The 115,343-nt window shown below is 62.8% G+C and carries 88 protein-coding genes and 1 pseudogene (1 of these 89 cut by a window edge); 41 read left to right on the top strand and 48 right to left on the bottom strand.

Going from position 1 to position 115,343, the window contains the following annotated elements:
- Positions 1-585: 585 nt before the first annotated feature.
- Positions 586-1,020, top strand: a complete 435-nt coding sequence (locus BM317_RS07635; RefSeq protein WP_092173000.1) for a nuclear transport factor 2 family protein — start codon at positions 586-588, stop codon at positions 1,018-1,020.
- Between the two features lie 51 nt (positions 1,021-1,071).
- Here BM317_RS07635 and BM317_RS07630 read toward each other — a convergent pair whose 3' ends face one another.
- A complete protein-coding gene (locus tag BM317_RS07630) occupies positions 1,072-1,995 on the bottom strand; it encodes a LysR family transcriptional regulator (RefSeq protein ID WP_092172997.1) in 924 nt (307 codons plus the stop codon).
- A gap of 128 nt (positions 1,996-2,123) precedes the next feature.
- On the opposite strand from BM317_RS07630, the gene BM317_RS07625 reads away from it, so the two are divergent.
- Together BM317_RS07625 and BM317_RS07620 are read left to right on the top strand one after the other, a co-directional pair.
- Positions 2,124-2,330, top strand: coding sequence for a tautomerase family protein (locus BM317_RS07625; RefSeq protein ID WP_092172994.1), 207 nt, complete (start codon positions 2,124-2,126; stop codon positions 2,328-2,330).
- A 302-nt stretch (positions 2,331-2,632) separates the two neighbouring features.
- Positions 2,633-3,367, top strand: a complete 735-nt coding sequence (locus tag BM317_RS07620; protein ID WP_092172991.1) for an SDR family NAD(P)-dependent oxidoreductase — start codon at positions 2,633-2,635, stop codon at positions 3,365-3,367.
- Between the two features lie 51 nt (positions 3,368-3,418).
- On the opposite strand, the gene BM317_RS07615 is transcribed toward BM317_RS07620, so the two are convergent.
- Together BM317_RS07615 and BM317_RS07610 are read right to left on the bottom strand one after the other, a co-directional pair.
- Positions 3,419-5,560 (bottom strand): TonB-dependent siderophore receptor, encoded by a 2,142-nt coding sequence (locus BM317_RS07615; RefSeq protein WP_092172987.1) that lies wholly within the window; start codon positions 5,558-5,560, stop codon positions 3,419-3,421.
- 257 nt (positions 5,561-5,817) lie between these two features.
- Complete coding sequence (locus BM317_RS07610; RefSeq protein WP_092473771.1) at positions 5,818-7,209, bottom strand: aminotransferase-like domain-containing protein; 1,392 nt, start codon at positions 7,207-7,209, stop codon at positions 5,818-5,820.
- A gap of 137 nt (positions 7,210-7,346) precedes the next feature.
- Here BM317_RS07610 and BM317_RS07605 point away from each other — a divergent pair, with 137 nt between their 5' ends.
- The 15 genes from BM317_RS07605 (at position 7,347) to BM317_RS07535 (ending at position 21,807) form a co-directional block, all read left to right on the top strand.
- Positions 7,347-8,513 carry an MFS transporter gene (locus BM317_RS07605; RefSeq protein WP_092473769.1) on the top strand — a complete coding sequence of 389 codons (1,167 nt, stop codon included), beginning with the start codon at positions 7,347-7,349 and terminating at the stop codon, positions 8,511-8,513.
- A gap of 229 nt (positions 8,514-8,742) precedes the next feature.
- Entirely contained in the window at positions 8,743-9,414 is a 672-nt protein-coding gene (locus tag BM317_RS07600) for a GntR family transcriptional regulator (RefSeq protein ID WP_092172978.1), read from the top strand.
- 112 nt (positions 9,415-9,526) lie between these two features.
- A complete protein-coding gene (locus tag BM317_RS07595) occupies positions 9,527-10,459 on the top strand; it encodes a 4-hydroxyproline epimerase (protein WP_092172975.1) in 933 nt (310 codons plus the stop codon).
- Positions 10,456-11,571 carry an NAD(P)/FAD-dependent oxidoreductase gene (locus BM317_RS07590; RefSeq protein ID WP_092172972.1) on the top strand — a complete coding sequence of 372 codons (1,116 nt, stop codon included), beginning with the start codon at positions 10,456-10,458 and terminating at the stop codon, positions 11,569-11,571. The genes BM317_RS07595 and BM317_RS07590 overlap by 4 nt, the downstream gene beginning before the upstream one ends.
- Complete coding sequence (locus BM317_RS07585) at positions 11,564-11,800, top strand: 2Fe-2S iron-sulfur cluster-binding protein (protein ID WP_092172969.1); 237 nt, start codon at positions 11,564-11,566, stop codon at positions 11,798-11,800. The genes BM317_RS07590 and BM317_RS07585 overlap by 8 nt, the downstream gene beginning before the upstream one ends.
- Positions 11,797-13,053 carry an NAD(P)/FAD-dependent oxidoreductase gene (locus BM317_RS07580; RefSeq protein WP_092172966.1) on the top strand — a complete coding sequence of 419 codons (1,257 nt, stop codon included), beginning with the start codon at positions 11,797-11,799 and terminating at the stop codon, positions 13,051-13,053. The genes BM317_RS07585 and BM317_RS07580 overlap by 4 nt, the downstream gene beginning before the upstream one ends.
- Positions 13,054-13,240: 187 nt before the next feature.
- Positions 13,241-13,990 (top strand): AraC family transcriptional regulator, encoded by a 750-nt coding sequence (locus tag BM317_RS07575; RefSeq protein ID WP_092172963.1) that lies wholly within the window; start codon positions 13,241-13,243, stop codon positions 13,988-13,990.
- A 234-nt stretch (positions 13,991-14,224) separates the two neighbouring features.
- On the top strand, positions 14,225-15,043 hold the full coding sequence (locus tag BM317_RS07570) for an ABC transporter substrate-binding protein (RefSeq protein WP_072404405.1): 819 nt from the start codon (positions 14,225-14,227) through the stop codon (positions 15,041-15,043).
- A 10-nt stretch (positions 15,044-15,053) separates the two neighbouring features.
- A complete protein-coding gene (locus tag BM317_RS07565) occupies positions 15,054-16,829 on the top strand; it encodes a cis-3-hydroxy-L-proline dehydratase (protein WP_092473766.1) in 1,776 nt (591 codons plus the stop codon).
- Positions 16,822-17,487 (top strand): amino acid ABC transporter permease, encoded by a 666-nt coding sequence (locus tag BM317_RS07560; protein ID WP_060742046.1) that lies wholly within the window; start codon positions 16,822-16,824, stop codon positions 17,485-17,487. The genes BM317_RS07565 and BM317_RS07560 overlap by 8 nt, the downstream gene beginning before the upstream one ends.
- A gap of 12 nt (positions 17,488-17,499) precedes the next feature.
- The gene (locus BM317_RS07555) at positions 17,500-18,150 is read left to right on the top strand and encodes an amino acid ABC transporter permease (protein ID WP_092172958.1); all 651 of its coding nucleotides are present in this window, start codon (positions 17,500-17,502) and stop codon (positions 18,148-18,150) included.
- The gene (locus BM317_RS07550; protein WP_092473764.1) at positions 18,143-18,865 is read left to right on the top strand and encodes an amino acid ABC transporter ATP-binding protein; all 723 of its coding nucleotides are present in this window, start codon (positions 18,143-18,145) and stop codon (positions 18,863-18,865) included. The genes BM317_RS07555 and BM317_RS07550 overlap by 8 nt, the downstream gene beginning before the upstream one ends.
- Positions 18,866-18,972: 107 nt before the next feature.
- On the top strand, positions 18,973-20,001 hold the full coding sequence (locus tag BM317_RS07545) for a trans-3-hydroxy-L-proline dehydratase (protein WP_092172952.1): 1,029 nt from the start codon (positions 18,973-18,975) through the stop codon (positions 19,999-20,001).
- Positions 20,002-20,183: 182 nt separating this feature from the next.
- Positions 20,184-21,101 carry a dihydrodipicolinate synthase family protein gene (locus tag BM317_RS07540; protein WP_025213515.1) on the top strand — a complete coding sequence of 306 codons (918 nt, stop codon included), beginning with the start codon at positions 20,184-20,186 and terminating at the stop codon, positions 21,099-21,101.
- Positions 21,102-21,252: 151 nt separating this feature from the next.
- The gene (locus BM317_RS07535; RefSeq protein WP_092172949.1) at positions 21,253-21,807 is read left to right on the top strand and encodes a DinB family protein; all 555 of its coding nucleotides are present in this window, start codon (positions 21,253-21,255) and stop codon (positions 21,805-21,807) included.
- 66 nt (positions 21,808-21,873) lie between these two features.
- Here BM317_RS07535 and BM317_RS07530 read toward each other — a convergent pair whose 3' ends face one another.
- The 5 genes from BM317_RS07530 to BM317_RS07510 all read right to left on the bottom strand — a co-directional run bounded on the left by BM317_RS07530 (position 21,874) and on the right by BM317_RS07510 (position 27,234).
- Positions 21,874-22,938: a 2,3-butanediol dehydrogenase gene (locus tag BM317_RS07530; RefSeq protein ID WP_256326529.1), complete on the bottom strand. Its 1,065-nt coding sequence runs from the start codon at positions 22,936-22,938 to the stop codon at positions 21,874-21,876.
- Positions 22,939-23,019: 81 nt separating this feature from the next.
- On the bottom strand, positions 23,020-24,132 hold the full coding sequence (locus BM317_RS07525; RefSeq protein WP_092473762.1) for an acetoin dehydrogenase dihydrolipoyllysine-residue acetyltransferase subunit: 1,113 nt from the start codon (positions 24,130-24,132) through the stop codon (positions 23,020-23,022).
- On the bottom strand, positions 24,132-25,148 hold the full coding sequence (locus BM317_RS07520; RefSeq protein WP_047228964.1) for an alpha-ketoacid dehydrogenase subunit beta: 1,017 nt from the start codon (positions 25,146-25,148) through the stop codon (positions 24,132-24,134). The genes BM317_RS07525 and BM317_RS07520 overlap by 1 nt, the downstream gene beginning before the upstream one ends.
- A 35-nt stretch (positions 25,149-25,183) precedes the next feature.
- The gene (locus BM317_RS07515; RefSeq protein WP_092473760.1) at positions 25,184-26,161 is read right to left on the bottom strand and encodes a thiamine pyrophosphate-dependent dehydrogenase E1 component subunit alpha; all 978 of its coding nucleotides are present in this window, start codon (positions 26,159-26,161) and stop codon (positions 25,184-25,186) included.
- 2 nt (positions 26,162-26,163) lie between these two features.
- The gene (locus BM317_RS07510; protein WP_092473758.1) at positions 26,164-27,234 is read right to left on the bottom strand and encodes an ATP-NAD kinase family protein; all 1,071 of its coding nucleotides are present in this window, start codon (positions 27,232-27,234) and stop codon (positions 26,164-26,166) included.
- Between the two features lie 342 nt (positions 27,235-27,576).
- Between BM317_RS07510 and BM317_RS07505 the strand changes: the two genes are divergently transcribed.
- Positions 27,577-29,442: a sigma-54-dependent Fis family transcriptional regulator gene (locus tag BM317_RS07505; protein ID WP_092473756.1), complete on the top strand. Its 1,866-nt coding sequence runs from the start codon at positions 27,577-27,579 to the stop codon at positions 29,440-29,442.
- 4 nt (positions 29,443-29,446) lie between these two features.
- Here the strand turns inward: BM317_RS07505 and BM317_RS07500 are convergent, their stop codons facing one another.
- From BM317_RS07500 to BM317_RS07490, 3 genes are all read right to left on the bottom strand, one after another.
- On the bottom strand, positions 29,447-29,776 hold the full coding sequence (locus BM317_RS07500) for a hypothetical protein (RefSeq protein ID WP_092473754.1): 330 nt from the start codon (positions 29,774-29,776) through the stop codon (positions 29,447-29,449).
- A gap of 348 nt (positions 29,777-30,124) precedes the next feature.
- A complete protein-coding gene (locus BM317_RS07495; protein ID WP_092172925.1) occupies positions 30,125-31,336 on the bottom strand; it encodes a cytochrome c biogenesis protein DipZ in 1,212 nt (403 codons plus the stop codon).
- A gap of 199 nt (positions 31,337-31,535) precedes the next feature.
- Entirely contained in the window at positions 31,536-31,799 is a 264-nt protein-coding gene (locus tag BM317_RS07490; protein WP_060742034.1) for a DUF2790 domain-containing protein, read from the bottom strand.
- Between the two features lie 225 nt (positions 31,800-32,024).
- Between BM317_RS07490 and BM317_RS07485 the strand changes: the two genes are divergently transcribed.
- From BM317_RS07485 to BM317_RS07470, 4 genes are all read left to right on the top strand, one after another.
- Positions 32,025-32,765, top strand: coding sequence for a response regulator (locus tag BM317_RS07485; RefSeq protein ID WP_003202589.1), 741 nt, complete (start codon positions 32,025-32,027; stop codon positions 32,763-32,765).
- Positions 32,762-34,072, top strand: a complete 1,311-nt coding sequence (locus BM317_RS07480; RefSeq protein ID WP_092172922.1) for an ATP-binding protein — start codon at positions 32,762-32,764, stop codon at positions 34,070-34,072. Before BM317_RS07485 ends, BM317_RS07480 begins: the two co-directional genes overlap by 4 nt.
- A gap of 190 nt (positions 34,073-34,262) precedes the next feature.
- On the top strand, positions 34,263-34,895 hold the full coding sequence (locus BM317_RS07475) for a ferric reductase-like transmembrane domain-containing protein (protein WP_092473752.1): 633 nt from the start codon (positions 34,263-34,265) through the stop codon (positions 34,893-34,895).
- 17 nt (positions 34,896-34,912) lie between these two features.
- Entirely contained in the window at positions 34,913-35,410 is a 498-nt protein-coding gene (locus BM317_RS07470) for an HvfX family Cu-binding RiPP maturation protein (RefSeq protein ID WP_092473750.1), read from the top strand.
- A gap of 133 nt (positions 35,411-35,543) precedes the next feature.
- On the opposite strand, the gene BM317_RS07465 is transcribed toward BM317_RS07470, so the two are convergent.
- The 3 genes from BM317_RS07465 to BM317_RS07455 all read right to left on the bottom strand — a co-directional run bounded on the left by BM317_RS07465 (position 35,544) and on the right by BM317_RS07455 (position 37,651).
- Positions 35,544-36,293 carry an HvfC family RiPP maturation protein gene (locus tag BM317_RS07465; protein ID WP_092473748.1) on the bottom strand — a complete coding sequence of 250 codons (750 nt, stop codon included), beginning with the start codon at positions 36,291-36,293 and terminating at the stop codon, positions 35,544-35,546.
- Positions 36,286-37,131 (bottom strand): HvfB family MNIO-type RiPP peptide maturase, encoded by an 846-nt coding sequence (locus BM317_RS07460; protein ID WP_092473746.1) that lies wholly within the window; start codon positions 37,129-37,131, stop codon positions 36,286-36,288. Before BM317_RS07460 ends, BM317_RS07465 begins: the two co-directional genes overlap by 8 nt.
- A gap of 133 nt (positions 37,132-37,264) precedes the next feature.
- A complete protein-coding gene (locus BM317_RS07455; RefSeq protein WP_092473742.1) occupies positions 37,265-37,651 on the bottom strand; it encodes an EF-hand domain-containing protein in 387 nt (128 codons plus the stop codon).
- Between the two features lie 298 nt (positions 37,652-37,949).
- On the opposite strand from BM317_RS07455, the gene BM317_RS07450 reads away from it, so the two are divergent.
- Together BM317_RS07450 and BM317_RS07440 are read left to right on the top strand one after the other, a co-directional pair.
- Positions 37,950-39,749, top strand: coding sequence for a thiamine pyrophosphate-requiring protein (locus tag BM317_RS07450; RefSeq protein WP_092172904.1), 1,800 nt, complete (start codon positions 37,950-37,952; stop codon positions 39,747-39,749).
- 339 nt (positions 39,750-40,088) lie between these two features.
- Positions 40,089-42,662: a bifunctional diguanylate cyclase/phosphodiesterase gene (locus BM317_RS07440; RefSeq protein ID WP_092172901.1), complete on the top strand. Its 2,574-nt coding sequence runs from the start codon at positions 40,089-40,091 to the stop codon at positions 42,660-42,662.
- A gap of 196 nt (positions 42,663-42,858) precedes the next feature.
- On the opposite strand, the gene BM317_RS07435 is transcribed toward BM317_RS07440, so the two are convergent.
- From BM317_RS07435 to gspG, 9 genes are all read right to left on the bottom strand, one after another.
- Positions 42,859-55,476 (bottom strand): filamentous hemagglutinin family protein, encoded by a 12,618-nt coding sequence (locus tag BM317_RS07435; RefSeq protein ID WP_092473738.1) that lies wholly within the window; start codon positions 55,474-55,476, stop codon positions 42,859-42,861.
- 214 nt (positions 55,477-55,690) lie between these two features.
- Positions 55,691-56,860: a substrate-binding domain-containing protein gene (locus BM317_RS07430; RefSeq protein ID WP_092172895.1), complete on the bottom strand. Its 1,170-nt coding sequence runs from the start codon at positions 56,858-56,860 to the stop codon at positions 55,691-55,693.
- A 546-nt stretch (positions 56,861-57,406) separates the two neighbouring features.
- The gene (gspF, locus tag BM317_RS07425; RefSeq protein ID WP_060742025.1) at positions 57,407-58,618 is read right to left on the bottom strand and encodes a type II secretion system inner membrane protein GspF; all 1,212 of its coding nucleotides are present in this window, start codon (positions 58,616-58,618) and stop codon (positions 57,407-57,409) included.
- Positions 58,618-60,036 (bottom strand): type II secretion system ATPase GspE, encoded by a 1,419-nt coding sequence (gene gspE / locus BM317_RS07420; RefSeq protein ID WP_092473799.1) that lies wholly within the window; start codon positions 60,034-60,036, stop codon positions 58,618-58,620. Before gspE ends, gspF begins: the two co-directional genes overlap by 1 nt.
- A gap of 211 nt (positions 60,037-60,247) precedes the next feature.
- Entirely contained in the window at positions 60,248-62,611 is a 2,364-nt protein-coding gene (gspD, locus tag BM317_RS07415; RefSeq protein WP_092473736.1) for a type II secretion system secretin GspD, read from the bottom strand.
- A complete protein-coding gene (gene gspM, locus BM317_RS07410) occupies positions 62,608-63,183 on the bottom strand; it encodes a type II secretion system protein GspM (RefSeq protein WP_092473734.1) in 576 nt (191 codons plus the stop codon). Before gspM ends, gspD begins: the two co-directional genes overlap by 4 nt.
- Positions 63,176-64,357 (bottom strand): type II secretion system protein GspL, encoded by a 1,182-nt coding sequence (gene gspL, locus BM317_RS07405; RefSeq protein WP_092172886.1) that lies wholly within the window; start codon positions 64,355-64,357, stop codon positions 63,176-63,178. Before gspL ends, gspM begins: the two co-directional genes overlap by 8 nt.
- Positions 64,354-65,340, bottom strand: coding sequence for a type II secretion system minor pseudopilin GspK (gene gspK, locus BM317_RS07400; RefSeq protein WP_092172883.1), 987 nt, complete (start codon positions 65,338-65,340; stop codon positions 64,354-64,356). Before gspK ends, gspL begins: the two co-directional genes overlap by 4 nt.
- Positions 65,341-65,348: 8 nt before the next feature.
- Positions 65,349-65,798, bottom strand: coding sequence for a type II secretion system major pseudopilin GspG (gspG, locus tag BM317_RS07395; protein WP_060742020.1), 450 nt, complete (start codon positions 65,796-65,798; stop codon positions 65,349-65,351).
- Positions 65,799-65,945: 147 nt separating this feature from the next.
- Between gspG and gspI the strand changes: the two genes are divergently transcribed.
- Positions 65,946-66,323 (top strand): type II secretion system minor pseudopilin GspI, encoded by a 378-nt coding sequence (gene gspI, locus BM317_RS07390; protein WP_092473732.1) that lies wholly within the window; start codon positions 65,946-65,948, stop codon positions 66,321-66,323.
- Positions 66,324-66,484: 161 nt separating this feature from the next.
- Here gspI and BM317_RS07385 read toward each other — a convergent pair whose 3' ends face one another.
- Positions 66,485-66,913 (bottom strand): type II secretion system protein N, encoded by a 429-nt coding sequence (locus BM317_RS07385; RefSeq protein ID WP_092473730.1) that lies wholly within the window; start codon positions 66,911-66,913, stop codon positions 66,485-66,487.
- 117 nt (positions 66,914-67,030) lie between these two features.
- Between BM317_RS07385 and gspH the strand changes: the two genes are divergently transcribed.
- Entirely contained in the window at positions 67,031-67,483 is a 453-nt protein-coding gene (gene gspH, locus BM317_RS07380; RefSeq protein WP_092198312.1) for a type II secretion system minor pseudopilin GspH, read from the top strand.
- Positions 67,480-68,091 (top strand): PulJ/GspJ family protein, encoded by a 612-nt coding sequence (locus BM317_RS07375; protein WP_092473728.1) that lies wholly within the window; start codon positions 67,480-67,482, stop codon positions 68,089-68,091. Before gspH ends, BM317_RS07375 begins: the two co-directional genes overlap by 4 nt.
- Before the next feature lie 167 nt (positions 68,092-68,258).
- Here BM317_RS07375 and BM317_RS07370 read toward each other — a convergent pair whose 3' ends face one another.
- From BM317_RS07370 to BM317_RS07360, 3 genes are read right to left on the bottom strand one after another with little or no spacing between them, the layout of a single operon-like run.
- On the bottom strand, positions 68,259-69,200 hold the full coding sequence (locus tag BM317_RS07370; protein ID WP_092473796.1) for a FecR family protein: 942 nt from the start codon (positions 69,198-69,200) through the stop codon (positions 68,259-68,261).
- A 37-nt stretch (positions 69,201-69,237) separates the two neighbouring features.
- The gene (locus BM317_RS07365) at positions 69,238-69,783 is read right to left on the bottom strand and encodes a sigma-70 family RNA polymerase sigma factor (protein ID WP_092168759.1); all 546 of its coding nucleotides are present in this window, start codon (positions 69,781-69,783) and stop codon (positions 69,238-69,240) included.
- Positions 69,780-70,412 carry a TonB C-terminal domain-containing protein gene (locus BM317_RS07360; protein ID WP_072404476.1) on the bottom strand — a complete coding sequence of 211 codons (633 nt, stop codon included), beginning with the start codon at positions 70,410-70,412 and terminating at the stop codon, positions 69,780-69,782. Before BM317_RS07360 ends, BM317_RS07365 begins: the two co-directional genes overlap by 4 nt.
- 205 nt (positions 70,413-70,617) lie before the next feature.
- On the opposite strand from BM317_RS07360, the gene BM317_RS07355 reads away from it, so the two are divergent.
- A complete protein-coding gene (locus tag BM317_RS07355) occupies positions 70,618-70,959 on the top strand; it encodes a hypothetical protein (RefSeq protein WP_092168764.1) in 342 nt (113 codons plus the stop codon).
- A gap of 179 nt (positions 70,960-71,138) precedes the next feature.
- On the opposite strand, the gene BM317_RS07350 is transcribed toward BM317_RS07355, so the two are convergent.
- The gene (locus BM317_RS07350) at positions 71,139-71,579 is read right to left on the bottom strand and encodes a carboxymuconolactone decarboxylase family protein (protein ID WP_092473726.1); all 441 of its coding nucleotides are present in this window, start codon (positions 71,577-71,579) and stop codon (positions 71,139-71,141) included.
- Between the two features lie 195 nt (positions 71,580-71,774).
- Between BM317_RS07350 and BM317_RS07345 the strand changes: the two genes are divergently transcribed.
- From BM317_RS07345 to BM317_RS07335, 3 genes are all read left to right on the top strand, one after another.
- Positions 71,775-73,208, top strand: a complete 1,434-nt coding sequence (locus tag BM317_RS07345; RefSeq protein WP_092473724.1) for a MocR-like pyridoxine biosynthesis transcription factor PdxR — start codon at positions 71,775-71,777, stop codon at positions 73,206-73,208.
- 121 nt (positions 73,209-73,329) lie between these two features.
- Entirely contained in the window at positions 73,330-73,623 is a 294-nt protein-coding gene (locus tag BM317_RS07340; RefSeq protein WP_092168773.1) for a putative quinol monooxygenase, read from the top strand.
- A gap of 311 nt (positions 73,624-73,934) precedes the next feature.
- Complete coding sequence (locus BM317_RS07335; protein WP_092473722.1) at positions 73,935-74,339, top strand: cupin domain-containing protein; 405 nt, start codon at positions 73,935-73,937, stop codon at positions 74,337-74,339.
- A gap of 182 nt (positions 74,340-74,521) precedes the next feature.
- Here the strand turns inward: BM317_RS07335 and BM317_RS07330 are convergent, their stop codons facing one another.
- On the bottom strand, positions 74,522-79,390 hold the full coding sequence (locus tag BM317_RS07330; protein WP_092473720.1) for an NAD-glutamate dehydrogenase: 4,869 nt from the start codon (positions 79,388-79,390) through the stop codon (positions 74,522-74,524).
- Positions 79,391-79,820: 430 nt separating this feature from the next.
- Between BM317_RS07330 and BM317_RS07325 the strand changes: the two genes are divergently transcribed.
- Positions 79,821-80,174 (top strand): hypothetical protein, encoded by a 354-nt coding sequence (locus BM317_RS07325; protein ID WP_092473718.1) that lies wholly within the window; start codon positions 79,821-79,823, stop codon positions 80,172-80,174.
- A gap of 49 nt (positions 80,175-80,223) precedes the next feature.
- Here BM317_RS07325 and BM317_RS07320 read toward each other — a convergent pair whose 3' ends face one another.
- Positions 80,224-82,377 (bottom strand): WG repeat-containing protein, encoded by a 2,154-nt coding sequence (locus BM317_RS07320; protein WP_092473716.1) that lies wholly within the window; start codon positions 82,375-82,377, stop codon positions 80,224-80,226.
- Between the two features lie 243 nt (positions 82,378-82,620).
- Between BM317_RS07320 and BM317_RS07315 the strand changes: the two genes are divergently transcribed.
- The 5 genes from BM317_RS07315 to BM317_RS07295 all read left to right on the top strand — a co-directional run bounded on the left by BM317_RS07315 (position 82,621) and on the right by BM317_RS07295 (position 87,972).
- Entirely contained in the window at positions 82,621-83,646 is a 1,026-nt protein-coding gene (locus BM317_RS07315) for a LacI family DNA-binding transcriptional regulator (protein WP_092473714.1), read from the top strand.
- A 192-nt stretch (positions 83,647-83,838) separates the two neighbouring features.
- Entirely contained in the window at positions 83,839-84,621 is a 783-nt protein-coding gene (locus tag BM317_RS07310) for an apurinic/apyrimidinic endonuclease family protein (RefSeq protein WP_092473712.1), read from the top strand.
- Positions 84,614-85,588, top strand: coding sequence for a sugar kinase (locus BM317_RS07305; RefSeq protein WP_092473710.1), 975 nt, complete (start codon positions 84,614-84,616; stop codon positions 85,586-85,588). The genes BM317_RS07310 and BM317_RS07305 overlap by 8 nt, the downstream gene beginning before the upstream one ends.
- Before the next feature lie 92 nt (positions 85,589-85,680).
- The gene (locus BM317_RS07300) at positions 85,681-86,979 is read left to right on the top strand and encodes an MFS transporter (RefSeq protein ID WP_092473708.1); all 1,299 of its coding nucleotides are present in this window, start codon (positions 85,681-85,683) and stop codon (positions 86,977-86,979) included.
- A gap of 15 nt (positions 86,980-86,994) precedes the next feature.
- A complete protein-coding gene (locus tag BM317_RS07295) occupies positions 86,995-87,972 on the top strand; it encodes an NAD(P)-dependent oxidoreductase (RefSeq protein ID WP_092473706.1) in 978 nt (325 codons plus the stop codon).
- 107 nt (positions 87,973-88,079) lie between these two features.
- Here the strand turns inward: BM317_RS07295 and mdeB are convergent, their stop codons facing one another.
- The 4 genes from mdeB to BM317_RS07275 form a co-directional block, all read right to left on the bottom strand.
- Positions 88,080-90,776: an alpha-ketoglutarate dehydrogenase gene (gene mdeB / locus BM317_RS07290; RefSeq protein ID WP_092473704.1), complete on the bottom strand. Its 2,697-nt coding sequence runs from the start codon at positions 90,774-90,776 to the stop codon at positions 88,080-88,082.
- A complete protein-coding gene (locus tag BM317_RS07285; protein ID WP_092168805.1) occupies positions 90,773-91,195 on the bottom strand; it encodes a hypothetical protein in 423 nt (140 codons plus the stop codon). The genes mdeB and BM317_RS07285 overlap by 4 nt, the downstream gene beginning before the upstream one ends.
- A gap of 46 nt (positions 91,196-91,241) precedes the next feature.
- Positions 91,242-91,700 carry a transketolase gene (locus BM317_RS07280; RefSeq protein ID WP_092168808.1) on the bottom strand — a complete coding sequence of 153 codons (459 nt, stop codon included), beginning with the start codon at positions 91,698-91,700 and terminating at the stop codon, positions 91,242-91,244.
- 145 nt (positions 91,701-91,845) lie between these two features.
- Positions 91,846-92,862 carry a 1-aminocyclopropane-1-carboxylate deaminase gene (locus BM317_RS07275; protein WP_072405082.1) on the bottom strand — a complete coding sequence of 339 codons (1,017 nt, stop codon included), beginning with the start codon at positions 92,860-92,862 and terminating at the stop codon, positions 91,846-91,848.
- Positions 92,863-93,061: 199 nt separating this feature from the next.
- Here BM317_RS07275 and BM317_RS07270 point away from each other — a divergent pair, with 199 nt between their 5' ends.
- A complete protein-coding gene (locus BM317_RS07270; RefSeq protein WP_092168811.1) occupies positions 93,062-93,571 on the top strand; it encodes an Lrp/AsnC family transcriptional regulator in 510 nt (169 codons plus the stop codon).
- Positions 93,572-93,596: 25 nt separating this feature from the next.
- Here BM317_RS07270 and BM317_RS07265 read toward each other — a convergent pair whose 3' ends face one another.
- From BM317_RS07265 to BM317_RS07250, 4 genes are all read right to left on the bottom strand, one after another.
- Positions 93,597-97,319 (bottom strand): ATP-binding response regulator, encoded by a 3,723-nt coding sequence (locus BM317_RS07265; RefSeq protein WP_092473702.1) that lies wholly within the window; start codon positions 97,317-97,319, stop codon positions 93,597-93,599.
- 23 nt (positions 97,320-97,342) lie between these two features.
- Positions 97,343-98,443: an ABC transporter substrate-binding protein gene (locus BM317_RS07260; RefSeq protein ID WP_092473700.1), complete on the bottom strand. Its 1,101-nt coding sequence runs from the start codon at positions 98,441-98,443 to the stop codon at positions 97,343-97,345.
- A 463-nt stretch (positions 98,444-98,906) separates the two neighbouring features.
- Positions 98,907-99,437 (bottom strand): DUF2867 domain-containing protein, encoded by a 531-nt coding sequence (locus BM317_RS07255; RefSeq protein ID WP_092473698.1) that lies wholly within the window; start codon positions 99,435-99,437, stop codon positions 98,907-98,909.
- A 19-nt stretch (positions 99,438-99,456) separates the two neighbouring features.
- A complete protein-coding gene (locus tag BM317_RS07250) occupies positions 99,457-100,125 on the bottom strand; it encodes a DJ-1/PfpI family protein (protein WP_256574068.1) in 669 nt (222 codons plus the stop codon).
- A gap of 81 nt (positions 100,126-100,206) precedes the next feature.
- On the opposite strand from BM317_RS07250, the pseudogene BM317_RS07245 reads away from it, so the two are divergent.
- Positions 100,207-100,524, top strand: a pseudogene (locus BM317_RS07245) (TetR/AcrR family transcriptional regulator); the annotation flags it as partial.
- A gap of 97 nt (positions 100,525-100,621) precedes the next feature.
- On the opposite strand, the gene BM317_RS07240 reads toward BM317_RS07245, so the two are convergent.
- The 5 genes from BM317_RS07240 to peaA form a co-directional block, all read right to left on the bottom strand.
- Positions 100,622-102,310, bottom strand: coding sequence for an AMP-binding protein (locus tag BM317_RS07240; RefSeq protein ID WP_092473696.1), 1,689 nt, complete (start codon positions 102,308-102,310; stop codon positions 100,622-100,624).
- A 90-nt stretch (positions 102,311-102,400) separates the two neighbouring features.
- Entirely contained in the window at positions 102,401-103,519 is a 1,119-nt protein-coding gene (gene peaD / locus BM317_RS07235; protein WP_092473793.1) for a quinohemoprotein amine dehydrogenase subunit beta, read from the bottom strand.
- A 24-nt stretch (positions 103,520-103,543) separates the two neighbouring features.
- On the bottom strand, positions 103,544-103,867 hold the full coding sequence (qhpC, locus tag BM317_RS07230; protein WP_007933151.1) for a quinohemoprotein amine dehydrogenase subunit gamma: 324 nt from the start codon (positions 103,865-103,867) through the stop codon (positions 103,544-103,546).
- A 1-nt stretch (position 103,868) separates the two neighbouring features.
- On the bottom strand, positions 103,869-105,299 hold the full coding sequence (peaB, locus tag BM317_RS07225) for a quinohemoprotein amine dehydrogenase maturation protein (RefSeq protein WP_092473694.1): 1,431 nt from the start codon (positions 105,297-105,299) through the stop codon (positions 103,869-103,871).
- A gap of 94 nt (positions 105,300-105,393) precedes the next feature.
- Positions 105,394-106,974 carry a quinohemoprotein amine dehydrogenase subunit alpha gene (peaA, locus tag BM317_RS07220; RefSeq protein ID WP_092473692.1) on the bottom strand — a complete coding sequence of 527 codons (1,581 nt, stop codon included), beginning with the start codon at positions 106,972-106,974 and terminating at the stop codon, positions 105,394-105,396.
- A gap of 480 nt (positions 106,975-107,454) precedes the next feature.
- Between peaA and BM317_RS07215 the strand changes: the two genes are divergently transcribed.
- Positions 107,455-108,945, top strand: coding sequence for an aldehyde dehydrogenase family protein (locus BM317_RS07215; RefSeq protein ID WP_092473690.1), 1,491 nt, complete (start codon positions 107,455-107,457; stop codon positions 108,943-108,945).
- Positions 108,946-109,060: 115 nt separating this feature from the next.
- Here BM317_RS07215 and BM317_RS07210 read toward each other — a convergent pair whose 3' ends face one another.
- The 5 genes from BM317_RS07210 to BM317_RS07190 all read right to left on the bottom strand — a co-directional run.
- Positions 109,061-110,356, bottom strand: a complete 1,296-nt coding sequence (locus BM317_RS07210; RefSeq protein ID WP_092473688.1) for a flavin-dependent monooxygenase QhpG — start codon at positions 110,354-110,356, stop codon at positions 109,061-109,063.
- Positions 110,353-111,030, bottom strand: coding sequence for a subtilisin-like serine protease QhpE (locus tag BM317_RS07205; protein ID WP_092473686.1), 678 nt, complete (start codon positions 111,028-111,030; stop codon positions 110,353-110,355). Before BM317_RS07205 ends, BM317_RS07210 begins: the two co-directional genes overlap by 4 nt.
- A complete protein-coding gene (locus BM317_RS07200) occupies positions 111,020-112,738 on the bottom strand; it encodes an ABC transporter ATP-binding protein (protein ID WP_092473684.1) in 1,719 nt (572 codons plus the stop codon). The genes BM317_RS07205 and BM317_RS07200 overlap by 11 nt, the downstream gene beginning before the upstream one ends.
- Positions 112,738-114,636, bottom strand: coding sequence for a sigma-54-dependent Fis family transcriptional regulator (locus tag BM317_RS07195; RefSeq protein WP_092473683.1), 1,899 nt, complete (start codon positions 114,634-114,636; stop codon positions 112,738-112,740). The genes BM317_RS07200 and BM317_RS07195 overlap by 1 nt, the downstream gene beginning before the upstream one ends.
- Positions 114,637-115,044: 408 nt before the next feature.
- A protein-coding gene (locus BM317_RS07190; protein ID WP_092168838.1) for a LysE family translocator crosses the window boundary here: on the bottom strand, positions 115,045-115,343 show its 3' end. The gene runs 331 nt beyond the window's last position; 299 of the gene's 630 nt are visible here — the last part of the coding sequence; the start codon falls outside the window, past its right edge — the gene reads right to left on this strand; the stop codon is at positions 115,045-115,047.

Here is a 115,343-nt window from a genome sequence, read left to right as displayed (position 1 = left end):
AAAAATATAAAAACCGTGAGCTCTGACAATGCGCCTCACAATAAACAGCAAAAAGAATAACATCTCCCACCAATGGAGAAACCATCATGAGAATTTACACCGAAGATGACTTCAAGAACGTGCATCCTGACGACAAAATTTATATCGACAGCAAAGATGGAGCGTTCAGAAATTTTTATTTTAGATCCGTTTCTGCCGGCATACTTAATTACAAAGATCTTAATTTTAAAGAGCACTCGATTGAAATCTCAGAAACAAGCGAGATATATCCAATACCATAAGTTTTTAACACCAGTAGTCAAGAGCATCCTCACAGACAGACCAGAGCACCGCAGCGCCGCCATCAACTCCTTTTCTATCCGCTTGCACGGGGGGCAGAAAAGTCGAACCCTGGGACAATTGGGTCTGCAGTTCGCGGGCGATTTGTTGCACCCCTGGCCACAGGGGGCGCGGTCCCCACTGATTAGGCTCCTTCAGAAATTAACCGGCGCATTGGCTATTCCCGGCTTCCTCTTGAGGTTGTACGATGACAGACGAGCATGGAGCGCTCGTCCTTCTCCGATACAACAAAAACAAGGAACCCCCATGAAGAAGACCACACTTGCCATCAGCTTCCTGTGCCTGTTCAGCGGCTACGCAGCGGCTGCCACGTCAGCGGCCGAGCAGGAAGTGGCCCGGGCCGTCGACCACCTGACCCAGGCCATGCTGCATAAAGACATCCCCCAACTCCAGGCCCTGGCCGCCGAGAACCTCACCTACGGGCACTCCAGCGGCAACATCCAGGATAAGAAAGCCTTCATCGCCGACATCGAAACGGGCAAGAGCGCATTCAAGACCCTGGAAATGCAGAACCAGAAGATCACCTTGTCCGGGGACACTGCGCTGGTGCGCAATCACTTCTCGGCACAGGCGCTCAAAGGCACTGAGGTGGTGCCAACGGAAATCGAAAACTTCCAGATCTGGCAGAAGCAGAAAGATGGCAAGTGGCTGTTGATCGGTCGTCAGGCGTTTCGGTTCTGATCGCTGGCTGAACGCAAAACTGATGTGATTCATTGTGGGGAGGGGGTTTTGTCAGGCTCCGGACCAGTGCTGCCGGTACTCCAACAGGAAGTCCACGAAGGCACGCACCCGTTGCGGCACATACCGGCCATGGGGATACAGCAAGGTAAACGGACGCGAGCGCCCCGCAAAAGGCGCAAGTACCTCCACCAATTGCCCATTGGCCAGCTCCTGCTCCACGATGAATTTGTAGGTCTGGAACAAGCCGGCGCCGTGTTTGGCCAGTGTCACGCCGCCGAGCACGTCGTCCGAACAGCAATACCCTCCTTCGCCGAACACCTCCTTTTCCTTGCCCTCGACATTGAACAACCAGGAAATCCGTCGCCCGCTGCTGGGCAATTCGAACTGGATGCACTCATGGTCGTCCAGGTCTTCAAGAACCTGCGGCGTGCCGGCCTTGCGCAGGTAATCCGGAGAGGCGACTACCACCAGTTTCGCGTTTTCCAGCAACCGGGCGATCATCGACGAGTCCGGCTGGGCTCGCACCCGGATGGCGAGGTCATACCCTTCGGCGACGAAATCGATGTTTCGATTGCTCAGGTGCAGGTCCACGCTGACCTGCGGGTACAACGCCCGAAAGGCCGGCAGCAACGGCAGGATCCGATGATGCCCGTAGGTGGTGGGCAAGCTGATGCGCAGTTGCCCGGACGGCACCGATTGGGCGCCCATCATTTCCTGTTGTGCCTCGACCAGTTGCGTCAGCGCTTGCCGGCATTGTTCGAAATAGGTCTTGCCGGCTTCGGTCAGGCGGATGCTGCGGGTGGTGCGCACGAAAAGCCGCGAGCCCAGGCGCTCCTCCAGGCGAAAGATCGAGCGGCTCACCGCCGCCGGGGTAACGCCCGCCAACTGCGCCGCAGCCGTGAAACTGCCCGCCTCCGCCGCGAGGCAGAACAGTTCTATGCTGCCCAACTGCAGGTCTTCGAAATGACGCTTCATGATTCGTTACACCGCGTATCAACTGAAGTTTCCAAAGCACTGTTTATCAGCCCGTGGCGTATAAATACAGTGGCCTCGCAACACGCGGGCGTTGTCCTGCGTCCATTTCCCATCCGTTGGAGTGCAACATGCCTTTCGTCAATGTGCGAATTACCCGAGACGGCGTCACCCGTGAACAGAAAGCCCAGGTGATTGCCGAAATCACCGAAACCCTCCAGCGCGTGCTGGGCAAGGACCCTCACTTGACCCATATCGTGATCGAGGAAGTGGATACGGATAACTGGGGTTATGCGGGGATGACGACCACCGAGTATCGAAGTCTTCCCAAGGAATAAACGCTCTGCCCCTCCCGAGCCCGGTCCAACTGACCGGGCTTTTTTCTGCCTGGTGATTCCCCTTGTGGGAGCGGGCTTGCTCGCGAAGGCGGTGTGTCAGTCGACATTTGAGTCGGCTGATATACCGCCTTCGCGAGCAGCCCGCTCCCACAGGGGTTTATGGGGTGTTCGAGATTGATTACATGAAGTATCAACTCAAGTACCAGAAGCCTTATTTATCAAACCCTGAGGCATCAATACCCTGAGCTCAACCACCGCCATACAGGCGCATCGGTTCCATTCAATGTGATCAGGAGTCAATCATGAGCCTCAACAAAACCGTCATCATTACCGGCGCTTCCAGCGGGATCGGCCTGGGTTTGGTCAAGGCGTTCCTGGCCCGGGGGTATAACGTGGTGGGCAATGCCCGCTCTTCGTCCGGACTGGACGCTGCCGCCGCCCAGCTCGGCCACCCGGCCGGTTTCATGGCCGTGGCCGGTGACATCGCTGATCCGGCCACTTCAACCGCCCTCATTGCCCAAGCTGTCGAGGCGTTTGGCGCCGTTGACGGGCTGGTGAACAACGCCGGTTTCTTCCTGCCAAAACCCTTCGTCGAATACAGCCCCCAGGACCTGGACGCGCTGCTGGACACCAACCTCAAGGGCCTCGTCTACGCCAGCCAGGCCGCAGCGGCGCACATGATCGGGCGCCAGCGCGGCTTCATCATCAACATTTCAGCCGCCGTGGCCCTGCAACCGAACATCCAGGTGCCGGCTGCGCTGCCGGTGTTGATCAAGGGCGGCGTCAACCAGATGACCCGCGCCCTGGCCCTGGAACTGTCGCCCCACAACATCAAGGTCAACGCGGTCGCCCCCGGCATCATCGACACACCCATGCATGACCCGGCGCACCGCGACTTCCTCGACAACCTGGCCCCGGCCGGTCGCGTGGGCACCATCGAGGAAATTGCCGAGGCCGTGTTGTACCTGGCGGGCGCTGACTTCACGACGGGCGCGATACTGCCGGTGGACGGTGGGATGAGCACCGGCAAGTGGTAGGAAAAACTGTGGGAGCGAGCTTGCTCGCTCCCACCTGGACTGCGCGCGACTTCAAAGGGTGTAGGAAATCCCGGCCTGTACCGTCCGCGGTGCACCCGGGTAGGCATATACGCCACCGAATGCACCCTCTTCGTAGTCGGCGTCAAACAGGTTCTTCAGGTCCAGGTTGAGGCGGATTCGCTCGTTGACCTTGTAGTAGCCGAGCAAGTCCACGACGGTGTAGCTGTCCATGGTAAAGGTGCTGGCCGCAGTATTGCCGGCCCGCTCGTCAACGTACTTGGCACCTACGCCAAGGCCGAGCCCCTTGAGGCCACCGTCCTGGAATTCGTAGACGTTCAACAGGCTGAAGGAGTTCTTGGGCACGTTGAGCAGGCGAGTGCCGGACGGGATGCTGATGTCCTTGGTCACTTCGGCATCTACATAGGCATAGCCACCGATCACGCGCCATTGCGGCGTCAAATTGCCCGCCACGTTCAAGTCAAATCCGCGACTGCGCACTTCGCCAGCGGCCACGTTGAATGTTGCATCCTGCGGGTCGGGCGTGAGGACGTTGCGCTTTTCAATCTGGTAGATCGCCGCGTCGACGCTCAACTGACGCTCCAGCGCTTCCCACTTGATCCCCATTTCGTAGGACTTACCCTCTTCCGGTTTGAACCCTCCGCCCTGGAGTCTGGCACCGGTGTTGGGTTTGAACGAGCGTGCGGTATTGGCATAGACCGCCACGGTGTCGGTCAGGTCATAGATCATACCCAGGCGCGGGGTGACGGCGCTGTCGGTGACGTCCCAGTTCCGACTACCAGGCGGGTTCTGGGGGACGAAACTCTCATACTGATGCTCGAATCGCTCAAACCTTGCCCCCGCCAACAACTTCAAACGCTCAGTCAGCGCCACCTGATCCTGGACGAACACGCCAAACGTCTTGAGGTTTTCCTGGTCATCGGTGGGCTTGCGCGTCAATGCCGGGCGTGGCTGGCCATGCACCGGGTCGAAGATATCGATCGGGTAGGCACCGACAGCGCCGGAGGAACGCTGGATGATGGATTGGTAGTCGTAGTCTTCATACTCGACGCCCGTCAACAATGTGTGCTCGAACCCGCCCGTGGAAAAATGCCCGGTGAGGTTGAGTTGGGTGTCCCGATCGGTCCACTCCAATTTGCGGTAGTTGAAGTTGCGCCCCAGGGTGCGGCCATCGGCGGCGATGCCGTTGCCTTCGACGGCATTGCCCTGCAAGGTGCCGTCGAGCCATTGGGTTCCGCCGGCCAGGGTCCAGTCGTCGTTGAGCATGTGCTCGAAACGCACCTGCAGCATGTTGTTATCGTTGTGCAGCTTGCCGGCATCTTTCTCGCCGAAGAACGTATCGCGCGAGGCGGTGCCGCGCTGGCCGGCGTAATGGGTCAGGCCACGGTCCAGCGGCGCATTGTTGCGCATGAAATCACCTTCGAAAATCAGGCGCGTGGTGTCGTTGACCTGCCAGGAGACCACCGGCGCGACGCCGTAGCGCTCGGTCTCGACGTGGTCGCGGAACGTATCGCCGCCCTCGCCGATCACGTTCAAGCGATAAGCCAAGCGCCCTTCTTCGTCCAATGGGCCGGACGCATCCAGCGTACCGCGACGCATCCCCTGATCGCTGACCTGGCTGCCCAGGGTCACCGTGCGCTCGGCCAACGGTTGCTTGGACACCACGTTGAAGGTACCGCCCGGATCGCCACGGCCATAGAGCATAGTGGCCGGGCCGCGCAGGACTTCCAGCCGCTCGATGGTGTTGGCGTCCGGCATGTTCGGGTAGCCACGGTTGATCGGGAAACCGTTGCGGTAGAACTCCCCGGTGGTGAAACCGCGCACAGTAAAGGTGGTCAGGCCCTGGCCGCCGAAGTTGTTGGCCCGGCCCACACCGCCGGCGTAATCAAGAGCATCTTGCAAGCGTGTGGCGCTCAGGTCTTCGACCACATCGCGGGACACGACGGAAATGGACTGTGGGGTTTCATGGATCGCCGTGTCGGTACGGGTGGCACTGGCCGAACGGGTGGCGTGATAGCCCTTCACTGGACCCTGGGCTGATTCATAGTCGGCGCTACCGACGATATCCGTGGCTTGCAGCTCAAGGGAGGCCGGCTTGGCTGGGACTGGCTGCTCGGCCCAGGTGGAAACGGAGTAAGCCTGGAGCACACACAGTGAAACGAGTATCCGACGCATCGATGCACAATCCTAATGGAAAAAAGCCTCCACATCGGGAAGCTGACAAGAATGTATCGCGAAAGATACAGCAACTCATTGCTGTTTGATATCCATTCCCATTAACATCGACATTTTTGTGACCGTTCAGTCCGTCATCGCGAGCAAGCTCGCTCCCACAGGGATCTTCAATGGCTACAAGCCTTGTGATTGGCCCCGCTATCCCCTGTGGGAGCGAGAGCTTGCTCGCGATGGCGCCAGAACAATCTCCCCATGCCCTACAGGCCCACCACAATCGACTCCTGTGCGACCCGCTGGAAAAACGTCTGCGCACGATGGTCTTGGGTATAGGCCACGTTCAACCGCAACCAGTCGCACGCCTCCCCTTGGGGCAGGAACGTCGAACCCAGGGACAATTGGATCTCCAACTCCCGGGCGATCTGCTGCACCCGTTGCGCCGCCAGGCACCGAGGCCTGGCCCAGACGAACATTCCCCCCATCGGCTCGGCAAACACTTCCCAGTTGGCCGGGTCCAGGTGGCGCAGCGTACTTGCCATCTGCTTGTTCAGGCGCTGGCGCAAGCGCTGGATCAGCTTGCGATAAGCACCGTTGGCCAGCAACGTCGCTACCACGTTTTCCGCCAGCAGCGAGCAACCGATGCCGGTAATCATCTTGACTTCGGCCAGGCGCCGGATGATGTCGGGCTGGGCGACCACATAACCGATGCGCAGCGAACTGGACAAGGTCTTGGAAAAACTCGCCAGGTAGATCACCCGGTCCAGGGCATCCAGGGAAGCCAGGCGGGATGTCGGGCCATTCTGGAAATCGGCGTAGATGTCGTCCTCGATGAGACAAAAGTCATGGGCCGTCGCCAGTTGCAGCAGACGATAGGCCACGCTCGGCGCCAGACTGGTGCCGGTGGGGTTCTGGTACATGCTGTTGATGAAGAAATACGAGGGTTTGTGCTCGCCGAGAAGCTGTTCCAGGCGGGCGATGTCCGGGCCCTGGGCGGTTCGCGGCACCGCCACGGTCTTGACCCCCTGCAGCCTCAGCAGATTGAACAGGTTGTAGTAGCCGGGGCTTTCCACCAGCACCAGGTCACCGGGCTTGAGCAGGGTTCGCACCAGCAGGTCGAGGCCCTGGCTGGCGCCTTGGGTGGTGATGATCTGTGCCGGGTCGACGTGAATGTCGATCAGGCCCAGGCGTTTTTGAAGCTGCAGGCGCAGATGAGGCGAACCCAACGGGGTGCTGTAGTTGAACAACGCGTGGTTGTCGCTGCGCACCACCTGGCGGATCGCCTGTCCCAGGTCGGTGTCGTCGCGCCAGGCGTCGGGCAGCCAGCCACAACCGAGTTTGAGCTGCGTCGACTCATTGTCGAACAATTGCCACGACACGTTATCCGTTTCAGGTATCGGCTCCACCGGCAGGACCACCTGTTGCGCGACAAAAAAGCCCGCACCATGCCGAGACTCCAGCACCCCGCTGGCAACCAGTTGGTCATAGGCCTTGATCACGCTCGACAGGCTCAGGCCATTTTCCCGGGCCAGTTGGCGAATGGACGGCATTCGCGCGCCGGGGCGAATGCCATGGGCGTTGATCCAGCCCGTGAGGTGCGTCACGAGCTGCCGGATCATGGGCTCGGCAGTGTTGCGATCAATCTTCAGGTCCACAGCGGGCACTCTTGGCCAAGTGTTCTCGATTTTCGAGAAAACAGTTAAACACAAATGACCGGCGTCTGTTCCTTGTTTGCGTTGTGCCCGGCGGTGATAGTCCCCGGGACTTCATGCGCACCCTTTAAGGAACACTCTTGAACCCACAGCATCGACATGCCTGGGGGCTGGCTTTCGGCCTCTGCCTGATCACCCTCGCGGTCAACCTGCAGGCGCCGCTGTACACCACCTACGCGCAATTGTCCGGCTCCGGGGCCGGGGCCACGGCGGTGGCGTTTTCCGGTTATGTGCTGGGGGTGTTGCCGGTCCTGCTGGCGTTCGGTGGACTGGCCGACCGGGTGGGCCGCAAGCCGTTGATCCTGGTCGCGCTCGGGCTGTCGATGTTGGCGACGCTGGTGACGTTGCTCTGGCCAAGCCTGGTGGCGCTGGGCGTGGCGCGCTTGATGATGGGGGTCGGCACGGGGCTGGCCTCGGCCACCTCGACCGCCTATATGACAGAGCTCATGGCAACCCGCGATACCCGCTCGCCGGCCAACTGGGTCACCGCCAGCACCTCACTGGGTTTTGGCCTGGGGGCGGCGTTGACCAGTCTGTTCCTGTTCGTCCATCACAGCGCCACGCCCGGCAGCTTCTGGCTGCAGCTGCTGTTGGCCGCCCTGGCGATTGTCGTGGTCTGGCGGCTACCGGACCCGGCGCTGAAAATCAAAGACGCGCCGCTGCTGCGCCTGCCTTTGTTTCCCGCCGGCAGCCTGCCCTACAGCTTTTCCATGCTGTTGGCCTGGGCGACTTCGGGCCTGGTCATCGCCATATTGCCGTCGGTGCTGGCAACCCACGACTTGCAGCGTTGGTCGGGCCTGTCGACCTTCACGGTCATCAGTTGCGGCTTGCTCTTCCAGCCTTGGGTGCGGCGCATGTCGCCGGCCAGGGCCACGGGTCTGGGGCTGTTGATCCTGCCTGCGAGCTACGCGTTGCTGGCCTGGGGCGCGAGCGCCGGCTCCCTGCTCGCCGTGTTGCTGGGAGCGCTGGGCGCCAGCAGCGCTTGCTACGGTTTCCTGTACCTGGGTGGGTTGTCGGCCGTCACGGCCATGGCCGGCGCGGAAAAGGCCCGGGTCAGTGCCGGTTTTTTCCTGTTCGCCTATGTCGGGTTCAGCATCCCGGTGGTGGTGACCGGGTTGCTGGCCGATCATTTCGGCGCTGACGTGGCGTTGATCGTGTTCGGCCTGGCGTTGTTGGCTGGGGTGTCTGTTACCGGATGGCGCATCGTCCGGACCGAGGCTTATGTGAGCCACCTGTCCCACGGCTGAACACAAACCCTTGTGGCGAGGGGATTTATCCCCGTTGGGTTGCGCAGCAGCCCTTAAATCCATCATCCGCTGTAGCAGGTGTTTATACATTGGTGGGGGCTGCTGCGCAGCCCAGCGGGGATAAATCCCCTCGCCACAAATTGGGGTCGACCTAACGGTTCAAAGCCCCAACGACCGTCTCGGCAAAGTCGTATACCATATCCCCACCTAAGCCGAACGACCCGCCGCCGTGACTTTATCCAAGTTCAACCTGCCTGACCTGGGCAACACCCCTTCCACCTCGGAAATCATCACCCGCCACCTGCGCGATGCCATCGTGGCTGGGCATTTTGCCGAGGACGAGCCGATTCGCCAGGATGACATCGCCCGCCAGTTCAATGTCAGCAAGATCCCCGTGCGCGAGGCCCTCAAGCGCCTGGAGGCCGAAGGCCTGGTGATGTTCCTGCGCAATCGCGGGGCGATGGTGACGCGCATTTCCGAGGCAGAGCTGGCGCAGATGTTCGAGGTGCGCATGCTGCTGGAAGACAAAGTGCTGCGCCTGGCGATTCCCAACATGACCGAAGACACCTTCGCCCGCGCCGAGAGCATCTGCCGGGAGTTCGTCGGTGAAGACGACGTCGGGCGTTGGGCCGAACTGAACTGGCAACTGCACGCCTGTCTCTACGAACCGGCGCAACGGCCGTTCATGGTGAGCCTGATTCGCTCGGTCCACGACAAGCTGGAGCGTTATTTGCGCATGCAGATGAGCCTTTCGGCTGGTAAGGACCGTGCCGATCACGAGCACCGGGAAATCATCAAGGCCTGCCGCGCCGGTGATGTCGAGCGGGCCGTGGCGCTGCTGGACGAACACATTGCCGGGGTCTGCGAGACCTTGTTCAAGTTCCTGCCTTCCAGCCATTGATCGGCCAACGCTGTGCCGATTTCGTCATCGGCGACAGATAAAACCATCAAGCCTTCAGCCCTGGGCGCGGGCCACGCTTACCGTCACTCACCTGAACGGACGTGGCCCTCCCATGAAACGCATCACCGTGATCGATTCCCATACCGGCGGCGAACCGACCCGACTGGTCACCGACGGTTTTCCTGACCTGGGCCAGGGCAGCATGGCCGAGCGCAAGCAACGCCTGGCCAGCGAGCATGACGCCTGGCGCACCGCCTGCGTGCTGGAACCCCGGGGCAGCGATGTGCTGGTGGGAGCGCTGCTCTGCGAGCCGGTGGACCCAAGCGCCTGTGCCGGCGTGATCTTTTTCAACAACAGCGGCTACCTGGGCATGTGCGGCCACGGCACCATCGGCCTGGTGGCGTCACTGGCCCACTTGGGCAGGATCGGCCCTGGCGTGCACAGCATCGAAACCCCGGTGGGCACGGTACAGGCAACCTTGCACGAAGACCGCTCGGTCAGCGTGCGCAACGTGCCGGCCTATCGTTACCGCAAGGCACTGGCCCTGGAAGTGCCCGGCATCGGCCAGGTGGTGGGCGATGTGGCCTGGGGCGGCAACTGGTTTTTCCTGATCGCCGAACATGGCCAGCGCGTGGCCGGCGATAACCTCGACGCATTGACCGCCTACACCTACGCCGTACAGCAAGCCTTGGAGCAACAGGGTTTTCGCGGCGAGGACGGCGGCCTGATCGACCATATCGAACTGTTTGCCGATGACCCGCAAGCCGACAGCCGCAACTTCGTGCTCTGCCCGGGCAAGGCCTATGACCGCTCCCCTTGCGGCACCGGCACCAGCGCCAAGCTGGCGTGCCTGGCGGCCGATGGAAAACTGCAACCTGGGCAGATCTGGCGCCAGGCCAGTGTCATTGGCAGCGAGTTCGAAGGCTCCTATGAACACTCGGGCGAGCGCATCGTGCCAACCATTCGCGGTCGCGCCTACATCAGTGCCGAAACCACCCTGATCATCGAAGCGGACGACCCGTTCGCCTGGGGCATTCGTCCGTGAGCGAGGGTCATGTCGCCGACGTGATCGTCATCGGCGCGGGCATCATTGGCGCAGCCTGTGCCCAGGCATTGGCCCGGCGCAACGTCAACGTGTTGGTGCTGGACGCCGGTTGGCACGGCGCCACGGCGGCCGGCATGGGGCATCTGCTGGTGCTGGATGACAACCCGGCGGAACTGGCCCTCAGTCAATATTCCCTGCAACGCTGGCGCGAACTGGCCCCGGCCCTGCCCGAGGGTTGTGCCTGGCGCAACAACGGCACCTTGTGGCTGGCGGCCAATGCCGAAGAAATGGCGGTGGCCCAGAGCAAATACCTGAACCTGCTGGCCCATGGCGAAGCCTGTGAATTGATCGGCCAAGCCGCTCTGCATCAACGTGAACCCGAGCTACGCCCTGGGCTGGAAGGCGGGCTGCTGATCAAGGGCGACGGCATCCTCTACGCTCCGGCAGCCGCCCGCTGGATGCTCGACGCGCCCAACATTCGCCAGCAGCGGGCACAGGTCAGCGAAGTCGACGGTCACCGCGTGCGCCTCGGCGAGGGTCGCTGGCTGAGCGCCGACGCGGTGGTCCTCGCCAATGGCATCCAAGCCACCGAGTTATGCCCGGAACTGCCGATCGAGCCGAAGAAGGGCCACCTGCTGATCACCGACCGCTACCCCGCTACCGTCACCCACACCCTGGTGGAACTGGGCTACGTCACCAGCGCCCATAACGCCAGCGGGCCCTCGGTGGCGTGCAATATCCAACCACGCCCGACCGGACAATTGTTCATCGGCGCCTCACGGCAGTTCGGCAGCGTCGATCCGCAGGTGGAAGGCTGGATGTTGGCGAAGATGCTCAAGCGCGCCGTCGAATACATGCCCGGGTTGGCGCATCTTAACGGCATCAGGGCCTGGACCGGTTTCCGCGCGGCGAGCCCCGACGGCTTGCCGCTGGTGGGTCAACATCCACAGCGCAAGGGGCTGTGGCTGGCGGTCGGTCACGAAGGCCTGGGCGTCACCACGGCACCGGCGACGGCCGACTTGCTGGTGGCCCAGCTGTTCGACGAAACCTCGCCGCTGGCGCCTCAAGCTTACCTGCCGCAGCGTTTCCTTGGAGAGCCGGCCCATGCCTGATCTATTCCTCGACGGCCACCCCTTGTCAGTGGCCAACGGCACCAGCGTCGCGGCGGCATTGGCGCTGGGCGCGGACGGTTGCAGCCGCACCTCGGTCAGCGGCCAGCGACGGGCGCCCTTGTGCGGCATGGGCATCTGCCAGGAGTGCCGGGTGTTGATCGATGGTCGCCGCCGCCTGGCCTGCCAGACGGTCTGCCTCGATGGCATGCATGTGCAGACCCGACCATGAACGAAACCACCGACCTGCTGATCATCGGCGCCGGCCCCGCGGGCATGGCCGCTGCCCTCGCCGCGGCCAGCAGCGGTGCACGCATCGTGCTGCTGGATGACAACCCGCTGCCCGGCGGGCAGATCTGGCGCGACGGCCCCCAGGCCAACCTGTCCGCCGCCGCCCGACGCCTGCGCGATCAACTGCACACCTGCGCCAACGTACGCTGCCATGCCGGTACTCGCGTGATCGCCTGCGCGGCGGATAAAACCTTGCTGGTGGAAGATGCCGAGCGTGGCTGGCAGATCAGCTACGAGCGCTTGATCCTGTGCACGGGTGCCCGCGAGCTGCTGCTGCCGTTTCCCGGCTGGACACTGCCCGGCGTGACCGGCGCCGGCGGGTTGCAGGCGTTGATCAAGGGCGGCTTGCCAGTGCGCGGCGAACGGTTGGTCATCGCCGGTAGCGGCCCCTTGCTGCTGGCCAGCGCCGCCACGGCAAAACATCAGGGCGCACAGGTGGTACGCATCGCCGAGCAGGCCCGGCGCGGCGCCGTCGCCGGTTTCGCCGCGCAATTGCCCCGCTGGCCGGGGAAGTTTTTCCAATCGTTCAGCCTGTTCGACCGGCACTACCGCACCGACACCCATGTGGTGGAAGCCCTCGGCCGGGAACGGCTGGAGGGCGTGCGCCTGCACCAGCAAGGCAAGACGATTGAATTGGCCTGCGATCGGCTCGCCTGCGGTTTCGGGCTCATTCCCAATACCCAGTTGGGCCAGGCCTTGGGCTGCGCGGTCGCAGACCAGGCGCTGGCGGTGGACGCGTGGCAAGCGACCTCTCGCCGCGAACATTACGCCGCCGGTGAGTGCACCGGTTTCGGCGGCAGCGAACTGGCGCTGGTGGAAGGCGCCATCGCCGGCCACGCCGCCGTCGGCAACAGCGGCGCCGCCCAACAGCTGTGGCCCCGTCGCGCACGTTGGCAGGATTTCGCCCGGGCCCTGAACACGGCCTTCGCCCTCGATCCACGCCTCAAGACCCTGGCCACGGCGGACACCCTGGTCTGCCGCTGCGAGGACGTACCGTATGGCGAACTGGCCGGTCATGACAACTGGCGCGAAGCGAAACTGGCCAGCCGCTGCGGCATGGGCGCCTGCCAGGGCCGGGTGTGCGGCGCCGCCCTGGAACACCTGCTAGGCTGGACTCCACCCCTGCCGCGCCCGCCCTTCAGCCCGGCGCGGATCGAGACCTTGCTGAACCTGGCAGAAACCCCGCCCACCTGAACCGGACTGATATTCTATTGTGGGAGCGGGCTTGCTCGCGAAAGCGGTGGCTCAGCTTGCAACGATTTTGAATGTACCGACGCCTTCGCGAGCAAGCCCCCTCCCACAGTAGACCGAGTCGGTTCCAGACCTTCCTGCCTCAATGGTTTTGGCTCTATGATCTCTGCGTCCTCTCAGAATCCAGACCATGTACCCCTCGCTCACCTCCCTAGCCCCTTGCGACCTCGACACCCTGCTAGGCAGCCTGCAACCCATCGCCCCGCTGCTGGACACCCTCACGGACGTGGTGTTTTTCATCAAGGACCCGCAGGCCCGCTACGCCTTCGTCAACCAGACCCTGGCCCGGCGCTGCGGTTTCAAACACCGCAGCGACCTGCTCGGCCTCACCGCCGACCAGGTGTTCCCCGAACGCTTCGGCCCGCTGTACACCGAACAGGATCGCCGGGTGCTGGCCAGCGGGCGGGAGTTGGCCGACCAGCTCGAACTGCATTTGTATTACGGCAACCAGCCCGTATGGTGCCTGACCCACAAGCTCGCCCTGCACGATCCGGAGGGCCGGATCGTCGGCCTGGCCGGCATTTCCCGCGACCTGCAACTGCCGCAATCGAGCCACCCGGCGTTTCACAAACTGGCGGCGGTGGACGCCCATATCAAGCAGCACTTCGCCCGCCCCATCAGCCTTGCCGAGCTGACCACCATCGCCGAATTGTCGGTGGCGCAACTGGAACGGCACTGCAAGCGCATCTTCCAACTCACGCCGCGACAGATGATTCACAAGGCCAGGCTGGAGGAAGCCTCGCGGCTGTTGCTCGACCAGGACCTGCCGATCACCGAGATCGCCCTGCGCTGCGGTTACACCGATCACAGCGCCTTCAGTCGCCAGTTCCGCGCCCTGACCAGCCTGTCGCCCAGCCAATATCGCGAGAATCAGCGCTGATCCATGTTCCCTGATGGGGCGTCGGATCCCGTGGCTGCTCCCATCTGTAACACCACAGGCCAACGTAGCACCCTGCCCCTGTATGCCACCGCCCGCCGGAAAAGCCTCTAGGTCAGTCCTCCCACACAATCACTGCGACTCAACTCGAAACAGGCATGCCGATTGCTTATTTAATATCGTATACGAAATCCTCAATACGATATTTCACCGCATTTATTCGACAGCGAGGCATTTATGAAAAACCCTGCATTGGCCGTAGCCCTCAGCGTTGTCCTCACCCCGCTTTTCATCGCCCCGGCCCACGCCGACAAACTCGACGACATCATCGGTTCCGGCAAACTGCGCTGCGCCGTGACCCTGGATTTCCCACCCATGGGCTTTCGCGACGAAAGCAACAAACCGGCAGGATTCGACGTGGACTATTGCCAGGACCTGGCGAAGGTCCTCGGCGTAGACGCCGAAGTGGTGGAAACGCCGTTCTCCGACCGAATCCCCGCGCTGCTGTCCGGGCGCGCCGACGTCATCGTCGCTTCCACGTCGGACACCTTGGAGCGAGCCAAGACCGTCGGCCTGACCGTGCCCTACTTCGCCTTCCAGATGGTGGTGCTGACCCGCGACAACACCGGCATCAACAGCTACGCCGACCTCAAGGGCAAAGCCTTGGGCAACACCAGTAGCACCTACGAAGCCATCGCCCTGGAGAAGGACCAGAAGAGCTGGGGCAGCGGCAGCTTCCGCGCCTACCAGTCGCAGAACGACACCCTGCTGGCCGTCGCCCAGGGGCACATCGATGCCACCGTGGTGACCAACACCGTGGCCGCCGCGACCATCAAGTCGGGCAAGTACAAGGGCCTGAAGATCGCCGGTGACGCGCCCTACGTCATCGACTACGTGTCCCTCGGGGCCAAGCGCAGCGAGTACGGCCTGCTCAACTACCTCAACCTGTTCGTCAACCAGCAGGTGCGCACCGGCCGCTACAAGGAGTTGTTCGTCAAATGGGTCGGCACCGACATCCCGCCGGCCAACCTGACCGTTCCCCAGGTCTACTACTGAGGATCGGCGCATGCCAAGCACGCCTGTCCGTGTGAAAGGCCGCAGCCTGGTGGAGGGTGCCGCCCAGGGCGCCCTGCTGTTCGCCGAGGTGGGGCTGAGTTTCTGGGGCGGCGTCGATCCAGCCAGTGGCGAGGTCATCGACCGGCACCATCCCTTGAGTGGCCAGCACCTGGCCGGGCGCGTATTGGCGATTCCCAGCGGACGCGGCTCCTGTACCGGCAGCAGCGTCTTGATGGAACTGATCAGCAACGGCCACGCCCCCGCAGCCCTGGTGCTGGCCGAAGCCGATGAAATCCTGACCCTGGGCGTGCTGGTGGCGCAGGTGATTTTCCAGCGTTCGCTGCCGGTGTTGTGCGTAGGACACGAGGCCTTCAATGGGCTGCGCGGCCAGGGTTTTGTCCGTCTGGAAGGCGATGTCCTGACATTGTCTGGCCGCCCCCTGGACGACGGCTGGCAGGGTTCGTACGCGGCGTCCCAGCCGCCCACGTTCTCAACCCTGGAACTGACCGAACAAGACCGGGCATTGCTCGACGGCAGCCATGGCAAAGCTGCCCAAGTGGCGATGCACATCGTGCTGCGCATGGCCGAGATCCAGGGCGCCACGCAATTGCTGGACGTGACCCAGGCCCACATCGACGGCTGCATCTACACCGGTCCCGCCAGCCTGCGCTTTGCCGAGCAACTGGTGCAATGGGGCGCGAAAGTTCGCGTGCCCACCACCCTCAATTCCATCTCCGTGGACCAGCGTCGCTGGCGCGAGCTGGGTGTCGACCCGGCGCTGGGCGAGCCGGCCAGTGCCTTGGGCGATGCCTACATGGCGATGGGCGCCCAGCTGAGTTTCACCTGCGCCCCCTATCTGCTGGACACCGCGCCAAAGGCTGGCGAGCAAATCGTCTGGGCCGAATCCAACGCGGTGGTCTATGCCAACAGCGTGTTGGGCGCGCGCACGCAAAAGTACCCGGACTTCCTCGACATCTGCATCGCCCTCTGCGGGCGGGCACCGTTGACCGGCTGCCATCTCGACGATCCGCGCAGGGCCCGGCTGATCGTCGACGTGCCGGCGCTGGGCAAAGTCGATGACAGTTTCTATCCGCTGCTGGGCTACCACATCGGGAGTCTGGCCGGCCGGCGTATTCCGCTGATACGCGGCCTGGAACGCGCCGCACCGAGCCTGGACGACCTCAAGGCCTTCGGCGCCGCGTTCGCCACCACCAGCGCCGCACCGCTGTTCCACATCGCCGGGGTGACACCGGAAGCCCTCGACCCGGCCGATGTCCTGGAGCGTGACGTCGCGTTACCACACGAAAGCGTCGATGCCGCGGGCCTGCTTGCCAGTTGGCGCGAACTCAACAGCGCCCGCGATAACTGGGTGGACGTGGTGTCCCTGGGCAATCCGCATTTCTCCCTCAGTGAATTCGCCGCCCTCGCGACCTTGTGCGCGGGCCGGGTCAAGCATCCCTATGTGGTGCTGGCAATCACCTGCGGCCGGGCGGTGCTGGAGCAGGCCCGCAAAGCCGGGTATCTGACCGCCATCGAGGCCTTCGGCGCGGTGCTGGTGACCGACACCTGTTGGTGCATGTTGGGTGAGCCGGTGATCCCGCCCCACGCCACCACCCTGATGACCAACTCCGGTAAATACGCCCACTACGCACCCGGCCTGGTCGGTCGCGGGGTGCACTTTGCCGCCCTCGCCGATTGCGTCGAGGCCGCATGCACCGCCGCGACTCGCGGCCAGCCGCCGACGTGGCTGCAACCCACCCGCACCGGGAGCCAGCCCCATGTTTGACTACAGCTTCCAATGGCGCCCAGCCTTGCGCGCCCTGCCCGACATGCTCGCCGGGGCCTGGGTGACCTTCGAGACCGCTGCGCTGTCGATGATTTTCGGCGTGCTGATCGCCCTGGTGCTGACGGTGATGCGCCAGGCCCCGAATCGCTTGCTGCGAGGCGTGGGCAATGGCTGGGTGTCCATCGCCCGCAATACGCCCTCGCTGTTCCAGATCTACATCCTCTACTTCGGCCTTGGCTCCCTCGGGCTGCACGTCAGTTCCTGGCTGGCCTTGCTGGCCGGGATCACCTTCAACAACGCCGGCTACCTGGCGGAAAACTTTCGCGGCGGTCTCAAGGCCGTGCCCGGTACGCAAATGCGCGCCGCCCGTTCGTTGGGGATGAGTGCCTTCCAGGCCTACCGGATGATCATCGTCCCGCAACTGTTGCGCATCGTCTTCTACCCGCTGACCAACCAGATGGTCTGGGCGGTGCTGATGACGTCCCTGGGGGTGGTGGTCGGCCTGAACAACGACCTCACCGGTGTCACCCAGGAATACAACGTCAAGACCTTCCGCACTTTCGAATACTTCGCCCTCGCGGCGGTGCTGTATTACCTGATCGCCAAGCTGATCGTCGGGTTGGCCCGGCTGTTGTCCTGGCGCTTGTTTCGTTACTGAGGAGGGTGGGTCATGTTTTCTACAAGCCTCAGCGTCAACGACCTGCTGTATTTGCTCGAGGGGGCCTGGGTCACGCTGCAGCTGACCGTGTGGTCGATCCTGCTGGGCACTCTCGCTGGGTTGCTGTTCGGCCTGTTGCGGGCGCTCTTGCCGCGGGCCAGCCTGCCGCTGGCCTGGCTGCTGGACGTGTTTCGCAGTGTGCCGCTGCTGATCCAGTTCGTGCTGTTCAACTCCCTCAAGAGCATCGCCGGCCTGAACCTCAGTGCCTTTGCCGTCGGCTGCATCGTGCTCGGGATCTACGCCGCGGCGTACTTCACCGAGATCGTCCGCGGTGGCGTGCTGGCGGTGCCGTTGAGCACCCGCCGGGCCAGCCGGTCGCTGGGCCTGAGCTATGTGCAGGACCTGCGCTTCATCGTCCTGCCGATTGCCACGCGGGTGGCCTTTCCCGGCTGGCTGAACCTGGTGCTGGGCGTCATGAAAGACACCGCGCTGGTGATGTGGATCGGCATCGTCGAATTGCTGCGGGCGTCGCAAACCATCGTCACGCGCATTCAGGAACCCCTGCTGGTGCTGTGCATCGCGGGCCTCATTTACTACGTCATGAGCCTGGTGGTCGCCCGCCTCGGCGCACGCCTGGAAAGAAGGTGGCAGGAAAATGATTGAGATCGAAAACGTGCATAAAGCCTTCGGCGCCCTGGAAGTGGTCAAGGGTGTGAGCCTGACGGTGGATAAGGGCGAAGTGGTGTCGATCATCGGCGGTTCCGGCTCTGGCAAGTCGACCCTGCTGATGTGCATCAACGGCCTTGAGCCCATCCAGAAAGGCAGCATCCGCGTGGACGGCATCGAGGTCCATGACCGGGCCACTGATCTCAATCGTTTGCGGCAGAAGATCGGCATCGTCTTCCAGCAATGGAACGCCTTCCCTCACCTGACCGTACTGGAAAACGTGATGCTGGCGCCGCGCAAGGTGCTGGGCAAGAGCAAGCAGGACGCCGAGGCGCTGGCGGTGAAGCAGCTTGAACATGTGGGCCTGGGGGACAAGCTCAAGGCCTTCCCCGGCAAGCTTTCCGGCGGCCAGCAACAACGCATGGCCATCGCCCGGGCCCTGGCGATGTCGCCGGACTACATGCTCTTCGACGAAGCCACCTCGGCCCTGGATCCGCAACTGGTGGGCGAGGTGCTGGACACCATGCGCATGCTCGCCGAAGACGGCATGACCATGGTGCTGGTGACCCACGAGATCCGCTTCGCCCGGGACGTGTCCGACCGCGTGGCGTTCTTTTGCAATGGACGGGTCCATGAAATCGGCCCGCCGGACCAGGTGATCGGCAACCCGGTGCAGCCGGAGACGGCGGCGTTTCTCAAGTCGGTGAAATAGCGGATGGCCCTATCGCGAGCAAGCTCGCTCCCACAGGGGAACGCATTTCAATGTGGGAGCGAGCTTGCTCGCGATGAGGCCCGACCAGACAACAAAGGATTTGATCCATGCGCTCATCAAAAATCATCCATGTAGTCAGTTGCCACGCCGAAGGCGAAGTCGGCGATGTGATTGTCGGCGGTGTCGCGCCACCACCCGGTGCCACGGTGTGGGAGCAGTCACGCTGGATCGCCCAGGACCAGACCCTGCGCAACTTCGTCCTCAACGAACCCCGTGGCGGTGTGTTCCGTCACGTCAACCTGCTGGTGCCGGCCAAGGACCCACGGGCGCAAATGGCCTGGATCATCATGGAACCAGCCGACACCCCGCCGATGTCCGGCTCCAACTCACTGTGCGTCGCCACCGTGTTGCTGGACAGCGGCATCCTGCCGATGACCGAGCCCCAGACCCGCCTGGTACTGGAAGCGCCCGGCGGCCTGATCGAGGCGGTGGCCGACTGCCGCGACGGCAAGGTGCAACGGGTCGAGATCAAGAACGTGCCCTCCTTCGCCGACCGCCTCGATGCCTGGATCGAAGTCGAAGGCCTGGGCTCCCTGCAGGTGGACACCGCTTATGGCGGCGACAGCTTTGTCATCGTCGACGCCCAACGCCTGGGCTTTGCCATTCGCCCCGAGGAAGCCGCCGAGCTGGTGGCCGTGGGCTTGAAGATCACCCGCGCCGCCAACGAACAACTGGGCTTCGTGCACCCGTTGAATCCTGATTGGTCGCACATCTCGTTCTGCCAGATCGCCGCGCCCATCGTCCAGGAGAATGGCATTGCCACCGGCGCCAACGCCGTGGTGATCCAGCCTGGCAAGATCGACCGTTCCCCCACCGGCACCGGTTGCTCGGCACGCATGGCGGTGTTGCACGCCAAGGGCTTGATGCAGGTGGGCGAGCGGTTTATCGGCCGCTCGATCATCGGCTCCGAATTCCACTGCCGCATCGACTCACTGACCGACGTGGCCGGACGCCCGGCGATTTATCCGTGTATCGCCGGACGGGCGTGGATCACCGGAACCCATCAGCTGTTGCTCGACCCGGCCGATCCGTGGCCCCAGGGCTATCGGCTTTCAGACACCTGGCCTGGCGCATGATCTTTCAACTTGCACACACCCCTGTGGCGAGGGGATTTATCCCCGTTGGGCTGCGAAGCAGCCCCCTGGTTCCTACTGATACACCGAGTCGCCAGATTTCAGGACCGCTTCGCGGCCCAACGGGGCGGTGCGACGTTTCGCTAAATCCCCTCGCCACACACTATTAACCACCGGAGACAACCATGAGCAAACGCATCAACTGGAGCGGCGTTTTCCCCGCCGTCACCACGCAATTCAACGACGACTTTTCCATCAACCTGGAAAAAACCCACCAAGTGATTTCCAACGTCATTCGCGATGGCGTTTCCGGCCTGGTGGTCTGCGGCTCGGTGGGGGAAAACACGTCCCTGAGCGCCGAGGAAAAAATCGCCGTGACCGAAGTCGCGGTGGACGCCTCCCGTGGCCGCGTGCCGGTGATCTGCGGCGTGGCCGAGTTCACCAGCGTGCAGGCCGCCAAGGTCGCCAACGCAGTGCGCAAGGTGGGCGTCGACGGGGTGATGCTGATGCCGGCGCTGGTCTATGGCTCCAAGCCCTTCGAGACCGCCGAGCATTTCCGCTACGTGGCCCGCCACGCCGATGTGCCGCTGATGGTCTACAACAACCCGCCGATCTACAAGAATGACGTGACCCCCGACATCCTGATTTCCCTGGCCGATTGCGACAACGTGGTGTGCTTCAAGGATTCCTCCGGCGATACCCGGCGCTTCATCGACGTGCGCAACGAAGTCGGCGATCGCTTTGTATTGTTCGCCGGCCTCGATGACGTGGTGCTGGAAAGCCTTGCCGTGGGCGCCGAAGGTTGGGTCTCGGGCATGTCCAACGTGTTCCCGAAGGAAGGCGAAACCATTTTCCGCCTGGCCCGCGCCGGACGCTTTGCCGAGGCGATGCCAATCTATGAATGGTTGATGCCGATCCTGCACCTGGACGCCCGCGCCGACCTGGTGCAATGCATCAAGCTGTGCGAAGCCATCGCCGGCCGCGGCAGCGCCCTCACCCGCCCACCGCGCCTGGCCTTGCCAGAGGAAGACCGAGTGTATGTGGAGCAGATCATGGCCAAGGCCATGGCCAATCGGCCGGCGTTGCCGGATGTGGGGCTTTAAGACCTCCCCCAAGAAAGTAAGGAGGCCTGTGTGGGAGCGGGCTTGCTCGCGAAAGCGGTCTGTCTGGTAGGACTATGCTGTATGTGCCGCCGTCTTCGCGAGCAAGCCCGCTCCCACAGGATTTGTGGCGGCCATGACAGGGAGGCTTCCCATGAACTATTTCCTGGCCCAGGCCCTGAACAACCAATGGGCCAATCACAGGCTGCTCAACACCTGCGCGCAACTGAGCGAGGCCGAATATGTGGCCCAGCGCACGGGGTTCTTTCCGTCCATCCAAGCCACGCTTTGCCACATCCTGGAAGTGGACCGTTACTACCTCACCGCCCTTGAAGGTGATCGTGACGGCCAGATAAAGGATTTCTCCGAGATCCTGCCCTTTGCCCAGCTCATGCAGAGCCAGACTCAAACCGACCAGCGGCTTGTGGCCTTCTGCGAATCACTGCGAGAAAAAGACCTCGCCCGCTCCGTCGACCTGGTGCGTGCCGACGGTGTGGTGCTCGAACGAATCGACCGACTGCTGTTGCACCTGTTCGAACATCAGATCCATCACCGCGGCCAGGTGCATTCGATGCTCAGCGGCACGGATGTCAAGCCACCGCAGCTCGATGAGTTTTTCCTCGACTGCGACCGTAGGTTTCGGCAGCAAGAAGAACAAACACTGCAACTCAACGAAGCAACTGTCTGGCGAGACTATCGGCCCGACTGAAGCGCTACGCCGAAAAAAAAGCGACGGCCGCTGCCGGCCATCGCCAAATCGCCCACCCGGGCGCTCTCAGATCCGTGCGGGAGACACGATGATCTTCACGTTGTGCTCCTTGTTGTTCACCAGTTCCTCGAAGCCCTGCCCGACGATCTCCTCCAACTGGATGCGCCCGGTCACCAGCGGCGAGATGTCCAGGCGGCCGTCGGCGATGAAGGCAATCACATCGGCGAACTCACCGTTGTAAGCCAGCGCGCCGAGCACTTGTTTCTCGGTGGAGACCAGTTCAAAGAAGTTGAACTCGCTCGGTTCCTCGAAAATGCCTACCAACACGCATTTGCCGGCCTTGCGGATCAGGTCGATGGCCAGCTTGGCGGTGTGCTTGTTGCCAATGCATTCGAAACTGACATCGGCCCCCAGGCCGGCGGTCAGGCGGCGGACTTCGGCCAGGGCGTCGCACTCGTTCGGATCGATCACATGGCTGGCGCCGACTTCCAGGGCCTTGGCCTTGCGGGCACCGGACATTTCCAGGGCAATCACCTGGGCCGCGCCGGCCGCCCTGGCGCACATGATGGTGCACAGCCCAATGGTCCCGGCGCCGACCACCACCACGTTCTGACCCAGCAGGCTGCCGGCCTTTTTCACCGCATGCATGCCCACCGCCAACGGCTCGATCAACGCACCGGCCTCGGTCGGAAAGTCGGCAGGCAGTTTGTAGAGCAGGTTCGCCGGCACGTTGACCAACTCCGCGAACGCACCGTTGTTCATCAGCCCGGTGAAGGCCAGGTTCTCGCAGATGTTGTAGAGCCCGTGGGTACAGTAATAGCAAGTGCCGCAGTGCTGGCAGGCATCGGCCGCCACCGGTTCGCCGACGCTGAAACCCTCGACGCCGGCGCCCAGTTCGACGATTTCGCCGCAGAACTCATGACCGAGGATGCACTGACCCTTGATCCCGGTCAGCGGGTGCGGCGCGTCCACCGGGATGAACACCGGCCCGGCCACGTATTCATGCAGGTCCGAGCCGCAGATGCCGCACCATTGCACACGGATCTGCACCCAACCGGCGGGCGGCGAAACCGGCAGTGGCACGTCTTCGACGCGAATGTCGTTGCGGCCATGCCAGACGGCGGCGCGCATGCTGCGGGTCGGCTTGATTGAAACGTTCATAGTTGCCTCCAGAGGATTTTATGGGGCGGCGATTCATCGCCGCCCGCTGGGTCAGTGCTGTGCGATGAACTCGATAATCGATCGATTGACCTGCTCGGCCGCTTCCATCTGCACCATGTGGCCCTGGCCGGGGAGCACTTCTACCTGGGCATCCAGCCCTTCGCTGTGGGCCGCCGGGATGATTGCGTCGTCGCTGCCCCAGATCACCAGGGTCGGTACGTGACCGGCCTGTACCACATCGCGCAGGTCCATCTGCTGGTGGCCGTCGGCGAACAGCGTCGCCGACAGTTGCCGCAGCGCGGCGTCCACGCCTTCCAGGCGCTTGTACTTAAGCATGTCGTCGAGCATCTGCCGCGTGACCAGCTCGGCATTGGAGAACAGTTGCACCAGTGGCGGCTTGAGGGCGTTGCGGTTGGCCGCTTCGACGAAACCTTGCAGGTAGCCGCCGTTGATCTGCGCGCCCAGCCCGGCGCTGCCGATCAAGGTCAGCGACCGTACGCGCTGAGGCATCAGACGCGCGGCATTCAGCGCCACCGCCCCACCCATGGAATGCCCCACCAGATGCACAGCGTTGATGTCCAGGTGATCGAGCAAGGCCAGCACCACGCCGCTCAGCTCGTCCAGGTCGCCGCGTTGCAGGGTTTTCGAAGATTCGCCATGGCCCGGCAGGTCCAGGGCAATGACCCGTCGCCCGACGGCCAGTGCTTCATGGTTGAACAGCCAATTGTTCAGGTCGCCGCCGAAACCGTGCACCAGCACCAACGGCACGCCGCCCTCGCCGCGTTCGAAATAGCGAATCACCCGGCCGTCCAACTCGACTTTCTGCGGTGTCGGACCGCTGTCTTCATCGGCTGCGTCACCGGGCACGAAGCTGGACTGGAACTGCTCGATGACCGCGTCGATCTCGGCGTCGCTGGCCTCGCCGTCGACGACGATACCGAGCAAGGCGCCGACCGCCAGGGTTTCGTCCTGGCGGGCAACCTGCCGGCGCAGGATTCCGGAGAACGGCGCCTCGACGCTGCTGGAGATCTTGTCCGTCTCGACATCCATCACTTCATCGCCCTTGGCGATGGCCTGGCCCTCCTCCTTGAGCCAGGCATCGACCCGGCCCTCGGTCATCGACAGGCCCCACTTGGGCATGGTCAAGGTATGAATCTGGCTCATCAGCGCTTGCTCCACTCGATCACGTTGAGCACGGCTTGCTCGATCTTCGCCGCGTCAGGGATGTACAGGTCTTCCAGGGCATCGGAGAACGGCACCGGCGTGTGCGGCGCGGTGACCATTTCGATCGGGGCCTTGAGCGCGCCGAAGGCTTTTTGCGCCACCAGCGCGGAAATATCGGTGGCCATGGAACAGCGCGGGTTGGCCTCGTCGATCACCACCAGGCGCCCGGTCTTCTCCACGCTTTCGAGGATGCTGTCCTCGTCCATCGGGCTGGTGGTCCGCAGGTCGATGACTTCGCAGTCGATACCGCGCCCGGCCAGGCTGCGCGCGGCGTCCATCGCGGTGTTGACCATGCGTCCGTAGGACACCAGGGTCACGTCCTTGCCGTCGCGCAGGAAGTTGGCCTCGCCAAAGGGGATGGTGTAGAGCTCTTCCGGCACTTCACCCTGCATGCTGTAGAGCAACTTGTGCTCGCAGAAGATCACCGGGTCGTTGTCGCGGATCGCCTGGATCAGCAGGCCCTTGGCGTCGTAGGGCGATGACGGGCAGACCACTTTCAGCCCCGGAATGTGCGTCCACAAGGACGTGAGCATCTGCGAATGCTGGGCGGCGGCGCGCAGGCCGGCGCCGACCATGGTGCGGATCACCAGGGGCGTGGAAGCCTTGCCGCCGAACATGTAGCGAAACTTCGCCGCCTGGTTGAGGATCTGGTCCAGGCAGCACCCGGCAAAGTCGACGAACATCAGTTCGCACACCGGGCGTACGCCGCAGGTGGCAGCCCCGACTGCCGCGCCGACGTAACCGATTTCCGAGAGCGGCGTGTCCAGCACGCGCCCGGGGAACTGGTCGTAAAGGCCCTTGGTCACCCCAAGTACACCGCCCCAGGCGTCATTTTCACCGGGGGCGCCAGCGCCACCGGCCACGTCCTCACCCATGATGAACACGCTTGAGTCCCGGCGCATCTCTTGGGCCAGCGCTTCGTTGATTGCCTGCTGATAGCTGATTTTTCTCGCCATGATGGAGTTCTCTATTCTTGTTGTTCGGAGGGCGTTCAGGGGTAGCTGACGTAGACGTCGGTCAGCAGGTCCGCCGCGGAGGGCTTGGGATCGGACTTGGCCTTGTACACGGCGTTTTCAATCAGCAGGTCCACTTCCTTATCGATCTGGTCCAGTTGCTCGACGGTGAGCAAGCCGGCCCGGGTGGTGCGCTCGCGGAACTGCGTCAGGCAGTCCTGGTTTTCACGGAAGTGCTTGACCTCGTCGGGGGCCCGGTAGGTCTGGGCGTCGCCCTCGAAGTGGCCGTAGTAGCGGGTCAGCTTGACCTCGATCAGCGACGGTCCCTCCCCGGCACGGGCGCGTTCGACGGCGGCCCCGGCGGCTTCATGCACGGCAAAGAAGTCGAAGCCGTCGACGGTCACGCCGGGCATGCCGAACCCGGCCGCGCGGTCGGCGATGTGATCGCAGGCCACCGACCAATTGGACGCGGTGGCTTCGGCGTAGCCGTTGTTTTCCGCGACGAACAGGCACGGCAGGTTCCACACCGAGGCCATGTTCATGGCTTCGAACACCGCGCCCTCGTTGGAGCCGCCATCGCCGAAAAACACCACGGCGACGCTGTCGGTGCCCTTGAGCCGGGCCGCCAAAGCCGCGCCGACCACCAGGGGCGCGCCGGCGCCGACAATGCCATTGGCGCCGAGCATGCCTTTCTCGAAGTCGGCGATGTGCATCGAGCCGCCCTTGCCTTGGCAGACGCCGGTTTTCTTGCCGTAGATCTCGGCCATCATCCCGTAGACGTCCACGCCCTTGGCGATGCAATGGCCATGGCCACGGTGGTTGGAGGCAATGCAATCGTCATCGCCCAGGTGGGCCATGACGCCTGCGGCCGAGGCTTCTTCGCCGGCATACAGGTGGACGAACCCGGGGATCTCGCCGGTGGCGAACTCCACGTGCAGGCGCTCTTCAAAGGCGCGGATGGTGCGCATCACCTGATAGGCGTGCAGCAGTTGATCGTGGGTGAGCGGTGTCGACATTTTTATTCTCCAGGGGTGTCTTGAAGGTTCAGGGGGTGTTGCGGGTGTTCGCGGCCGATGGCCAGCAAACGTTGTTGCGCGGCGTAGGCCAGCACCGCGTTGACGTCGATGCTCAGTGGACCGCCGGCATCGAGGGTGACCGTGGGCCGGTCATGCACGTTGAATTCGATTTCCCGCTCGCCGTCCAGGGCCAGGGTGCCGCTGGAGAGCGACAGGCCATGGGCGACACCGGGTTCCAGGGGGCCGGCGGCGAGCACGCCACAGCCCTGCAACAGGCCCGGCGCAAGCGGCACCAGCAGCGCTTCGGGGGATTGCGGGTCCAGGCGCATCCAGGCACCACCCGGTGCCTGGCGTGACACCGGCAACCACAAGCCGCATAGCGCCGACAGGCCGATGGACTGCGGTTCGGCGAAGGTCACGAACACTTCGACCAGGTCCTGTGCCCGACTGATGGCCCGGGCGCCGACAAACCGCAGGGGCGACACGGCGACGTCCACCAAGGCGACTTCCCGCAGGCCACGTCCGGCGTCGCAAACCAGTAAACGCTTGTTGCGGCGCAAACCGATCTGCTCCGGGACCCGGCCGCTGGCATACAACCCACCGGCCAGCCCGGCACTGGTGGCCTCGCGCAGTTCGGGAAAGGCATTGTTGGTGCCGGTGGACAGGGTCAGCAACGGGATGTCCCCCACTTCGGCGGCCACCGCCTTGTGGGTGCCGTCGCCACCGAGCACGGCGATCAGCGCCACCTCGCGCTCGGCCATCAGGCGCGCGGCCTGGCGGGTGTCTTCGACGGTCTGGCGCAGGGTCAGGTCGAGGAACTCCAGGGCCGGCCAGTGGCTGCTGCGGGCCTGGCGGCTGTGGCTGTTCTTCAGCACAGCGGCGGCCATGCCAATCATGTCGGTGGGCATCAACACCTGCTCGATGCCGGTGGCACCGAAAGCGGCCAACAGGCGCTGGATCACCGAGACCTTGTCGGTGCTGGAAAACAGCCCGGCATTGGCGGTCAGGCGCCGCACGTCGCGGCCCGATGCGGGGTTGGCGATGATGCCCACGGTCAGTGGCCGGCGGCTCATGGTGCCACCGTGGGAAGATCAGGCGAACGGCCTGGACAGGAGAACATAGACACCTCGTTGTTATTATTGGATGGCCCGACGGGCGGGCTCCAGGGGTAGAGCAAGGGCGGTGCCAGTTACCGGAAAAACCCAGGAGACAGCCGGACCAGAGCGTTCCAGGCGTGATGTTCGATAAGGCCAGGCGAGCCCCGCTGAGACGCTCCATGTCAGCCTGCACGAGGTGGCGGCGAGACGCTGAGACGTGGCGTCTCACACCTGCCGAACAACCCGTCGTGCTTGTCTGCACCCGGCGAACGGCGCTTAATGTGCGCACAACGACAAGAAGCTGAATCGGAGGCCCCTATGCTTTCCGCTCACTCCCGGGCGCACGTGGATTGCGTCAGCCGCGTGGTGAAAAACGCGGCGCAATTGCCTCAACTGCCTGTCCCGGACCTGATCCTCGACTCCTGGCGCCGCTCCCTGGAGCAACATCACCTGGACCCCGGTTCGCTGCAGGGCCCGCGCATCCTGTCCCAGGACGTGCTCAAGCAATGCCGCGAGCGCTCCGAGCTGTTCCTCAATATCGCCAGCGAAGAAGTGGCCCGCCTCCATGGCCGGGTACGTGATGCCGACTACTGCGTGCTCTTGACCGATGCCCAGGGCCAGACCATCGACTATCGGGTGGAAACCACGATCCGCAATGACTGCCGCAAGGCCGGGCTGTACCTGGGCACGTGTTGGTCAGAGGGTGAAGAAGGCACCTGTGGCGTGGCGGCGGTGCTCACGGGCAAAGCCCCGGTGACGGTGCACAAGCGCGACCATTTCCGCGCGGCGTTCATTGGCCTGACCTGCTCCGCCGCACCGGTCTTCGACCCCCGGGGAGAATTGCTCGGGGTGCTGGATGTCTCGGCAGTGCGCTCGCCGGATGATCGACGCTCGCAGCACCTGATCCGGCAAATGGTGGTGCAGAGCGCCCGAGAGATCGAGCAGGCGTTTTTCATGAGCAGTGCCCAGGGCTACTGGGTGCTGCGGGCCCATCGCAACGCTGGCTACGTCGACAGCCAGCCGGACTTCCTGTTCGCCTGGGACGACGACGGTTGCCTGCAAGCCCTGAACCCGGCCGCCCGCCAATACCTGCTGCAACATTACGGACAGTTGCCGCAACACATCGGCCAGGTGTTCGACCAGCAGCGGCTGCACCGGGCCCGGGACGAAAGCCTCTGCTTACTCGATCACGCTTTGCATGGCCGCTTGAGCGCACCCCGCCAGCGGGCCAATCCGCGTCCGCGGGTGGCGATGACGCCGGCCGAGATCGATTCGCGCCTGGCCGACAGCCTGCGCCTGGCGGTACGGGTCAAGGATCGCAACCTGCCAGTGCTGATCCAGGGCGAAACCGGTTCCGGCAAGGAAGTGTTCGCCCGGCAGTTGCACCAGGCCAGCCAGCGCCGTGATCGCCCTTTCGTGGCGTTGAATTGCGCCGCCATTCCCGAAAGCCTGATCGAAAGCGAATTGTTCGGCTACGTCGCCGGCGCCTTCACCGGTGCCTCGGCCAAAGGTATGCAAGGCCTGCTGCAGCAGGCCGATGGCGGCACCTTGTTCCTGGATGAGATCGGTGACATGCCGCTGGCCTTGCAGACCCGCCTGCTGCGGGTGCTGGCCGAGGGTGAAGTGGCGCCGCTGGGGGCATCTCGCCGCAAGGCCGTGGACATCCAAGTGATCTGCGCCACCCACCACGACCTGGAGACCCTGGTGACCGCTGGCGAGTTTCGTGAGGATTTGTATTTCCGCCTCGGTGGCGCGCGTTTCCAGCTACCACCGTTGCGCGAACGCAGCGACCGGCTGGCGCTGATCAATCGAATTCTTGCCGAGGAGTCAGCGCTCTGCGGGGGAACGGTGCAATTGAGCAGCGCGGCGCTGGAATGCCTGCTCGGTTATCACTGGCCGGGCAATGTCCGCCAGTTGCGCCATGTGCTGCGTTATGCCTGTGCGGTGTGCGAAGCCAGTGTGGTCCAACTCAGCCACCTGCCCGAGTCATTGCACCGCGCGGACGCCGTCGATCATGGACCGGAGCCGAGCGCCAGCCCGGAACGCCAGGCACTGCTCGATGCCCTGGTGCGCCACCGCTGGAAACCCACCGCTGCTGCCCGGGCCCTGGGCATTTCCCGGGCGACCCTGTATCGGCGGGTGCACCAGCATGGCATCGAAATGCCAGGCCGCAGCCCGGCCTAAGGGCCTATCGTCGCGCCAGTTCATGACGGACACATTGTTCGTAGTAGGTCTGCTTGACCGCAGCAGGCTTCAGACGCGAAGCGCTGTTGTAAGTCTGCTCGGTAATGCCCAGGGCGGTCATGCGCATCCAGGGCCGGGGAAACTTGCGCACCTGCAGCTTCTTGCGCGCGCCGTACAGGCTGACGCCGGAAAGCTTCGACGCCTGCGCGCCCGCCGCGACGTCCGAACCCCAGCGGCACACCGACTGCTGGTTCTGCGTCAGCGCCCTGGCCTGGGCCTCAAGCGAAACGGCGGCCAAGAGAAACGTCGCCACGACCCACATAGAAATACGCATAGGTTTGTCGCCCAACTTTCTGAAAAAAAAGAAGTTTGACCTTATGTAAATGAGCAAGGGGCCAGCACCGCTGCACCGACATGTGGCTATGTGAGCTTTTGTGGCGAGGGAGCTTGCTCCCGCCGGGCTGCGAAGCGGTCCTCTACCGTTCCCTGAGGCACCGCGTTTGATCGCGGCGGCGGTGGAAGATCGTTCCTCACGCTCCGCGTGGGAACGCCGCCAGGGACGCTCCGCGTTCCGCTTCTGAAAGGTGACGCAGAGCGTCACGGGATGCATTACCACGCAGAGCGTGGGAACGATCAATCCGCGCACCGCTTATTTCATGGGAGCTTGCTCCCTCACCACAAGTCACTGGCCTGCCTTGGCCTCCTGCAGCAGTTGCTGGATCACCTGCTCCTGCTCGCCGTAGCGCCCTTCGCCAAAGTGGCTGTAGCGCACCTGCCCCTTGGCATCGATGAAGTAATGGGCCGGCCAGTACTGATTGTTGAAGGCGCGCCAGATCGCATACTGGTTGTCGATCGCCACCGGGTAGTGGATGTCCAGTTTGCGTACCTGTTCGCGTACGTTGTCGATGATCTTCTCGTAGCCGTATTCCGGGGTGTGGACACCGATCACCACCAGCCCGTCCTTTTCATACTTCTTCGCCCAAGCGTTCACATAGGGCAAGGTGTGCTGGCAGTTGATGCAGTCGTAGGTCCAGAAGTCCACCAGCACCACCTTGCCCCTCAGTGACTCGCTGCTCAGTGGTGGCGAGTTCAGCCATTGCACCGCGCCGTCCAGTGCAGGCATGGCGCCCTGGGATTCGAGGGCCGGCATGGCGCTCGCGCCAGCCTTGCTCACCACATAGTCGATGGCCTTGGGCACACTCTCCAGCAGGCTTTTCTCCAAGGTGGTCGAGGGTTGGGAGGAAGTCGCCGCCAACAAGCGATCGTCCGCCCCGGTGCCAATCGCCACGGCCGCCAGCAACACCAGCGCCCCCGTTCCCCGGCGCAACCAGGTGGTGATCGGCAGCGAGAGTTTCAGGCGCCCGACCAGACCACGCCCGGCCAGGATCAATGTACCCAGGGACAAGGCACTGCCCAGGCCGTAGGCGAGCAACAGCAGGCTGGTTTGTGCGCTGGCGCCTTGCAGCATGGCGCCGGTCAGGATCACCCCGAGTATCGGCCCGGCGCATGGTGCCCAGAGCAGCCCGGTGGCGACCCCGATCAGTACCGAGGCCACCGGCCCGGCCATCCGCCCGGCCCCGGCGTCCAGGCGATTGCCCAGGCTGACCAGCGGCCGCGCCAGCCAGATGCCGACCCGGCTGAAGATCAATGACAAGGCGAACACCACCATCACCACCAAGGCGACTTGCCGGCCGACGCTGCTGGCGCGCACCACCCATTCGCTACTGACCACCGCCAGGCTGGAGACCAGGGCGAACGTCAGCACCATGCCGCCGAGAGTCAGCAGCACCGAGCCGCGGGAGCGGTCGGCCCGGGCGAACAGAAACGGCACCACCGGAAGAATACAGGGGCTGAGGATCGTCAGGATCCCGCCGAGAAAAGCGATCAGAAGCATGGCAACACCTCAAAATGGGCTGAAACATGAATAAGAGCCAACACCTTTGTGGCGAGGGGATTTATCCCCGCTGGGCTGCGAAGCGGCCCAAACCCTGGCAACTCGACTCATCGGGTAAATAAAGGGGGCCGCTTCGCGACCCAGCGGGGATAAATCCCCTCGCCACAGGGACCTGGCAGCCATGACTAGGGTGTTGATCTCAGTTCTGGTTGCTGCAGTTATCGGAAAACTTGCGATAGTCCAGCGCTTGCTCGTGACCTGCCGAATCCAGGTAGGTCATGTGGGCGTTGACCACGCCGCAGGTCGGCTCGGCGTCTTCGGTAAGGGAAAGCACCTTCTGGATGTCCAGGTGGGTGCCGTAGGTGTAGCTGTGGGTTTGCACGTTGCTTTCGGCCCGGGCCGACAGGGTGCAGATGTTCAGCGCGGCGAAAAGGCAGGCGGCATAGAGGGCTTTGGTGTTCATGGCGATTCCTCGATTCAATGGGGGGTTATCTGCCGAGGCCCGTTGTATTGCCTCGATGGGTGCCATTGAATGCCGCGCAGGTATCGCGTCTGTATCGAGCCAGGTGGCTTTTTGCATCGCTGTGTATCCGTCGCGCGCCAGATACACTGCAATACAAACCGCCGCGAGCCGGGCCGGCCGGCGCCTGTAGACTGCTCACAACGAAACGCCGAGGAGCTGGACACCATGGATCATGTCGATCACGTGTTGATAGTGGATGACGATCGCGAGATCAGAGAGCTGGTTGGCAACTACCTGAAAAAGAATGGCCTGCGCACCACCGTCGTCGCCGATGGCCGGCAGATGCGCGCCTTCCTGGAAACCACCCCGGTGGACCTGATCGTGCTGGACATCATGATGCCCGGCGACGACGGCCTGGTGCTGTGCCGGGAACTGCGTGCCGGCAAGCACAAAGCCACGCCGGTGCTGATGCTCACCGCGCGCAACGACGAAACCGACCGCATCATCGGCCTGGAGATGGGCGCCGATGATTACCTGGTCAAGCCGTTCGCCGCCCGTGAACTACTGGCGCGGATCAACGCCGTGCTGCGCCGCACCCGCATGCTGCCGCCCAACCTGGTGGTCACCGAAAGCGGTCGCCTGCTGGCGTTCGGGCGCTGGCGCCTGGACACCACCGCCCGCCACCTGCTGGACACCGACGGCACCATGGTCGCCTTGAGCGGCGCCGAATATCGTTTGCTGCGGGTATTTCTCGACCATCCGCAACGGGTGCTCAACCGCGACCAGTTGCTTAACCTCACCCAGGGCCGGGACGCCGACCTGTTCGATCGCTCCATCGATTTGCTGGTCAGTCGCCTGCGCCAGCGCCTGCTGGACGATGCCCGGGAGCCGGCCTATATCAAGACCGTGCGCAGCGAAGGCTACGTGTTCTCGCTGCCGGTGGAGATCCTCGAGGCCTCGGTATGAGTCTGCCGCTGCGTTGGCCAAGGACCCTGGCCTCGAGGTTGTCGCTGATCTTCCTGATCGGCCTGATCCTGGCCCAGGGCTTGTCCTTCGGTGTCCAATACTACGAGCGCTATCAGAGTGCCAAGTCGACCATGCTCGGCAACCTGGAAACCGATGTTTCGACCTCCGTCGCCATTCTCGACCGCCTGCCTGCCGCCGAACGCCCGGCCTGGCTGCCGAAACTCGCCCGGCGCAACTATGGCTACCTGCTCGACGAAGGCCAGCCCGGGCAACCGATGGATCTTGCCGACGCGCCGATCTCGGTCAGTTCGATCCAGGAGGCCATCGGCCAGGCCTATGGCCTGACCTTCAAGCAGATTCCCGGGCCGAAAATGCACTATCAGGCACTCCTGCGCCTGGGGGATGGCAGCCCGCTGACCATCGACGTACGCCCGGCGATGATGCCCCTCTCCCCCTGGCTGCCGATGGTGTTGCTGGGGCAGTTGGCGCTGTTGATCGGCTGCACCTGGCTGGCCGTGCGCATTGCCGTCGGGCCCCTGACCCGGCTGGCCCAGGCGGTGGAAACCCTCGACCCGAACGCCCACAGCGTCCGCCTGGACGAAAAGGGCCCGACCGAAGTGGTGCATGCGGCCAAGGCCTTCAATGCCATGCAGGACCGCATCGCCGCCTACCTCAAGGAGCGCATGCAGTTGCTGGCGGCGATTTCCCATGACTTGCAGACGCCCATCACGCGCATGAAGCTGCGCGCCGAGTTCATGGACGAAGGGATCGAACGGGAAAAATTGTGGAGCGACTTGAGCGAAATGGAACACTTGGTGCGTGAAGGGGTGGCCTATGCCCGCAGCATCCACGGCGCCACCGAGGCCAGTTGCCGGATCAGCCTGGATGCGTTTCTCGACAGCCTGGTGTTCGACTACCAGGACACCGGCAAGGATGTGCAGCTGTCCGGGAAAAACGCCGCCGTCATCGACACCCGCCCCCATGCCCTGCGGCGGGTGCTGGTCAACCTGGTGGACAACGCCTTGAAATTCGGCGGCGCGGCGCAGATCCAGGTGCAACCGGCCGACAACGGGCAACTGGCGATCCAGGTGCTGGACCGTGGCCCCGGGATCAGCGAGCAGGAACTGGCCGAGGTGCTCAAGCCCTTCTACCGGGTGGAAAGCTCGCGCAACCGGGAAACCGGTGGCACCGGCCTGGGCCTGGCCATCGCCCAGCAACTGGCCATCGCCATGGGCGGCTCACTGACCCTGAGCAACCGCGACGGCGGCGGCCTATGCGCCGAGCTGCGCCTGGCCTTCGCAAGCTGACACTACCAACAACCTCTGTGGGGTATTGGATTTGGAGGGGGTTTGTATGTCAGTGTGTCTGCGGATGATCGGCATACACAAACTTGCACAATGCTGAGTTGCGGACACACCCCGCCTACACCGGCTTGAAAGACTCCTCGCATCCCCGGTGACTATCACCACCGGGCCTCGACATCCAAGGAGCCTTTACATGCCTACCGCAACTGCATCTCCCCTTCGTTTCCAGGGCTGGTCGCTGTTCAGCCTGCTCGCCGCCCTGGTGCTGTTGATGACCGGGTTGATCCTGGTGCTCAACCCGGACCTCACCGAAGGCGTGCGCAGCGCCATTCGCGCCACGGCTCGTTCGTCCTTCTTGCTCTTCTTGATCGCCTTCACCGCCTCGGCATTCGCGGTGCTGGTGCCCTCGCCCCTGAGCCGGTCGCTGGTGCGTGAACGACGCTTCATCGGGCTGGCGTTTGCCTTCTCCCATCTGGTCCACGCGGTGCTGATCTACAGCTACGGCCAGCTCAACACCGAGTTCTGGCCCGGCCGCACCACCCTCGGCAACGTGCCCGGCACCGTGGGCTACGTATTCATCCTGGTGCTGGCCCTGACTTCATTCAAAAGCACCACGCGCCTGATCGGTTTCAAGGCCTGGAAGCGCCTGCATGTCACCGGTATGTGGGTGCTGGCGGCGATCTTTGCCTACTCCAATTTCAAGCGTATTCCCATGAGCGACTGGTACGTGCTGCCGTTCGGCCTGATCTGCGCCGCCACCGCCATCCGCCTGGTGGGCAAGCTGGCCCAGGCCACTCAGCGCCGCCAACGGCCGCAACACGCTTGAGCCCAGGGAGGCCGATCATGTATTCAAACGTGCTGAAAACACTGCACCTGCATCTCGATCAGGCAGGCGCCTGGCTCGCGCCGCTGGGCCTGCGCCTGTTCCTGTCCTGGGAGTTTTTCGAATCCGGCCTGGAAAAATGGAATGGCGAGAACTGGTTCGCCGAGATCCAGTCCGCCTTCCCGTTCCCCTTCGACCATGTACCGGCCCAGTGGAACTGGGAACTGGCGATGTGGGCCGAACTGATCGGCGCCATCGCCCTGTTGATCGGCTTGGGCACGCGCCTGTCGGCGCTGGTGTTGATCGTCGTCACCGTGGTGGCGACCGCTGCCGTGCACTGGCCGGCGGACTGGTCGAGCTTGAGCGAACTGGCCCAGGGTTATGCGATTACCAACAAGGGGCATGGCAACTTCAAGCTGCCGTTGATCTACCTGGTGGCGCTGCTGCCGTTGGTGCTGCAAGGGGCTGGGAAGCTGAGCGTGGATGCCGTGCTGAAGAGCGGCCTGCACCGCCGATAGTGCAATTAATGCATAACCTTGTGGGAGCGGGCTTGCTCGCGAAAGCGGAGTGTCAGCCAACTTGACTTTGACTGATACACCGCTTTCGCGAGCAAGCCCGCTCCCACAGGGGTTAGCATTTCAAATGGGCAGATTACTGCTGCACGCCAACAACCCCTTGTTCCTGCATCCGCCGCAACAGCGCCACGGCGCTGTCCATGAACTCGAACGAAGCCACCCCCGCCTCCTGCGCCAACGCCAGCAACTGCCCTCGCCCCGCCAACTCGGGATATTCCTCGATGCGCTGCAAAAGGCGCCAGGCCAACGGGCTGAGTTCGGAAAAACGCACCTCAAACCCAGGCGTGCGCCGCACCAGCAGCAGCGTCGGCTGGGCCGGTGGCGTCGAAGGCTGGTAGCCCGGGGCCAGGCGATGCACCGGCCACTGATACGCCAGCGGCCAGGCCAAGGGCGAGACCCGCAGCGGCAGATCGAGCAAGGCGGCCTCATCAGGAATCAGCAACGGCTCGGCCTCGGATTGCAGCAGCGCCATCTCGACCCACTCATAGTGCGCCAGCTCGGCCATGAACGGCGGCCAATCCGGCGATGGATGGGCCGCGAGGTAGTTCACAAACTCCTCGGCGATTTTACCGAACATGGGCGTGACGCAGCGGTGTTCGCGCAGGAACCGGCGCACACACGCACGCCATTGCTCCTGCCCCAGCACGCTCACCAGCACCGGGAAAGTGCCGCTGAGCAGCGAACCCATGTTCTCGAAGATCAGGTCGCGGTACACCTGCGCCCGCGCCCCGTCCATGCCGGTCGGAACCGGGCAGTGTTCCGGGTCGCGCAGGTAACGGGTCAACGCCTGTTGCTGCTGATGCAGCGTCTGCCGGGCCTCAGCCATGGGTCACCGCCTGCCGGCTGACGGCCGGGTGTTGCAACTGGCGAATCGTCTGCAATTCGGCCACCAGCGCGGCATAGGGCGGGAAGTTGAAGTCCCGTTCGAGCAGGGTCGGCCGCACGCCGAAGCGCGCGTAAGCCTGGGCCAGCAGCGCCCAGACCAGCGGTTTGACCGGTGCGCCATGGCTGTCGATTTTCAAGGTGTCGGACTCATCGTAATGCCCGGCCACATGCATCGCGACCACCCGCTCCGGCTCGAGGCCCGCCAGGAATGCCCGGGGATCGAAACCGTGATTGATCGAATTGACGTAGACGTTGTTGACGTCCAGCAACAGGTCGCAATCGGCTTCGCGCAACACCGCCCGGGTGAATTCCAGCTCGCTCATGTCTTGTTGGGGGGCGGCATAATAGGAGACGTTTTCCACCGCCAGACGTCGCCCCAGCACATCCTGGGCCTGACGGATCCGCGCCGCCACGTGATGCACCGCTTCTTCGGTAAAGGGCAGCGGCAACAGGTCATACAGATGCCCGTCATCGCCGCAGTAGCTCAAGTGCTCGCTGTAGAGCGGCACCTTGAAACGCTCGAGAAACCCGCGCACCTGGCCGAGAAACGCCAGGTCCAGCGGTGCCGGCCCGCCCAGGGACAACGACAGGCCATGGCACGTCAATGGATAACGTTCGGCCAGCGAATGCAAGGCGGCCCCATGGGGGCCGCCGATTCCGATCCAGTTTTCCGGGGCCACTTCGAGAAAATCGAAATCCCCGGCCGGTGCCTGGCGCAACTCATCGAGCAACGCCCGACGCAGGCCGAGACCTGCCGAGGGTTGAGGTAGATTCAACATGACACATCTCTCTTGGGGGAAACGAGATGTGGAGAGCCTCATGAAACGAACACCCGTGACCCGCTGGGTCTGTAGGCGCCGTGTAGGAGCTGTCGGGCCCTCATCAACTCATCAGGCTCACCACCGGGGCGAATCAGGACTCGATAGCCGCCCCGCACTTGCCTTCGCCACATTTGCCTTCCGCGGTCTTCGCCTGGGCCGACAGGTATTGCTTGGCTTCCGGCAACGAGATGCCGTCGTCGTGGTTGGCGTCGATCTTGTCGAACTCCGCCGCGCGCTCCGGTGCAGCGGCGATGAACTCGTCCCGCGAGACCTGGCCATCGTGGTTTTTATCGGTCTTGGCGAACTTGTCTTCGCCGCACTTGCCTTCGGCGGGTTTCTTCACGGTATCGGCGGCCGCCAGGGTGTAGCCCTGGGCCAGGTCGTTCATGGTCAAGGCCGAAGCCGCCGTGGAAAGACCCAGGCCGCCGACCAGGGCCAGGCCGAGTGCAAGGGACGAATGACGGGAGAAGTTGAGCATGGGGTATTCCTCTGACGATTGACGATTAAGGCGCCAGTCACCCGCACCGAGGCTCGGTGTCGGCTGGCTGGCGTAGTTAATCGCCGGTGTGTATCCGGCCTGTGTCGTCGGCCTGGGCCTTCTTCAAGCAGGTGTATCCGGGCCTGTGCGGTACACACTGCGATACACGCCCGCCTGGCCTCAGGTCCCTGGGTTGAAAAAATCGAAACCTTGGAAGCCCTGCACCGGTCAAGTCCTGTATGAACGTCAACCGCTGCAGGTCGCGCCGAGCGACCGCAGCCCGAAACGAGGGACAGACATGAGCATGACCGTCGGTGATTTTCTGGTGGAACGTCTTTATGAATGGGGGGTTCGCCGCATCTATGGCTATCCGGGCGATGGCATCAACGGCGTGTTTGGCGCCTTGAACCGCGCCCAGGGAAAAATCCGCTTCATCCAGGCCCGCCACGAGGAAATGGCCGCGTTCATGGCCTGTGCCCACGCCAAGTTCACCGGCGAGCTGGGGGTTTGCATCGCCACCTCCGGGCCCGGTGCATCTCACTTGGTGACCGGCCTCTACGACGCTCGGATGGACCACATGCCAGTGCTCGCCATCAGCGGCCAGCAGGCGCGCGCCGCACTGGGTGGGCATTACCAGCAGGAACTGGACCTGGTCAGCCTGTTCAAGGACGTGGCCGGGGCGTTCGTGCAACAAGCCAGCGTGCCCGCCCAGGTACGTCATCTGCTGGACCGTGCCGTACGCACGGCGATAGGCGAGCGCCGGGTCACGGCGCTGATCCTGCCGAACGACCTTCAGGAAATGGAGTACACCGCGCCACGTCACAAGCACGGTACGGTTCACTCCGGCGTCGGCTACTGCAAGCCCAGCATCGTCCCCTACGAAGAGGACCTGCGCAAAGCCGCCGACGTCCTCAATGCCGGCAAGAAAGTCGCCATCCTGGTGGGTGCCGGAGCACTGCATGCCACCGACGAGGTGATCGCCATCGCCGAGAAGCTCGGCGCCGGTGTGGCCAAGGCACTGTTGGGCAAGGCCGCCGTGCCGGATGACCTGCCCTGGGTCACCGGCACCATCGGCCTGCTCGGCACCGAGCCCAGCGACAACCTGATGGCCGGCTGCGACACGTTGCTGATGATCGGTTCCGGCTTTCCCTACGCCGAGTTCCTGCCCCCTGAAGGCCAGGCCCGGGGCGTGCAGATCGACATTCAGGCAGACATGCTCAGCCTGCGCTATCCCATGGAAGTCAGCCTGCACGGCGACAGCGTCGACACCCTGCGCGCCCTGCTGCCGCTGATCGAAGAAAAACCCGACCGCGCCTGGCGCAAGAAAATCGAACATTGGCGGGAACGCTGGGACCGGACCCTGGAAAAACGCGCCCGGGTATCGGCCAAGCCGATCAATCCGCAGCGGGTCACCTTCGAACTGTCGCCGCGGCTGCCGGAGCGCGCCATCATCACCTGCGATTCCGGCTCCTGCGCCAACTGGTTCGCCCGGGACATCCAGATCCGTCGCGGCATGATGTGTTCGCTGTCCGGTGGACTGGCGTCGATGGGCGCGGCCGTGCCCTATGCCATCGCGGCGAAGTTCTGCCATCCGCAGCGGCCGGTGGTCGCCCTGGTGGGCGATGGCGCCATGCAGATGAACAACATGGCCGAACTGATCACCGTCGCCAAATACTGGCGCACCTGGGCCAACGGCACCTGGATCTGCGCGGTGTTCAACAATCGGGATTTGAACCAGGTGACCTGGGAACAGCGGGTCATGGAGGGCGATCCGAAATTCGCCGCCTCCCAGGACATCCCCGACGTGCCCTACCACCTGTTCGCCGAATCCATTGGCCTGAAGGGCATCCTGGTGCTGCATGAGGACGACGTGGCCACGGCCTGGGAAACCGCGCTGGCGGCGGATCGTCCGGTGCTGATCGAGTTCCGCACCGATCCCGACGTGCCACCGCTGCCGCCGCACATCAAGCTGGAGCAGGCGAAGAAGTTCGCCTCGACCCTGCTCCAGGGCGACCCGAACGAGCGAGGCATCGTGGTCGAGACCGCCAAGCAGGTATTGAGCACCCTGCTGCCGGGCCATCGCACGGACAAGGAATGAGGCCGACGCGATGGCAACCGTTGAGCTGCATCGTCGCTAGTTGCGCGAGGTGTTGCTGCCGGTTGCGCCAGCAACAGGGTTCGGGGGCTGTTTCCTGGCCCTGGCGCCTGATTCTCGCGTCGCCGGCCATTTACGAAATCATTGAATGGCTGGCCGCCGGGGCAATTCCCTGCGCCAACGGGATGTCGCCCTCGAGTGGCCTCACGCTTGAAGGCCCGCACATGACGAAGACAACGCAGCCCGTCGGCCCCTTCGTTAAGACGACTAAGTAAATCAGCCTCTGCGCCGATACAAGACACGTGCGGGTGAAATCGCTTTTTGCGCTGATGACTTATCTTTATGACTGAAAATGCTGGCAACGACTCGACTGTCCCTTCCCCGGGCTCGCCAACCCGTAGCTTCACCCGTCGCACTTTTCCGGCCATCATGCTCCTGCTGTTTGTCATGTCCGCACTGGCAATCGCCGTGTTGCTCAACATCACCGGTGCCCAGGACCGACGCGCCCGTGAGCAGAGCCTGTTTTTCGCCCAACGGGCCATCGAGGGGATCCGCACCGGCATCGGCCGGGACCTGAGCGACTATTCCAAGTGGAGCGACGCCTACCGGCACCTGCATGTCCAGGTCGACAAGGAATGGGCCTATGACCAGGAAAACGTCGGCAGCAGCGTGCATTCGCTCTACGGTTACCAGGCGGTGTTTGTCATTTCCCCGACCGGCAAGACCGTCTATTCGGTGATCGATGGTCAAATGAGCGACGTCGATGCCGACACCTGGCTGACCGGCGACCTGCGTGCCCTGTGGAAAAAAGCCAGCACCGAGGAAAATCACGACGAAGTGGTCGTCGAGATGCTGCATCACGAAGATGCCCCGGCGTTCGTCGCCGTGTCCGCCATCACCACCGGCACGGACAACAGCGTGGCGCAAATTCCCGGACCGCCCAGCCTGATGCTCTTCGTCAAGGTCCTGGACCCCGGTGCCCTGGAAAACCTGGCGCGGGACTTCGCCCTGCCCGATGCCCATATCGCCAGGACACCCGGCCCAGCCGATACCGCCCAATTGCTGCTCGATAACCTGACCCTGGAGGCCCTGGCCTGGCGACCACAAACCCCGGGCCAGGACCTGCGCAAGGGGCTGCTGCCTTTGCTGGCCCTGGCGCTGCTGGTACTGGGAATCCTGGCGCTGGCCGTCCTGCGCCATGCCTTGGTGATGCTTCGCGCCCAGGAAAGCCAATACGCCAGCCTGCTGGCCCATCGCAAGGCGCTGGAACGCAGTGAAGAACGTTTCCGCGACATTGCCGAAGTCTCATCCGACTGGTTGTGGGAGGTCGACTCGACCGGGACGCTGACCTACCTGTCGGAGCGTTTCGAACAAGTAACCGGGTTCAGCCCCACGGAATGGCTGGGCAAACCTCTGCATCGGCTGCTTCATCCCCATGGCGGCTCGATCTCGATTGCCCAATGGTTGCTCGACGGCGCCAACAGCCTCTCTTCGGCGCCGCTGCTGTGCGAGTACACCGCACGCAACCAGCGCATCCGCACCTGCAAACTGTCGGTACGGGCCATCGAGGCCGGCACCCTGGGTTTTCGCGGCACCGCCACCGACATCACCGATGAATTGCGGGCGTTGGCCCAGATCAAGCACCTCTCCTTGCATGATCCGCTGACCGGGCTGGCCAACCGCAACCGCTTGTTCGATTGCCTGCGCGAACACCTGAGTCGACCTGATCGCCCGCCACTGGCGCTGCTGAACCTGGACATGGACCGGTTCAAGCCGGTCAATGACTCCCTGGGCCATGCAGTGGGCGATAAAGTGCTCAGGGAAGTGGCACATATCCTCCAGCAAAACGTCCGTGGCACCGATCTGGTGGCGCGCCTGGGGGGAGATGAATTTGTCATTGTCATGCCCGACCCCGGCGACGCCGACGATCTCGATCAACTGTGTGAACGGCTGATCGATTGCATGCAACGGCCCATGCACCTGGACGGCAATACGCTGTACCTGGGGGTGAGCATCGGCGTTGCCTGGGCGCAGCCCGGTGACGAACGCGCCGATGAACTGTTGCGCCACGCCGATATCGCCTTGTATGCGGCCAAGGCAGCAGGCCGCAACACCTGGCGCGTGTATGTGGAAGCCATGGGCAACCTGGCCCGCGACCGGCGGCGATACGAGCAGCAACTGCGCGACGCCATGCAGCGGGACCAACTGGAACTGCGCTACTTGCCTCGCTTCGATGTGAGCGCCGAGCAGCTGCACGGTTTCGAAGCCCAGACCTTTTGGCACCATCCCGAGAAAGGTGAGCTGGCTGGGGGCGACTTCATACCGGTGGCCGAAACCTCGGGCCAACTGGAAAAGCTGGGTACCTGGATGTTGATCAATGTCTGTGAAGAGGCCGCGACCTGGCCGAGCGCCGTCAATGTCTCCATCGCGGTTTCACCCCGGTGGTTCAACAGCAACTTCCTGCTCGACCAGGTGCAAGAGGCCCTCGAAGCGAGCGGCCTGGCGCCTCACCGGCTGACCCTGGAAGTGGCCGAAGGGGTCCTGCTGGCCGACCACAAGACCGTCGCCAGCACCCTCCATGCGCTCAAGGACCTCGGCGTGCGGATCAACATCGACAAATTCGGCACCAGCATCGCCTCCCTGCGCGAGGTGCTGGACCAGCCGTTCGATGGCATCCGCTTCGATCGCAACATCCTGTCGCAGCTAGGCCTGGAGGACGACAAGGAAGGCGTCCTGGCGATGATCCGGTTGAGCCGCAGCGTAGGGCTCATGGTCACCGCCGAGGGCATCGAAAACGCCCGGCAATTCAGCCAACTGCGCAACGTGGCCTGCGACCATGTCCAGGGCCCGTACTTCGGCGCGGCACTGGCCCGCTCGGAAATGGCCTCGTTCTTCACCACGCCGCGGTGGCTGTAACCCACGTCCCACCGCTATCGCGAGCAAGCTCGCTCCCACAATGAGACCTGCGGTGCATGCAAAGCTCCTAAACCCCTAGCTCCCACAATGGGCGCTGTGGTGCATGCAGAAAACTCATGAACACCCCAGTTCCCGGTGGGAGCGAGCTTGCTCGCGATGAGGCCATCACAGCCCACCTCACTGCAAGCTCAATCTCCTACAAACTCAACCGCCCCCGCTCCTCCTCGGTCAGCCGCTGGCGACTCTGCTCGTCCAAAGGCCCCGCGCCCAGCACCTGCACCGGGCTGGCCGGGTCGTAGGCCCGAGGCGCGTCGCGGCTGGCGCCATCACGTGAGGGGGCCAGTTGCTCGGAGCCAAAACTCACCACCTGCACCGTGAACACCGACGCCTGGTTCTGCCGCGCCGCGTTCTGTTGCTGACGGGCCACGTCTTCAGCCGCTTGCGTCGCCGAAGACGCCGCCGAACTGGCCGAGGTGATGGCCCCGGTGTTCACCGAGGCCGCCAGCGGCACGCCGGTGGATTTGCCCTGGGTCTGGATGTTGGCCGCGTTCACCACGGTCAACGCCGCGATGTTGACGTTGCCCGACACCCGGATCCCTGCCTCGCCCGCATCGATGGTGCCCAGCGGCGCGATCAGGTCGATATCTCCCGGCGCCACTTCGGCAATGGGGTTGAGGGTGGCGATACCGGCCCCGGTGCTCGGCACCGAAGGCGACAGCGTCACGTTGCCCCAGGTGTCGTACAAACGCTTGGGCGGCGTGTACACCACGGTGGTCTTCGAACCCCGGCCGGCGTTGATGTCGCCCTGGGCTGACCAGCCGAGGATCGAGCCGCCAAAGGTGGTCATGATCCGGCTCTGCCCCAACAGGATGCTGTTCTGCGCATACAACTGGATATCGCCCTCGCCCTGGGTGATGACCCCGGCGGTGGACGGCGGCGCGTTGCCTTCGATGCCGAACGTCTGCCCGCCACCCGGGGTGAGCATCTGGATACTGCCACCAAAATCGGTGTGCACCCCCGCCCCGCCGAACATCGTGATGTCGCCCTTGTAGGTGATCGGATTGCCCGCCACATCCTTGCTCGGGAACAACAAGTCGATAGCCTCCCGCCCGCGCAGGTAACTGCCCTGGCGCACGCCGCCCACTTCGTTGTACTCACGCCCGCCGGCCTTGAGCTCGGCGAAGTACACGTCGCGGGCAAACACCCGCTGCTGCTCGGCCGGCAGCGCCGCGAAGTAGCTGCGGGCCTGCTCGGTGTCGCCGCTGAAACCGAAGCGTTCCTTGAGCCAATCCACCAGTTCGGTTTCATAGGTCTTGGCGACCTTGCCGTCCTGGTTCGCCAGGGGCACACCGGCCAGGGCCTGGTTCGCCGGGTCCAGGTAGGCCTTGACGAAGCGCTCGTAATCCGCGCCGTTGAGGCCCGCGCCGGCTTGCAGCACCAGGCTCGCGCCAGGGCGCGAATCCCCCGGCACCACGGCGCCGAGGCTGGTGATGCTGACCTTGTCGTCCATCAGGATATTGCGCCCGGCGGTGATTTCCAGCAGGCCGGGACCGGCGACGTTGAAGTTGCTGTAGAGGATGTCGCGCCCGGCTGAGACGATGGAGATGTCGGTGGGGTTGTTGTGGATGAAGAGGTTGCCGGCGCTGGTGTACTCCCCCGTGACTGACTCACCGCCCCTGCCGCCACTCAGCGGGGTGCCGCTGCTGACGATGTCCCGTCCGGCCATCATCCACACCGACCCGGTTCCTTCGTAATAGGTCTGGCCGAATCGGCTGTCACTCGGGGTGGTGAACGTCATCGCCCGCCCGCTATTGACGGCCAGCAAGTCGCCCTTGAGCGCATAGAAACGGGCAGGATCGGTGTTGGTCGCCCATTCGTCGGCAGCGCTGCTGCTGTCAAAAGCAAACAACGGCAATGTATTCGCGCCTATGGAGACACTATTGGCATCGGCAGAGAGGTTACTGACCACCACACTTCCATTGACAAGCCCCATGAAAGCCGGCCGCAGCGGGGTGGCCATGGCCGCAGACGAGGCCCCGGAACGACTGACCGTCAGGTCGCCGCCATAGATGGAGTCGCCGGCCAGGAACTGCAGCTCGCTGTTGATACCGGGTGCGAGTAGCAGCGCCCTGCGATAACTGCCATCGTAGCCTGCGGTACCAAAAACCTTGGCCTGGCCATAATAAAGACTGCCACTGGCGGCCACAGCCCGCAGGATGGAGGGATAGACCACCGACAGGTCGGTCTCGATTTCTGACACCAGGGGCGTCATATTGCCCCCCGACGACCAAAGGTCCACTGCCGTATTGGCCGTCCACAGCGTAAACCAGCTCACACCCGCCCCATTGATCTCGCCATTCTTGAAGGGCGAAACGCTCATTATCGGCGCTCTCCCCGGGTCTACGACCTCCTGCACCACCAGGTCGCCCAGGGTCGAAAGATTGAACGTGGCGTCGCCTGGCATCAGGGTCAAGCCACCGGTTGCCTGGCCGCGTGTGGAGCGGAAGGAATCGTAAGCCCGCGTTTCCCCCGGGGACTGGTCCGTGCCCTGATTACCGTAGCGCAGGTCGATTCGCCCGATCACGCTGCTGTCGAGCTGCGCATGCCCACGCAGATTGATCACTGCGCCACTGAGACGCCCGTCCGTGAGCCGGCTATCGGAATTCAGAACGCCCCCCACCCGCAGCCTCAGGTCACCACCGCCGGTCAATTGCAGGCTGCCATCAGCGCCCACACGTCCGGTGCTGCCCACCGCCAACAGCAGCCCCTGGCTACGAGGGCTGATGTTTGAGTTGAAGTCGCCACCGGCGAGCCGGTTCAACACGCCCGCGTCACCCTTCACCTGTACATCCAGATCACCGCCACCCAAAGTTCCGAACCCGGTGAAGGCGGCCATTTGATCAGCGCCACCCGATACCGTCGACGCGGTATAACTACCGAAGTTGATCCACCAGGCGGTCGGCTGGCTGCTCACTGAATCACCATTGCCCTGGCGCCAGAGCCAATTGCCCACATTGGCCGAGTCCTGGCCAATGTCGGCGGGATTCGGTCGTCCGTTCGGGGTTGCTGCAGGCGCGGTCAGGTTACCGCTGAGGTCGCCGCCGACCTTGAGCAACAGATTGCCGCCCGCGTCCGGATACCAGGCGCGATAGAGACTTTCAGTGCCGCCATCGACCAGCTTTTCGTTGCTGCCATCCTCGTCGTTGAGCACCTTGCCGTTGGCGCCCAGGGCCTTGGGCTGGTTGTAGGGATCGCCCGGGAACGTTGGTGCTGACGAGGTGCCGGCGGTGTAGATGCCGAACAACGAATCCATGCGCAGGTTGCCACCGCTGAGCAGTTCCAGGTCCCCGGTACCGGTGCGGATGACGCTCGGACGGACACTGCCGGCAACCGCTTGATACTCCACGTCTGCGGGGGCACAGACACTCGGCGCCGCGTCGCAGAGTGACTGAACCGAATCAAACTGGAAAAACTGCGCAGCGGCCTGGCTGATCAGCTCGCCGGCCTTGACCTCAAAGCCGGAACCGGCCAACTCCTCCTCCGCGGCCTTGGTCCATCTGTAAGAAGCTTGAAGCGCGCAAATGCCGGCGAAATCCGCACAGAAGGCGTCAACCGAGTCGTAGCCAAAATTGCTCACGATGTCCAGGTCAACGGTTTGGCCAAGCTCTACCGTGAATCCCGCGCCCGCCAGCTCATCGACCCCTTGTTGAGTCCACCGATAGGTGCCCTTGGCCGGCACGGATTTGCCAAACATGCCGTAGTGACTATCGGCAAGGCGCAAGTCGCCTTGTACCGGATCGGGCTGGACGATCCGGCTGTCCGCCGCCGTCGTATCCGCCCCGGCCACCAGCCGCAGCGACCAGGATTGCGAACCCTCGGCGAGCATCGGGGCGATAGCCCACATGCGGCCATCGCTGCCGGCGATTTCCGGACGTAGCTGGATCGACTCGACGCCATCCGGCAACTTCACATCGGTCCCGGACGGGATCAGCGAACCACGGTTCAGCGCCAGGCTGCCGTCCAGCCTGAGGATATTGCTCTGCACATTGCCCGCGTTGGCTACATTGGGCAGCGCCACGCCCTTGGGCCAGGTGAAACCGAGCAATGCGGCGGCGCCGCTCAACACGCTGCCGGCGCCCAACTGCGAACCGGCTTCGAGGGTCTGGGTCCGGCTCAGCAAAGTGCCCGCGGCAAACAGCAGGTTGCCGGAGGCGTCGTGCACCGCCGCCGCCAATACCGTGCCGGCCGGCAGTTCCAAGGGTTGCTCCAGGATCGCCGCCACTGGCAACCGGGTGCCGGCCGCCAGGGTCACGTTTTTGATGGGTAAGTCGTAGTTGAGCGTGGTTCCCGCCGGGAACGCCGTACCGTCGGCCAGGGTCACGCCGGCACCGGGGACGACGATGTCGCCACCGGTGAAATCGATGCCGGGCAGCAACACCCAGCCTTTGTCATCCTGAGTGGCGGGCGGCGGAGCGAATCCGTCGTTGATGCTGCCGTAGATGCTCAGGTCGCCCCCGGCGCGCAGGGTCAACGCGCCGGCCTCGCCGGAGCCGTACACGGCGGTTTGCCGGGTGTGCGGGTTGACACTGGCGTAGCGATAACCGGACAGGTCCAGGTCGCCCTGCACCACCAGATCACCGTCGGCCGTCGCACTGACGATCTCGACGCCGGGCCGTAGGTGGAACGCATCGGCATAACGGGCGTTGCTCAGCCCAGCGAGTTTGCGTTGCATCAAATCGCTGTTGGCCAGCGCCGCGTTGATGAAGGCGAGGCTGTCCTGATGCTTGCCATCCAGGTAGGCCTGGTCGATGACCTGATAAGGACGGCCACTGGCCGCCGGATCGCTGCCAAAGGCTGCGTCGTTGTATTGCCACATACCATTGACGGCGATGGACCGTGCGCCCTGGATATCCAGGTTGCCGCTGGCGTCGATGGCAATGTCACCGTAGGTGGCATCCGGGCCGGCGCGCCGGGCATTGAGCTCCAGGGTGCCGCGAGCGCGACCATCATGCTGCCCCTCAGCCGCCGCGGTGCCATGGCGCAGATCGATGCGCGCACCATCGGCCAATGTCAGCACGCCGCCCCGGGAGGTCAGGTCGACCATGGCGCGGTTCGGCGAGTCGATGATCTTGCCGTAGCTGTCTACACGCAGGCGATTGCCGTGGGCATCGAGCACCGCGTTGCTGCCCAGGGTCAGAGAACGCCCGGCGGCGAGCCGGATGCTGCCGACCCGTTCGCCGCTGGCGTCTACCTTGCCATTGACCAACAGGTTTCCGTTGTCGACCGACACACTGATGGTCGAGGCCTTGAGTTCGTTGCCGATCACCAGGTCGCCCTGTTTGAGCTGGAAGCCACGGGAGCCGTAGACCTGTCCATCGTTCAAACGTTGGTTCAGGGCCGCGAACTGCTCGCTGAGATCGCCGCTGTCGCCCAGGCGCTGGGCCTGGATTTCCACGTCGCCGGCCAAGTACGGCGTGGCGGTGCCGCCGGCGTCATACTCGCCACTGCTGCTGCCGAGGATTCGTCCTTGCAGGTCGACCAGCCCGGCCGCCTCGTCCAACGCCACCGCACTGAGCCGGCCAGCCTGATTATTGCGAGCCGAGAGGTCGATGCTCGACCCACCGGCCTGGCGGATGTTGCCGTTGCGGCTTTGCAGGATCACCTCGCCACCGGCGCTGTAGCGCGTGACATCGTTGAAGGTGATCGCGCGACCGGCTACATCGATCAACGCTTCGTCGGCGAGGGTCAGGTCATCCGTTGCGCTGAGGGTGAGCTTGCCGCTGGGCAGCACCACGGCACTGGCCAGGTTGAGGCTCTGCCCCTTGAGGGATAACTCACCCCCAAGCCCGGAGACAGCGCCCGGCTTAGCGGTCGTGCCTGCCACATTGACCGCCCCACCTACGGTGATGCGGTTGACCGAACCGGCCTCACCGGTGAGCAACGGGGTAAGGATATTCAGGTTGCCGCCACTGTAGGCGTAGCCCGTTTTCGCGTCATAGGCCCCCTGGCTCTGATACACCGCCAGGCTGCCCTTGTGGTTGGCGGTCAATCGCTCGCTGGCGCTGAGGTTGACGTTGGCGAATCCCAGCGCCAGGCGATCCAGGGTGGTGATCGAGCTGGGCTGGGCGAAGTCACTGTAACCGAACTCGATCCGTTGGGCCTGGATGTCCAGGCGACCGGCACCGGTGCCCGCCCCACCGGCAATCACCGAACCCGGCGCGCCAACAGCGCCGTTCCAGATCAGGTTGGCGGTGCGGATGGTCGCCACGTCATTGGCGTTGCCGGCGCCATAGATGGCCGGGGTGCTGAGCATCAGGTTGCTCAGGCGCGATTTGCCGGTGACCGGGTCATACGTGTCGAGGCTGACGGTTGCGTAGAAATTCAACGCCTCGCGGGCCGACAGCTCTAGGGTTTCCAGGGCCGGTGCGCCATATTCGGTGTCGCCACGCAACAGGCGATCAAGCACGGTCTGGCTCAGGGTCAGCCCCCCTGGCAAGACCTGGCGCATCGCCGCATCGCTGAGTGCCTGGGCGGTGCCGACGTTGATATTACTCAGGGCCAGGGTCAGGTGACGGGTGCCGTAGCGCACTTGGTCACTCAGGGCCACGCTGCCGCCCGAAGCGGCGACGATACTGCCCTCGGAATGAATCCGTGTGACGCCACTGCACGCTATCAGGCTGCAACCGCCGATGTTGATGGAGCCGTTGGAACCCGACTCGGGCGCAAGCACATTGAGCAAACCGTTGGAGGCAGCCAGCATGCTGTAGTTGAGCGATTTCCCGCTCAGGTTATAGATAAAACCATCACGGGCGTCATAGGCGGCCTTGCCCCGGCCGATGGTATTGATGGCGGCGCCTTGCTCCACCAGCACTTCCCCGCCACTGGACAGAAGGAATACTTCGGGAGCTGCCAAGGTCGCGCCTTCGCGCAAGATCACGCTGCTCGACACCTTCTGCGGGCTGATGTAATTGCCGCCTTGTCCATAGATCACTGAAAACTGGCCACCGATCACTTGGCGCGAGGCATTCAACGCATTCAGGCTCTCGGCATTGAGGGTCACGCCTTCGAAGCCGGCCGTCGCCCCACTTCCCTCGGCTACCACCTCCAACGCCTTATTCGCGATAGCAGTCACAGCGACAGTACCACCATACCCCCCCGTTTGAGGCGCGAACTTGCCGATGCCCTTGAAGGAAAACGCCTGATCTCCCGCGCCAGGCGACAGGCTCAACTTCAAGGTCTTGGCATCGACCGGCAAGACGGCCCGAGGCACGCCCAGGCGAGCGGCATCGGCCACGGCAAACTGGGCGTAGCTGGTTTCGTTATATTGCGAGTAGCGACGCAGCACATCCCCCGACGTCAGGATGACCTGGCTGGACAAACTGTCGCGCTGTCCGGTATTGGCGACCGAGAGCACGCCAGCGGTGGTCCAGGAGCCGTTGCGCATCTGTTGCGCGCCCGTTGTGAGGCCTTGTCCCGCCAGGCCGTTGACCTCGACTCGGAACGCTCCTGGCATCAACGCATACGTGGACGGCATCAGGGTATAGGTACCGGCGGCGAGCCCTGGCACACCGGCGCCAATGGTAATTTGCTGGCCTACTCGCGGATCCACCGCGCCGCCTTCGGGGGCGACCGGCGCATACTGGCTCTGATTGCCCGGCACGATAGCGTAGACCGGATTGCTGGACAGCCCCGGCAGGGTGAAGCCGCCGTTCGCGCCAATTTGTACCAACGGGTTGAAGCGTGCGTCGGTGGAACCGCCACGGCCGGAGATGAAACCAGCACCGAGCAAGTCACCGCCACCCGAAAGGTCGAGTACCGAGCCTTCCTGGCCCTCCACCGACTTGCCGCCCAGAATCACGCCGATATTAATGTCGCCGTTTTCGGAAGGAACCGCGCCTTGCCCCAGCAGCACAACCTTCTTGCCGGCATACTGGTAACTCTGACCATCGACAGTGCCGCCATACGGCATGACCAGACCCAGGCCACTGACCGAGGTCAAGCTGCCCGGCAACAGGTTGATCCGATCGGTGATGGCTTCCCCGGGACCACCATTGGTGCCGATTTCAATCAAACCCAGCGGTGCCCGTACCACCCCGCCCTGTTCAATCCTTGCGCTACCCAATTGCAAGCGCCCGAATGCCGAGTAAGGCACCTGGGACGTGGTTTGGGTCGTTCGCCCGATGACCAGGCTGCGCAAAGGATCATATTGCGGCGTTCCCTCCGCGGTCATGCTCCAACCCGCCAAAACCCGGGCGCCAACGCCCGTCGCTGGATACAGCTGAGCGGCTTGCAACATCATGTCCGAAGGCGTCAGGAGTTGGGTGGTAAAGCCTGTAGGCAATCCATCGTTCGAGAACCCGGCCAGGAATCGCACATCCCCCCGACTGCTTAACTGAACCCGGTCAAAACCGGCGCGCTCCAACTCGACGGTGCTGCCGTCGGCCTGTCGCACGGTACCCTTGCTACTGAAGGTCACGTTACCCTGCACATCCAGCAGGTCTGCGTTGACAGAAAACACGGCCTTGTTCGTCTGCAACGATACGCCGCCATCGACCACCGGTCGGACGTAGCTATCCCTGTTTGGAAGGTTGGCCGCGGGGCCCGACAGCAGTACATGGGAAGCATTGAGTTGAGCCCGGGTATTTGGCGCGGCTGCACGGGTTACAAAACTGCGGGCATACAGGCTCAGGTTTTGGCCAAGGGACAGCGACACGTCGCCATCGATGCTCAACAGCCCGTTGCTCAACAGCGCCAGGCTGTCGAAGCCACCCGACTGGACCTGATCCACACCCAATCGGCCGTGACCGTAGGCCAGTGAATCCGCCGAGGTTTCGGCCGTGTCGCCCGGCAGGGTCGCTTGGGCGTTTTGCCCGAGCACCAGCTCACGCACTTGCAACACCCTGTCACTGACCGCATCGTTGCGGTAATACGGCGTTTCCAGGGCCACCGACAAACTGCCCCCTGCCGCCCCCGTGCCCCCCGAACGAGCGCTGAAATCGCCATCCAGGTACAAACCATTGGCCGACGCCACGGAAATACTGCCGCCATCGCTCGCCACCGACGTGCGTCCCTGTCCGGGAACATCCAGCACGGCCTGGCTGCCATCCGCTTGCAGACGCGCGCCGTCGCGCACCACGACAAACAGTTCGGATGCGGAAGCCGAACCCTTTGTGGCATCGATCTGGCCGCCGATGACAATCTGCCCGCCATCACGTACCAAGCCATAGGTCTGACCGCGCATATCCTGGGCGGTCACGGCCCGACTGGAGACGTCGATCAGCGCTTGCTCGCCCAGCCAGATGGAACGACCGTGGCCCTGGGCGTTGACGGCTTCACCCTGCGCACCGATGACGCTCAACCCGGTGAGGCTGACCCGCCCACCCCACGCATTAAGGGTGCCGTTGGCGGTCAGTTGACCGATGCTGCGCACATCGATGCCCTGCCCCGGATCGACGCTGATCACGCTGCCCTTGCCCAGGTTCAACACCGTGCTGGCCATGTCGGCTGCGCTGGAGTTCGCGGTACCGGCAGTGAGGCTCAGGCTTGCGCCGCGACGCTGGGTCAGGACGCCTTTGATCGCATCTTCCTGGTACAGCTGCGGCGTCCAGCGCTGCAATACATCGGCCGGTTCTGCGCCGCTGCCGGTGCTCAACGCCTGCTCGCCGAAACGGTACACCGGCATCGTCACATCGACGCGGGTGCCGTCGGCCACGGTCAGGCCCTGGTTACCGGTGATGTCATAGGCCGAGAAGCCTTTGTCGAAGAAGTCAGCGCCCAGTTGCAAGGTGCCGGGTTCGAGGGGCGAACCGCTGTCGCCGATCAGCACTTTGTTGGCCGACAGTTTCAAGGTCCCGCCGCCATTCACGCCGGTGCCGCGCAATTCGCCGCCCAGGTTCAAGGCACCGTTACTGGACGACGTGCCGGTACTGGCGGTCAGGGTCAGGTCACCGCCCTTGCCGCCACGGGTCTTGCCATAGGCCATGACCGCAGCACCGGAGCTGACGTCGATCAGGCTGCCCTGGCGCACATCGATGTCGCCGCTGCTGCGTACAGACACAGCGCCGCCATTGAGGAACGGCAGGCCCTGGTGATCGTTGCCGTCGAGTAGCAGGTTGCTCCACCGACCAGCGGTGTTCAATGTCACGCCCTCGCCCAGCGTGACCGCGGCACGCTGACCGGTGGCGGGCGAAAGCACAACGTCTTCCATCTGGAAATTATCGGTTCGGACCTGTTTAAGCACGTTACCCAAGGCAATGCGCCCACTACGGGCGGTCAGGTCGGCGTTCACCTCCACCTGCGGCGCATAAAGCGTGATATCCCCGCCATCGGCCACCTTGAGCGTGCCATCGACGTTGATGCCTTGCGCCGCTGCCACCTTGACCGCGCCGAGCTGGAAGCCATTGAGCAGCGCGTTATCCAGCACCAACTTGCCTTGCCGGTCGCTGCCGACCATCGAGGTCAGGTCCAGGCCTGCGGCAATCTTGTCGGTCACCTTGCCGACGGTGACCTGATCGAAGGTGGGGTTCAGGCCGCTATTGATCACGCCACTGGTCTTGTCATAGATCGGCGTGTAGCTGCCCACCCACAACTGGGCCCGACGGGCCACGGCGTTTTGCGATTGCTGGTAACCATCGAGGTTGAGGTTCGGCGCCTGGGTCTGGCGTTCACCCCGGTAGACCTCGCCAACGATCTGGCCTTCCAGCACCGCGTTGCGGGTCGATACCACCAGTTTGCCGGCATCGCGGCCAACGGTGTAGCCGGCCTCAAAACGCTCGCGCGGGGCGATCAGCGGGTTGTAGTAGTAATCGGTCTGGCCCCAGCGCTGGCTGTGGTCTTCGTAGCCTTTGTAGATGCCGGTATAGAGAATGTCCCCCGGTGCCTTGGACAATTCATACAAGCGCCCATCGGCGCCCTTGAGCCAGGACTGGCGCAGGTAGCCGCTCTGCACATCCAAGGTGCCGCCAGACAGGTTCAACTGCGCCGCCTGCTGGGTCACCACATCGTTGCCGGTGAACGTCAGGGTACCGCCTTGTGCGGCCCATTCGCCGACACTGTGGCCGCGAGTGCCCAGGTAACCGCCGACCTCCAACAATCCACCCGCCGTGTACCAACGATCGGTGGCGTAACCGTTAGTGCCCGCCGGCACGTAGATCAAGTCACGCACGTCCACCCACACATCGTTGTTGGTCAGTTTGCCGCCGTCGCGGTTGACCGGGGCGTCGCGCTGTTCATTGCCCTGCACGTTGACCTTGATGGAATTGGATTCCATCGCCACCTTGACGCCGATGGCGCCGGACACATCGATCACCGCGCCATCGCGCACCAGGCTGCGCCCGGCAGCGCTCACCGCGACCTGGCCGCCGGTGGCGAGGGTGATGGAGCCGTTCTGGAAGTCGACACTGCCGCCGCTGACGATCTCGACCCGGGACTGGTCGCTGCGGTCGACCACGCTGCTGAGGTTGTTGAACTGGCCAGTGATCAGGTTGTTCGGCGTGCCATCCAGGCCGGCCGGTCCGGCGTTGCGCTGGCTGTCCAGGGCACTGCCGCCGGCAGCATCGAGCAACACCGCCGTGGCGCTGCCCTGCCCCAGGGTCACGCTGCCGCTGCTGTCGCTGAAGGCGTTGAGCAGGTGCACGGTGCCGCGAGTGTCCACCGAACTGCTGGCCACGGCCACGCCGTTCTGCTGCACGTTGTGCCCGGTGAGGGTGATGTCACCGGTGCTGGCCTGGATCAGGCCGCTGTTGATCACCGTGCCGGCACTGCTGCCGGGCTTGAGGGACGTCGCGACCTCGTTGCCACGGGTGGTGGAACGCAGGTTGCCGCTGGTGCCCTGGCCGCGCCGGATGTAGAAACTGTCGCCCGCCGCCAGGGTGGTCTGGCCCTTGGCAGTGATGATGGAGCCGGCGTTCTCCACTTCAGAACCCAGCAGCAAGGCATAACCACCACCGGCCGTGGAGGTGGCAGCGCGATGGGTTTCGATCAGCGCGCCCTGTTGCACTTCGACCTTGCCCGCCGCGTCAGTGAAGGTCGGCTGGCTGCCGGTGGCATCGACGTACAAGCCGCGCTGGCTGAACTGCTCGTCAGTGATGTTAGCCGCCACCGCCGCCAGGTTGCGCACATTGACCTGGCTGCTGCCGCTGAAAATGATGCCGTTGCGGTTGACCAGCATCACCGTCCCGTTGCCCTTGATCTGGCCCTGGATCTGGCTGGGTCGGGCTTGAGGATCGTTGACCCGGTTGAGTACGGCCCAGTCCGACTGCTGCTGGAAATCCACCGTGGTGTTGCGCCCGACGTTGAAGGTTTCCCAGTTGAGAATCGCCTTGTCGGCGGTCTGCTCGATCTTCACCGTGGTCTTGCCGCCGCTCTGGGTCTGCTGCGGTCCCTTGGCGTTGAGCCAGCCCTGGGTCAGGCTGTTATCGACCTTGAGCCCACCCTCGCCCAAGCCGTCGGGCACGGTCTGCACCTGCCCGAACGCCGCTTGCCGCCCGGCGGCCTGGGCCGCCTGCTGGGCCGCGATGGCGGCCACGGTGTTGTTGAGGTTGGTCAGCGAACGCTGCAACTGCGCATTGGCCCGTTGCTGTTGGGCCAAGGGTGGTGGCATGCCTGGCTGCGCGGTCGTGGGCCGCCCCGTACCACCGGCCTGGGACGCGCCCTTGGCGGCAAACCAGGCCGAACTGAACGCCGTCGCCGCCTGGGCATTGCCGGCTACCATCAGCAGGGCAATGGCCTGGGCCAGCGGCTTGAGCCGCAACATCGACAACTCGCCATCGCGACGTGGGGCGTTCGGGTTCGTCTGGGGTTTGCAGCGCAGCATCCTACTCATCCTTTCGGGTTCGCTCTAAGGGGGCGCAACGCAGTGCTATCAAGCTGCCAGCGTTGGTTATAGGGGTTAGGCGGTTACAGCCGCTCGCGACCGAACGGATGTCATGAAAATTTCATGTGGCTGTGTTGGTACGGCTATGACGCAAAAAGTCAGCAACGGCTTTCACCGTTGCTGACCGGATGTTGCGAGTCGTTCAAGCCTGGGCTTACAACGGACGACCGATGGCGTTGCAGACGCTGGTGTTGCCGATGCTCAGACCGCTGGAAGCCGTGACGAAGGAATCACGAATGGCGGTTTTCCAAGCCGAAGGCAGCGGCACGAAACGGTTGGCGGTGATGGCCGAGTCGTTGTTGGTCAACGAACCGTAGTGGCGGCTGAAGAAGTTGCGAACCTGAGTGGTCTGGGTCGCATCGGCGTAGCACTGGCTGAAGATCACGTTGGTGAAGCCCAGGATCGGGTAGCCGGTGGTTGGGTAGGCTACGACGCTAGGGTCGCTTGGGTTGGTGGTAGCGGCGAACACCGGTACCCAGGCGTTCGGGTTGGAGCGGTTGGCGACGGCAGGTACCGCAACAGCGGCGATGGCGGCCGATACGTTGGCCGGGGCTGGGGAAACACCGGCAACGCGGGCGACCTTGGTGGCGTCGTCCAGACCGGCCAGGGTGGTAGCCGCGTAGTCCGGGCTCATGTAGCTGATACGGCCTTGGGCGGCGTTCACTGCAGTCATCACAGCCTGGCTGCCAGTGGCAGAAACGGCGCCGGCTGGCAGGCCGCCGCTGTAGCTGGAGGCGAAGTTGGTGGTGATGGCGAAGGTGCCGGTTTCAGCGCACTTGGCATTCAGGAAGCGGGTGAACAGCTCGGTGGTGCCACTGCTTTCTGCACGGTAGACCACGGTGATCGCGCCGGTACGGCCCGAACCGGTGATCTGGCTCCAGTCGGTCAGACGGCCGGAGAACACGCCGCACAATTGGTTGACGCTCAGGTCAACGTTGGCGGTGCCGGTCTTGTTGAACGGAATGGCAACCGAGGTGGCGACCGATGGCACCTGGATCAATGGACCCCAGGCAGCACCGTGGGCGCTGACGTAAGTGCTCAGTTCGGTGGCGCTCAGCTTGGAGTCACTACCAGCCCAGTGCACTTTCTTGCCGCTGGTGTCGCCTGGCACGAACTTGGTGTAGTCGTTGGTCAGGAAAGCCGACTTGCCGGCACCACTGCCCACGCCGATGTAAGGGGCGAAACCGGCAGTCAGGACGCCGGAAGTCTGGTACAGCGGCTGAGGCAAGGTAGCACCACCGCCATTGACATCAGCCATGGCGGCCTGAGCGGCGCAGAGGCCGGCGAGGGTCAGGGATACCGCGAGAACGTTGCGCTTAAACATGAAGAATCTCCTTTCATCGTGTTCGTACGTAGGTTGGGGTGACGCGTGCTTGCCGTCATGGCGCTCGGTCCTGTGCCGATGGCGATGGGGTGAGGCCATGGGTTAGAAATTCGCAGTTTCCGGTGACAGATAAAGGAAAAAACCTCGGGAGCTGAGGGCTGTTTTTCGAGTTTTTTCCTCGGGTGTTCGAGGGCTCTGCGCCGTGGGTTCAGGCGGTTTTTCCAGGGGGACGGCAAGGGCTGCCCGTGGAGGTGGCGGCGGATGGTTGCCGGGCGACGGAAGATGACAGAACAAGGAACCCGAGTTTGGCGATGGTGAGGCTCGGGAGGTGTTGACGGCGTCAACATCTATTTTGCTCGGTGTGCTTTTGTGGCGAGGGGATTTATCCCCGCTGGGGTGCGAAGCGCCCTTCACAACTGCCGCCTCGGTGTATCAGACGAATTGACTGGGCTGGCATGGGGCTGCTGCGCAGCCCAGCGGGGATAAATCCCCTCGCCACAGGACCTGTGTCTGCCACAAGATCTGTGTCAACCAGTAGAGGGCGGTTTATTGCACCAACTGATTGATCTCGATGATCGGCAACAGCACCGCCATGACAATCACCAGCACCACACCGCCCATGACCACGATCATCAGCGGCTCCAGCAACGCAGTCATGCCCATGGCGCGGCGTTCGATATCGCGGGACAGGGTTTGCGCGGCGCGTTCGAGCATCGGTGGCAGGCAGCCGGTTTTCTCGCCGCTGGCGATCAGGTGGATCAGCACTGGCGGGAAGACTTTTTCCACCCGCAGCGCCGCCGCCAGGTTAACCCCTTCGCGGACCTTGGCCGTGGCTTCGCTGACGCTCTGGCTCAGGCGGTCGTTGGACAGCGTCTGGCGTGCGGCCTCGAGCGCTCGCAGCAACGGCACCCCGGCTCCGCCGAGAATCGCCAGGGTGGAGGCAAAGCGCGCGGTGTTGAGGCCCAGTACGAAACGCCCGATCAGCGGCAGGCGCAACACCCGCGCGTGCCAGTTCAGCCGCGCCGCCGGTTTGCGCAAGTACATGCGCCAACTCCAGAACCCACCGGCCAGCACGCCAAAACACAACCAGCCCCAGGCCCGAATGAAATCACTGGCGGTGAGCATCGCCACGGTCAGCGCGGGCAGGTCCTGGCGGGCCTGGGAAAACGCGCTGACCACCTGGGGCACCACGTAGCTGAGCAGGAAAATCACGATGGCGACCGACACCAGCCCCACCACCCCAGGGTAGATGAACGCCGTGAGGATCTTGCCCCGCAAGTTGTTGCGCTCTTCGATGTAGTCCGCCAATCGCTCCATCACCTGGGCCAGGTCGCCGGACTCTTCACCGGCGGCAATCAACGCCCGATAGATTTCCGGAAAATCCCGGGGGCGTGCCGCCAGGGCTTCGGCCAGGCGCATGCCGCTGCGCACATCGGCGCGCACCGCGCTCAAGGTCTGGGCGATGTGCTTGCGCTCGGCCTGTTCCACCGTGGCACTCAACGCGGCTTCCAACGGCAGGCTCGCGCCCAGCAGGCTCGCCAGTTGCCGGGTGGCCCAGGCCAGGTCGTTGTCCGAGAGTTTGGCGCTGAACAAGCCACCGCCGTTCGCCGGTGTTGTGTTGCGCTCGACCTGCACCTGCAATGCCGTCAGCCCGCGACTGCGCAACAGGTTGAAGGCCGCCCCCTGGCTGTCGGCTTCCAAGTGTCCGGACTCAATCTTGCCTTGGGCGTCGGCGGCCTCGAAACGGTAGCGATTCATCAGGCGTCCCGTGTCACGCGCAGGATTTCTTCAGGGGCCGTGGTGCCACTGCGCACCCAGCGCTCGCCATCCTCGCGCATGCTGAACATGCCGGCCTGGCGAGCGGCGGCGCGCAGTGCCTGCTCCCCTGCCCCCTGGTGAATCAGCGTGCGGATGTCATCGTCGATGCAGAACAGTTCATGGATCCCGGTACGCCCGCTGTAGCCGGTCTGGTTGCAGCTCGGGCACCCCACCGGGCGCCAGGTGCCGGGCGTGGCCGGATCCGGCTGCTTGCACTGCGGGCAGAGCCTGCGCACCAGTCGTTGGGCGAGCACGCCGAGCATCGACGAGGCCAGCAGGAACGGCTCGACCCCCATGTCGATCAGGCGGTTGATGGCCGACACCGCGTCGTTGGTGTGCAGCGTCGCCAGCACCAGGTGACCGGTGAGGGACGCCTGCACGGCGATTTGTGCGGTTTCCAGGTCGCGGATTTCGCCGATCATGATGATGTCCGGGTCCTGGCGCAGGATCGCCCGCAACGCCAGGGCGAAGGTCATGTCGATCTTGGCGTTGACCTGGATCTGGCTGATGCCCGGCAGGTCGTATTCCACCGGGTCCTCCACCGTAAGGATGTTGTGGACGCTGGCGTCCAGCCGGGCCAGGGCGGCGTAGAGGCTGGTGGTCTTGCCGCTGCCCGTGGGGCCGGTGACCAGGACGATGCCGTGGGGCTGGCGGATCAGGTGATCGAGTTTGCCCAGTACGTCCGGATCCATGCCCAGGGTTTCCAGCTGCAGGCGCCCGGCCTGCTTGTCCAGCAACCGCATCACCACCCGTTCGCCGTGGCCGGTGGGCACCGTCGAGACGCGGATATCAATCGGTCGACCGGCGACGCGCAAGGCGATGCGGCCGTCCTGAGGCAGGCGTTTTTCGGCGATGTCGAGCTGGGCCATGATCTTGATCCGCGACACCAGCGCACCGTGCAGGGCCTTGCGTGGCGAAACCACATCGCGCAGGGTGCCGTCGACGCGATAGCGCACCACGGAATGGCTCTCGTAGGGTTCGATGTGGATGTCGCTGGCCTCATCCCGTGCGGCCTGGGTCAGCAAGGCATTGATCATGCGAATCACCGGCGCGCCGTCCTGGGTGTCCAGCAGGTCGGTGATCTCGGGGATGTCCTGCATCAGCCGGTCGAGGTCGACTTCGTTTTCCGCCGCGCCCACCACCGCGGCAGCACTGCCGGTGTCGGCATAGGCACTGTTGAGCAGCCCATCGAGTTCCTCGTCGCGCACCCGCTCCAGCCGCACTTCGCCGAACTGACGGCGCACTTCACTGATGGACCAGCCCGGCGTGGACGGGCACACCATCAGCACCGCCCCTCCTTCGGACTGGCGCAACACCAGGCGCTGGGCCTTGGCCCAGGCGTATGGGAGGGTGTTCATGGCAACAACCCCCGACCACTTGGCCATGCACAAAACCTGTGGCGAGGGGATTTAGCGAAACGTCGCACCGCCCCGTTGGGCTGCGCAGCGGCCCCAAAAAATCTTACAACATCCACCCGACATACCTTGGTGTCAGGCTGGGGGCTGCTGCGCAGCCCAACGGGGATAAATCCCCTCGCCACAAATGCAGTGTTTCCAGGGTTGTTGTTCATTAGCGAGTGCCTCCTTCGACCGGCACCGCCTTGATCACCGCCCTGGGCATCTGCGGCCCGGCGGGCGGCGTCCCCGGGATCGCCCTCGCCGAGGCCGGCAGTTGCGGGGCCTGCATGTCCGGCATTGCCCAGCTGCGATCCGGTTGCAGCAGGCCCTGGGCGCGGCGCATGAAGTCGTAGCGATTGAGGGTAATGCCGCGTCCCGCCGCCGTGTCGCGGATGATGTAGGGCCGCAGGAACACCATCAGGTTGGTCTTGGTGATCTGCCGCCGTTCGTTACGAAACAGCGCGCCGATCCCGGGAATCGTCGACAGCCACGGTACCGCGTCGTTGCTCTGGCTGTAGCCATCCTGCAGCAGCCCGCCAAGGACCATGATCTGCCCGTCGTCGAGCAGGATGCTGGTGTCGATGGCGCGCTTGTTGGTGACGATACCCGTGGTGCTCGAGGCGCGATTATCGACGCTGCTGACCTCCTGATAGATGTCGAGCTTGACCGTCCCGCCTTCGGAAATCTGCGGCCGGACATTGAGCTTCAAACCCACCTCCTCGCGGGTCACGGTCTGGAACGGGTTGTTGCTGGTGCCGCCCCCGCCCGTGACGTAGCTGCCGCTGACGAAGGGAATGGTCTGGCCGACAAAAATGCTCGCCGCTTCGTTGTCCAGGGTCAGCAGGTTCGGCGTCGACAGTACGTTGGTGCCGCCCTTGCTCTTCAAGGCCCGGGCCAGGACCTTGAGGTCGAGGATCTTGCCAATACCGGGAATGTCCACGGTGCCATTGACCAAACCCAGGTTCAGGCCCTGGGGCAAGACATCGATGCTGGTCTTGCCGTTGAGGTTGAGCCCGGTGCCGCCGAGGTTGACCCCGCCGATCACGCCGCTGCCACCGAGGTTGCCGGTCTGCCATTGCACGCCGAATTCGCTGGCGTCGTCCTCGCCGACCTCGACGATCAGGCTCTCGATCACCACTTGGGCCCGGCGCTGGTCCAGCAGGTCGATGACTTCCCGCAGGTTGCGGTACAGCGGGTCCGGCGCGGAGATCAGCAAGGTGTTGGTGGTGGCGTCGGCCTGGATGGTGACACCGCCGGCGCTGAAAGCGGTGCTCTGTTCGTTTTTCGTTGAAGCGGAGGTTGTCCCGTTGCTGCCCTGGGCGTAGCCGTTGGCGCTGGTCGACGCACTGCCGCTGGTGGTGGTGCTGCCGGTACCATCGCCACTGCTGCCCTGCCCATTCTGACCATTGGTACTGGCGCCCATGCCACTGAGCACCGAGCGCGAGTTGTCGTTGCCCTCGCCTTCGCTTTCCCCGGTGAGCAAGCCGCGCAGGGCCTGGGCCAGTTTGCCGGCCTGGGCGTTGCGCAGGTACACCACGTGCAGGTTGCTCGGGTTGTTCTGAGCGTTGTCGAGCTTGTAGATCAGGTTGCGCGCCAGCTCCGTGCGCTCGGGGCTGCCGGCGCGGATGATGATGGAATTGGAACGCGGATCGCCGATCACGTTGATCTTCTGGGTCTGGTCGCCGCCCTGGGTTTCCAGCAGGTCAGAGACCATTTGCGCGATGTCGACGGCGATGCCGTTGTGGATCGGCACCACATCGGTGTCAATGGCACTCGGGGTGTCGATGCCTTCGATGAGCTGCGCCACCCGCGACAGGTTTTCGGCGTAATCGGTGACGACAATGGTGTTGTTGCCCGGGTAGGCATTGATCGGGTTATTCGGCGACACGATCGGGCGCAGCACCGGGATCAGGTTCACCGCGTTTTCGTATTGCAGGCGGAAGGTGCGCGTCAGCATGCCGTTGCCGGCCGGTTTGTCGGCGCTGTAGATCGGCCCACCCAACAGCTTGGCATCGGCCTCCGGCACCACCTGGGCCACGCCGCCCACGTCTACCACGCTGAAACCTTGCATGCGCAGCGCAGCCAGCAGCATGTCGTAGGCCTGATGGGCCGGGACCTGGCCTTCGGAAACCAGCGTCAGGTTGCCCTTGACCCGCGGGTCCACCAGGAACTGTTGGCCGGTGGAACGGGACAAGGCCCGCACCACCGCCTGGATATCCGCCTCGACGAAATTCAGCGTCACCGGTTGATCCCCCAGGGGCGTGCGCGCCGGCACATTGCTGCGGGGCTCTCGGGCACGGGCGGTGAGATCGACCTGATGCCGCACCGCGGGCTTGCGTTCACGCAGGTCCTGGGCCCGCTGGCGATCGAGCAATGCATCGCCGCTGCGCTGGGTACTCCCCAATGGAATACCCAGCTCGCTGTCCACCAGCAACGGTGGCTGCGACGCGGGCGGCGTGCTGTTGCACGCACTCAACGCCAGCAGCAACAGCGGCGCGGCCTTGCGCCAATGACGTGGGTATCGGGCCCCTTTCATGAAGCTTCCTTAGCGCTTTGCGCCTGATCCATGCGAACGGTTCCGGACAGTGTGCCGGCGCTGTTGTCGAGGTTGTCGTGGTTATCGGGATTGGCAAGGGCGGTGCGCTGCAAACGGGCCTCGATCACCTCCAGGGAGAATTGCCGTGGATTGCCCAGCAGCCAGCTGATGACCGCCTCCGCCGGGGCCTGCTCGAACGTGAGCTGCCAGGCGCCGGGGCGCTCGGTCCCGGGCGCTTGCAATTGGTAGTGCTGGCTCAAGCCGCTGGCGTCCAGGCTCTGGCGCAAGGCGGCTTCAAGGGACAGACCTTGCGCGGGCCCGGCGACGCCACGCAACAGCACTTCGAGGGCCTCGGTCTGGGATCGCAGCTTCGGGGTTTCGGCTTGCCAGTAGGCGATGGTCTTGAGCGGTGGCTGGATCAGCGCGAGCCAGACCAGACAGCCGCCCAACACCAGCACGGCCAGGGCCACGGCGGCTTGTTCGCGCACGGCAAGCCCCTGCCAGAACGTGCGCAAACGCGTGCGAAAGATTTGCCAACGGACCCGCGCCAGTGACAGGGAGAGCTTATTCATCGTCGGCGTCCGGGGTTTCGTCGGAGGCGTCCTGCGTACCCTGGCCGGCCGGGGCCACCCGCAGGCGCCAGCCCTGGTCGACGGCGGCGACGTCGATGCCGGCCTGGGCCAGGGGGATTTTCCAATCCTCTTCGGCGGCGGTTTTCTGCGCCTCGGCCACGACAGTCAGGCGCAACTCACCGTTCTCGAACACCAACGCCTGGACATTGCCGCTCATGAACGGCATGGCGCTGCCCGCCTGTTGCACCAGGCTGGCAAAACGTTGGGCCGGGTCGGTCGCCGCACCGCTCTGGCGCGCAGCGATTTGCTGGCGTGCCTGTTGCAACGGGTTGAGGATCACCGGCAACTCGGGAAACGCCTGTTTCACCCGTTGGCTCATCTGCGCCTTTAGCCGTTGGCCCTGGGCCGCTTCGCGGGCGGCATAGAGGTTCAACCCGGCCACCCACACCGCCAGCGCTGTCGCGCAGATCGCTACCGCCCGGCCCCAGCCACCGCGCTCGACGGCGTTGCGTGCAAGACCGGCATGCAAGCCCCAGCCCGGAGCGGGGCCAGTCCAGCGTTGGCCTTCCGCCAAGGTGTCGAGGGAAGATTGTGGCGGCGCGGCGCCGATCCAGTGCAGCCCACCCCCCGTTTCCAGTAGCCACTCGTCCAGCGCCTCCTCCTGCAACGGTTGCACCACGGCGTGCTGCAGGCCATGGCGCACCAGCAGATGGTCGTCCTCGATGCAAGCCACCGGCCCCGACAGCACCGGCAAGGCGTAGGCCGCCGGGTAGAGGCCGCGCAGTTTCATGCCGGCCTGGTGCACTAGCCGCCCGAGATTGGCGAGGGATTCACGGTCCAGCCAGGCGATCTGCACCTGCCCGTCAATGTCACGCGGGCCATGGGCCACCTGCATGTGTTCGCTGGCGCCGAGCATCAGGGCTTGGGCCGCGCACGTCACCGCTGCGGTGATCTTGGCCGCCGGCAACAGTGGCAACTCCAGGCGGGTCAACACGCTGTCGCGGGGATGAAGGAAACACTCCACCGAAAGGTTTTTACCACGCTGGCCCAACGCCCGAAGGCTGCTGCGGCCTTGCTCGCGGACCTGGCCCTGGCGATCCAGCCAGGCAAACGCCAGCGGGCTGTCGAGGTCCAGGCTGCCCAGCGGCGCCAGGGCGATACGCAAGCGCGTCATACCCCCACCCTTGACCAGATCACCTGGGGCAAGCGGTCCTCGGTGCGTTGCAGCAAAGCTTCCAGTTCGACCCGCCGCTGACCACTGCGCGCCTGGCCCCGCAGGCGGAACCAGTCGCTGGTGATGCCAACCTTGACGCTGGCGGTCTCCAACTCCGGCATGCGCAGGCGATTGACGAAATCCCCGCGGTTGATAAACCAGTGGCCGCCGTCGCGCTCCCTGACCAGTGCCTCGGCCCGTTGCAGCGACAGCCCAGGCACGTAGGCGGCCAGCACCGGGGCACTGGCGGTGTTGCCATTGAGCCAGGTGTTGGCGGGCAGGATCGTCACGTAAGGCGCCAGTGTGTCCAGTAACCGCGTGGTGACGCCTTTGACGCTGCGCAAGTCTTGCAAGGTGCGCAGCATCGGCCGCGTCGGGGCCAGCGGCGTGTTGTCGGCCTGGGGCGACGTTTCGCGCCCGCTGTTGAAGGTATTGGCCTTTGGCGCCTGGTCCACCCGCTGCGGATTCAACAGGCGCGGATAGGCCTCGACCACCCTGTCGACGATACGCGTGCGGACCGTCGCGGCCACGCCCAACTGCAGGCACAGGCGTTCGAAGGCGCGCACTTGTTCCTCGTCCACCCGCTCATTGGCGACGAGGTTGCGCAGGTTGAACTTGCCTTGCTCATCTTCCAACTGGCCTTCGAAGGGTGTGTCGATCTGGCCTGAACCCGGTATCACGATGGGTTTGGCCCAGGGTTGGCCGAAGCGCGTCAGTGGATCGCGCTGCCGGGCATCCCGGAGCAACTGGCGACTCAGTTGCAGACCGCCCTGCAATCGCGCCGTGCCCTGGACGCGCAACTGCTCGGCCTCCAGGCTGCGAGTGAACAAGGTCTGGCGGGTCAGCATGCCGCCGGCGATGACCGCCACCACGGCGGCGATCAGCAAGGCACTGATCACCGCCATGCCGCGCTGCTTCGCCGCGAGGGGCGAATCCGTTCGCATCACGGCCCTTACAGCTGCCAGGAGCCAATGTCGGCATTCACGCCGTCGCCATCAGGCTGGCCGTCGGCCCCCAGGGAAAAGATATCGACTTCGCCGTTGGCACCGGGGTTGAGGTAGTTGTAGGGGCGGCCCCAGGGGTCGTTGGGCAGGCGCTCGAGGTAGGAGCGCCAGGTGCCGTTCTTCGCATCGGCCGGTTTCTCCACCAGCACCTTGAGACCCTGGTTCATGCTCGGGTAACTGCCGTGATCCAGACGATACAGCTTCAAGGCTTGCATCAGGCCACCAATGTCCTGTTTCGCCGCCGTTGCCCGCGCCTGGTCGGGACGGTCGAGGACCTTGGGCACCACCATCGCCGCCAGGATGCCGAGGATCACCACCACGACCATGATTTCGATCAGAGTGAAACCCCGCTGCCCGCGAGGGCCTTGGGAACGGGCGTTGTAACGGGCGATCTGCATCTCGACGGTCCTTCGCTGGATTCGATTCGAGGCGCAGTGTTGCAAGAAAATATGTCAGTGATATTGAAATTGCTCAGGAGCTTGCGTCGTCAATCGGTCACGAACGCCGGCTACCCTTGAGGCTGCCCTCGCACCCGAGCCCGCTCCATGCCACGCCCTGCTCCGCAAGCCGGCTTCACCCTGATCGAAGTGCTGGTGGCCCTGGCGATCATCGCCGTGGCCATGTCGGCCGCCGTGCGCGTGGCGGCGGTGATGACCCAGAGCAACGGCCTGCTGCGGGACAAATCCATCGCCCTGCTGGCCGCTCGCAGCCAACTGGCGCAGTTGCGCCTGGAAGGCCGTTTTGCCCAGGGTTCCAAAGTGTTCGAGTGCGACCAGGGGCGCTTGCTGCTGCGCTGCGAACAGACCCTGCGCCCGGCGGAAAACGGCCGGTTGCTGCAGGTTCAACTGAGCGTGTCGGACCGCAGTCGCGAAGCACCGCCGTTGGCTCGGCTGGAGACGTTGGTCAGCCGGGACAAACCTTGAATGGTATGGATTAACACATCCTCTGTGGCGAGGGGATTTATCCCCGCTGGGCTGCGAAGCAGCCCTAATAATCATCCTCATCAAATGCCAGGCCTAATGCATTCTGCCATTTGGGGCTGCTGCGCAGCCCAGCGGGGATAAATCCCCTCGCCACAAGGGCTTCAGCGGGTTAGCGAGGGCAAAACCACCGAATCCGGCAACCGGGCCAGGGCCAGTCGGGTCTGTTCGTTGCCACGTTCGATGACCACCGCCTGCGCCTCGATCGCCACCAGCCGTACGCCCTGGGCCACGCGTTCACCCACCAGGAAACTGCGCGGCGGCCCGTCGTTGAGGCTGAGGATCGCCACGGCGGCGTGGGTACCTGCCAGCACGCCGCTGACCTTGATGTTCACCGGTGCCGGCTGGTTGGAGAACCATTGCAACGCCGGGTTATCGGAACGCTCGGCCATGCGCTGCGGAGCGACGTCCGGCGTGCGCGACTCGGCCGACGTGAGCAGCAGCGAAGACCAGGTCGCCACCCCGGCCAACGCCGCCAACAAGCCCACGACCTGGACGATTTGCGCCGGGGACACACGTTCGATGAACGCCATGGCCTGAATCTCCTTTTTTTGATTCCAACTTGCAGCGTACGCGTCAATTCTCTCCGTTTTATTTCACATCCCTATCATCTTCACCGTGCAGGATGACGCTCACGCAAAGGAGCGCACATGAACCTCGGCAAGCAACGCGGTTTTACCCTGATCGAATTGATGGTGGTGCTGGTGATCATCGGCATCGCCAGTGCCGCCGTGAGCTTGAGCATCAAGCCGGATCCGTTGAAGTTGCTGCGCCAGGATGGCGAACGGCTGGTGCAGCTGTTGCAACTGGCCCAGACCGAAGCACGCAGCGACGGGCGGCCGATTACCTGGCGCTGGGATGCCAAGGGCTTTGGCTTCAGTCGCCGCGCGGACCGAGGCACCGGGGTCGATCGCTTCGAGGACGACCCGCAACTGCGCCGACGTCGCTGGCAAAGTCCATCGATGGAAGTGCGCGTGGAACCCAGGCAGCGGGTCGTGTTGAATGCCGAATGGATCGGCGAACCCTTGCAGATCCGCTTGTCGGACGGCCAGAACAGTCTCACTGTGCAACGCAGTGCCGCCGGGCGGGTGCAACTCCAATGAGCGCCCGGGAGAAAGGCTTCACCTTGCTGGAAGTGATGGTGGCGATCCTGCTGATGGCGGTGGTCAGCCTGATCGCCTGGCGCGGGCTGGACAGCGTGACCCGTGCCGACAGCCATTTGCAGGCCAGTACCGAGCAGACCGAAGCGCTGCTGCGGGTGTTGAACCAACTGGAGCGCGACGTGACCCTGCGCGCCAGCATCGAGCTGAGTGAACCGGTCAAACCCGGCGTCGACGACCAGCCCTCGACCGCACCGCCCGCCCTTACCGTGCGCAGCACCGAAGGTCGGGGCTTTCGCCTGGATGTGATCCGCGTGGCGGCGGCCCAGGAAGGCGAGCTGCAACGGGTGCGCTGGTGGCTCAAGGGTGACACGCTTTACCGCGCCCAAGGCCAGGCCCGCAACCGCTACCCCCTGCCCGCACCCGGCCCGGGCGTGGCCGTGCTCAGTGACGTCAGCGACGCCGGCCTGCGGTACTGGGACACGGAAAAAGGCTGGCGCAAACTCAGCGGCAACCGCCAGGAAAACCCGACAGGCATCGAAGTCAGCCTGACTCGCCAGACGCCTCAGGGGGCCGAAAGCTATCGACAGGTGCTGGGGCCGCTGGATTAGCTCGCGATAGCGGTGGGTCTGTTAAGGATGATGTCGAATGTACCGGCCCCATCGCGAGCAAGCTCGCTCCCACAGGGTTAACGGGTGACCTCAAGTTTTGGGCACAACACAGGGCCCCTTGTGGGAGCGAGCTTGCTCGCAATGAGGCCCGCCAGGCATCGCCGGCCTCAGCTCAGCACCACCACTCCACCCGGCAATTCGGTACATTTGGCGCCGTAGGCATCGCGGATCAACAGCGCCACGCCCGCCAACTGGTCGAGGCGAAACCGTGCCTGGACCTTGCGCTGGCCCAGTTCGCGATTGAGCAGCAGCAACATGCCGGGACGGTAGCGGTTGATTTCATCGATGACGCTGGCCAGGGTCGCATCGTTGAACACCAGCACCTGCTCACGCCAGGCAATGGCGGCCGACACATCGGCACGCTTGGGCGCGCCCACCTGGTGAGGGTCGTAAGTCAGTTGCATGCCCGGTTCCAGGCGAAACCGCTGGCCTTGCACCTCGACCTGCACCACGCCCTCCAGACAGGTCGCGCAGACGCTCTGGCCGGTGTAGCGGATGTTGAAGCGTGCCCGGGCGGCGCTGATCCAACCGGTGCCGGCCTGGACGCTGACCAACTGGGCACTGCGCCCCTGCACTTCAATTTCGCCACTGAGCAATTCCAACCCCTGTCCGCCATCGGCCAGCGCGCGACGGCTGAGACGGGTCTGGGTGTTGAGCTCCAGGCTAACACCCTCGACCCATTCCACTCGGCGCTGTTCGCCAACCTCGGTGATGTAGTCGGCCCCCAGCCCGGAAACACCGCCGGGCACCGTGGCGCGGATCAACAGGAAGGCCGCCGATGCCGCGAGGGCGCCACCCAACAACGCCCGACGGCCGAAATGCCGAGGCGCCTGCAACGCTGCGGCGGCGGGTTGCAGCCCATGCCACAACGCCTTGGCCTGTTCAAAGGCCTGCGCATGTTCGGGACTTTGCCCGCACCACAGGCGCAAGGCCCGGGCATCGGCCACGGTGGCGCGTCCCGAGGTCAGCAGGATCAGCCAATCTCGGGCCTCGCTGGCCAATCGGGCCTGGGGCGTGGCATCAGGGGAAGCGATGCTGAAGATGTTCAAGCGCACACACACTCATGAAAGGGTCGGGTCTCTACTCTCAAGACGGTTTTCCCGCGCCGGGACCGAACCGCTGAATGACTTTTCTTTCCAGGCGCAGGGCGCAATGCCCCAGCGCCGCCTTGATTTCCTTCTCCACCATGCGCGTGGAAATACCGAAGCGCTGGGAGATTTCCAGGTGCGGCGCTTCTTCCAGGCGGGCGGCGATGAAAATCCTGCGACGGCGCGCCGGCAGTTCGTACAAGGCCTTGAGCAAGGTCTGCAACTCCTTCTGCCCACCGACCACCCGCGCCGGGTCCTGCGCCTCATCCGAGACCTGCAGCAGTTCCTCGATTTCATCCCCCGTGAGCAAGCGCGCATCGGCCTGCCGACGGTCGGCGGCGATGTTCAGGGCCATGCGGTACAGATAGGCATTGGGCTGGGCGATGTCCGGCGTGTCGACCATGCGATCGACACGCAAGTAGGTTTCATGCAGCACGTCGTTGGCCAGCTCCTCGGAGCCCAGGCGCCTGCGCAGGCGCACCCTGAAATCCTCATAGGAGGTGAGGAACAACTTCACCAACGGGCTGCGACCGACGTCTTTCATCGCCCGGACACCCCTTCCCCTGTCATGCATTCCATGCTTTTTCCTGATGAGTCGGGTAACAAAAGCAGGGTCACCGGCTGGCGCAACGAACTGGGCGCCGGACGGTCGATCCTGAGGTTCTGCAAACTGTTGACCAGGGCCTTGTCCCGCATCAGGTCGCCCGTGGAACTGACCAGGCGGCTGTGCTGGACCACGCCGTCCCGGCCGATCCAGACTTGCAGCACCGCCCGAAAACTGCCCGGACGGGTCAACGGTGAACGACATAAATTGCGCTGGATGACCGTCTGGATGGCTGCCGCATAGTTGCTGTCACTCAAGCCCGGGGTGACACCGGCAGGCAGCGGCACCTCGCGGACCCGCACCGGCTGCAACGTGAACGCATCCGCCCGGGCATAATGCGCCGCCAGCCCGGTGCCGCCGAGCAACACCCGCAACCCTTCGGAGGGGGTGAACCGCCCCTGCACGCCCAGCGTCTGGCGTCGGCTCGATAGCTGGTGGTCCACCAGCACCGCCATGCCCGTCGCGCGACTGAACTGCTCCAGCGCCGTGGTCAGTTCCTGGGGCGCGATGTCCAGGTCCACCAAGCCCACCGCCTGGATCGGCCCGGCCAGCAGACACAGCAACACCATCAGCCACCCCAAGGGCGCCCTGGCCAATCCACGTCCGCGTCCGCCCCTGGCTCTGCCCTGCTGCACGACTGACGTATCCGTTGAAAATCGTCATCCTGAGGGGTGTTTATGAATGTCGTATGACAACTGATACAAATCCTCCAGGCCGCACTAGACTGATGCTCTGACAACGCACCGTCCGTAGCGGCGGGCCAGGAGGTCGGAGATGAAACAGTGGATGAACATGATGGCTGGCCTCGGGCTGTTCATGGCCCTGCCCTGGGCCCAGGGTGAAGAAGCCCCGGCCTGTATCGAGGTGACCGTGGGGGGTTACAAGACCCCCGACTACAACTGCCTGAGTCGGCAGATGGGCAACGACCCCCAGGCCGCGAAAACGGCGCAACAGGCCCAGGATGCCATGAACGTGCCGGTCAACGAACGCGCACCGAACAGCATCGGCCTGGCCACCCCGGCCGCCACGGGGGTGCGCATGGGCAATACATTCGGCACTTCGGTCAAGCCCCAACGGCCGCCGGCTACCTCGGGGACCTCGCCGCTGCTCAAGTAACGACGCCGCTTTTGTGGCGAGGGGATTTATCCCCGTTGGGGCGCGAGCGGCCCTAAAGCCTGACAGCTCGGGATGTCAGATAGATTGAGTCTTTGTTTTTGGGGCTGCTACGCAGCCCAACGGGGATAAATCCCCTCGCCACAAAAGCAGCTCGCCACAGTCTCCTTCAGGATTGGCAATCAAGCGCTGGGACTCTGGCGAAAACTCACCGCCAGCCGATTCCAGCTATTGATGGTACTGATCGCCAGGGTCAGGTCCACCAGTTCCTCCTCGCTGAAGCTGGCCCGGGCCTGGGCATAGACGTCATCGGGCACCAGGCTTTCAGCCAACAGCGTCACCGCCTCGGTCCAAGCCAGGGCGGCGCGTTCGCGAGTCGTGAAGAAACCGCTGTCGCGCCATACCGCCACCGCGTAGAGCCGCCGCTCGGTCTCGCCCTGGCGTCGCGCCTCCACCGAATGCATGTCGGTGCAGAAGGCACAGCCATTGAGTTGCGAGGCGCGGATCTTGATCAGGTGCAGCAGCGCCGGTTCGATACTCAGGCGACTGGTCAGGGCTTCCAGGCCGATCATGGCTCGCATCGCCCCGGGGGATGCGGTGTAGTAATCCAGACGCGGGCTCATGGCGGGCTCCGTGGTGTTCGAGACCTTCACGGTAGGCCCTGGTGCCGGGTAATCACAGGTCCAATTCGGCGAAAAAACCGGGGACAAGTCCAATGGACGGGATTTTCCCCACGCAACTTCTATGCAGTCGCACAATGCGGGTAATCTTGCGCCTTTGACGCTGGCCACCGAACAATCGCCCAGGAGCTTGCGGGTATGGAACTTCATGTTGTCATCAACGGCCGCAAGGACCTGTCGGGCCAGTTGTATCAACAATTGCGCAGCGCCATCGAGAGTGGCCGCCTGGCCGCCGGCACCCAACTGCCGCCCAGTCGCCTGCTGGCCGAGCAACTGGGTGTCTCGCGCAAGACCGTCTCCGACACCTACGCCCAACTGACCTACGAGAACTTCCTCACTGGCATCATCGGCAAAGGCACCTACGTCAATGCGCGGCCGGCCAAAGTCGTGCGCAAGCAAAGCCACCGCGAGCTGGCCGGCGCCGACGTCGTCGAGGCCTGGCGCACCATGCCGGACCTGATGCGCCACCCCACCCTCGAAGGTGCGTTGCGCTATGACTTCATCGGCGGCGCCACCGGCAAGGGACAGTTTCCGCTGGACGACTGGCGGCGCTGCACCGCCCACGCGCTGCGCCAGATCGCCAGCGCCAAGGGTTTCTACAGCCAGCCCGAAGGCCTGCCGTCGCTGCGTAATGCCATTGCCCGGCACATCGCGTTTTCCCGCGGGGTCAACTGCCAGGACGAAGACGTCGTGGTGTGCAACGGCGCGCAACAGGCCCTGGACCTGATCTCGCGGGTGTTGACCCGTCCCGGCAGCCTGGTGGCCATGGAAGATCCGGGTTATCCGCCGGCACGCTTGCTGTTCGGCTCCCAGGGCGCCACGGTGGCCGGGGTGCCGGTGGACGAGCAAGGCATGCGGGTAGACCTGATCCCCGACGGCACGCGGCTGATTTATGTGACGCCCTCCCACCAGTTTCCCCTGGGCATGCCCATGAGCCAGGCCCGCCGCGAGGCCTTGCTGGCGCGGGCCTATGAGTTGGGGGCGATCATCATCGAAGACGACTACGACAGCGAATTCCGCTACGAAGGCCGGCCCGCCGATTCGTTGCAGAGCCTGGACGAGCGTGGGATCGTCGCGTACGTCGGCACCTTCTCCAAGACCCTGCTGCCGGAGCTGCGGCTCGGCTACGCGATCCTGCCGCCGGCGATCCTCGAAGCGGTGATCCTGGCCAAGCGTCTCACCGACCAACACACCTCCACCCTGCCCCAGTGGGCCCTGGCAAAGTTCATCGCCGAGGGTTGCCTGCTCAAGCACATCCGCCGCTGCCACACCCTGTACGCCGGGCGCCGCGAGCGGATCCTGGCGCGCATGGCCGGGGACCTGTCGCCCTGGTTCGAGGCCGTACCCACCACCGCCGGCTTTCATATGGCCGTGCTGTGCAAGGTCCCGGTGGACCTGGCGCTGGTGATCGAGCTGGCGAAAAAAGCTGAGGTCGGGCTCTACAGCCTCGACGGTTTTTTCAATGATGTGCCCGTACGGCCGGGCCTGTTTTTCGGTTTCGGTGCTATCGAAACCCTGGACATCGACATCGCCCTCGACCGTTTGCGCGACATTTTGCAGCAGGTGGCCTGAGGATTGGACTGGGCATTTATCCGCCCATTGGCTGTTTGAGCCTCGCGCCGCCAGGCCTATCCTGCACGGGTGTCATTACGAATGAACACCCCCGTCCGACTTGATTCAGGAGCCTGAAACAATGTCTCGCCAAGTGATCAATACCGTACAGGTGCAAGCCGCCGCCGGTCGCTCGGAAGAACTGGGCCGGCAATTGCAGCAAATCGTCGAGACCCTGCGCGCCCTGCCAGGCTGCGACGCCTACATGGTCGACCGTTGCCCGGACGATGGCGACCGCTGGAATGTCAGCGCCCGCTGGCACTCGGAAGCGGCCATGCAAGCCCACTTCAACTGCCCGGAAGTGCAAGGATTCATCAGCCTGATCGACAACCGCCTGGCTCGAAGCGTGGATTTCAATAGCTTTCCGGTTGTCTGAAAGGCGCCGCTTTATTCCCGCTGGGCTGCGAAGCAGACCCAAAAAGCTGGATGCAGTTTGCCTGACACACCTGTGTGGCAAATTTTAGGGCTGCTTCGCAGCCCAACGGGGCGGTGCGACGTTTCGCTAAATCCCCTCGCCACAACGGTGCACGCCAGCTAATTGCACTGGCCAGCCCGCTGTAAATTCGTACTCACCCATTGGTCTACCCACCTTCCGAAAGATTGGACGTTTGCTTGCCCCACCCTGGGGCTTAGGGTGAACCCATCGCCGCTCCAGCGCGAAATCACTCGGAAAAAGGTCCATGCCCCATGAAAACGCTCTATCTGATCGCCGCCCTCAGCCTGCTGCCCATTACCCATACCTACGCCCACGAAGCCACACCTTCGGAAAAAGTCACGGTATTGCAGGAACAACTGCTGAAAAACGTTCCAGGCAAAAAAGCCATGATGCTGACCGTCAACTATGCCCCCGGCCAAGCGTCCATTGCCCACAAACACGAAGGCACGGCCATGGCCTATGTGCTGGAAGGCGCCATCACCTCCCAGGTCAAGGGCGAGCCGGCGAAGACCTACAAGGCCGGGGAATTCTGGTATGAAGCGGCGGGTTCCGAGCACCTGGTGTCGAAAAACGCCAGCACGAGCCAACCGGCGAAATTGCTGGTGTTCATGGTGATGGGAGAGGATGAAGCGGTATTGATACCGCTGAGAAACTAACGGATCAACGCAATCCCCTGTGGGAGCGGGCTTGCTCGCGAAGACGGCGGCACATCCAACACTTGTGCAAGCTGACCCGACGCATTCGCGAGCAAGCCCGCTCCCACAGGGTCCACAGTGAATCTTGAAAGCAAAAAAAGCCCCGCATCTCTTAATGCGGGGCTTTTTCATTCAACGCCGGATCAGTTGGCCGTCACGACCGCCTGACCACTCAACGCCAGGTCCAGCAGTTCGCGGTTGGCCACCGCGTACATGGCGTAGTCGGTACCGCTGGCGGCACGGATTTCCACCAGCATCGCACGCCAGCGCTCGACCATGCTGTGATGCTGCTCCAGCCACAGCGCCAGGCGGGTTTCCACATCCTGGGTACCGTCACCCTGCTGCAGGACCGAGATGGTGATCGCCCGTTGCTGCCAGTCGATGTCGTCGCGGAACGCTTCACGGGCCAGTGCCTGCCAGTTGTTTTCCACCGGCAGTGCGCTGATCTGTTGCAGGTACCAGGTGATGTCCAGGGCACTGCCCACGGCGAAGTAAGCCTTGGCCACATCGGCGGCGTTCTGGCCGGTGACGTCGGACGCCTCGATGATCGGCAGCAAGGTGTACAGGTGCGTGGTGCCGGCAACCATGCGCGCCAGCAGCTCCGGCACGCCAGCGGCCACATAGGCCTGGTAACGGGTCTGCCAGCCTTCACGGGTCGGGCCTTCCAGCAGTTCGTCGAGCTTGAGGCCCAACGCCGCCAGGTGCGGACCGAAGTGCGCCACGTCACGAGCCGCGTTCTGCTCGTTGCGGCGGCTGCGCAGGAACCAGCGCGTGGCGCGACGGCCCAGGCGCATCAGCTCGTCCATCAGCTCCAGTTGCACGTCGGCCGAGACCTGGTGATCCAGGGCTTCGATCTGCCGGAACCAGTGCGGGAGGTGGAAGATATCGCGCACGATCACATAGGCACCGGCCACGTTCGCCGGGCTCATGCCCGTCGACTCCTTGAGCCGTTGAACGAAGGTGATACCCATGTGGTTGACCAGGTCGTTGGCGATCTGGGTGCTGACGATCTCGCGCTTCAGGCGATGGCGACGCATGGCCTCGGAGAACTTGCTCACCAGCGTCGGCGGGAACGCGGTTTCCATGTCACGGGTCAGGTAATCGTCGTCCGGTACCAGGGAGTTGAGCAGCGCTTCCTTGAGGTCGATCTTGCTGTAGGAGATCAGTACCGACAGTTCGGCACGGGTCAGGCCATGGCCCGCCGCGACACGTTCGGCCAGTTGCTCTTCAGTCGGCAGGAACTCGATGGCGCGGTCAAGCTTGCCCCGGGCTTCCAGATCGTTCATCAGGCGCTTGTATTCGGCGATCCGCACGAAGGCGCGGCGTGCCGCCAGGGACAGGGCCTGGGTCTGCTTGTAGTTGTTGCCCAACACCAGGCCACCGACTTCGTCGGTCATGCTCGCCAGCAACTGGTTGCGCTGCTTGTCGGTCATGTCGCCGGCCTGCACCACTTCGTTGAGCAGGATCTTGATGTTCACTTCATGGTCGGAGCAGTCCACGCCGCCCGCGTTGTCGATGAAGTCGGTGTTGGAACCGCCACCATTGAGACCGAACTCGACGCGACCCAATTGGGTCATGCCCAGGTTACCGCCCTCGCCCACGACCTTGCAGCGCAGTTCGTTTCCGTTCACGCGCAGCGCATCGTTGGCCTTGTCGCCGACATCGGCGTGGCTTTCGGTGCTGGCCTTGACGTAGGTACCGATACCGCCGTTCCACAACAGGTCCACCGGCGCCTTGAGCAAGGCGTTGAGCAACTCGGTCGGGGTCAGCTTGTCGGCCGTGATGTCGAAGCGTTCTTTCATCTGCGGCGAGATGGCGATGCTCTTCGCGCTGCGCGAGAAGATACCGCCGCCTTCGGACATGATGCTGGTGTCGTAGTCGGTCCAGGCCGAACGCGGCAGATCGAACAGGCGCTGGCGCTCGGCGAAGCTGCTGGCAGGCTCAGGGTTCGGATCAATGAAAATGTGCAGGTGGTTGAAGGCCGCGACCAGCTGCAGCTTGTCGGACATCAACAAGCCGTTGCCGAACACGTCGCCGGCCATGTCGCCGACGCCCACCACGGTGATGCTGTCTTCCTGGACATTGATGCCGCGCTCGCGGAAGTGGCGCTGCACGCCGACCCACGCGCCCTTGGCGGTGATGCCCATTTTCTTGTGGTCGTAGCCGGCCGAACCGCCGGAGGCGAACGCATCGCCCAGCCAGAAGCCGTAGTCGATGGCGATGCCGTTGGCGATGTCGGAGAAGGTCGCCGTGCCCTTGTCCGCCGCGACCACCAGGTACGGGTCATCGTCGTCATGACGCACGACGTTGGCCGGCGGTACCAGCGCGCCGTCCTTCAGGTTGTCGGTGATGTCCAACAGGCCCGAGATGAAGATGCGGTAGCAGGCGATGCCTTCGGCCGCGATCTCGTCCCGGCTGCCGCCCAGCGGCAAGCGACGTGGCAGGAAACCGCCCTTGGCGCCCACGGGCACGATCACCGAGTTCTTCACTTGCTGGGCTTTTACCAGGCCCAGCACTTCGGTGCGGTAGTCTTCTTCACGGTCGGACCAGCGCAGGCCACCGCGGGCAACGTTGCCGAAGCGCAGGTGCACGCCTTCGACCCGTGGCGAGTAGACGAAGATCTCGAACTTCGGTACGGGCTTGGGCAGTTCCGGGATCAGGTGCGGGTTGAACTTGAAGCTGAAGTAGGACTTGTTCTGGCCGTTGGCGTCGGTCTGGTAGAAGTTGGTCCGCAGGGTGGCCTTGATCAGGTCCAGGTAGCGACGCAGGATGCGGTCTTCGTTGAGCACCTGGACGTCGTCCAGGGCCGAGAGGATCGCCTGCTCCAGGCGCAGTTGCTTGTCTTCCAGGTCGTCGCCGCTGAGCTTGCGCGCCAGGTAGAAGCGGGTCTTGAACAACCGGGTCAGTTCGCGAGCGATGTCGGTGTGGTTGTTCAGGGTGCTGGCGATGTAACCCAGGTCGAAGCCCAGGCGGATCTGCTTCAGGTAACGGGCGTAGGCACGCAGCAGCGCCACGTCGCGCCATGGCAGGCCGGCGGTCAGCACCAGGCGGTTGAACGCATCGTTCTCGGCATCGCCACGCACGATGTGGACGAAGGCATCCTGCAAGGTGTCGTTGAGTTGCTGGATGTCCAGGTCCAGGCCTTCGGCGGCGGTGAACGCGAAATCATGAATCCAGAACTCGCGGCCGTTGGTGTGGCGCAGGCGGTACGGGAATTCCCCCAGCACGCGCAGGCCAAGGTTTTCCAGGATCGGCAGCACGTCGGACAGCGCCAGCGGCGTGTCGGCGTGATACAGCTTGCAGTGCAGCTCGCGCTGGCCGGAGACCTGGCCCAGCGGCTGGTAGAAGCTCATGACCAGCGGGTTCTTTTCGTTCAGGTTCAGCAGGTGCTGCATGTCGACCACGGCCGAGTGCGCGGCAAAGCGCTCGCGATAGCCGGCCGGGAAACCTTTCGGGAAATCCGACAGCACGTTGGTGCCCTGGGCTTCGCCGAAGCTTTCGATGACCAGGCTGGCGTAGTCGTCCTTCCAACTGCGGCAAGCCTGCACGACTTCTTTTTCCAGCAGCAGCGGGTCGATGTCCAGGCGATTCTTCGGATCCACCCGCAGGATCAACTGCACACGGGCCAGTACGGATTCGGAGAAGAAGGTCCAGAACTCGCAGTCCGAGGCCTTCAGGCGATCCATCAGCACTTGCTGGATCTTCTGGCGCACTTCGGTGGAATAGATGTCACGTGGCACGTAGGCCAGGCAATAGCAGAAACGACCATACGGGTCTTTGCGCAGGAACACGCGGATCTTGTTGCGTTCCTGGATCTGCACGATGGACATGACAGTGCTGAACAACTCGTCCACCGGGGTCTGGAACAGGTCGTCACGGGGCAGCACTTCGACCACCTGGGCCAGTTCCTTGCCCAGGTGCGCCTTGGCCTGGAAGCCCGAGCGACGCTCGATTTCCGCGACCTTGCGACGGATGTACGGAATAACCCGCACGCTCTCGCCATACACCGAAGAGGTGTACAGGCCCATGAAACGGCATTCCTTGATGACCTTGCCGCTGGCGTCGATTTCGCGGATCGACACATAGTCCGGGTAGGCCGGACGGTGTACGCGGCTCGGGTGCGCGGCCTTGGCGAACGACAACAGCGTCGGCTCGCGCAGGTAGGCGACGGCGTAGTCTTCGATGCGCAGGTCTTCGGCGGTCAGGCCGGCGCGCAGCAATTTGGTCAGGCCGAGGAACGAATCGGGGTCGTACTCGATGTGACCGCCGTCGGCCTCATCGCGCACCACGAACTCTTCGTAGCCCAGGAAGGTGAAGTGGTTACCCACCAGCCATTCCAGGAAGCTCTTGATCTCGCTCTTTTCATCAGCGTCGATGGCGTAGGCGCTGCTGTCCAGGCTGTCGAGGATTTCCTGGACCTTGGCTTTCATCGGTTCGAAATCGGCCACAGCCACGCGCACTTCGCCCAGCACTTGCTCAAGTTCCTTGCTCAGGACGTTGAGTTCGGCGGCGTTGGCGCAACGGTCGATTTCCAGGTACATCAACGACTCTTGCAGGATGTCGTCGCCCTGGGTGCCTTTTGGCAGGATTTCCAGCAACTCGCCCTTGCTGCCGCGACGCACGCTCAGCACAGTGGTTTGCAGGGTATGGATGCTGTAGCCGCGACGGTTCAGCTCGGTGCGGACCGAGTCCACCAGGAACGGCAGGTCGTGGTGCAACACTTCCACGGCCGTGTGGGTCGACTGCCAGCCGTGGCGTTCGTAATCGGGGTTGTACACGCGCACCTGCGGTTGCGTGTGATCGAAGCGCTCAAGCAGGCGCCAGGCAGACAGGGTGCAGCCGGCGAGGTCGGACAACCGGCGCTGGGTAAGTTCATCGAGGGAAATGATGCCGAAGAATTGTTCAGCGAACAGCGCCACTTGTGGCAGTGCCTGTTCACTGATGTGCTGCGCCAGTGCCGCTTGCAGTTGGTGCTGGAAGTCGGCTTTGCTGGCTGCGGTGAAGAACGCCATCTGTGGTACTCCGCTTGGGCTTGTTATTGATTGAAGCGTCGCGTGCAACCCCTGCGGGGCTGTCGGCCACCCCGTTCCTGATTCTCGGGCAGAGGAAACAGGATGACAGGTGGGTGAAGCTGGACAGGACCCGCAGGTCACATCCTTTTCCATGTAATTTCATGTCATGGACACCTGCAAAAACCACCCTGGGGTGGCCTTGGCAGGTGCACATCCGTTGCGCAGCTTAACGAGTGCGACAACCTGCCTGCTTGCAGCGCTGCGACATATTCGGTCATCGACTAGCTAAACAGCCGGTACGCACCGAACAACCCTAGCAGGCTGGGGGCCAAACGGCACCCCGAGGCGGTAAACCAGCAGAAAATCCTTCGGGCTGGCAGAATCCACTTTTTGCACCCCCGCAGGTGCACTCGATCCTGGAGCCATCACCATGCAAATGACCACCGCCCTTCTGATCGCCAACCCGTGTGATGAAGAAGAAGACAACATGGCCATGCTCTGCTGCCACAGCGCCCAGGGCGAAATGTTCCTGATGACGCGCTACCCCGACGAAGACGAACTGGAAATCGCCCTTGATGGAGAGCCTTCGACACTGGACGGCGTCAAGGTCACCCTCAGCCCGACCCGCTTGCTGATTGAAATTGCCCCGACGGATGCCGATGCGCTCAACGGCGACGATGTGCTGGAGATCACCCACGACACCGATACGGCGGACCTGGCGGAAGTGGAATTGACGCTGCAGAACATCCTCAAGGGGACGGGGACCTATATAAGCCAGCTCTGAGATCCGGACACGAACACGCTCCCGTGGCGAGGAATCAGTGCATCCGCCTTTATCCGTCTTTCTTCACGAGATTGCCATCGGCGTCATAAACCAGGTACTCGTCACTGTTATTCGGGTCCCTCACGTAATAACGAGCCTCATTGCCGTTATCCGGCACGTCCAGGCTGGTGTAGGACCCCAGTTCCTTGATCACCTTGTTGTCCCGACTGATCAAGACCAGGCCGGAACCACCATCGGCCCGGATGGCCGCGGCGTAGTGTGTCTGGAACACGCTGATCTGGTTGTAATCCAGCGGGACCTGCAACCTGCCCGCCAGGTCGATGGCACCGTAGCTGCCATCGCGTCCGACCACCGCCATGCCGTTGGAAAACGGCGTCACTTCGTCATACGGCAACTTGATGGGTAGCCGCGCGCCCTGGCGATCGATAAAAGCGAATTTCCGGCTTTTAGTGTCTTGCACCAATAGCGGTTGTTGCCCGACAAACCGACCTATCACGTTGTCCCCCTGAAGGTTGATCCGTTTACCTTGCAGGTCGAACACGTCTTGACGACTCCGATCAGCGGAGCTGGCGTAGAGCAACCCCTCGCGGTACTCGATGCCCGAGAACTGCGTCGGCAAGATCTCTTTGCCGTCCAGGGTATAGGCGCCGTACAGGCCTTCCATGACATCGGTTCGCTTGCCGAGACGGGCGATGAACACGTTGTCGGTCACGGTAGGGTTGACGAATTTCATCGGCAACACGAAACGATGACGCTTGGCATCATAGAGCCCGTAAGGGCCGTTGGTTTCGCGCTCGACCAACAGCAGGCCATTGCTCAACGCCTCGGTGATGTATTCGAACGGCAGGTCTACGAGTTTGTTGCTACCGGCGGGGAAGTAGGCGAGCTGGCTGCGCAACGCCTGCCACTCCGACTCCGGGTCGCTGGACTTCTCCGGGGAAAACAACGTGTAGGTATCGGCCATCTGGCTATCTTGCACCTGCACCCAACGGGGCTTGATCAACCACTGGCCAGCCTGATCGATGAAGCCGTAGCGCTCGGCGTTCCGGTCCAGGGCAATGTAACGCGCTTGTGCTGCAAGGACGTTGTCGACCTGGGCGAATTCAACGGTGTTGTCTTCCATCGGATCGAGCACATGGATGACGATACGTTGCGGGGTGGCCTCGAATCGATAGTCGACCTCGGTGTTTTTCAACGGACCCACCTGAGCGGCCAGCGCCTCGGTCAAGCGCTGCAATTGCTGTTGCACCGCCTGGCCGGTCTTGAGCTGCTTGAGATCGTCCTTGGTCTGCAACAGCGCGTTGTAATACTCATGCAACGCCGCGATATCGCCATCGGAGGGGAACGCCCGGGAGTTGTTACCGTTGCTGTAGAGCGCCCTGCCCGCGTCATCCAGCCCCTGCACCACGAAGGTCGACAATTTCGGTGTACTCAACCGCACGGACGCGCTGTCATCACCCAGGGCAGTGAGCTGGAAGGACTGACCGCCGTCCAGGGTCACTTTCGGGTGATCCTTGTCCAGTACCACTTTCTTGAACGCCGGGTAGCTGCGGTAAGCGACCGTCAGGCCGAGACTCGCCAGGGATTTGTTCACCGACAGGGCGAAGGCGTCATGGGACGAGATCGTGTCGTCGGACTCGACCTGGGGCGACACCTTGAGCTCGGCGAAGGTTGTTTCGCTGCCATCGCGAAAACGCAGGCGCTGCGGCAGGTACTGCTCGGCCGCCGGCTCCTCCGGCGTGGCGGCGCGCTTCCAGAGTGGATCGAGGCGGCTGGTATCGAGCCGCACCTCGGAACCCTCGGCAAACAGCCGCTGGGTAAAACGCAAGCCTTGAATCGACGCCAGCTCAGCTTTCAGTTGCGCGCTGGTGAACGGGACAAACAGCGGCTCGTATTGCAATGGCTGCTCGTCGTCGGGCTCGCTCGTCGAAAGGGTCAGGCTCAATTGCGCGTCGCTGATCAGCTCCAGGGACCTGAGGGTTTCACCGGTGTCCTGAATCAAGTAATTGAGGCGTTTTTCCACCTCGGGCGCTGCCAGCGTACCGGTGTCTTCCATGCCCCCTTCGTTCAGTTGCTCGGCGGCGAAACCTTCATCTACCGGCGCGCCGCTGTGGCGAAACAGGTAATAGGACGCACAGCCCACCACCAACAAGGTCACACTCAGTATCGACAGCAATCTCAAACGAGGCTGGGTAAAATTCATGGTGGTTTCGGCAGTCAAAGGGCTGGGGAGACAGGCAGCTAAGCACACGGCCTTGCGCGCTGCAAATCCCCTGGGTGGCCCGGCGCTGATGAAAACATGCCTGGATCGTCGCCACTGTCCGACGCAAGCGAAGCACCACCGGTCGTGCCTGCCACACGCAGCCCTTGACGACCGATTGGGTTCTGGTGTTTCCTGAAACCGGTTTCAGAGCCACCAATAAATCCAATAAGCAGGTTTCAATCCGTGACTTCTTTCTCCGCCGCCCAGCGCAACCGCGTGACCATGCTCGACGTCGCCGAACGCGCCGGGGTCTCCAAGGCCAGTGTCTCGCGTTTCATTGGCGAAGACCGGGCCCTGCTCTCCGAAGCCATCGCTCGGCGCATCGAGCAGGCCATCAGCGAGCTGGGCTACCGGCCGAACCAGATGGCCCGCGGCCTCAAGCGCGGGCGCACACGGCTGATCGGCATGCTGGTGGCCGATATCCGCAACCCATATTCGATTGCCGTGATGCATGGCGTGGAAACCGCCTGTCGTCGCCATGGCTATAGCCTGGTGGTGTGCAACACCGACCGCGACGACGAGCAGGAACGCCAGCACCTGGCGTTGCTGCGCGCCTACAACATCGAAGGGTTGATCGTGAACACCTTGGGTCACCACCGTGACGAACTGTTCGAACTGCGCAGCGAAATGCCCCTGGTGCTGGTGGATCGCAAGGTCGATCGCCTCGACAGCGACCTGGTCGGGCTGGACAACCCGGCGGCCATCGAAATGGCCCTCGATCACCTCGAACAACGGGGCTACCGCGATCTGTTGCTGGTGACCGAACCGTTCGACGGCACCAGTTCGCGAATCGAGCGGGTCGAGAGTTTCAAGGCTGGTATCCAACGGCGGCCTGCCCTGGCCGGCACCGTGGTGGAAACCTCTGATCAGTTGACCACGCGTATCAAGACTTTTCTTGCCCAGCCTGGCCATGGCCCCAAGGCGTTGTTCTGCGCCAATGGCATTGCCGCCCTGGCCGCCACGACGGTGTTGCGCGAGCTGGGTTGTCACTTGTTCGACGACGTGGGCCTGATCGCCCTCGATGACCTGGATTGGTACCCCTTGGTGGGCAGCGGCATCACGGCCCTGGCCCAACCGACAGCGCAGATCGGCGCCAGCGCGTTCGAATGCCTGCTCAAGCGCTTGCGCGGTGACAACGGGCCGGTGCGGACCCTGGATTTTGCGGCGCGGTTGATTGAGCGTGGGTCGACGCTTGGGAATGGTCGGTGATGGTGAGGGCCCTATCGCGAGCAAGCTCGCTCCCACACGGGATCTGTGGCGCACTGAAGATCCCTGTGGGAGCGAGCTTGCTCGCGATGAGGCCCTAAAGCCCCCCCTTTTTTTGAACGCTTTTTTTTGAACCCTTTTATTTGAACCCTTTTTTTGAACAAAACTGAAACCGGTTTCAGAGGTATAACAACAATGCACAACCCACCCGTCTCCATCAGTCTTTCCAGCTACGGCGCCGACCTGGTGCGGCAGCATGGCCAAGGCCGTTTCATCGATCTGTTGGCCGCCGCCGGTGCCTCGCGCATCGAATGGCGCGAAGAATTGCTCACCACCGAACAGCCCGCTGAACTGGCCGCCGCTGCCCGGGCCCAGGGGCTGCAGAGTATATTCTCGTCCCCCCTGGAACTGTGGCTCGCCGGCCAGTCCAGGCCCAACCCCGCCCTGGCGCTGGCCCTGCAACGCGGCGAGGCGTTCGGTTCGACCTGGCTGAAAGTCTCCCTCGGGCATTTCACCGACTCCAATGACCTGTCGGCACTGGCCCAGGTGCTCGCCGCCAGCCCGGTGCAGTTGCTGGTGGAAAACGACCAGACCTTGCAAGGCGGGCGAATCGAGCCGCTGCAACGATTCTTCACCGCAGTGGAGCACCAGGCGCTGCCCATCGCCATGACCTTCGACATTGGCAACTGGCAATGGCAGGACCAATCGGCCGCCGTGGCCGCCCGCCAGCTCGGACGCTATGTGGCGTATGTGCACTGCAAGGCCGTGGCCCGGCGCGCCGACGGCAAACTCGTCGCCGTGCCTCCGGCCGTGACCGACCTGCACATGTGGGAACAACTGCTCAAACACATGCCCGCCGGCGTGATGCGCGCCGCCGAATACCCACTGCAGGACGATGACCTGCTGCAATTGACCGCCCACCATGTCGCCACCTTGTCCCGCCTCGGGCAATCGCGCCAGGAGCCTGCCCATGTCTGAGTTCGATGTGTTGTCGTTCGGCGAAACCATGGCAATGCTGGTGGCGGATCAGCGCGGTGACCTGGCCTGCGTCGACCAGTTCCACAAGCGCATTGCGGGGGCCGACAGCAACGTGGCCATCGGTCTGTCGCGGCTGGGCTTCAAGGTGGCGTGGCTGAGTCGGGTCGGCGCCGATTCCCTGGGGCGGTTCGTGACGCAGACCTTGGAAAACGAGGGCCTGGATTGTCGCCACGTGGCGGTCGACCCGGAGCACCCCACCGGCTTCCAGTTCAAGTCCCTTACCGTCGATGGCAGCGACCCGCAAGTCGAGTATTTCCGGCGCAGCTCGGCGGCCAGTCATCTGTCGATCGGCTCCATCGCGCCAGCGCTGCTTGACGCCCGTCATGTGCACGCCACCGGCATCGTCCCGGCGCTGTCGGGCACGGCCCGCGAGATGTCCTTTGAATTGATGAGCCGTATGCGCGCGGCCGGCCGCAGCCTGTCGTTCGACCCCAACCTGAGGCCAAGCCTATGGAGCAGCGAGTCGACGATGATCACTGAAATCAATCGCCTCGCCGCCCTCGCCCACTGGGTCTTGCCGGGGCTCGGCGAAGGCCGGCTGCTGACCGGTTTCGACGACCCGGCCGACATCGCCGCGTTCTACCTGGACCAAGGTGCCGAAATCGTCGTGATCAAGCTCGGCGCGGAAGGCGCTTATTACCGCACGGCGTTGGACCAGGGCGTCATCCCTGGCGTGCCGGTGGGCCAAGTGGTGGACACCGTGGGCGCCGGTGATGGCTTCGCCGTGGGCCTGATCAGCGCATTGCTCGAAGGCCGGGCCATCACCGAGGCCGTGCAACGCGCCAACTGGATTGGCAGCCGCGCGGTGCAGAGCCGCGGAGACATGGAGGGATTGCCGACTCGCATTGAGTTATTGGCTGAATTTGAAACCGCCAATCGCGAGCAAGCTCGCTCCCACAGGGGTTAACTCGATCCCATGTGGGAGCGAGCTTGCTCGCGATAGAGCCACCACAAAACACACCTGCTGCAACAAAAACAACAAGCTCAGGAGTCAACGACATGCAAACGCTCAACCTCGCCACCCGCCGCTGGTGGTACATCATGCCCATCGTCTTCATCACCTACAGCCTGGCCTACCTCGACCGGGCCAACTATGGATTTGCCGCCGCCTCGGGCATGGCCGAGGACCTGATGATCACCCCGGGGCTCTCGTCGCTGCTGGGCGCCCTGTTTTTCCTCGGCTACTTTTTCTTCCAGGTCCCGGGGGCGATCTACGCGCAAAAGCACAGCGTGAAGAAGCTGATCTTCGTCAGCCTGATCCTCTGGGGTTCGCTGGCGACCCTGACGGGTGTGGTCGCCAACGCCTACTGGCTGATCGTGATCCGCTTCATGCTCGGAGTGGTCGAGGCCGCGGTGATGCCGGCGATGCTGGTGTACCTGTGCCACTGGTTCACCCGGGCCGAACGCTCGCGCGCCAATACCTTCCTGATCCTCGGCAACCCGGTGACCATGCTGTGGATGTCCGTGGTCTCGGGTTACCTGGTGCAGCAATTCGACTGGCGCTGGATGTTCATCATCGAGGGCCTGCCGGCGGTGCTCTGGGCCTTTGTCTGGTGGCGCCTGGCCGATGATCGCCCGGCCCAGGCCAAGTGGCTCAGCGACCAGGAAAAACATGATCTGGAAAGTGCCTTGGCGGCCGAACAGGTCGGCATCAAGGCGGTGAAAAACTACGCCGAAGCCTTCCGCTCTCCCAAGGTGATCATCCTGGCGTTGCAGTTTTTCTGCTGGAGCATCGGCGTCTACGGGTTTGTGCTGTGGTTGCCGTCGATCCTCAAGGCCGGCCTGCAGATGAACATGGTCGAGGCCGGTTGGCTGTCATCCTTGCCGTACCTGGCGGCGGTGATCGGCATGCTGGTGGTGTCCTGGGCGTCGGACAAGGTGCAGAAGCGCAAGCGTTTTGTCTGGCCGCCGCTGCTGATCGCCTCCATCGCGTTCTACGCCTCCTACCTGCTGGGGGCCGAGCACTTCTGGTGGTCCTATGGCTTGCTGGTGGTCGCCGGCGCTTGCATGTACGCGCCATACGGTCCGTTCTTCGCCATCGTTCCGGAAATCCTCCCGGCCAATGTCGCCGGCGGCGCCATGGCCTTGATCAACAGCATGGGCGCGCTGGGTTCGTTTGGCGGCTCGTACCTGGTGGGCTACCTCAACGGCACCACCGGCTCCCCTGGCATGTCCTTCCTGCTGATGAGCGGCGCCTTGCTGCTGTCGGTCGTGCTGACCCTCGCCCTCAAGCCCGGCGCCAGCGACCGGACCGTCTCCCACTCCGCGACGCCAAACCCGGCGCCCGCCCGCTCCTGAATCGAGACCCCTCCCATGAAAAAACACGTGGTGTTGTACAAAGCGCTGTCACCTCAATTGATGGCTCGCCTGCAAGCCCATGCCCAAGTCACACTCATCGAACGCCTCGATACCCAGGGCCTGGCACAACTGCGCGACGCCCTGCCCACGGCCCACGGCCTGCTGGGCGCCAGCCTCAAGCTGGATGCGGCGCTGCTGGACCTGGCGCCGAACCTGCAAGCCATCGCCAGTGTCTCGGTGGGCGTCGATAACTACGACATCGACTACCTGACCGAACGCCGGATCCTGCTGACCAATACCCCGGACGTGCTCACCGAAACCACCGCGGACACCGGTTTCGCCCTGATCCTGGCAACCGCCCGGCGCGTGGTGGAACTGGCCAACCTGGTCCGCGAAGGCGGCTGGCAACAGAGCATCGGCCCCCGGCATTTCGGCACCGACGTCCATGGCAAGACCCTGGGCATCATCGGCATGGGACGCATCGGCGAAGCCTTGGCCCAGCGCGGGCACTTCGGCTTCGGCATGCCGGTGCTCTACCACAGCCACTCACCCAAGCCCGCGGTCGAGCAGCGTTTCAACGCACGCTATTGCAGCCTCGAAACATTGTTGCAGCAGGCGGACTTCGTTTGCCTGACCTTGCCTTTGACGGCTGAAACCCAAGGGCTGATCGATGCTCAGGCGTTTGCCCGAATGCGTCCCGAGACCCTCTTCATCAATATCTCCCGGGGAAAAGTGGTGGATGAAGCGGCGCTGATCGACGCCCTGCGCAACGGCCAGATCCGTGGCGCGGGACTGGACGTCTTCGAGCGCGAACCCTTGAATACCGATTCGCCGCTGTTGCAGATGGACAACGTGGTAGCGACACCGCACATGGGCTCGGCCACCCACGAAACCCGGGAAGCGATGGCGCGCTGTGCCGTGGACAACCTGCTGGCGGCATTGGCGGGTGAGCGGCCGGTGAACCTGGTGAATTTGGAGGTATGGAAAGGCTGAGCTATTCACCGCCAATCCCTGTGGGGGCTGAGCTGCTCGCGATGGGGCCAGCAAGCCCGACATCCCTGTGACGGAACCACCGCCTTCGCGAGCAGGATGAAGCGGCCTCAAGCGTCCCAAGGGGCCACGGCGTCAACGTCAATGGCGTAGCGTTCAATGGCCTCGGCACAGACACTGGCGTCCAGACATCCCTCATGCACCAGCGAGGTCAGCGCACTCACGACGATCTGGTGGCGGTCCACTTCGAAGAACCTGCGCAGTTGGCTGCGGGTATCGCTGCGGCCAAATCCGTCGGTGCCGAGCACGGTGTAATGGCCATCGAGATAGCTGGCGATCAACTGGGGCAAGGCCCGTACGTAGTCGGTACAGGCAATGATGGGTGTCGAGTCGTGGAGACATTCCTGAACATGACTGCATTTGGCAGGTTGCCCGGGATGCAGTCGATTCCAGCGCTCCACTTCACGCGCATCACGTGCCAACTCGGTGAAACTGGTAACGCTCCAGACCTGACTGTCGATTCCCCAATCGCTGGCCAGCAACTGGGCGGCGGCAATCACTTCGCCCAGGATGGCGCCGGAACCCAACAACTGGACACGTCCACGCGCATCCTCGACTTCATGCCGGGCAAACAGATACATGCCCTGGATAATGGCCTGTTCGACACCTTCAGGAAGGGTGGGCTGCGGGTAGTTCTCGTTCATCAAGGTGACGTAATAAAACTCGTCCACCTGACGCTCCAGCATCTGGCGCATGCCGTGATCCAGGATCACCGCGAACTCGCCGGCGAATGCCGGATCGTAAGCCCGACAATTGGGGACCATCGCCGCCATCAGATGACTGTTGCCGTCCTGGTGCTGCAAACCTTCGCCACCCAATGTGGTGCGGCCTGCGGTGGCACCGAGCAGAAAACCACGAGCCCGTTGATCCGCCGCCGCCCAGATCAGGTCGCCAATGCGCTGGAAGCCGAACATCGAGTAATAGATGTAGAACGGTAGCATCGGCAAGCCATGCACCGAGTAGCTGGTCGCCGCTGCCACCCAGGAACTGATCGCCCCCGCCTCGCTGATGCCCTCTTCGAGAATCTGCCCATCCAGGGCTTCTCGATAACTGAGGATCGAACCGATGTCCTCCGGCTCGTAACGCTGCCCCACGCTGGAGTAGATGCCAATCTGCTTGAACAGGCTGGCCATGCCGAACGTACGTGCTTCATCCGCCACGATCGGCACGATGCGCGGCCCCAGTTGCTTGTCCCGGAGCAAGCCACTGAGCATCCGCACGAAGGCCATGGTGGTGGACATTTCCTTGCCTTGGGCGGCGATGGCGAACCCGGCGTAGCTGCTTACGTCGGGTACGGCCAATGATTCGCTGGCCGAAGGTCGCGCCGGCATGTAGCCGCCCAGCGCCCGGCGGCGTGCATGCAGGTAGCGCATTTCCGCGCTGTCGTCGCTCGGCTTGAAGAAGCTCAGGGAGACAGCCTGCTCATCGGTCAACGGCAGGTTGAAACGGTTGCGGAACGCGATCAACGCCTCACTGTCGAGTTTCTTCTGCTGGTGCACGGTCATCTTGCCTTGCCCGGCGTCGCCCATGCCGAAGCCCTTCTTGGTCTGGGCCAGGATGACCGTAGGTCTCTTGCCCTCGAGCATTGCGCTTTGATACGCGGCAAAGATTTTCACCAGGTCATGACCACCGCGCTTGAGGCGGTCGATCTGCTCGTCGGTCAGGCCTTGGGCCAAATGCGCCAGGGCTTCGTCCTGGCCGAAGAAATGCTCACGGTTGAAGCGCCCATCCTTGGCCGCGAACGTCTGGAACTGGCCATCGACCGTGGCCGACAAGGCCCGGACCAACGCGCCGTCTTTATCCTGGGCAAACAATCTGTCCCAGTCGGAACCCCAGACCAGTTTGATCACGTTCCAGCCCGCACCGCCGAACAATGCCTCGAGCTCGTCGATGATGCGACCGTTGCCGCGCACCGGGCCGTCCAGGCGCTGGAGGTTGCAGTTGACCACCCAGACCAGGTTATCCAGCCCTTCGCGCGCCGCCAGGGTCAGCGCCGACATGCTTTCCGGCTCATCCATTTCACCGTCGCCAAACACGCCCCAGACGGTTCGCCCCGAGGTTTTTTGCAGGCCGCGGTGCTCCAGGTACCGCATGAAACGCGCCTGGTAGATCGAGCTGATCGGACCGATCCCCATGGAGCCCGTCGGGAACTGCCAGAAGTCCGGCATCAACCAGGGATGCGGATAACTCGACAACCCCCGGGCGCCATTGGCGCGCGCGCCGATCTCTTGTCGATAGTGCTGCAGATCCTTTTCTTCCAGGCGTCCCTCGAGGAACGCCCGGGCATAGACGCCTGGCGCCGAGTGGGGTTGGTAGAACACCAGATCACCGCCGCCGGTTGGGGTGCGCGCCTTGAAGAAGTGATTGAAGCCCACTTCAAACAAATCCGCCGCACTGGCATAACTGGCAATGTGTCCGCCCAATTCGCCATAGGCATGATTGGCCCGGGCAACCATCGCCAGGGCATTCCAGCGCATGATCGATGCCAGACGCTCCTCCATGGCCAGATCCCCGGGAAACACCGGTTGCTGCTCAACGCTGATGGTATTGATGTAAGGGGTGCCATGCCTGGGCCGCCAGCCGATGCCCGAAGTGCTTGCCACGGCCAGCAGCATGTCGAGGATCTGTTTGGCCCGGTCCGTGCCACCGTGGGCTGCGACCGACAGCAAGGCCTCGCGCCACTCGGCCATTTCTTCATCCTCAACAACCTGGACCGGCCATTGGGCATGGGGATTGGACAGGTTCATAGGCAACTCCTGCAGGTGTTGGGTATCACTTCAAGGTGGCGCGAGTGACTCACTCGGGCGAGGCGTTTTACCTGCTCTACTGCCGCAATGACGGAGCGTTCTGCCGCCTCGTCTGGTGCGACCGGGTAGAGGCAGGGCTGACCAATGGAAAGGTCCTGCAAGAAGCGCTCATCCAGTTCACCGAGCACCACAAAACAGTAGTCATTCTTGGCCATTTTTACGCCAACCAGCTTGCCAGTCGCGGTATTCACCGTATCGACATGGATCAGCGCCACATTGTCAAAACAGCTGAACCCCTGATGGATCAAATCGATATGGTCGCTATCGAGTCCGCTCACGATGACCACGATACGCGTACAACTGGAAGGCTCGCGCATCCACCTCATTGCGTGGACACGCCCCTCGGCGGTTCGGCTCATAAGCGTTGCCTTTCTGGTTTCAACAGGCGAATTGACGAGGACTGGGTTAAATGACGCCGCGCGCCTGCAGCACGCTTTTGGCCAGACTCCGGGTCGCCGATAACACGTCTTCCACCTGTCGATCCATCGCCGCAGTGGATGAAGCTATTGTTCCCAGTTCGACGACGCGCAGCGGGTGGCCGCAGACGGATCCCAGCCAGGTCAGGCCAGGCACCGTGCCGACCTCCAGCAGAAAGCTGTCGTGGGGGACGCAGCGCAGCAGTTGGCTGGCATAACACGCGCCGCCCCCGGCAGACGGCTGCGGGCTGGACCCGACCCGCAACCAGTCGACCAGCAACGCCTCGGATTGCGTGACGGCCAGATAAGCCACCTGGTCCCAGTCATCTATCGTCACGTGCAGCTTGTCGATCATGTACTTGGGCAATGCGGCGCTGGTCACGATGACCACCCCGGCATCCGCCGAAGGTTCCTTGATCCAGACTGCGGATTGCGATATCCCATGCATGGCGGTACTCCCGGCGTTTGGGTTGCAGCGGCTCGCTCCGAGCGGCGATCCGACGATGAGGCGATGAGGCGATGACATTCAACATGCATGCCGACTGCCCCACCGCCTCGTGAGCAAGCCCTCGCCTACAGGTCACTGGCGTGAGTCAGCCGTTGCGAAACAGGAAGCTGTAGGCATTCAGCGCCGGCGCCCCGCCCAAGTGCGCGTAAAGCACTTTCGAGCCTTCGGGGAACTCGCCACGGCGGACCATTTCAATCATCCCGTGCATGGATTTTCCTTCGTACACCGGATCGGTCAGCACACCTTCCAGGCTGCCGCACAGGCGAATCGCTTCCAGCGTGCCGTCGTTAGGCAAACCGTACTCCGGATAGGCAAACCGCGTATCGAGCACCACATCCTCTTCGGTAATTTCGCGGCCCAACTCCACCAACTCTGCGGTATGCCGGGCGATACGCAGGATCTGTGCCTTGGTTTTCTCTGGCTTGGCCGAGGCATCAATGCCGATCACCTTCTTCGAACGGCCGTCCGCGGCGAAACCGACGACCATGCCGGCCTGGGTACTGCCGGTCACGGAACAGACCACGATGTAGTCGAACTTGAACCCCAGTTGTTTTTCCTGCTCCCGCACTTCCTCGGCAAAGCCGACGAACCCGAGACCGCCGTAGGGATGCTCGGAACAACCCGCCGGGATCGGGAACGGCTTGCCACCCTGCTCCACGACATCGCTCATGGCCTTCTCCCAACTTGGCCGGATACCAATATCGAAACCTGCTGCGTCCAATCGCACGTCAGCCCCCATGATGCGCGACATCTCGATGTTGCCCACCCGGTCATACACCGCGTCGGAATAATTCACCCAGTTTTCCTGCACCAGCACGCACTTCATGCCCAAGTGGGCAGCGACTGCAGCGACCTGCCGGGTCTGGTTCGACTGAATGCCACCGATAGACACCAGCGTATCGCAGCCTTGCTCGATCGCTTCGGGAATCAGGTACTCGAGCTTGCGGGTCTTGTTCCCGCCGAAGGCCAGGCCGCTGTTGCAATCCTCACGCTTGGCGTACAGCTCGACCTTGCCCCCCAGGTGTTCACTGAGACGCTTCAAGGGCGTAATGGGAGATGGACCGAAGGTCAACGGATAACGTTTAAAACGATTCAGGTTCATGACTCTGCTCCTCGATTATTGAATATCCAAGCGCCAGGCCGAGAAGCAAAGGGCTGCATTCCAGGCTCATCCACAGGGGCTTCGATGAGTTCAATACTAAGAAGAAATCGAAAAATATGTATTGCAAATTATTAGCAATTAAAGAAACATAATTTTCGGCAAAAACCATCAAACATACTTTTACTGCGCATAAACCATCATGAGTGCAATAAATACTCGCAAGAAGCCAACCGAAACAGCCCCAACGCCGCAGCCGCTGGATCGAACCGACCGCGCCATTCTCAAGGCCCTGCAGCGAGATGCCTCCATCTCCAACGTGGCGCTGGCAGAGAAGGTCAAACTGAGCGCGCCAGCCTGCCTGCGACGGGTCGAACGGCTCAAGCAGGCCGGCCTGATCAAGCACATCGTCGCACTGCTGGACAATGAAGCGCTGGATGCGGGGATGGTGGTCTTGATCGGCGTGGTGCTGGACCGTTCCACACCGGAATCCTTCGCCGCATTCGAGGCGGCGGCACAAAAAGTGTCCGGCTGCATGGAATGCCATGTGGTGACGGGGGAATTCGACTACTTCATGTTGATACGAACCAAGGACAGCAACAGCTTCAACCGGCTCCACGCGGAGCAACTGCTCTACCTGCCCGGGGTTCGCCAGATTCGCTCGTTCATGGGGTTGCGCCAGGTCTTGTCGACCACCCACATTCCCCTTTGAGGCTGCAGTCAGGCCGGGTAGGTATTCATCGCTTACTCAGCGAAGCATCAAGAGGAATATCGAGGGTAAAGGTTGCGCCTTGTCCAACCCCGTCGCTGTGCACGGTCAAGCTGCCACCCATCTCCTGCGCGGCCAGCGCGCAGCTGTGCAGGCCAAAACCGTGACCGTCTTTGCGCGTGGTGAAACCATGGGAAAAAATGCGCTTCATGTGCTCAGGCGCAATCCCGTTGCCGTTGTCGGCCACCGTGATGCGCAATACCACCCCGTCAACGAGGGACGCGCTGAACGTGACGCATGGGCTGCGATCGATTACGCCGTCCAACGCCTGCTTGGCATTGCCGATCAGGTTCACCAGAATCAGCAGAACCCGGTGCCGGTCCAACGGCAGCAGGGGCAAGTCGGCAATGTCCTTGACCATCGTCACCTCCTGGCGCACCAGTAATCCAGCGCTCATGCGCAAGGCATCGTCGATCAACTCTGCGACCGGCACGGTCTCGACAATACTGACGGCAACGGCATAGGACTGCTGGGCAGCGACAATGGTTTTGATGTGGTCAATGCCCTTGGTGAGTTGCCCGAGTTCTTCGATGATGCTCTGTTGCTCTGCCGCCACCACCTCCGCCAGCTTGAGCAGGTAATCGGGCAGCATCTTTCCCTTGTGGTCCTTGGTGAGAAAATCGCTCAGGTCATGGACGTGTTCGTTCATCAGTTGCGCCACCTTGCCCAGCCCCTGGGCCTTGGAGGTGCGCATCTGGTTGCTGACCAGTTCTGCCGATACGTTCACGCTGTTGAGGACGTTGCCGACGTTGTGCAGCACCGTCGTAGCGATTTCGGCCATGCCCGCCTGACGGGACTTTGCGTGCAGTTCGGTTTGCACCTGGCTCATGCGCAGTGCCGCGCGTACGCGAGCCTTGAGCTCCAGCGGCGAAAAGGGTTTGGCGATATAGTCATCGGCGCCACTCTCCAGCCCGGAAACGCAGGCCTCGCTACCGCCACGGGCGGTCACCAGGATCACGGGTAAATGAGCAAAACCGGCGCTGGCTTTGATCCTGGCTGTCAGGCCAAAACCGTCGAGCTGCGGCATCATCACATCCGAAACCACGACATCGATGGGTCGAAGCTGCAGCAGCGCCCAGGCCTGCTCTCCATCGGTTGCGGTGGTGACGACGTAATCGTCTCGCAAAAGCTCGCTGAGATAGCCCAGCATCTCCGGGCTGTCGTCGACCACCAGCACTCTGGATCGCGAGGCATGTTCCAGGGGCGGCTCGTCGCCTGCGCCTTGGATCGAAGCCCGGTCGTTGCGACTGCCAAGGCGACCGTCATCGAAACGCAGGTGGCGCTGCTCGGTTGTGCTTGTCGTGCTCGATGACGATCGCTCGTGCATCGTGCTGGCTTCGGTGGACACGGTGTTTGGCTCGGTCCCTAACGGAAGTCGAACAAAAAAGCACGAACCCCGTCCGGGCTCGCTGCTGACACCGACTTCACCCCCCATCAATTCGACCAGATCCTTGACCAGGGCGAGACCGATGCCTGTGCCGCTGTAGTGACGCGTGGCGGAATTGTCGATCTGGGAAAAACGCTGGAACAGCAGCGGCAGTTTGTCGGGCGCAATGCCAATCCCCGAGTCCTGCACCGCGAGTTCAAATCGCTCGCCATCGAGCGGCGTGACGGCCAAGTGCACAGTGCCGCCGGCCGGTGTGAACTTGATGGCATTGCTCACCAGGTTGAGAAGGATCTTCTCGAAGTGCTGGGGGTCCAGGAACACCGTGCCGAGCGCAGGATCGATGCTGCAGGTCAAGGTGCAGCCTTTGCCCTCGGCCACCATGGCGGCATCCTCGGCCAGCACACCCACCACCTTGTTCAAATCAATGGGCGTTGGGCACAACTCGAACTTGCCCGCTTCGGCCTTGGAGAAATCGAGGATGTCGTTCACCCGGTTCATCAAGCGCAACGCGTTGCGTTGGGCGCGGTCGATTTGCACATGCCAGTCCACTGGCGGGGTGGTCGCCGCCGAGAGTTGTTCCAAGGGGGCGAGAATGAGGGTCAAGGGGGTGCGCAGTTCGTGACTGACGGTGGCCACGAAATCGCTCTTTGCCTGGTTAGCCGTCTCGGCCTGGTTGCGCGCCTGAATCAGTTCGATGGCCTGCGCCTCCAGCACCTCGGTCTGGTGGTGCAGCGCGTCGGTCCGTTCGGCGACCATTCTCTCCAAAGACGCCTGGACTTGCTGTCGCTCGGCCTCGGCCTCGGCCTCCAACACCCGGATGCGCAGGGCATTCTCCTGGAACACCCGTACGGCGCGGGTCATGATTCCAATCTCGTCGCCGCGTCCGGCACTGGCGATCTCGGCGTTCAGGTCGCCAGCCGCCAGCCGGCGCATGACCGAGGCCAGGGCCACGATGGGCTGCGCGACAAATCGCGATGTGCTCCAGGCGATGGCGCCGGCCAGCAGGATGGCGACGGTCCCTGCGACGATCGTCGCAAGCATGCCGCGATCATTGTGGACCAGGGCGTCGGAGCGCGCTTGACCAGCGAAGCGCGCCACCAACAGGCCGGCGCTCCGGGCCTCGTTGCGAACCTGGTCGCGCGCGTCGCTCAAGGCGTCGCTCGCTTGACGGAACCTGGCGAATGCCGCCCGGTAGCCGGCGATCTGATCGCTGACCGTCAGGGGCATAGCCTTGGCCCGCAGCCCCACGGACGCCGGTAGAACCCGAGAGAGTCGGGAGAGTTCGTCCAGGATGTGGCCGACAGAGCCGGCGACCTCGGCCGACGGTGACAGGCGAAACGACAAGGTCTGCGCCTCCAGGGTGGCAACACGCTCGGCGAAACGCTTGGACAACGCGGCGGCATTTTGCAGCAAACCGGTTGCTGCCTGAATGTCGCTGGCGTCATGGACAACGTGCCCTTCCACTTCACCCAACATGGCCTCGAGGCGCTCGACCGTATCCCCGACGGCGGCGAGATACCGCAAAGCCTCGCCTCCCCGGAGCTTGGGCGCCTCGCCAAGATGCTCGACCGCCACGCTGGCAGCGTCGAGCGCCGCGGCCAACTGGTCAAGGGCCTCTCTCTCCTGCGGTGTCCCCATCAACTCGCGCAACTGTTCGACCACGGGCCGCAGTGCCGCGCTGGCGTTCCGTGCCGCAGTGCCAGCCGTCCCGTCACCGGTCACCAGCATCCTGGCCACGTTGGCGGTGACGATCCGTTCGCCGTTGCGCAGGATATCCAGGATGCGATGGGCGCTTTCGATGTCGCTCACCCGCGCCTGGTGCTCAGCGGTGCGGGACTCAAGCCCCTTCAACCCATCGGCGATGCCCTGTTCGACGAGGATCGTCGCCTCTCGCATCCGGCCGTAGTGGGCTGTCATGTTCTCCGTTTCGCCATCCATGGTCAGGCTCGCGGTCCGCAAGGCTGCGATCGCCGTCGCGAGCCTTTCCAGACTGCCCTTGAGCGATTGCGCCTCCGCCACCGCAATGGCGGAGAGGCCGGCGATAGCCGTCGCCACCATGCTTTCGGCCTGGGACAGGCTTTCCTGGTCACGGGTGGCAATGAAGTTTTCCACCCGTCCGGTAGCCCCGTTGACCGAGGCCAGAATTTCCGCGGAATGGCTGGCGGAATCCACCGCACGTACCATGCCGCGCAGGCCGTAGAGGTTCACCAGCGACACCGCCAGCATCAGGAACACCAGCGCGGCGACCGCCAGGCCAATCCTGACGGCAATGGGCCTGTCAGTGGCGGGTTTGAATGTCGACATGGCGCCTCGCCCCCGGTCCGCCACTACGGCTTCGTCACCTCCGGCAACGGCGTCGGCGCCGCCGTATTGTTGATGGCCGCGTCGATCATCGCCACCACGGAAGCCTGGTCATAGGAAGGATTCGCGGCGCCGCCCACCGGCATGGTGGCGAGCCAGGCGTCCAGGTCTTTCCCATCGATACGCACCAACGGCACTTCGACGAACTTCGGCACCTGCTTGCCCGCCAGAATCTGCTGGGCCACCCAGAACCCCACCTGGGAGACGCTTGGGGAGGCGGAGACCGAGACGGTCTCGTAGCCATTGGCATCGCGCTCCTGTTTCCACAGGGCAAGTTCGTCCTGGCGATTTCCCATCACGATGATCGGCAAAGGGCGCCCTGCCGCCTTGAACGCCATGGCCGCGCCATAACCGTCGCCCCCTTGAGTCGCGACGGCATCGATGCTGGGCAGCGACGGCAGCGCCAGCGCCACCTCCTTGCGTGCCACGGAAGCGGTCCAGTTACCGTAGACGGTCTTGGCGAATTTCAGGCCCGGATAATCACTGGCGGCCTTGCGAATGCCGTCGCTGATGTTTTTATCGGTGGCATCGCCGGCAATGCCGCGGATCTCCAGCAGCGTTCCGTTCCCCTTGAGGCGCTCGGCGATGTAATCCATTTCCACGCGGCCCATGGCGGACCAGTTGTAATCCACGGTATAGACGCAGCTTTCGGTGACGAGGCTGGCCATGACCACCACCACGATGCCGGCGTTGCAGGCGTCGCGGATCACCCCGTTAAGGGCCGTGTCGGACGCGGCCAGGATGACGATGGCGTTCACGCCGTTGACGACCATGTCCTGGATATGGGCCGCTTGTTCCGACGCCGAGTTGTTCGCGCTGACCACCGGAGCCTCGCGGATGAGGCCATCCTTCTGCGCCTGGACTGCAATCTCCTGCCAGTTGCGCACCATCACCTTGCGAAAATCGCTGCCCGCGTAGGAATTGCTGAAGGCAATGCTATGGCTTGCGGTAGGGCCGCGGGCGACGCCGCCATCGGCAGCATGGGCTGGATTGGCGACAACCATCACCAGCCCGGTCACGCAGCCAGCGAAGCGCCACAGGATTTTGTGGATCGGTTTGGTATTCATATTGTTCTCCATCGTCCTTGGGATTTACCAAAAGTCATCCACTTGCACCTGTCGACAGTCTGGTCGACTGCTTGATCTGGTTTGGAGAAGTCGGCCTGCAGATTGGAGATCGTCGTCCCTGTGAAATGCCCGTTCACAAACTGACGATGGGTCGCCCAGGAATCAAAATGCGTCGATGGACATCTGTTACCAGATTGCTCATTCGGTCATTTCAACAATAAAACCGGACATGTAGAACCAGACACATACAGACTCCTTCCCTTGGCGGCCGATCATTGAAACCCATACATTGCCTGCAGTGGCAATGAGCATAGTCGCAACGTGCCCGCTTCGCTCGCGGCCGTGGAGGATTAAGCCAACCGAGGGCCCCACAGGATCACACCGGCTACGTCCCCTGGATGGGCGAGCGCGGCATCAAGCTTGATTTCGGATAGATTCCCAAAGAATAGGGAGTTGATCCGCCTCAGGGGCAGGTAGCCAGGGGCCAACCGATGCGCGCTGCACGCAGGAGGCTGGCCCTGACAACCAAGCGATGAAATGGGGCAATAACGAAGATGTAGGCCCGGCCGAGCCGGTTGTGGCATTGGACCACAGTTGCAAAAACCAGTTGGCGACTGCCTTCTGGCTCGGCCTCTCCAGCACATAGGATCGATAGCCGGAAGTCGAGGTGCTTGTCGTCCTCACCCAAGACGATTTCAGTCTGGTTGGTGCTGTAGACCTTGAAGGGTCCAATCCGATGAGCCAGTGATGCCAGATGCTTGGCTGTCTTGAGACCAAAATAGGCAACCACAGTGTCTCGGACTTTCATCAGCCAGCCGATCCAGGACGGCTGGTGAGAGAGGATGAAGCGAGCCAGCAAATCCGGATCGCTGGATGTGCCCGCAGGGAGCCGAATCGCAAAAGCGTCCGCCAGGTCCATCGACTTGTAAAGGTGGGTGATGCCGGACCCCGAGGGGACTGGCACGGACATAATGAGCTCAAATTCTCGGGGCATCGGGGATTCCTCCTGAGTGCTAACGACTGGATGTGGTTGAGGTGCCCACCTTTCCTTGCCGGATACTGAGCTCGATCAAGGCATCATAGAGCGCTTGCTGCCCAGCGGGCAGAACAGGACACAACGTCGCACGGCGCTTATCGACATCGAACCAGGACTCAACCAGCCATCCCACCAGATAGAGCGCCGAAAGGCATCCGCCAGCGGTTGCAACGCTCCCCTGGCATACAAGAGGCTGGTCCACGGGTTCAAGTCCCAGTGCTTGCAAGCTCGATCGTGCATCCGGGTGTGTAGTTGCCTTGCCGCTGAGCAGCCCAAGCCGTTCGAGAATGAAAGCGCCGGCGCATAGGGAGCCGATTCGCTGGCGCCTGGCGTCAAGTTCAAACGACGGCAGGAAATCTGGATCGGCAAGTGCAGCGGGTACCCCTTCCCTGCCACTGACGAACAATACCGCATCGGCACTATTGGCCTCGGAAAGCTGACCGTGCACCGAAACAGGCAGACCGTGCGCCGAATGCACGACAGCACTGGAAGCCAATATCCGGACGTGCCAGTCTTCAGTGTTGCGGCCTAGAATGTCCCACATCAGGAACAGGTCGATATCCGTGAATGGGTCGAAAGCAACCAGAAAGATTTTCTTCAAGGCGAGTTCCATGGAAAGTGCTGGCGTGCTAAACGCAACGGCCATCTTTGCGGGTGTTCGCAGCGTATCAACCGGTTGCGCACCATACACAGTCTGTATGGCACTCACTCTGGAGCGAAATAACGGGTGAAAAAACTAACTCGTCACCATTGGATCGCGGCTGGTTTTGAGGCCCTCGACCAAATAGGGCATGTTGGCGTTTCCGCCGAGAGTCTATCGCGCCGATTGAATGTGACCCGCGGATCGTTCTATCACCATTTCCGCAATCGCGAAGACTTTGTCCGTACCTTGCTGGCCGCTTGGGAAGAAGACTACACGGAGCGCATGCTCGCTTACGCGGCCCAGGGTCGCAGCGCGGGCGAAATCTTGAAACGCTATTTGAGTATTGCCGCGGAGAAACAACCGGGGCGGGAAGTTTCCATCCGGGCCTGGTCGCTGCACGAATAGCGTTTGCGTGCCTGCAAATGTTTGAGGCGGCGACGTCGCTATCCCTTTAACCGAATCCTGGCGATCAAAGCTGCCTGCGGCGAAGAGCCAATGGCTATAAAAAGTCGCTTCTCGGTGCTCCCAGTTCCTCTACGCTAATTTCACGCATGCGGAATTTCTGCACCTTACCGCTGACGGTCATGGGAAATTCGTCAACTAGCTTGAAATGACGTGGCGTTTTGAAGTGGGCGATCCGACCTTTACAGTAATCGCGCAACTCATCGGCGCTTGCCTGGTGTCCCTCATGCAACCTGACCCAAGCTACGATCTCTTCCCCGTAAACGTTGTCCGGTACGCCGATCACCTGCACGTCTGCCACCGAAGGATGAGTGAAGAAGAATTCCTCGATTTCGCGCGGATAGACGTTCTCGCCGCCTCGAATGATCATGTCCTTGTTGCGCCCGATGATCTTCAGATATCCCTCGTCATCCATGATTGCCAAATCGCCGGTGTGCATCCAGCGTGCATCGTCGATGGCATCGGTGGTCGCCTGCGGGTTGTTCCAGTAGCCCAGCATCACGCTGTAGCCTCGTGTACAGAGTTCGCCGATCTGACCGCGCGGAACGATACGGTTCTGCTCATCGACGACCTTGCTTTCCAAATGCGGCTGGGTGCGGCCGACACTGGTGACTCGGTGCTCGATATCGTCGTCCGGCCCGGTCTGGGTGGAGACCGGACTGGTTTCGGTCATGCCGTAGGCGATCTGCATCTCCTTGAGGTGCAGATCCTCGATCACCCGCTTCATGACTTCAATCGGGCAGGTGGAGCCAGCCATGATGCCCGTTCGCAGATTGCTCAAGTCCAATGACTGACGTTCCGGATGGTCGAGCATTGCAATGAACATGGTCGGTACGCCATACATGCCGGTCGCTTTCTCCTGTGCGGCGACCCGCAGGGTCTCTAGCGGATCGAAGGCTGCACTGGGGTAGATCATTGTGGTCCCATGGGTGACACAACCCAGATTGCCCATGACCATGCCGAAGCAGTGATACAGCGGCACAGGTATCACTAACCTATCGTGCTCGCTGAGTTTCAGGCTTTCACCGACCATAAAACCGTTATTCAGGATGTTGTAGTGGCTGAGGGTGGCACCTTTGGGAAATCCAGTGGTACCCGAGGTGTACTGGATATTGACAGGGTCGTCGAACTGCAATTGCTCGCCGCATTGCCGCAGTTGTTCCGGAGCCACTCGTTCCGCCAAGTCCAGCAGCCCCTCCCATAACAACATACCTTCAACCGGCTTGTCGCCGAGGCTGATCACACCACGCAATTCAGGCAACCGCCGGCTATCAAGTGCGGTCACGGCGCAGCGTTCGAGTTCGGGTAGCAGGTCATGAAGCATTGCGTGATAGTTGGAAGTCTTGAACGAATCGGCACAAATCAGCCAGCGACACCCCGATTGCTTGAGCGTGTACTCAAGCTCGGTCAGACGGTAGGCGGGATTGATGTTCACCAGCACCGCCCCCACTTTCGCGGCCGCGAACTGGGTGATGCACCATTGCGCGCAGTTCGGCGACCAGATTCCAACCCGCTCGCCTGTCTTGAGGCCCAGCGCCAGCAACCCTCTTGCGCAACGATCCACCTGCTCGGCCAACTGCGTCCAGGTGTAACGTAAGCCCTGATGCCGCACGACCAGGGCTTCGCGATCGGAGAACCGCTCAACCGCTCGGTCGAATGCAGCGCCAATGGTCATCGCCAACAAGGGCTTTGTCTGCGACCCGCAGGTGTAGCTCGGATAACTCATATTGAATCCCTCTGTACGAACCAGGCATGCGCCGAGGGTTTGCACCGCAACGGTACCCTCGATAAATGCTATTGCCCTTCCCCGCTTTCTTTAACGTATGAATATCTGCGCCGTGGTAATCGCCATGTCGCCGCCGGGCAGTTTGATGCTGCCGATCTGCTTCAAACTGTCGGCATCGAACACCGCCACATCGTTGAAGGTACCCGCCAGGTAGATCTTGCTACCGGCCTTGTTGAAGGAAATGCAGTAGTAAGAGTGATCAAGCGTCGCCGCCTGGAGCATTTTCTTTTGTTTGATGTCGTATTTGGCCAGACGGTTGAGCACGCCGAACATCAGGTTCGGGTCTTTGGGCGAGCGCATGCCGCTGAAGTAGATTTCCGTCAGCGGGCCGAAGTCGGTGGTTTCGGTCTTGCCGGTTTTCAGGTCAATGCTGAACAGCCCATAGAGGTACTCGGCGGTGGCGGGATCCTGCTTGTTGTCCTTGAATTTCGCGGCGGTGTAGAGCAGCGAAAAATCACGACGATAAGTCTGTTGGTTCCACACATAGAGCACGTCCGGCGCGCTGTAATTCACACGCTTCCAATGGCGACTGGGGATCAGCACGTCGAACTTGCCGGTGTTCACGTTGACCTTGTAGACATCCGCCCCCGCCACATACAACGTGCCATCGTCACCGCTCTGCATGATGGTCAGCTGACGCGGCGACGGAAAACTGCGAACGGGTTTGGCATCCATGCCGGCATCGGTAGCGTATACATCGAGCCGGGGTTGCTGCACTTCGTAACGATCGTTGAGCATCAACGTCGGGTTGGCGATGGTGAACAGTTCTTTGCCATCATGGCTGAGGGTAAAGGCGAACATCGATTTCGCTTTTTCCCCCGGCTTCTGCGTAATGCTGGCATGGAAGACCTGCCTGCAGCTGTCCAGCTCAACGCCGTAGACATCCGCGTAATGGTTGTTCAGCACGTAAGCGGTTTTGCGATCCGGCGATAGCTGCACGGTGCCCGGACCGAAGGCGTCGGGCATTTTGCAGGTTTTGAACAGGCTGTCGGTGGCTAGGTCGATCACGTGCAGGTTGTTCGGGTAATTGGTGGTTACCATGTACTCGTGACCGGTTTCGAGCGCGGTGTTTTCATCGGCCAGAACATTGAACGATATAGCGTTCAGGACGCCGAACGCGGCCAAGCCGCAGGCTTTGATGCATTGCATGCTGGAATCCTTCTTCATGTCCGATCACTTGTCCTTTGGAAAGACAGTGCCGAGGTTGCGCCAGTTTTCGTTGGACGCCTGGGCATCCTTGTTCCAGTCCGGGTAGGTGCTCATCATGTCCGGCACCTGGGCCGGCCACCAGCATGGGTCGGAGCATCCATACAGGTCGGCTTCCATCGGTTGGCACAGCGACGACACGCCGCCAAACGCGTCGATTTCCCAACCTGGGTCGGTGGTCGAGGCGCAGCCGGCGACGGAACTCATCGCCACCACTTCTTCGATACGGTTTTCGGCCGCGGCCTGATCGAGTTTCTGGGCTTTGTTGTTGATTGCCTTGAGATGTTTCATATCAGTGAGCCTTGCGCGGAGTGATGTAGCTGCTGATAAACGCAGGGTTGTGAGCCATGATCCGGGTGTACACCTCGATGCCGAAGTCGACCCAGTCACGCATCAGTTCGCAGTAGTGGTAGGTCGGATGGGTTGGGTCGCCGTAACGGGCGTAACTCTCGTGGTAGCAGCCACCGGAACAGAGGTTGCGGATCTGGCAGTCTTCACAACCGGTGTTGGTGCGGTCCAGGCGCTGGGACAGGAAGTCGTTCAGCTCGACCTGTTTCACCCCGCTGTGAACATTGCCGAACGTCGGCAGGCTCGAACCGGTAAAGCGGTGGCACAGATTCAGCTCACCCTTGTGATCCACTGCCAGCATCTTCAGGCCCGCCCCACATGGCAGGGCCTTCTTGTGGCCTTCATGGATGTCGGTGATCAACTGGTGCAGGTTGGAGAAACCGATATTGCGGTGTTTCAACGCCGCTTCCAGATAACGCCGACCGAGCTGTTTCATGTTGGCGAAGACTTCGATCAGCTCGTCGCTGGACAGGTTGAAGCTGCTGATATCACCGGAAGTCACCGGAGCAAAACCGACTTCGGCAAACCCCAGTTCGTTGAACAGATGATCCCAGATCGTCTCGACGTCGGTGACGCCCGTGGTCAGGGTCACCCGCGCGCCAACCGGGCGGCTGTTGTAGCGCGACAACAGCATCTCGGCCTTGCGCCGTACCACGTCATACGTGCCCTGCCCGCCCACGGTGATGCGGTTTCGGTCGTGCACGGTCTTCGGCCCGTCAATACTGACCGAGAGCCCGAAGCGATGGGCGTTGAGGTAGTCCACGGTGTCTTCGGTGAGCAGCGTGGCATTGGTGGTCATGACAAATTCGACGAATTTTCCCGCCTCGGCAAAACGCTTTTCACAGTAGTCGACCATGTACTCGATCAGCTTGCGATTGCTCAGCGGTTCCCCCCCGAAGAACACCACGGTGAAACGCTCTTCATCCGGGGATTCGCGCAGCAGCATCTCTACCGAAGCGACCGCTGTTTCGACGTCCATCTTCTTGCCGGCCGAGGGCTTGTCGAGGTCCTCCTTGTAGCAATAGGTGCAGCTCAGATTGCAACCGGTGTTCACGTTGAGCACCACGGTATTGATTGCGGTGCGCTCGACTCGTTTGGTACCGATATCCGGGGTCAGTGGTGACCCGTCGCTGACCAGCTCCAGAGAGATCAGCTCACGCAGGGTTTCGGTGATTTCTTCGCCGTTGAAGCGTGCGGCCAAACGCTCGATCAGGTCGTCCGACGAACAGCCCGGACCACGCAAGGTATCGATGATGGTGCCCGTCAGCTCATCGCTGGCGAACAGCGAACTGCTGGGGATGTGGAACAGCATGCGATCGGCATCGACATGCACTTCGTGCAGATTCCGTTCGACCAGATTCAAAATAGCGCCCATTGCAAACCTCCTGTGCAAATCCCGATTCAGGGCCTGCGTTCATTCCGAAAAGTGTCTGAAACCGTAAAAATTCAGCCAGCTCACGTTTTCAACATCAGGGAATGGGTGGATTGTTCCAGCGTTGCACAGTAACGATCATGTGGCCTTCGCCGGTCAGGGATTTCCCTGCATCGTCGACGACCGCGATCACCTTGAGGTTGCCAGCATTGTTGGTGGACATTTTGCGTTGCGGGTTCGGCCCTGCATCGCCTGGGGTAAACACCCCAGTCTCGGCCTGCATGGTCCCGGCAAACTTAACGTCTTCATCCTCTTTAGCGCGGTCATCGAAGGCCTCGACCTTCCATTGCGCCGGGAACACACCGATGCGATATGGCTTGCCGTCAGCACCCTTGCTCCAGGCTTCAGCATCGAAACGGCCCTGGACTTTCGGCGTCGAGCCACCACCATCGCCGATCCGCGCCACCGAGAATTCGGGTACGACTTTGACTTCAGTGATCTTGCTGTAGACCGACAGTGTCGGGCCTTTCAATGTGCCGACCGTGACGTTGCGCAGGCCCGGTTGCGCATTGACTGCCGCCTTGAGTTTGACCCGCATGCGCACAGGCGTTTGCTCCAGCACTTGGACCACTTCCACGCCTTTGCCAAAGCTCGGTTTGCCAGTGAGACCGGTGCCGACCAGGGTGACGTCGGTTTCGCTGCCCGCCTTCAGGTAACCCGGCTGCACCGCCAGCAAACGATTGGAACCCTGCTTGGCGGCTATGAAGTCCAGACCCCGCTCGTCGTGCTCGGCCTCGAACATCCGGCCCTGCATGGCGTTGTCCTGAGCGGCGAATACCTGGCGCATGGTCAAGCCATCGATGGTCACGTTGCCGCGCCATTCGTAACCGCTGTAGAGAATCGCACTACCGTCGCCATCGAACGGACTGCCATCGGCGTATTGACCTTTGACGTTGACCTTGAATGTATCGCTACCGTCGGCAGTCACGACCATTACGCCAGACAGCTCGCCTTTACCCGGCAGGTGGCCGCTGAAGCTCCAGTCGCCGACAAGCGCCTCGGCTTTCGGCGCGCTGCTCAGCCATTTTTTCCAGGCCGGGTTGTCCAGCGGATAACGCTTGGCCAGCAGCGGCACCATCTCTTTGCGGGCCAAATCGAACCAATCGCGGTCGCGGGACAGGGCTTGGTACTCGAGAGACGGCCATTGCCCGAGGTGGAAGTTCACCAGGCGCTCCCACTCCTGAGCAGGTCGACGTTGCAGGGCAACCCGCGCACCGGAATGGCAACGACCGCACATCTGGCTGGTCTGATCATCGAATTTCTCGACGGTATTGAGCCGTCGCTCCAGCGCATAGCGCACGCCGTCGGTCTCGCTTGGCGCCAGGCCCTGGGTGTCGGCCAGGTATTTGACCAGGGTTCGGCGGTCGTCATCGCTGATCTGCACACCGTGCATGACCTGCATACGAGCAATGCTCATCAGCCAGCCTTCCGGCGTTTTGCGCTGGTGGCTGATACGGCTCAGGGCGTTATCGGCTTCGGGGGTGTGACAGCCCTGACAAGTTTCCTTGAGGATGGTCTGGGCGTCGCGAGCTGCCAGGCTATAGGGCGAATGCAGCGCCACGCAGGCCGCCATAGCCAGCAGACTGACACCCAGGCCTGATCGGAGTTTTCTCTTCATCAACGTCGAACCTCGCACGGTACTTTCTTATTGTTGTGGCTAATCGTTTTTTATGGTTTCTGCCGTCGGCGGCGACCCGCTGACGGAGGCAAGAGAAACGTCTGTGATGAGCAATACACGGAACGTGCCACCTTAACTAAAACCTTAAAAATCAGATAGTTATACGTATATTTTGGCTTTTGCACGCATCAAAACGAGATGGCCTGCGTCTAACATCGCGACAGCTGTTGCAGTCTGAGACAAGCATAGATGCCCCCGGCTGGAACATTTCATAGCCAGCAACGATGTTTCGGTACACACGGGAATTGCTCGTCGTCTCATGCGTTGTCGCGATTTGCGACAAAACCCAGGGCGCCAACGTTTCCTTTCATCACTAAAAACTCCGCCAACAAAGGGCTATCCGCCCGTTCCTAATACTTGGCACAGCCATTGCCAACCTTGGAGAAAGCTCCGTTCTCACGCACAACAAGAGGTCTCAACATGCCCCTGCCTTATCTGCTTCCCGCCACCTCGGCCTTCATCCAGCGCGCCCCTCGCATGCTCATCGGCGGCAACTGGGTCGAGGCTGCGGACGGCCAGACCATGCCCCTGCACAATCCGGCCACCGGCGAAGTACTGTGCGTGGTGCCACGGGCCACTCCCGAGGATGTCGACCGTGCAGTACTCGCCGCCCGTCAGGCCTTCGACGATTCGACCTGGTCCCGCACCCGCCCCCGGGAACGGCAGAACTTGCTGTGGAAACTTGCCGATCTGATGCAGCGCGACGCCGAACTGCTGGCGCAACTCGAATGCCTGAATAACGGTAAGAGCGCGGCGGTGGCTCAAGTGATGGACGTGCAACTGTCCATCGACTTCCTGCGCTACATGGCCGGTTGGGCAACCAAGATCGAAGGCTCCAGCGTTGACGTGTCGCTGCCGCTGATGCCCAACGATCAATTCCACAGTTTCATTCGCCGCGAAGCGGTGGGTGTGGTCGGGGCCATCGTCGCTTGGAATTTCCCGCTGCTGCTGGCTTGCTGGAAACTTGGCCCGGCCCTGGCCACCGGTTGCACCGTAGTGCTTAAACCTGCCGACGAAACGCCGCTGACCGCGCTGAAACTGGCTGAGCTGGTGCTGGAAGCCGGTTACCCCGAAGGCGTGTTCAATGTGGTCACCGGCACCGGTATCACAGCGGGCTCCGCCCTGACTCATAACCCGTTGGTGGACAAGCTGACGTTTACCGGCTCCACCGCCGTGGGTAAGCAAATCGGCAAAATCGCCATGGAATCCATGACTCGGGTCACCCTGGAACTGGGCGGCAAATCGCCGACCATCGTCATGGCTGATGCCGACCTGAAGACCGCTGCTGCGGGTGCCGCCAGTGCGATCTTCTTCAACCAAGGTCAGGTCTGCTGCGCCGGCTCCCGGCTGTATGTGCAGCGCAAGCATTTCGACAATGTCGTGGCGGGCATCGCCGACATCGCCAATGCGATGAAGCTAGGCAATGGCCTGGACCCAAGTGTCGAAATGGGCCCGCTGATCTCCGCCCGTCAACAGGAGCGGGTTTATGGTTACATCGAAAAAGGTCGGGAAAGCGGCGCGACCATCGCCTGCGGCGGTGAACAATTCGGGCCGGGGTACTTCGTCAAACCCACGGTGATTGTCGATGTCGATCAGCGGCATTCATTGGTCCAAGAGGAAATTTTCGGCCCGGTGCTGGTGGCGATTCCGTTCGATGACGAGGCCGATGCGTTGCGCATGGCCAATGACAGCCCTTATGGCCTTGGGGCGAGCATCTGGTCGAATGATTTGGCGGCGGTGCACCGGATGATTCCGCGAATCAAGTCGGGTTCGGTGTGGGTCAACTGCCACAGCGCCCTGGACCCGGCGTTGCCGTTTGGCGGCTACAAGATGTCGGGGGTCGGGCGTGAGATGGGGTATGCGGCGATCGAACATTACACCGAGTTGAAGTCGGTGTTGATCAAGTTGTAACAACGGCGCCTATCGGGCGCTATCGCAAGCAGGCTCGCTCCCACAGTGGATGGGTGTTCGACGCAAAACCACTGTGGGACTGCTCCCGATAGGCCATCCCAGACAACCCCAAATGTCAGGGTTTGAACCCCTGCCCCAACAACCAACTCCGAACCATCCTTCCTTGCTCCACCGTCAAGCCCGCCAACACCCGCTCAGCCGGCTCGCTGCGCAACCGTCGCACCAACGGTGCCAGCTCAATCCCTTGCACATGCCAGATCCCCATCGGCTGGTCCGCCGTGATCACTACCTCGGCCTCATCCACAAACCCATCACTGAGCACCGGCGCACGCTCAATCTTCAGAGCGGAAAAATCCGCCTCGGCGTGGGCGTTCTCAGCATCCGGCCACTGCCGCCGCGCCTGCCAGAACGGTTCGCTCGGCCAACGCTGCTCATCGGCATAAAAGTCCCGGCCAAAGCGCGCAAAACGCAAAAACAACTGCTCTACCCGCTGCTGATGAAAACGCTGTGCCAGCAACGCTCGCTCAGGTTTGCGCAACAGCGTGTTGATCACCGTTGGCGCCTGCAAGGCCGAAGACAATGACTGAAAGATGCCATTACCCGACAGCGGATCCACCGCCATGGCCGCGTCGCCCACCCGAATCCAGTGGTCGCCACAGACCTGCGGACACAAAATCGCCGTGCTGCTGCGGGCATGCAGGTGCAGCCCGGTTTCCGGTTCACCTCCAAAAAACTCCCGGGCCAACGCCGAACCCTGGCGTCGCTGACGGCAGTAATGGAGCAACAGCGCCTTACCCGGCAACTCAGCACTGGCCACGTCCACCGTCCATTGCCAATAGCACTGGCCGTCGGCCCGGCGCGCCATCCAGGCCCAACCGTCCTCAAGACTTTCCACTGCGCTGGCGGTGGTACCCGGTGGACCTTGCCAGCGATTGAGCAAACTGACCGTCTCCGGCCCACGCAGGCCTTTACCACGGGCTGGTGCCTGACGTCCGCGGGCCTCCACCAGAAACTCCGCGACCAGTGCTTCGCGTCCTTGCAGTTCGATTCGATGCCCCGAAGCCTGCGACTGCACCGTCAGCACCCGGCCTTCGATCAACTCGACGCCGGCCAGCCGCAAATCCTCGCGCAAACCTCGATCGAAGCTCGGACGGTCCAGCAAAAATTCGATGTTCTGCGCATGTTGCTGACCGTTCCAGGACACCTGCCGCTGGGAGGGCTGCGCCGCATCCGCCAACGCTTGATGCAGCCCCGTACCGCGCAAAGCGTCCAGCACCCGCCTGGAAACCCCTTCCAGCGCCGCGAAGCGTCGCCACTCACTGACCAGCGTTACGGGGTACCCAAGCCGCCGCAGCCCCAGGGCCACCGCAGCCCCCGCAGGCCCCGCACCAAGAATCACAATCGGCTTCATACGCCGACACGCCGTTCAGGGCCGTGATAACGGGCATTCTTTTGCAGCCACTCGACAATTTGCTCGTTGCTCGCCTCTGGATTTTCAATGAGGAAACTCGCAATGTGCCCGCTCAATGCCGCACAGCCGAGGCTCGCACCCGACGGCCCCGGGCAGGTACCGTGAACACATGCGGCGAAATCGGCCTGGGCGCTGTTGAGCCAGGACCATTGCTGCTCGGTGCAACGAGCATCGCCGGTGACCCGCAACACCTGCGGATAATTCGCCGGAAATACCCCTTCGCCCTGGGCCGGGCTGGATGCACACAGCAGAATGCCTCGCGCTACCGCTGCTTCGCAGGCTTCACGCAACAGGTTACGATCCTGCCGCAAACCGAGGCTCAGATTGATCAACCGCACGTCCAGTGCCACCAGCCAATCGATGGCGGTAGCGATCTGCAATGCGCTGGTGACGCCACGCTGGTCGAACACCTGGGCGACGCAAAAAACCGCCGCCGGCGCCCGCCGGCCGATGGCTTCGATCACCATGCTGCCATGGCCCAGCAGATCATCGCGTAAATCACTTTCAGCCAGTCCATCCTCCAGCAGCGTGAATCGTCGACCGGAAACCACCTGCACCCGTTGCGCCACTGCATGACCACTGTCCACCACCCCAATGCGCAATTCAGGCTTCATGCTGCACCGTGTTTGACGTGAGCATGCCATCCAGCAGTTCAAAGTGCAGATCGGCATCGGCCAGGGTCGAGGGACGATGGCTGATCAGAATCCGCGTACGCCCGGCGAACAACCGATCGATGGCCTCGATCACCTCGCGCTCGGTAGCTTCGTCGACCGCCGAGGTTGCTTCGTCCAGCACCAGAATCAGAGGATCCTGCAACAGCGCCCTGGCGATGGCGATGCGCTGTTTCTGCCCGCCGGACAACTGCTGGCCGCGCTCACCCAAAGGGCTGTCGAGGCCTTCGGGCAGAGACTCGATCAGACTATCGAGCTGCGCCAACCGCGCCACGTCGGCAATGGCCTGGCGACTGGCGTCCGGTACGGCATAGGCCAGGTTGTCGGCGAGGCTGCCGCGAAACAGCACGATGTCCTGGCTGACCACGGCAATCCGCCGACGCAGCTGGAACAGGTCCAGTTCCCGCAGATCGACCTCCCCCAGCAAGACCCGACCGGACTGCGGATCGTGATGCCGTTGCAGCAGGTCGATCAGGGTCGATTTACCGACACCGGATCCGCCGCTCAGGGCGACTTTCAAACCGTAAGGAATTTGCGCGTCAACGCCACGCAATGTGGTCGGCCGACCGGGATGGCTAAAGTGCACGTTGTCGAAACGCAGTGCGCCAGAATCCGGCATCGGCTGCGGCGTCACTGGGGTAAGTACGGTCGGCTCTTCGCCGCGCAGTTCCATGACCCGCCCCAGGCTCACGGTCATCCGCTGAATCGCGACATAGAGCCCGAGCAGGCTCTGAACCGGGCCGACCGCCATGCCCAGGTAAGTCGAAAACGCGATCAGCGCGCCCAGTTGCCACGTCCCCTGCACCACCCAGTAACCGCCAATCAAAAACGCACAGGCCCGCGACAACGACGTCAGCGTGCCGGGCACCGCTTGAGTGAAAAACTCGGTGACTTGCAGGCGCAAGAGCTGGCTCATATACCCTTGGCCCAACGTATCCAGCCGCCGCGCTTCGCGCTGTTGCTGGCCGGCGGACTGGATGAACTTCATCACCGGCAAGGTCTCGACCATGAACGAGGACATGTCCGCCGAACGCTCGCGCAACTGCCGCACATCGCGCTCGACCTTGCGCCGCATCCAGCGTAGCCAGAGTACGTCTAGTGGGATCAGCACCAAGGCCAACAGCGAGAGTTTCCACGACAGGGTCACCAACATCGCCACGGCGACCACCAGGCCGATCACGCTCGACACCGCAGAGAACAGCGAATCCACGGCAAAGCGCTGGATTTCCGCGACATCGCCATCGAGACGCGACATCAAATCGCCGATTCGCCGCTGACCGTAGAAACCCGGCGAGAGCGTCTGTAAATGCCGATAAAGGTCATCGCGCAGGGCAAACAGAATCCGTCCGGACAATCGTGTGTGTAGATATCGATTGATGCCTGTCAGCGCCGTGCCCAACAATCCGGCGACAATCATCAGCCCGGCGATCAGCACCAGCATCGCAAAGTTGCGCGCCAACAGGCCGTCATCGATCAGCAGCTTGGTTAGCCAAGGTTGCACCAATACCAGCGACGAGGCGCAGACCGACAGCCCAAGCAGCCCGGCAATCGCCAACCGGTGCGGGCGCACGAAGCTGTAGAGCCAGTGCAACGCCGCTTGCAGGGCTGCGGGGCTCTGGCTGTCGATCAGCCGAACGATCACACGCAGCATCACGAGCGCAACAGTTTAAGCTTGCGATACAGGGTCGCACGGCTGATGCCCAGGGCGTCGGCGGCGGCCGAGACGTTACCTTGATGCGTGTCCAGAGACTGACGAATCAGCTCCAGTTCATGCTCACGAATACTGCCACTCTGAGGGCGTTCGCCGGCGGTCAATTCGTCGAGCATACTGTCGGGCAAATGGTCAAGGGTGAGCACGGTATCCCCCGGCTCACGCATGGCCAACGCGGTGCGCAAAACCATTTCCAGTTGGCGGATGTTGCCCGGCCAGTGATAGCCGCTTAGCAAGCGGATCAAATCGTCATGCAGGACTACCGTCGGCGCATCGAGTTTGGCCAGCAAACGATCCACCAGGCCATTGAAGTCGTCGCGCTCGCGCAAGGCCGGGAGCATCACGCTGATGCCGTTGACCCGGTAGAACAGATCCTCGCGAAAGTGTTTGTCTTCCACCAGACGCTTAAGGTCGCGGTGCGTGGCGCAGATCAGTGCGATGTCGATGTCTTGCTCTTCTCCAGCGCCCAGCGGCGCGACTTTGCGGTCCTGCAATACCCTGAGTAAGCGAGCCTGCAAGGCCAGTGGCATGTCGCCGATTTCATCGAGAAACAACGTGCCGCCGTGGGCCTGTTGCAGACGCCCGACCATGCCGCCCCGGCGCGAACCGGTAAAGGCGCCTTCGCGATAGCCAAACAGCTCCGACTCGATCAGACCTTCGGGGATTGCCGCGCAGTTCACCGCGACGAAAGGTTTGTCGCAGCGCGTTCCAGCCATATGCAGCGCTCGGGCAATGACTTCCTTACCGGTGCCCGTTTCACCCAGCAGCAACACCGGTAAATCATTGGCCAGACCTTGGCGGGCCATGCGTAGCGCCCGGGCGTAACGGGCATTGTTGCCAGCCAGGGATTCGAGATCGGGTTGCGGTTTAGCACTTTTAGCTGGGGTGCGCGGTGGGGTGCTGACGTTGATCGAGCGTTGCGGCGCGCGCAGGCTCTTGTAGAAAAATTCGCCTTTGGCGGTTTGCAGACTGCCGATGCAGCCCTGATGCAGACGCGATAACAGTTGCAGGCCATCGCTCCCCAGAAACTCTTCACAGCGTCGTCCGACCAGCGCCGAACGCTCGGCTTGGAGCAACTGACACGCCTGGGCGCTGACCGCGAGAATCTGCCCGCCGAGACTCACCGCGAGCAAGCCCTGCCAAGGGGATTCGAGGTATTGCCGACGGCTATGGAAGGCGAGGACGATCTGGTCCGGGTAACAGGCGTTGAACACGCGACTTTCGATCTGGCTGACGGCCATGGTCAGCAACGCGGTGCTGTCGTGAACGCGGCCGAGCGGGCCTTCGCGGGTCAGGTCAAGGACACCCAGGATGTCGCCCTGCGGGCAATAAATCGGCACCGATGTGCAGGAAAAATCGGTCAGTCGGTCGAGGTAATGTTCGCCGCAATCAATCATCGTCGGCCGGGCTTCCACCAGCGCGGTACCCAGCGCGTTGGTGCCGCGCGCCGCTTCGCTCCAGCAAGCGCCCAGCGTGATGTCTTGCAGATCGCTCCCTTTGAAACGATCGGCGCGCCCTTCGGCTGCAAGGATGGTGGCGTCGGAATTGGCGAGGATGATGAGCCCTTCCTTGCCCTGGCGTTCGGCCAGATAATCGATGGCCGGCATTGCCGCATCAATCAACAACCGATTGCTCTCCAGCAACACTTCAAGGCTCGCATTCGACTCCAGCGCTAGCTCTTGCTTGGCATTGAAATGCACGCCATGGCTGAGACTACGCCGCCACGACGCATCGATTTCCGCGCGCAATACGCCATCGGGGACAGTGCCTTCGAGGTGCAGTTTTTCCCGGGCCAGCCGGGCTTCGCGATGAAGTTTGGGATGAGTTGTTTTTATCATCAAGCGCTCCGGATCGGTCCGCCCTGCGCCCTTCTAAATCCAGCGCCTTGTCGCCATCTTTACGTTAACGTCAGGGCATTGGCAAGTGCCTTACGGCATTTGCACTTCATCCGTGGCACGGTGATCGCTCTTCGCGAGCCAGTTCGCCCTGGTATCCACGGACACGCGCTTTCTGCGTGCCCACCCAGTAATATCTGGAACGCCAGATTTCCCCGCCGCATGCCTTCACATTGAGCGCAAGCTCATCCGAGTCGCCGTTGTGGAACCGTCGTATCCGAGCATGCCATGGCGAGTTCCAGACTGAGGCAGGGCCAGATGCGTGTCTCACTATCCAGGCTGGTCATTGGGCAGTCCACCGACAGGCATTATTGGACGCACGAGTCATCCACTGGCAGTGCAGCATTCGGCTCAAGCCGGATTGGAAACAGCCAACTTGAGCCCAAACGCGACAAAAACACCGCCCGTGAGTCGGTCAAGCGCCTTCAGGGCCGCCGGGCGCTTCAGGAAATTGCTCAGCGGCACCGTAGCCGCTACCAGAATGCCGAACCAGGCCAGCGTCAACAGCACGTGTAACACCGCAAGGAAGAAGGAGTAACTGGCCACGCTCGCGCCACTCGGGACAAACTGGGGGAGAAACGTGATGTAGAAGACACCTATCTTGGGGTTCAGCAGGTTCGTCAATAAACCGCGAATAAAGGCGCCACGGG

This window comes from Pseudomonas sp. NFACC24-1 (assembly GCF_900115235.1).
GTDB classification, from domain to species: Bacteria; Pseudomonadota; Gammaproteobacteria; order Pseudomonadales; family Pseudomonadaceae; genus Aquipseudomonas; species Aquipseudomonas fluorescens_AA.
Note: the sequence above shows the minus strand (reverse complement) of the source record. Positions and strands in the feature narration are given on the sequence as shown.

Excerpts from the sequence above, each read along its gene's own strand:
- BM317_RS07635 (WP_092173000.1), top strand. The coding sequence starts at position 586 with ATGAAGAAGACCACACTTGCCATCAGCTTCCTGTGCCTGTTCAGCGGC.
- BM317_RS07630 (WP_092172997.1), bottom strand. The coding sequence starts at position 1,995 with ATGAAGCGTCATTTCGAAGACCTGCAGTTGGGCAGCATAGAACTGTTC.
- BM317_RS07625 (WP_092172994.1), top strand. The coding sequence starts at position 2,124 with ATGCCTTTCGTCAATGTGCGAATTACCCGAGACGGCGTCACCCGTGAA.
- BM317_RS07620 (WP_092172991.1), top strand. The coding sequence starts at position 2,633 with ATGAGCCTCAACAAAACCGTCATCATTACCGGCGCTTCCAGCGGGATC.
- BM317_RS07615 (WP_092172987.1), bottom strand. The coding sequence starts at position 5,560 with ATGCGTCGGATACTCGTTTCACTGTGTGTGCTCCAGGCTTACTCCGTT.
- BM317_RS07595 (WP_092172975.1), top strand. The coding sequence starts at position 9,527 with ATGAAACGCATCACCGTGATCGATTCCCATACCGGCGGCGAACCGACC.
- BM317_RS07585 (WP_092172969.1), top strand. The coding sequence starts at position 11,564 with ATGCCTGATCTATTCCTCGACGGCCACCCCTTGTCAGTGGCCAACGGC.
- BM317_RS07580 (WP_092172966.1), top strand. The coding sequence starts at position 11,797 with ATGAACGAAACCACCGACCTGCTGATCATCGGCGCCGGCCCCGCGGGC.
- BM317_RS07575 (WP_092172963.1), top strand. The coding sequence starts at position 13,241 with ATGTACCCCTCGCTCACCTCCCTAGCCCCTTGCGACCTCGACACCCTG.
- BM317_RS07570 (WP_072404405.1), top strand. The coding sequence starts at position 14,225 with ATGAAAAACCCTGCATTGGCCGTAGCCCTCAGCGTTGTCCTCACCCCG.
- BM317_RS07565 (WP_092473766.1), top strand. The coding sequence starts at position 15,054 with ATGCCAAGCACGCCTGTCCGTGTGAAAGGCCGCAGCCTGGTGGAGGGT.
- BM317_RS07560 (WP_060742046.1), top strand. The coding sequence starts at position 16,822 with ATGTTTGACTACAGCTTCCAATGGCGCCCAGCCTTGCGCGCCCTGCCC.
- BM317_RS07555 (WP_092172958.1), top strand. The coding sequence starts at position 17,500 with ATGTTTTCTACAAGCCTCAGCGTCAACGACCTGCTGTATTTGCTCGAG.
- BM317_RS07550 (WP_092473764.1), top strand. The coding sequence starts at position 18,143 with ATGATTGAGATCGAAAACGTGCATAAAGCCTTCGGCGCCCTGGAAGTG.
- BM317_RS07545 (WP_092172952.1), top strand. The coding sequence starts at position 18,973 with ATGCGCTCATCAAAAATCATCCATGTAGTCAGTTGCCACGCCGAAGGC.
- BM317_RS07540 (WP_025213515.1), top strand. The coding sequence starts at position 20,184 with ATGAGCAAACGCATCAACTGGAGCGGCGTTTTCCCCGCCGTCACCACG.
- BM317_RS07535 (WP_092172949.1), top strand. The coding sequence starts at position 21,253 with ATGAACTATTTCCTGGCCCAGGCCCTGAACAACCAATGGGCCAATCAC.
- BM317_RS07530 (WP_256326529.1), bottom strand. The coding sequence starts at position 22,938 with ATGCGCGCCGCCGTCTGGCATGGCCGCAACGACATTCGCGTCGAAGAC.
- BM317_RS07525 (WP_092473762.1), bottom strand. The coding sequence starts at position 24,132 with ATGAGCCAGATTCATACCTTGACCATGCCCAAGTGGGGCCTGTCGATG.
- BM317_RS07520 (WP_047228964.1), bottom strand. The coding sequence starts at position 25,148 with ATGGCGAGAAAAATCAGCTATCAGCAGGCAATCAACGAAGCGCTGGCC.
- BM317_RS07515 (WP_092473760.1), bottom strand. The coding sequence starts at position 26,161 with ATGTCGACACCGCTCACCCACGATCAACTGCTGCACGCCTATCAGGTG.
- BM317_RS07510 (WP_092473758.1), bottom strand. The coding sequence starts at position 27,234 with ATGAGCCGCCGGCCACTGACCGTGGGCATCATCGCCAACCCCGCATCG.
- BM317_RS07505 (WP_092473756.1), top strand. The coding sequence starts at position 27,577 with ATGCTTTCCGCTCACTCCCGGGCGCACGTGGATTGCGTCAGCCGCGTG.
- BM317_RS07500 (WP_092473754.1), bottom strand. The coding sequence starts at position 29,776 with ATGCGTATTTCTATGTGGGTCGTGGCGACGTTTCTCTTGGCCGCCGTT.
- BM317_RS07495 (WP_092172925.1), bottom strand. The coding sequence starts at position 31,336 with ATGCTTCTGATCGCTTTTCTCGGCGGGATCCTGACGATCCTCAGCCCC.
- BM317_RS07490 (WP_060742034.1), bottom strand. The coding sequence starts at position 31,799 with ATGAACACCAAAGCCCTCTATGCCGCCTGCCTTTTCGCCGCGCTGAAC.
- BM317_RS07485 (WP_003202589.1), top strand. The coding sequence starts at position 32,025 with ATGGATCATGTCGATCACGTGTTGATAGTGGATGACGATCGCGAGATC.
- BM317_RS07480 (WP_092172922.1), top strand. The coding sequence starts at position 32,762 with ATGAGTCTGCCGCTGCGTTGGCCAAGGACCCTGGCCTCGAGGTTGTCG.
- BM317_RS07475 (WP_092473752.1), top strand. The coding sequence starts at position 34,263 with ATGCCTACCGCAACTGCATCTCCCCTTCGTTTCCAGGGCTGGTCGCTG.
- BM317_RS07470 (WP_092473750.1), top strand. The coding sequence starts at position 34,913 with ATGTATTCAAACGTGCTGAAAACACTGCACCTGCATCTCGATCAGGCA.
- BM317_RS07465 (WP_092473748.1), bottom strand. The coding sequence starts at position 36,293 with ATGGCTGAGGCCCGGCAGACGCTGCATCAGCAGCAACAGGCGTTGACC.
- BM317_RS07460 (WP_092473746.1), bottom strand. The coding sequence starts at position 37,131 with ATGTTGAATCTACCTCAACCCTCGGCAGGTCTCGGCCTGCGTCGGGCG.
- BM317_RS07455 (WP_092473742.1), bottom strand. The coding sequence starts at position 37,651 with ATGCTCAACTTCTCCCGTCATTCGTCCCTTGCACTCGGCCTGGCCCTG.
- BM317_RS07450 (WP_092172904.1), top strand. The coding sequence starts at position 37,950 with ATGAGCATGACCGTCGGTGATTTTCTGGTGGAACGTCTTTATGAATGG.
- BM317_RS07440 (WP_092172901.1), top strand. The coding sequence starts at position 40,089 with ATGACTGAAAATGCTGGCAACGACTCGACTGTCCCTTCCCCGGGCTCG.
- BM317_RS07435 (WP_092473738.1), bottom strand. The coding sequence starts at position 55,476 with ATGCTGCGCTGCAAACCCCAGACGAACCCGAACGCCCCACGTCGCGAT.
- BM317_RS07430 (WP_092172895.1), bottom strand. The coding sequence starts at position 56,860 with ATGTTTAAGCGCAACGTTCTCGCGGTATCCCTGACCCTCGCCGGCCTC.
- gspF (WP_060742025.1), bottom strand. The coding sequence starts at position 58,618 with ATGAATCGCTACCGTTTCGAGGCCGCCGACGCCCAAGGCAAGATTGAG.
- gspE (WP_092473799.1), bottom strand. The coding sequence starts at position 60,036 with ATGAACACCCTCCCATACGCCTGGGCCAAGGCCCAGCGCCTGGTGTTG.
- gspD (WP_092473736.1), bottom strand. The coding sequence starts at position 62,611 with ATGAAAGGGGCCCGATACCCACGTCATTGGCGCAAGGCCGCGCCGCTG.
- gspM (WP_092473734.1), bottom strand. The coding sequence starts at position 63,183 with ATGAATAAGCTCTCCCTGTCACTGGCGCGGGTCCGTTGGCAAATCTTT.
- gspL (WP_092172886.1), bottom strand. The coding sequence starts at position 64,357 with ATGACGCGCTTGCGTATCGCCCTGGCGCCGCTGGGCAGCCTGGACCTC.
- gspK (WP_092172883.1), bottom strand. The coding sequence starts at position 65,340 with ATGCGAACGGATTCGCCCCTCGCGGCGAAGCAGCGCGGCATGGCGGTG.
- gspG (WP_060742020.1), bottom strand. The coding sequence starts at position 65,798 with ATGCAGATCGCCCGTTACAACGCCCGTTCCCAAGGCCCTCGCGGGCAG.
- gspI (WP_092473732.1), top strand. The coding sequence starts at position 65,946 with ATGCCACGCCCTGCTCCGCAAGCCGGCTTCACCCTGATCGAAGTGCTG.
- BM317_RS07385 (WP_092473730.1), bottom strand. The coding sequence starts at position 66,913 with ATGGCGTTCATCGAACGTGTGTCCCCGGCGCAAATCGTCCAGGTCGTG.
- gspH (WP_092198312.1), top strand. The coding sequence starts at position 67,031 with ATGAACCTCGGCAAGCAACGCGGTTTTACCCTGATCGAATTGATGGTG.
- BM317_RS07375 (WP_092473728.1), top strand. The coding sequence starts at position 67,480 with ATGAGCGCCCGGGAGAAAGGCTTCACCTTGCTGGAAGTGATGGTGGCG.
- BM317_RS07365 (WP_092168759.1), bottom strand. The coding sequence starts at position 69,783 with ATGAAAGACGTCGGTCGCAGCCCGTTGGTGAAGTTGTTCCTCACCTCC.
- BM317_RS07360 (WP_072404476.1), bottom strand. The coding sequence starts at position 70,412 with ATGGTGTTGCTGTGTCTGCTGGCCGGGCCGATCCAGGCGGTGGGCTTG.
- BM317_RS07355 (WP_092168764.1), top strand. The coding sequence starts at position 70,618 with ATGAAACAGTGGATGAACATGATGGCTGGCCTCGGGCTGTTCATGGCC.
- BM317_RS07350 (WP_092473726.1), bottom strand. The coding sequence starts at position 71,579 with ATGAGCCCGCGTCTGGATTACTACACCGCATCCCCCGGGGCGATGCGA.
- BM317_RS07345 (WP_092473724.1), top strand. The coding sequence starts at position 71,775 with ATGGAACTTCATGTTGTCATCAACGGCCGCAAGGACCTGTCGGGCCAG.
- BM317_RS07340 (WP_092168773.1), top strand. The coding sequence starts at position 73,330 with ATGTCTCGCCAAGTGATCAATACCGTACAGGTGCAAGCCGCCGCCGGT.
- BM317_RS07335 (WP_092473722.1), top strand. The coding sequence starts at position 73,935 with ATGAAAACGCTCTATCTGATCGCCGCCCTCAGCCTGCTGCCCATTACC.
- BM317_RS07330 (WP_092473720.1), bottom strand. The coding sequence starts at position 79,390 with ATGGCGTTCTTCACCGCAGCCAGCAAAGCCGACTTCCAGCACCAACTG.
- BM317_RS07325 (WP_092473718.1), top strand. The coding sequence starts at position 79,821 with ATGCAAATGACCACCGCCCTTCTGATCGCCAACCCGTGTGATGAAGAA.
- BM317_RS07320 (WP_092473716.1), bottom strand. The coding sequence starts at position 82,377 with ATGAATTTTACCCAGCCTCGTTTGAGATTGCTGTCGATACTGAGTGTG.
- BM317_RS07310 (WP_092473712.1), top strand. The coding sequence starts at position 83,839 with ATGCACAACCCACCCGTCTCCATCAGTCTTTCCAGCTACGGCGCCGAC.
- BM317_RS07305 (WP_092473710.1), top strand. The coding sequence starts at position 84,614 with ATGTCTGAGTTCGATGTGTTGTCGTTCGGCGAAACCATGGCAATGCTG.
- BM317_RS07300 (WP_092473708.1), top strand. The coding sequence starts at position 85,681 with ATGCAAACGCTCAACCTCGCCACCCGCCGCTGGTGGTACATCATGCCC.
- BM317_RS07295 (WP_092473706.1), top strand. The coding sequence starts at position 86,995 with ATGAAAAAACACGTGGTGTTGTACAAAGCGCTGTCACCTCAATTGATG.
- mdeB (WP_092473704.1), bottom strand. The coding sequence starts at position 90,776 with ATGAACCTGTCCAATCCCCATGCCCAATGGCCGGTCCAGGTTGTTGAG.
- BM317_RS07285 (WP_092168805.1), bottom strand. The coding sequence starts at position 91,195 with ATGAGCCGAACCGCCGAGGGGCGTGTCCACGCAATGAGGTGGATGCGC.
- BM317_RS07280 (WP_092168808.1), bottom strand. The coding sequence starts at position 91,700 with ATGCATGGGATATCGCAATCCGCAGTCTGGATCAAGGAACCTTCGGCG.
- BM317_RS07275 (WP_072405082.1), bottom strand. The coding sequence starts at position 92,862 with ATGAACCTGAATCGTTTTAAACGTTATCCGTTGACCTTCGGTCCATCT.
- BM317_RS07270 (WP_092168811.1), top strand. The coding sequence starts at position 93,062 with ATGAGTGCAATAAATACTCGCAAGAAGCCAACCGAAACAGCCCCAACG.
- BM317_RS07265 (WP_092473702.1), bottom strand. The coding sequence starts at position 97,319 with ATGTCGACATTCAAACCCGCCACTGACAGGCCCATTGCCGTCAGGATT.
- BM317_RS07260 (WP_092473700.1), bottom strand. The coding sequence starts at position 98,443 with ATGAATACCAAACCGATCCACAAAATCCTGTGGCGCTTCGCTGGCTGC.
- BM317_RS07255 (WP_092473698.1), bottom strand. The coding sequence starts at position 99,437 with ATGCCCCGAGAATTTGAGCTCATTATGTCCGTGCCAGTCCCCTCGGGG.
- BM317_RS07250 (WP_256574068.1), bottom strand. The coding sequence starts at position 100,125 with ATGGCCGTTGCGTTTAGCACGCCAGCACTTTCCATGGAACTCGCCTTG.
- BM317_RS07240 (WP_092473696.1), bottom strand. The coding sequence starts at position 102,310 with ATGAGTTATCCGAGCTACACCTGCGGGTCGCAGACAAAGCCCTTGTTG.
- peaD (WP_092473793.1), bottom strand. The coding sequence starts at position 103,519 with ATGCAATGCATCAAAGCCTGCGGCTTGGCCGCGTTCGGCGTCCTGAAC.
- qhpC (WP_007933151.1), bottom strand. The coding sequence starts at position 103,867 with ATGAAACATCTCAAGGCAATCAACAACAAAGCCCAGAAACTCGATCAG.
- peaB (WP_092473694.1), bottom strand. The coding sequence starts at position 105,299 with ATGGGCGCTATTTTGAATCTGGTCGAACGGAATCTGCACGAAGTGCAT.
- peaA (WP_092473692.1), bottom strand. The coding sequence starts at position 106,974 with ATGAAGAGAAAACTCCGATCAGGCCTGGGTGTCAGTCTGCTGGCTATG.
- BM317_RS07215 (WP_092473690.1), top strand. The coding sequence starts at position 107,455 with ATGCCCCTGCCTTATCTGCTTCCCGCCACCTCGGCCTTCATCCAGCGC.
- BM317_RS07210 (WP_092473688.1), bottom strand. The coding sequence starts at position 110,356 with ATGAAGCCGATTGTGATTCTTGGTGCGGGGCCTGCGGGGGCTGCGGTG.
- BM317_RS07205 (WP_092473686.1), bottom strand. The coding sequence starts at position 111,030 with ATGAAGCCTGAATTGCGCATTGGGGTGGTGGACAGTGGTCATGCAGTG.
- BM317_RS07200 (WP_092473684.1), bottom strand. The coding sequence starts at position 112,738 with ATGCTGCGTGTGATCGTTCGGCTGATCGACAGCCAGAGCCCCGCAGCC.
- BM317_RS07195 (WP_092473683.1), bottom strand. The coding sequence starts at position 114,636 with ATGATAAAAACAACTCATCCCAAACTTCATCGCGAAGCCCGGCTGGCC.